Source organism: Bacteroidota bacterium, from assembly GCA_019637975.1.
Taxonomy (GTDB): Bacteria; Bacteroidota; Ignavibacteria; order UBA10030; family UBA6906; genus CAADGV01.
Window position 1 is genome coordinate 1 of record JAHBUR010000011.1, and the last position, 115,343, is coordinate 115,343.

107 protein-coding genes, 2 tRNA genes and 2 pseudogenes (1 of these 111 running past the window's edge) are annotated in these 115,343 nt (G+C 52.8%); 34 read left to right on the forward strand and 77 right to left on the reverse strand.

Features of this window, described 5'->3' with window-relative positions:
• Positions 1–281: 281 nt before the first annotated feature.
• Together mutS and KF749_07675 are read right to left on the reverse strand one after the other, a co-directional pair.
• A complete protein-coding gene (mutS, locus tag KF749_07670; protein ID MBX2991032.1) occupies positions 282–2,891 on the reverse strand; it encodes a DNA mismatch repair protein MutS in 2,610 nt (869 codons plus the stop codon).
• Positions 2,892–2,912: 21 nt separating this feature from the next.
• Entirely contained in the window at positions 2,913–4,133 is a 1,221-nt protein-coding gene (locus KF749_07675; GenBank protein ID MBX2991033.1) for a DUF1016 family protein, read from the reverse strand.
• A 91-nt stretch (positions 4,134–4,224) separates the two neighbouring features.
• On the opposite strand from KF749_07675, the gene rsgA reads away from it, so the two are divergent.
• The 3 genes from rsgA (at position 4,225) to moeB (ending at position 8,029) form a co-directional block, all read left to right on the forward strand.
• Positions 4,225–5,301, forward strand: a complete 1,077-nt coding sequence (gene rsgA, locus KF749_07680; protein ID MBX2991034.1) for a ribosome small subunit-dependent GTPase A — start codon at positions 4,225–4,227, stop codon at positions 5,299–5,301.
• 227 nt (positions 5,302–5,528) lie between these two features.
• On the forward strand, positions 5,529–6,866 hold the full coding sequence (locus KF749_07685; protein MBX2991035.1) for an alkaline phosphatase family protein: 1,338 nt from the start codon (positions 5,529–5,531) through the stop codon (positions 6,864–6,866).
• An 8-nt stretch (positions 6,867–6,874) separates the two neighbouring features.
• Positions 6,875–8,029 (forward strand): molybdopterin-synthase adenylyltransferase MoeB, encoded by a 1,155-nt coding sequence (moeB, locus tag KF749_07690; protein MBX2991036.1) that lies wholly within the window; start codon positions 6,875–6,877, stop codon positions 8,027–8,029.
• Positions 8,030–8,035: 6 nt separating this feature from the next.
• On the opposite strand, the gene KF749_07695 is transcribed toward moeB, so the two are convergent.
• The 23 genes from KF749_07695 to KF749_07805 all read right to left on the reverse strand — a co-directional run bounded on the left by KF749_07695 (position 8,036) and on the right by KF749_07805 (position 25,308).
• Complete coding sequence (locus KF749_07695; GenBank protein MBX2991037.1) at positions 8,036–8,494, reverse strand: hydrogenase maturation protease; 459 nt, start codon at positions 8,492–8,494, stop codon at positions 8,036–8,038.
• An 89-nt stretch (positions 8,495–8,583) separates the two neighbouring features.
• Entirely contained in the window at positions 8,584–8,967 is a 384-nt protein-coding gene (locus KF749_07700; GenBank protein ID MBX2991038.1) for a hypothetical protein, read from the reverse strand.
• A gap of 13 nt (positions 8,968–8,980) precedes the next feature.
• Positions 8,981–9,487 carry a hypothetical protein gene (locus KF749_07705; GenBank protein ID MBX2991039.1) on the reverse strand — a complete coding sequence of 169 codons (507 nt, stop codon included), beginning with the start codon at positions 9,485–9,487 and terminating at the stop codon, positions 8,981–8,983.
• A gap of 99 nt (positions 9,488–9,586) precedes the next feature.
• Complete coding sequence (locus KF749_07710) at positions 9,587–11,023, reverse strand: Ni/Fe hydrogenase subunit alpha (GenBank protein MBX2991040.1); 1,437 nt, start codon at positions 11,021–11,023, stop codon at positions 9,587–9,589.
• A 126-nt stretch (positions 11,024–11,149) separates the two neighbouring features.
• Positions 11,150–11,686, reverse strand: coding sequence for an oxidoreductase (locus tag KF749_07715; GenBank protein ID MBX2991041.1), 537 nt, complete (start codon positions 11,684–11,686; stop codon positions 11,150–11,152).
• Positions 11,687–11,834: 148 nt separating this feature from the next.
• The gene (gene hoxU, locus KF749_07720; GenBank protein MBX2991042.1) at positions 11,835–12,566 is read right to left on the reverse strand and encodes a bidirectional hydrogenase complex protein HoxU; all 732 of its coding nucleotides are present in this window, start codon (positions 12,564–12,566) and stop codon (positions 11,835–11,837) included.
• A gap of 118 nt (positions 12,567–12,684) precedes the next feature.
• Complete coding sequence (locus KF749_07725; GenBank protein MBX2991043.1) at positions 12,685–14,337, reverse strand: SLBB domain-containing protein; 1,653 nt, start codon at positions 14,335–14,337, stop codon at positions 12,685–12,687.
• A complete protein-coding gene (hoxE, locus tag KF749_07730; GenBank protein MBX2991044.1) occupies positions 14,334–14,855 on the reverse strand; it encodes a bidirectional hydrogenase complex protein HoxE in 522 nt (173 codons plus the stop codon). The genes KF749_07725 and hoxE overlap by 4 nt, the downstream gene beginning before the upstream one ends.
• Positions 14,856–14,866: 11 nt before the next feature.
• Positions 14,867–15,556 carry a hydrogenase nickel incorporation protein HypB gene (gene hypB, locus KF749_07735; protein MBX2991045.1) on the reverse strand — a complete coding sequence of 230 codons (690 nt, stop codon included), beginning with the start codon at positions 15,554–15,556 and terminating at the stop codon, positions 14,867–14,869.
• Positions 15,553–15,714, reverse strand: coding sequence for a hydrogenase maturation nickel metallochaperone HypA (locus tag KF749_07740; GenBank protein ID MBX2991046.1), 162 nt, complete (start codon positions 15,712–15,714; stop codon positions 15,553–15,555). The genes hypB and KF749_07740 overlap by 4 nt, the downstream gene beginning before the upstream one ends.
• A complete protein-coding gene (locus KF749_07745) occupies positions 15,678–15,911 on the reverse strand; it encodes a hydrogenase maturation nickel metallochaperone HypA (GenBank protein ID MBX2991047.1) in 234 nt (77 codons plus the stop codon). The genes KF749_07740 and KF749_07745 overlap by 37 nt, the downstream gene beginning before the upstream one ends.
• A 262-nt stretch (positions 15,912–16,173) precedes the next feature.
• Positions 16,174–17,445 carry a c-type cytochrome gene (locus KF749_07750; protein MBX2991048.1) on the reverse strand — a complete coding sequence of 424 codons (1,272 nt, stop codon included), beginning with the start codon at positions 17,443–17,445 and terminating at the stop codon, positions 16,174–16,176.
• A gap of 218 nt (positions 17,446–17,663) precedes the next feature.
• Positions 17,664–18,164 (reverse strand): DUF2938 domain-containing protein, encoded by a 501-nt coding sequence (locus tag KF749_07755; GenBank protein ID MBX2991049.1) that lies wholly within the window; start codon positions 18,162–18,164, stop codon positions 17,664–17,666.
• 43 nt (positions 18,165–18,207) lie between these two features.
• Positions 18,208–18,909, reverse strand: coding sequence for a DUF4386 domain-containing protein (locus KF749_07760; protein ID MBX2991050.1), 702 nt, complete (start codon positions 18,907–18,909; stop codon positions 18,208–18,210).
• A gap of 216 nt (positions 18,910–19,125) precedes the next feature.
• Positions 19,126–20,235: an AIPR family protein gene (locus tag KF749_07765; GenBank protein ID MBX2991051.1), complete on the reverse strand. Its 1,110-nt coding sequence runs from the start codon at positions 20,233–20,235 to the stop codon at positions 19,126–19,128.
• On the reverse strand, positions 20,180–20,818 hold the full coding sequence (locus tag KF749_07770; GenBank protein MBX2991052.1) for a hypothetical protein: 639 nt from the start codon (positions 20,816–20,818) through the stop codon (positions 20,180–20,182). The genes KF749_07765 and KF749_07770 overlap by 56 nt, the downstream gene beginning before the upstream one ends.
• 241 nt (positions 20,819–21,059) lie before the next feature.
• Complete coding sequence (locus KF749_07775) at positions 21,060–21,869, reverse strand: hypothetical protein (protein MBX2991053.1); 810 nt, start codon at positions 21,867–21,869, stop codon at positions 21,060–21,062.
• A 1-nt stretch (position 21,870) separates the two neighbouring features.
• Positions 21,871–22,020, reverse strand: a complete 150-nt coding sequence (locus KF749_07780; GenBank protein MBX2991054.1) for a rhodanese-like domain-containing protein — start codon at positions 22,018–22,020, stop codon at positions 21,871–21,873.
• Between the two features lie 24 nt (positions 22,021–22,044).
• Positions 22,045–22,257 (reverse strand): hypothetical protein, encoded by a 213-nt coding sequence (locus KF749_07785; protein MBX2991055.1) that lies wholly within the window; start codon positions 22,255–22,257, stop codon positions 22,045–22,047.
• A 16-nt stretch (positions 22,258–22,273) separates the two neighbouring features.
• Positions 22,274–22,513, reverse strand: a complete 240-nt coding sequence (locus KF749_07790) for a zinc ribbon domain-containing protein (protein MBX2991056.1) — start codon at positions 22,511–22,513, stop codon at positions 22,274–22,276.
• 183 nt (positions 22,514–22,696) lie between these two features.
• On the reverse strand, positions 22,697–23,305 hold the full coding sequence (locus tag KF749_07795) for a DUF3365 domain-containing protein (GenBank protein MBX2991057.1): 609 nt from the start codon (positions 23,303–23,305) through the stop codon (positions 22,697–22,699).
• Positions 23,306–23,341: 36 nt separating this feature from the next.
• Entirely contained in the window at positions 23,342–24,811 is a 1,470-nt protein-coding gene (locus KF749_07800; protein ID MBX2991058.1) for an aminotransferase class V-fold PLP-dependent enzyme, read from the reverse strand.
• A gap of 5 nt (positions 24,812–24,816) precedes the next feature.
• Positions 24,817–25,308: a hydrogenase maturation protease gene (locus KF749_07805; protein MBX2991059.1), complete on the reverse strand. Its 492-nt coding sequence runs from the start codon at positions 25,306–25,308 to the stop codon at positions 24,817–24,819.
• 253 nt (positions 25,309–25,561) lie between these two features.
• Here KF749_07805 and KF749_07810 point away from each other — a divergent pair, with 253 nt between their 5' ends.
• The 3 genes from KF749_07810 to KF749_07820 are packed head-to-tail and all read left to right on the forward strand — an operon-like array spanning position 25,562 to position 28,499.
• Positions 25,562–26,044 carry a MarR family transcriptional regulator gene (locus KF749_07810; GenBank protein MBX2991060.1) on the forward strand — a complete coding sequence of 161 codons (483 nt, stop codon included), beginning with the start codon at positions 25,562–25,564 and terminating at the stop codon, positions 26,042–26,044.
• A gap of 39 nt (positions 26,045–26,083) precedes the next feature.
• Entirely contained in the window at positions 26,084–27,448 is a 1,365-nt protein-coding gene (locus KF749_07815; protein MBX2991061.1) for a hypothetical protein, read from the forward strand.
• A gap of 43 nt (positions 27,449–27,491) precedes the next feature.
• Complete coding sequence (locus KF749_07820) at positions 27,492–28,499, forward strand: hypothetical protein (protein MBX2991062.1); 1,008 nt, start codon at positions 27,492–27,494, stop codon at positions 28,497–28,499.
• A gap of 153 nt (positions 28,500–28,652) precedes the next feature.
• Here KF749_07820 and KF749_07825 read toward each other — a convergent pair whose 3' ends face one another.
• From KF749_07825 to KF749_07870, 10 genes are all read right to left on the reverse strand, one after another.
• Positions 28,653–30,155 carry an outer membrane protein transport protein gene (locus KF749_07825; protein MBX2991063.1) on the reverse strand — a complete coding sequence of 501 codons (1,503 nt, stop codon included), beginning with the start codon at positions 30,153–30,155 and terminating at the stop codon, positions 28,653–28,655.
• Between the two features lie 104 nt (positions 30,156–30,259).
• Positions 30,260–30,856 (reverse strand): molybdenum cofactor guanylyltransferase, encoded by a 597-nt coding sequence (locus tag KF749_07830; GenBank protein ID MBX2991064.1) that lies wholly within the window; start codon positions 30,854–30,856, stop codon positions 30,260–30,262.
• Positions 30,853–31,185: a carboxymuconolactone decarboxylase family protein gene (locus KF749_07835; GenBank protein ID MBX2991065.1), complete on the reverse strand. Its 333-nt coding sequence runs from the start codon at positions 31,183–31,185 to the stop codon at positions 30,853–30,855. Before KF749_07835 ends, KF749_07830 begins: the two co-directional genes overlap by 4 nt.
• 110 nt (positions 31,186–31,295) lie before the next feature.
• Positions 31,296–31,952 carry a rhodanese-like domain-containing protein gene (locus KF749_07840; protein MBX2991066.1) on the reverse strand — a complete coding sequence of 219 codons (657 nt, stop codon included), beginning with the start codon at positions 31,950–31,952 and terminating at the stop codon, positions 31,296–31,298.
• Positions 31,949–32,545, reverse strand: a complete 597-nt coding sequence (locus KF749_07845) for a YeeE/YedE family protein (GenBank protein MBX2991067.1) — start codon at positions 32,543–32,545, stop codon at positions 31,949–31,951. The genes KF749_07840 and KF749_07845 overlap by 4 nt, the downstream gene beginning before the upstream one ends.
• Positions 32,542–33,123, reverse strand: a complete 582-nt coding sequence (locus KF749_07850; protein MBX2991068.1) for a YeeE/YedE family protein — start codon at positions 33,121–33,123, stop codon at positions 32,542–32,544. Before KF749_07850 ends, KF749_07845 begins: the two co-directional genes overlap by 4 nt.
• Positions 33,124–33,153: 30 nt before the next feature.
• Entirely contained in the window at positions 33,154–34,098 is a 945-nt protein-coding gene (nrfD, locus tag KF749_07855) for a polysulfide reductase NrfD (GenBank protein MBX2991069.1), read from the reverse strand.
• Positions 34,099–34,235: 137 nt separating this feature from the next.
• Positions 34,236–34,775 carry a 4Fe-4S dicluster domain-containing protein gene (locus KF749_07860; GenBank protein ID MBX2991070.1) on the reverse strand — a complete coding sequence of 180 codons (540 nt, stop codon included), beginning with the start codon at positions 34,773–34,775 and terminating at the stop codon, positions 34,236–34,238.
• A 2-nt stretch (positions 34,776–34,777) separates the two neighbouring features.
• On the reverse strand, positions 34,778–36,973 hold the full coding sequence (locus KF749_07865; GenBank protein ID MBX2991071.1) for a molybdopterin-dependent oxidoreductase: 2,196 nt from the start codon (positions 36,971–36,973) through the stop codon (positions 34,778–34,780).
• Positions 36,974–37,001: 28 nt separating this feature from the next.
• A complete protein-coding gene (locus KF749_07870) occupies positions 37,002–37,469 on the reverse strand; it encodes a MerR family transcriptional regulator (GenBank protein MBX2991072.1) in 468 nt (155 codons plus the stop codon).
• Positions 37,470–37,759: 290 nt separating this feature from the next.
• On the opposite strand from KF749_07870, the gene wecB reads away from it, so the two are divergent.
• A complete protein-coding gene (gene wecB, locus KF749_07875) occupies positions 37,760–38,935 on the forward strand; it encodes a UDP-N-acetylglucosamine 2-epimerase (non-hydrolyzing) (protein MBX2991073.1) in 1,176 nt (391 codons plus the stop codon).
• A gap of 4 nt (positions 38,936–38,939) precedes the next feature.
• Here the strand turns inward: wecB and KF749_07880 are convergent, their stop codons facing one another.
• The 5 genes from KF749_07880 to KF749_07900 all read right to left on the reverse strand — a co-directional run bounded on the left by KF749_07880 (position 38,940) and on the right by KF749_07900 (position 46,102).
• Positions 38,940–39,401, reverse strand: a complete 462-nt coding sequence (locus tag KF749_07880; protein MBX2991074.1) for an OsmC family protein — start codon at positions 39,399–39,401, stop codon at positions 38,940–38,942.
• Between the two features lie 272 nt (positions 39,402–39,673).
• On the reverse strand, positions 39,674–40,714 hold the full coding sequence (gene cydB, locus KF749_07885) for a cytochrome d ubiquinol oxidase subunit II (GenBank protein ID MBX2991075.1): 1,041 nt from the start codon (positions 40,712–40,714) through the stop codon (positions 39,674–39,676).
• A 55-nt stretch (positions 40,715–40,769) separates the two neighbouring features.
• Positions 40,770–42,110: a cytochrome ubiquinol oxidase subunit I gene (locus KF749_07890; protein MBX2991076.1), complete on the reverse strand. Its 1,341-nt coding sequence runs from the start codon at positions 42,108–42,110 to the stop codon at positions 40,770–40,772.
• A gap of 126 nt (positions 42,111–42,236) precedes the next feature.
• Entirely contained in the window at positions 42,237–42,698 is a 462-nt protein-coding gene (locus tag KF749_07895; protein ID MBX2991077.1) for a hypothetical protein, read from the reverse strand.
• A gap of 149 nt (positions 42,699–42,847) precedes the next feature.
• Positions 42,848–46,102, reverse strand: a complete 3,255-nt coding sequence (locus KF749_07900; GenBank protein MBX2991078.1) for a PD40 domain-containing protein — start codon at positions 46,100–46,102, stop codon at positions 42,848–42,850.
• Between the two features lie 170 nt (positions 46,103–46,272).
• On the opposite strand from KF749_07900, the gene KF749_07905 reads away from it, so the two are divergent.
• From KF749_07905 to KF749_07930, 6 genes and pseudogenes are all read left to right on the forward strand, one after another.
• A complete protein-coding gene (locus KF749_07905) occupies positions 46,273–46,773 on the forward strand; it encodes a hypothetical protein (GenBank protein ID MBX2991079.1) in 501 nt (166 codons plus the stop codon).
• A gap of 96 nt (positions 46,774–46,869) precedes the next feature.
• A complete protein-coding gene (locus KF749_07910; protein ID MBX2991080.1) occupies positions 46,870–48,570 on the forward strand; it encodes a M14 family metallopeptidase in 1,701 nt (566 codons plus the stop codon).
• Between the two features lie 18 nt (positions 48,571–48,588).
• Positions 48,589–49,785 carry an ATP-grasp domain-containing protein gene (locus KF749_07915; protein ID MBX2991081.1) on the forward strand — a complete coding sequence of 399 codons (1,197 nt, stop codon included), beginning with the start codon at positions 48,589–48,591 and terminating at the stop codon, positions 49,783–49,785.
• A 41-nt stretch (positions 49,786–49,826) separates the two neighbouring features.
• Entirely contained in the window at positions 49,827–50,024 is a 198-nt protein-coding gene (locus tag KF749_07920; protein MBX2991082.1) for a hypothetical protein, read from the forward strand.
• 33 nt (positions 50,025–50,057) lie between these two features.
• Positions 50,058–50,996, forward strand: a pseudogene (locus KF749_07925) (sugar MFS transporter).
• A 246-nt stretch (positions 50,997–51,242) separates the two neighbouring features.
• Positions 51,243–51,521 (forward strand): annotated as a pseudogene (locus KF749_07930) (glucose/galactose MFS transporter).
• A 73-nt stretch (positions 51,522–51,594) separates the two neighbouring features.
• On the opposite strand, the gene KF749_07935 reads toward KF749_07930, so the two are convergent.
• From KF749_07935 to KF749_07965, 7 genes are all read right to left on the reverse strand, one after another.
• Positions 51,595–51,667: transfer RNA gene (locus KF749_07935), tRNA-Glu, on the reverse strand.
• Between the two features lie 12 nt (positions 51,668–51,679).
• A tRNA-Arg gene (locus KF749_07940) sits at positions 51,680–51,753 on the reverse strand.
• 124 nt (positions 51,754–51,877) lie between these two features.
• Entirely contained in the window at positions 51,878–52,798 is a 921-nt protein-coding gene (locus KF749_07945; GenBank protein ID MBX2991083.1) for a dienelactone hydrolase family protein, read from the reverse strand.
• Between the two features lie 28 nt (positions 52,799–52,826).
• Positions 52,827–53,594 (reverse strand): SDR family oxidoreductase, encoded by a 768-nt coding sequence (locus KF749_07950; protein ID MBX2991084.1) that lies wholly within the window; start codon positions 53,592–53,594, stop codon positions 52,827–52,829.
• A gap of 19 nt (positions 53,595–53,613) precedes the next feature.
• Complete coding sequence (locus tag KF749_07955; GenBank protein ID MBX2991085.1) at positions 53,614–54,522, reverse strand: cation transporter; 909 nt, start codon at positions 54,520–54,522, stop codon at positions 53,614–53,616.
• A gap of 9 nt (positions 54,523–54,531) precedes the next feature.
• A complete protein-coding gene (locus tag KF749_07960) occupies positions 54,532–55,299 on the reverse strand; it encodes an ABC transporter permease (GenBank protein ID MBX2991086.1) in 768 nt (255 codons plus the stop codon).
• Positions 55,290–56,252, reverse strand: a complete 963-nt coding sequence (locus KF749_07965) for an ABC transporter ATP-binding protein (GenBank protein MBX2991087.1) — start codon at positions 56,250–56,252, stop codon at positions 55,290–55,292. The genes KF749_07960 and KF749_07965 overlap by 10 nt, the downstream gene beginning before the upstream one ends.
• Positions 56,253–56,408: 156 nt before the next feature.
• Between KF749_07965 and KF749_07970 the strand changes: the two genes are divergently transcribed.
• The 3 genes from KF749_07970 to KF749_07980 all read left to right on the forward strand — a co-directional run bounded on the left by KF749_07970 (position 56,409) and on the right by KF749_07980 (position 61,632).
• Complete coding sequence (locus KF749_07970; GenBank protein MBX2991088.1) at positions 56,409–58,292, forward strand: hypothetical protein; 1,884 nt, start codon at positions 56,409–56,411, stop codon at positions 58,290–58,292.
• A gap of 52 nt (positions 58,293–58,344) precedes the next feature.
• Positions 58,345–59,400 carry a N(4)-(beta-N-acetylglucosaminyl)-L-asparaginase gene (locus KF749_07975; GenBank protein ID MBX2991089.1) on the forward strand — a complete coding sequence of 352 codons (1,056 nt, stop codon included), beginning with the start codon at positions 58,345–58,347 and terminating at the stop codon, positions 59,398–59,400.
• A gap of 270 nt (positions 59,401–59,670) precedes the next feature.
• The gene (locus tag KF749_07980) at positions 59,671–61,632 is read left to right on the forward strand and encodes a PQQ-dependent sugar dehydrogenase (protein ID MBX2991090.1); all 1,962 of its coding nucleotides are present in this window, start codon (positions 59,671–59,673) and stop codon (positions 61,630–61,632) included.
• Between the two features lie 58 nt (positions 61,633–61,690).
• Here KF749_07980 and KF749_07985 read toward each other — a convergent pair whose 3' ends face one another.
• On the reverse strand, positions 61,691–62,923 hold the full coding sequence (locus KF749_07985; protein ID MBX2991091.1) for a serine/threonine-protein phosphatase: 1,233 nt from the start codon (positions 62,921–62,923) through the stop codon (positions 61,691–61,693).
• Positions 62,924–62,967: 44 nt separating this feature from the next.
• Positions 62,968–63,642 carry a DUF1684 domain-containing protein gene (locus KF749_07990; GenBank protein ID MBX2991092.1) on the reverse strand — a complete coding sequence of 225 codons (675 nt, stop codon included), beginning with the start codon at positions 63,640–63,642 and terminating at the stop codon, positions 62,968–62,970.
• 182 nt (positions 63,643–63,824) lie between these two features.
• Here KF749_07990 and KF749_07995 point away from each other — a divergent pair, with 182 nt between their 5' ends.
• On the forward strand, positions 63,825–64,646 hold the full coding sequence (locus KF749_07995) for a hypothetical protein (protein MBX2991093.1): 822 nt from the start codon (positions 63,825–63,827) through the stop codon (positions 64,644–64,646).
• A gap of 55 nt (positions 64,647–64,701) precedes the next feature.
• A complete protein-coding gene (locus tag KF749_08000) occupies positions 64,702–65,289 on the forward strand; it encodes a hypothetical protein (GenBank protein ID MBX2991094.1) in 588 nt (195 codons plus the stop codon).
• Between the two features lie 4 nt (positions 65,290–65,293).
• Here KF749_08000 and KF749_08005 read toward each other — a convergent pair whose 3' ends face one another.
• From KF749_08005 to KF749_08100, 20 genes are all read right to left on the reverse strand, one after another.
• Positions 65,294–66,091, reverse strand: coding sequence for a hypothetical protein (locus KF749_08005; GenBank protein MBX2991095.1), 798 nt, complete (start codon positions 66,089–66,091; stop codon positions 65,294–65,296).
• 236 nt (positions 66,092–66,327) lie between these two features.
• Positions 66,328–66,753 carry a hypothetical protein gene (locus tag KF749_08010; GenBank protein ID MBX2991096.1) on the reverse strand — a complete coding sequence of 142 codons (426 nt, stop codon included), beginning with the start codon at positions 66,751–66,753 and terminating at the stop codon, positions 66,328–66,330.
• A 123-nt stretch (positions 66,754–66,876) separates the two neighbouring features.
• Entirely contained in the window at positions 66,877–67,737 is an 861-nt protein-coding gene (locus KF749_08015) for a hypothetical protein (GenBank protein ID MBX2991097.1), read from the reverse strand.
• Positions 67,738–67,840: 103 nt separating this feature from the next.
• Positions 67,841–68,344: a DinB family protein gene (locus KF749_08020; GenBank protein ID MBX2991098.1), complete on the reverse strand. Its 504-nt coding sequence runs from the start codon at positions 68,342–68,344 to the stop codon at positions 67,841–67,843.
• Positions 68,345–68,549: 205 nt separating this feature from the next.
• The gene (locus KF749_08025) at positions 68,550–68,792 is read right to left on the reverse strand and encodes a DUF2442 domain-containing protein (protein ID MBX2991099.1); all 243 of its coding nucleotides are present in this window, start codon (positions 68,790–68,792) and stop codon (positions 68,550–68,552) included.
• On the reverse strand, positions 68,767–69,009 hold the full coding sequence (locus tag KF749_08030; GenBank protein MBX2991100.1) for a DUF4160 domain-containing protein: 243 nt from the start codon (positions 69,007–69,009) through the stop codon (positions 68,767–68,769). The genes KF749_08025 and KF749_08030 overlap by 26 nt, the downstream gene beginning before the upstream one ends.
• 93 nt (positions 69,010–69,102) lie before the next feature.
• Positions 69,103–69,720 carry a hypothetical protein gene (locus tag KF749_08035; GenBank protein MBX2991101.1) on the reverse strand — a complete coding sequence of 206 codons (618 nt, stop codon included), beginning with the start codon at positions 69,718–69,720 and terminating at the stop codon, positions 69,103–69,105.
• Between the two features lie 28 nt (positions 69,721–69,748).
• The gene (locus tag KF749_08040; GenBank protein MBX2991102.1) at positions 69,749–70,273 is read right to left on the reverse strand and encodes a hypothetical protein; all 525 of its coding nucleotides are present in this window, start codon (positions 70,271–70,273) and stop codon (positions 69,749–69,751) included.
• A 179-nt stretch (positions 70,274–70,452) separates the two neighbouring features.
• Complete coding sequence (locus KF749_08045) at positions 70,453–70,974, reverse strand: GNAT family N-acetyltransferase (GenBank protein ID MBX2991103.1); 522 nt, start codon at positions 70,972–70,974, stop codon at positions 70,453–70,455.
• A 178-nt stretch (positions 70,975–71,152) separates the two neighbouring features.
• Entirely contained in the window at positions 71,153–71,866 is a 714-nt protein-coding gene (locus KF749_08050; GenBank protein MBX2991104.1) for a hypothetical protein, read from the reverse strand.
• 209 nt (positions 71,867–72,075) lie between these two features.
• Positions 72,076–73,248 (reverse strand): hypothetical protein, encoded by a 1,173-nt coding sequence (locus KF749_08055; protein MBX2991105.1) that lies wholly within the window; start codon positions 73,246–73,248, stop codon positions 72,076–72,078.
• Positions 73,245–74,198 carry a DUF2157 domain-containing protein gene (locus KF749_08060; GenBank protein MBX2991106.1) on the reverse strand — a complete coding sequence of 318 codons (954 nt, stop codon included), beginning with the start codon at positions 74,196–74,198 and terminating at the stop codon, positions 73,245–73,247. Before KF749_08060 ends, KF749_08055 begins: the two co-directional genes overlap by 4 nt.
• A gap of 102 nt (positions 74,199–74,300) precedes the next feature.
• Positions 74,301–74,615: an HPF/RaiA family ribosome-associated protein gene (locus KF749_08065; protein ID MBX2991107.1), complete on the reverse strand. Its 315-nt coding sequence runs from the start codon at positions 74,613–74,615 to the stop codon at positions 74,301–74,303.
• Between the two features lie 37 nt (positions 74,616–74,652).
• Positions 74,653–75,096, reverse strand: coding sequence for a cytochrome c nitrite reductase small subunit (gene nrfH / locus KF749_08070; GenBank protein ID MBX2991108.1), 444 nt, complete (start codon positions 75,094–75,096; stop codon positions 74,653–74,655).
• 6 nt (positions 75,097–75,102) lie between these two features.
• Positions 75,103–76,443, reverse strand: coding sequence for an ammonia-forming cytochrome c nitrite reductase subunit c552 (locus tag KF749_08075; protein MBX2991109.1), 1,341 nt, complete (start codon positions 76,441–76,443; stop codon positions 75,103–75,105).
• 132 nt (positions 76,444–76,575) lie between these two features.
• Positions 76,576–77,103, reverse strand: coding sequence for a hypothetical protein (locus KF749_08080; GenBank protein MBX2991110.1), 528 nt, complete (start codon positions 77,101–77,103; stop codon positions 76,576–76,578).
• A 19-nt stretch (positions 77,104–77,122) separates the two neighbouring features.
• Positions 77,123–77,620 (reverse strand): DinB family protein, encoded by a 498-nt coding sequence (locus KF749_08085; GenBank protein ID MBX2991111.1) that lies wholly within the window; start codon positions 77,618–77,620, stop codon positions 77,123–77,125.
• A 39-nt stretch (positions 77,621–77,659) separates the two neighbouring features.
• Positions 77,660–78,373 carry a LysE family transporter gene (locus tag KF749_08090; GenBank protein ID MBX2991112.1) on the reverse strand — a complete coding sequence of 238 codons (714 nt, stop codon included), beginning with the start codon at positions 78,371–78,373 and terminating at the stop codon, positions 77,660–77,662.
• Entirely contained in the window at positions 78,373–80,247 is a 1,875-nt protein-coding gene (locus KF749_08095; protein ID MBX2991113.1) for a hypothetical protein, read from the reverse strand. Before KF749_08095 ends, KF749_08090 begins: the two co-directional genes overlap by 1 nt.
• 15 nt (positions 80,248–80,262) lie before the next feature.
• The gene (locus tag KF749_08100; protein ID MBX2991114.1) at positions 80,263–82,203 is read right to left on the reverse strand and encodes a tetratricopeptide repeat protein; all 1,941 of its coding nucleotides are present in this window, start codon (positions 82,201–82,203) and stop codon (positions 80,263–80,265) included.
• 221 nt (positions 82,204–82,424) lie between these two features.
• Between KF749_08100 and KF749_08105 the strand changes: the two genes are divergently transcribed.
• The 7 genes from KF749_08105 to KF749_08135 all read left to right on the forward strand — a co-directional run bounded on the left by KF749_08105 (position 82,425) and on the right by KF749_08135 (position 90,584).
• A complete protein-coding gene (locus KF749_08105; GenBank protein ID MBX2991115.1) occupies positions 82,425–82,931 on the forward strand; it encodes a DUF2085 domain-containing protein in 507 nt (168 codons plus the stop codon).
• Positions 82,932–82,944: 13 nt separating this feature from the next.
• On the forward strand, positions 82,945–83,457 hold the full coding sequence (locus KF749_08110) for a hypothetical protein (GenBank protein ID MBX2991116.1): 513 nt from the start codon (positions 82,945–82,947) through the stop codon (positions 83,455–83,457).
• Positions 83,458–83,554: 97 nt separating this feature from the next.
• On the forward strand, positions 83,555–83,764 hold the full coding sequence (locus KF749_08115; protein ID MBX2991117.1) for a DUF2007 domain-containing protein: 210 nt from the start codon (positions 83,555–83,557) through the stop codon (positions 83,762–83,764).
• Positions 83,765–83,872: 108 nt separating this feature from the next.
• Positions 83,873–84,604 (forward strand): esterase family protein, encoded by a 732-nt coding sequence (locus KF749_08120; protein ID MBX2991118.1) that lies wholly within the window; start codon positions 83,873–83,875, stop codon positions 84,602–84,604.
• Positions 84,605–84,782: 178 nt separating this feature from the next.
• Positions 84,783–88,667: a PAS domain S-box protein gene (locus KF749_08125; GenBank protein MBX2991119.1), complete on the forward strand. Its 3,885-nt coding sequence runs from the start codon at positions 84,783–84,785 to the stop codon at positions 88,665–88,667.
• Between the two features lie 29 nt (positions 88,668–88,696).
• Positions 88,697–89,377, forward strand: coding sequence for a uracil-DNA glycosylase (locus KF749_08130; protein ID MBX2991120.1), 681 nt, complete (start codon positions 88,697–88,699; stop codon positions 89,375–89,377).
• Positions 89,378–89,447: 70 nt separating this feature from the next.
• The gene (locus tag KF749_08135) at positions 89,448–90,584 is read left to right on the forward strand and encodes a patatin-like phospholipase family protein (protein MBX2991121.1); all 1,137 of its coding nucleotides are present in this window, start codon (positions 89,448–89,450) and stop codon (positions 90,582–90,584) included.
• Positions 90,585–90,648: 64 nt separating this feature from the next.
• On the opposite strand, the gene KF749_08140 is transcribed toward KF749_08135, so the two are convergent.
• The 8 genes from KF749_08140 to secD all read right to left on the reverse strand — a co-directional run bounded on the left by KF749_08140 (position 90,649) and on the right by secD (position 102,309).
• Positions 90,649–93,741 carry a T9SS type A sorting domain-containing protein gene (locus KF749_08140; protein ID MBX2991122.1) on the reverse strand — a complete coding sequence of 1,031 codons (3,093 nt, stop codon included), beginning with the start codon at positions 93,739–93,741 and terminating at the stop codon, positions 90,649–90,651.
• 295 nt (positions 93,742–94,036) lie between these two features.
• Positions 94,037–95,359: a glucosyl transferase gene (locus KF749_08145; protein ID MBX2991123.1), complete on the reverse strand. Its 1,323-nt coding sequence runs from the start codon at positions 95,357–95,359 to the stop codon at positions 94,037–94,039.
• Positions 95,360–95,640: 281 nt separating this feature from the next.
• Entirely contained in the window at positions 95,641–96,768 is a 1,128-nt protein-coding gene (locus tag KF749_08150) for a HAMP domain-containing histidine kinase (GenBank protein ID MBX2991124.1), read from the reverse strand.
• Between the two features lie 77 nt (positions 96,769–96,845).
• On the reverse strand, positions 96,846–98,117 hold the full coding sequence (locus tag KF749_08155; GenBank protein MBX2991125.1) for an adenylosuccinate synthase: 1,272 nt from the start codon (positions 98,115–98,117) through the stop codon (positions 96,846–96,848).
• A 42-nt stretch (positions 98,118–98,159) separates the two neighbouring features.
• Positions 98,160–98,999, reverse strand: a complete 840-nt coding sequence (locus KF749_08160; protein ID MBX2991126.1) for a glycosyl transferase — start codon at positions 98,997–98,999, stop codon at positions 98,160–98,162.
• A gap of 141 nt (positions 99,000–99,140) precedes the next feature.
• A complete protein-coding gene (locus KF749_08165; GenBank protein MBX2991127.1) occupies positions 99,141–99,482 on the reverse strand; it encodes an STAS domain-containing protein in 342 nt (113 codons plus the stop codon).
• Positions 99,483–99,507: 25 nt separating this feature from the next.
• Positions 99,508–100,434: a protein translocase subunit SecF gene (gene secF / locus KF749_08170; GenBank protein ID MBX2991128.1), complete on the reverse strand. Its 927-nt coding sequence runs from the start codon at positions 100,432–100,434 to the stop codon at positions 99,508–99,510.
• 24 nt (positions 100,435–100,458) lie between these two features.
• On the reverse strand, positions 100,459–102,309 hold the full coding sequence (secD, locus tag KF749_08175) for a protein translocase subunit SecD (protein ID MBX2991129.1): 1,851 nt from the start codon (positions 102,307–102,309) through the stop codon (positions 100,459–100,461).
• 224 nt (positions 102,310–102,533) lie between these two features.
• Between secD and KF749_08180 the strand changes: the two genes are divergently transcribed.
• The 9 genes from KF749_08180 to KF749_08220 all read left to right on the forward strand — a co-directional run.
• Positions 102,534–104,639, forward strand: a complete 2,106-nt coding sequence (locus KF749_08180; GenBank protein MBX2991130.1) for a peptidylprolyl isomerase — start codon at positions 102,534–102,536, stop codon at positions 104,637–104,639.
• 18 nt (positions 104,640–104,657) lie between these two features.
• A complete protein-coding gene (locus KF749_08185; protein ID MBX2991131.1) occupies positions 104,658–105,407 on the forward strand; it encodes an outer membrane beta-barrel protein in 750 nt (249 codons plus the stop codon).
• Positions 105,408–105,413: 6 nt separating this feature from the next.
• Positions 105,414–106,175, forward strand: coding sequence for a methyltransferase domain-containing protein (locus KF749_08190; GenBank protein MBX2991132.1), 762 nt, complete (start codon positions 105,414–105,416; stop codon positions 106,173–106,175).
• 14 nt (positions 106,176–106,189) lie between these two features.
• Positions 106,190–106,735, forward strand: coding sequence for a shikimate kinase (locus KF749_08195; protein ID MBX2991133.1), 546 nt, complete (start codon positions 106,190–106,192; stop codon positions 106,733–106,735).
• A gap of 89 nt (positions 106,736–106,824) precedes the next feature.
• Positions 106,825–107,835 (forward strand): D-glycero-beta-D-manno-heptose-7-phosphate kinase, encoded by a 1,011-nt coding sequence (gene rfaE1, locus KF749_08200; protein MBX2991134.1) that lies wholly within the window; start codon positions 106,825–106,827, stop codon positions 107,833–107,835.
• Positions 107,832–108,320 (forward strand): D-glycero-beta-D-manno-heptose 1-phosphate adenylyltransferase, encoded by a 489-nt coding sequence (gene rfaE2, locus KF749_08205; protein MBX2991135.1) that lies wholly within the window; start codon positions 107,832–107,834, stop codon positions 108,318–108,320. Before rfaE1 ends, rfaE2 begins: the two co-directional genes overlap by 4 nt.
• A 50-nt stretch (positions 108,321–108,370) precedes the next feature.
• Positions 108,371–112,915 (forward strand): hypothetical protein, encoded by a 4,545-nt coding sequence (locus KF749_08210; protein ID MBX2991136.1) that lies wholly within the window; start codon positions 108,371–108,373, stop codon positions 112,913–112,915.
• The gene (gene rnr, locus KF749_08215) at positions 112,855–115,119 is read left to right on the forward strand and encodes a ribonuclease R (protein MBX2991137.1); all 2,265 of its coding nucleotides are present in this window, start codon (positions 112,855–112,857) and stop codon (positions 115,117–115,119) included. Before KF749_08210 ends, rnr begins: the two co-directional genes overlap by 61 nt.
• Positions 115,120–115,247: 128 nt before the next feature.
• On the forward strand, positions 115,248–115,343 hold the 5' end (the start) of the coding sequence (locus KF749_08220) for a PD40 domain-containing protein (protein MBX2991138.1). The gene runs 3,012 nt beyond the window's last position; only the first 96 of its 3,108 coding nucleotides appear in the window; it begins with the start codon at positions 115,248–115,250; its stop codon lies off the right edge, out of view.

Below are 115,343 nucleotides of genomic sequence, written 5' to 3' on the forward strand. Positions count from 1 at the left end.
CTCTGCGAACAAAGCATCAAGTAGACCCGGAAGTTGCATGATGATCGACCCTCTCTTTGCTCTTGCGTTTTGCGCATGGTATAGGCAAAAGGGGCTGCTGAACTGAGTTTGGCCACAGATCTTTCCATTGGTCATTAAATACGTGCAACCTTCAGACATTCTTTTTCTCCTTTACAAACATGGCGAATGCTGCCAACTACTGCTGCGCCTCAAGCATCATCTTCCCCTCGCATGGCGGTGGAACCGTCACGCTGGCCCAACAAAATCCCGATGAATCGGGATCAAGTGTCGGTTTTCCTCTTGAGCTCGGCAAGTTTCTGAAGGGCTTCAAGAGGAGTCAGCCGCTCCACATCAATCTTCTTCAACTCCTCGCGCAGCGCATCGTCTTTCATTTCAAACAACGTCATCTGCACTTCAGGAGCAACGCGGCCGCTTTTCTTTTTCCGGTCTCCGGTCTCCGGTCTTCCGTCCGAATGCACCGTCAACTCCGATCCTTCCAGGTTCTTCAAAATCTTCTTCGCCCTCTCTGTCACCTCCTCCGGCAATCCCGCCATCTGCGCAACCTGGATGCCGTACGAGTGATCGGCAAAGCCGGGCGTGACTTTATGTAGGAAAACAACCTTGTCGCCGTACTCGCGGACTTCCACTTTGTAATTCTTGATGCGGGGAAAAAGATCGGCCAGTTCGTTCAGTTCATGATAATGCGTTGCAAACAGCGTCCGTGCGCCGACGCGTTCGTGCAGATATTCCGTGAGCGACCACGCAATGCTGATGCCGTCGAACGTGCTGGTGCCGCGGCCGACTTCATCGAGCAGGATCAAACTCTGCTTCGTTGCCGTGTTGACAATATGCGCCGCCTCGTGCATCTCCACGAGAAACGTGCTTTCTCCCGAAGCAATGTTGTCGCTCGCCCCGACGCGGGTGTAAATCTTGTCCACCAATCCAACGACGGCTTTCTTCGCCGGAACAAAACTCCCGATCTGCGCAAGCAACACAATCAACCCCGTCATGCGCAGGTAGCTCGACTTGCCGCTCATGTTCGGGCCGGTAATAATGAGAATCTGATTCGATTCAGTGTCGAGCAGAACGTCGTTCGGCGTGTACTTGTCGCCGGGCGGCAGCAGCCGCTCGATAACGGGATGGCGCCCGTCGGTAATGTGCAGCGCAGAGGTGTCGTTCACTTCGGGACAGCAGTAGTCGTACTCCACCGCCGCCGATGCAAGCGAGACGAAGCAATCGAGCGCGGCAATCATCTGCGCGTTGGTTTGAATCGTCGTTGCATGTCCGGCAATCGTCAGGCGGAGTTCGTTGAAGAGTTTTGTTTCGAGGGCGAGGATCTTCTCCTCGGCATGAAGAATCTTGTCCTCGTACTCCTTCAACTCCGGCGTGATGAACCGCTCACCCGTCGCAATCGTTTGTTTGCGGATGTAGTTGGATGGGACTTTGTCTTTGTGTGTCTTGGTGATTTCAATGTAGTAGCCGAACACGTTGTTAAAGCCGACTTTCAGCGACGGGATGCCGGTACGCTCACGCTCGGTTTTCTGCAGCTCGGCAATCCATGTTTTGCCGCTGAAGGCGAGATTGCGCAACTCGTCCAACTCGGCGTTGAATCCCTTTTTGATCACGCCGCCGTCCGTGAGCGCCATCGGCGGGTCGGGTTCGAGTCCGGTTTCGATCAGCGAGATGATTTCGGGAAGAGGCTGAAGGCGCGAGTGAACCGTTTTGAGTGTGTCGGACTCAAGGTTTGAGGTTTGGGTTTTGAGGTTCGAGATTTCGATCAGGATGAACTTCAGGGCGATCACATCACGCGGGGTTGCCCGTCCCGTGCAGATCTTCGTGTTGAGACGTTCCAAATCACCAATCCGTGACAACGTCTCTGACGTCTGACCTCTGACCTCAGACTTCTGCACCAACTCCTCCACCGCCCCCAACCTTTGCCGTATCGCCTCCAACTTGTTCAACGGCTGATTGATCCACCGCTTCAGCATTCTTCCCCCCATCGGCGTTTGGGTTTTGTCGAGAACCGAGAAGAGCGTCCCTTCAGTCGAGCCTGCAATAGAAGAAGTGATTTCGAGATTCCGCTTCGTCGAAGGGTCGAGAATGATGTACTCGCCCACATCATGGCGGCGGATGGATTTGATGTGGTGGAGATTGGTTTTCTGCGTCTCCTGCAGGTAATTCATCACCGCGCCGCCGGCAACGACCCCCTGCTTCATCTCTTCAACACCGAAGCCTTTCAGCGACTGTGTGTTGAACTGCGAGACAAGTTGTTCGTAGCCGTAATCGAAATTGAAAATCCAATCTTCGATTTTGGTGAAGATGCCTTTGTAGTTCTCTTTGAGAAGTTCCTGCAGCGAAGCAAGATCACGTTTTTGTACAAGAATCTCAGAAGGCGAGATGGCGGCAATCTGTTCGGCAAGCTGCTTCAGCGGAAACTCGCTGACGTTGAACTCCGCCGTTGTTACATCCACAAACGCAAAGCCGACGATATCCGTGCCGGTTGCGACGGCGGACGGAAGCGAGATGGCGGCGAGATAGTTGTTTTGTTTGAGATCGAGGACTTTGTCGGAGTAGGCGACGCCGGGTGTTACGACTTCGACAACATCGCGTTTAACTATTCCCTTTGCAAACTTCGGATCTTCGAGCTGCTCGCACACGGCAACGCGGTAGCCGGCGCGCAGAAGCTTCGGCATGTAGGATTCGAGTGCATGATGCGGAAATCCCGCCAGCGGAATTTCTCCCGCCGCTCCGTTCCCCCGCTTCGTCAGCGTAATGCCCAACACCTTCGACGTGATCTTCGCATCCTCTTCAAACGTCTCAAAGAAATCCCCCATGCGAAAGAGAAGTATCGTGTCGGGATACTTTGCCTTCACCTGCGCGTATTGTTTCATGAGGGGAGTGGACATGCGAGCCTACCGTTTGCGCTTGCGATGTTTGAGCGGAAAACGTCTGGCGATGACTCTCTGTGCGCGTGCCAGTTCGGCGGCAAGCACGGCCTCACGGGGCAGTCGCAATTTATACTCACGGGCAAGGATGCGATCGGTAACGGTATCGAACGCGTACTGTGCCAGAGCATGATCGTGATGTGAGGTGAGGATCAAGCCGACGGGTGGATTTTCATGCTCATGCATCCAGTGTGTGCGGGCATAGTTGAGGTACATTTTCATTTGACCCGTATCGCTATGCGTCAGCTCGCCGAGTTTCAAGTCCACGATGACAAGACAGCGCAAAAGACGATGGAACAACAGCAAATCGATCCGGTACCACTTGTGCCCGATCCGCAAGCGTCGTTGCCGCCCGATGAAGGAGAAGTCGTTTCCCAATTCCAACAAGAATGATTCAAGTCGATTGGTCAGCGCGTCCTCCAAATCGTTTTCGGAGTACTCGTCCTTGAGTCCGAGGAATTCGAGCACGAGCGGATCTTTGAACTCTTCGTCAGGCGTGACACTCTCTGATGCGTTGCGTTTCGCACCTTTCAGCAGCATGGCGGTTTTGTTGCGCGACATCAGCGTGCGCTCATAAAAGAGTGTCGCAATCTGACGCTCCAGTTGTCGCACCGACCAGCCGCCGCGGAGAGCTTCGATTTCATAAAACTGTCGTGCATCCTGCTTCTCAACCGATAGGAGGGCAACGTAATGAGACCACGGGAGCGGGAAGTTCTCAGCAAGAAGTTCGAGCGTTACAGATTTGCCGGACACTCTCTGGCGAATGTGAGGCACGGATTCGGCAGACGCTGTCTGCCGAATTGCAGGCAAGAGTGACGTGCCCGCGGAAGGTGCAAGATTTCTGAATTCGGCAGACACTGTCTGCCGAATTGGATACGTAAGATAGAACGCCCTGAAGTTCCGAATGTTGCGCAACGAGAAACCCCGTTTGAACCGGCGCGTGAGATCGCTCGCCAAGCGCTCCAACAACTGCTCACCATACAGCGCCCGTTCCTTTCCTTTCTGTTCAAACTCAACAATATGCCTGCCCATCTCCCAGTACGTAGCCGTCATCACGGCATTGACGGAACGGGCCGCGGTGTGTCGCGCCTGCTCGAAGAGCGCAACAAGCCGCGAGAGGATTGTTGCATAATCAGGCACACGCGTTCGTGAAGGCGGGCGGCGTTGTGAGCGGGGAGTTTTCTTCATGTGAGAATTAACGCAATCTCATTCCGAAAATCAACGCACAATATTGGTTTGCTGTTGCCGCTCATCCTTTCATTTCCTATCATATCGTACCATGAACTCACCCGGCTACACAGACACTATTGCCGCACACGCCCGGCAGTTTCTCGAACAAGGCTTCTCGATAGCTCGTGTCATCGAAGAGAACCGCGAAAGCTACATTGTGAAAACGTCAACGCACGAGATGCCCGCGGAAATCTCAGGCAAGCTGCGCTTCACGGCGGAGAGTCGCGAGAACTTCCCTGCCGTGGGCGATTGGGTCGCGGTGAATACGTTCGACGACGAGACGCAGGCGATCATACACGCCGTTCTGCCGCGCGAGACTCTTATCGCTCGAAAGTCTGCAAGCCAGCGGACGGAAATACAGCTCATCGCAGCAAACGTGGATATCATCTTCATTGTGCAGGGACTCGACCACAACTTCAATTCCCGGCGGCTTGAACGCTACCTTGTTGTCGCGCATGAAAGCGGCGCAACGCCAGTCATACTTCTCAGCAAAGCCGATCTACTTTCTCCGCAAGAATTGCAGTCGTGCAAGAAGGAAGCATCCGACGTCTCGGCAGGCGCCGAGGTGATTGCCTACAGCGCGGAAACAGGCGAAGGACTGGATGCAATCAAGCGGCACATTACCGAGGGGGTAACGACGATATGTCTCGTCGGGTCGTCGGGCGTAGGCAAGTCGACACTCATCAACACGCTGTCGGGCGAAAACCTGCTGGAAACAGGCAGTGTCCGCGAAGACGACTCACGCGGCAGGCACACCACGGCGCGGAGGCAGATGGTATTCCTCCCCGGCGGAGGCATTCTCATTGACACGCCCGGCATGCGCGAACTCGGCCTCTGGCACGCAGAGTCGAGTCTTGACCAGACGTTTCCCGAAATTGCCGATCTTGCCGAAGGCTGCAAATTCTCCGACTGCACACATAGGCATGAGCCGGAGTGTGCCGTGCGCGCCGCTGCCGAACAAGGCGCGCTCGATCCCGACCGGTTTGCGGGTTATCTGAAACTCCGCAAAGAAGCGGATCGGATGAATGAACGGACCACCGTCGCTGGCATGCTCGAACGCAAACGCAAAGACAAGATCCTGAGCAAGGCGGTGAAGCAGGTGATGAAGATGAAACAGAAGAAGTAACCTCCCCCTGTTCCGATCATCCACGAAGAACACGAAGGACAGGAAGATTTTTGAACCTTGATGGACACGCCGGAGGCGTGTCCCTACAAGGGACAGTTGTAGGGACATGGCTCCGCCATGTCCGACTGTCGGGCATACACATTACTAGCCTCACCCGCCTTCTTGTCTGTCAGAGCGTTCTTCCGTATGTTGTAGTGATTACTCACCTCAACTCATCAGGAACATCAATGCGAATTCTATACCTCATCATCGCAGTCAGTTGTCTCAATCAACCGGCATACACGCAGCAGCCTTCCGTCCGCTCCGGCCCTATGGTGGGCTACGGCGAGATGACGGAGACAATGCTCTGGGTTCAAACCTCTTCTGCCGCAACAGTCCAGTATCGTTATTGGATTGAGGGGGAGAAAAGGACCGCTTCGCTGAGCAGGAAGATTCACGCCAACGAAGATTCCGATTTCATTGCAAAAGTCATTCTCACAACCCTCAAGCCCGGTACTCGCTTCGAATTTGAAATACTGCTGAACGGAAAGATAGCTCCGCGTCCCTACCCGCTTACGTTCGTCACGCAAACCAACTGGCAGTGGCGCAGCGACCCGCCCGACTTCACGGTGGCGTTCGGGTCATGCGCCTTCATCAACGACCCGCCCTCGGACAGGCCGGGACAACCCTACGGCGGCGACTATCACATCTTCAACTCGATCGCTGAAAAGAAACCCGCCCTGATGCTCTGGCTCGGCGACAATTGGTACTACCGCGAGGATGACTACTTCGCACCGACACGCATGCGCTATCGTGTGTCGCGTGACCGTGCCGTTCCCGAATTGCAGCCGTTGCTCGGTTCAACGCATCACTACGCCATTTGGGACGATCATGATTTCGGGCCGGATAACTCCGACAGAACGTATGCAATGCGAACGGAAGCCCTCACGATCTTCAAAGAATACTGGGCGAACCCGACGTACGGCACGCTCGAAACGCCGGGTGTTTTTTTCCGGTTCGGATGGGGAGATGTCGAGTTCTTCATGTTAGATGATCGCTTCTACCGTTCTCCGAACCGGATGCCCGCCGATCAGACAAAAACCATGTTCGGCAGAGAACAATTGCAATGGCTGAAGGAGAGTCTTGTCAGCAGCAATGCGACGTTCCGGATAATCGTCAACGGCAATCAAATTCTTGCAGGGAAGGATATCGAAACCCTGCGCAACTACCCCGCCGAGTTTGATGAGTTGACAGGTTGGATTAAAACGCAGAGAATCCCGGGCGTGCTGTTTCTTTCGGGTGACAGACATATCGCGGAGTTGAGTGTGCTGGAAGATTCCGCATTCTATCCATTCTATGATTTCACATCATCACCGCTGACTGCAGGGATCTCCACGAGAAGAACCATCGGCCAGAATTCCCTGCTTGTGCCGGGCACATTTGTGAACGACACGCGCAACTTCGGCATGCTGCGCTTCGACGGTCCGCGGGAGAGTCGCCGCCTTACAATGGAATTGTACGACACGAACGGCACACTACGCTGGTCACGTTCAGTGAAGGCAAGCGAACTTGTGCTGCCGCAATAAACCATCTAATGTGCATGAGGGCATTGATGCCGCTAAGTGCCGATGAACTAAAGCGTTACGCCCGCCATCTTGTTCTTCCCGAAATCGGAACGGGAGGACAAGAAATGCTGAAGGCGGCACGCGTTCTCATCGTCGGTGCCGGCGGACTCGGTTCGCCTGCTGCACTGTATCTTGCCGCTACCGGAGTTGACAGAATCGGCATTGTGGATTTTGATGTTGTTGATGAGACCAATCTCCAACGGCAGATTTTGCATTCGACACAAGATGTCGGCCGCCCGAAAGTTGAATCGGCGAAAGAGAGAATTCTTTCCATCAATCCACACATCACGGTCGAAACGCACGCGACGGAACTCTCGTCGGAGAATGCGATGGAAATTCTTGACGGGTATGATGTAGTGATTGATGGAACGGACAACTTCCCCGTCCGCTACCTTGTGAATGACGCTTGCGTGTTGCAGAAGAAGCCGCATGTGTACGGAAGTATTTTCCGGTTCGAGGGACAGGCATCCGTGTTCGACGCGCGGCGCGGCCCTTGCTATCGCTGTCTCTATCCCGCACCGCCGCCACCCGGGCTTGTGCAAAACTGTGCCGATGCGGGAGTTGTTGGAGTTCTTCCCGGAATCATCGGCAGCATTCAGGCGAACGAAGCATTGAAGCTGATTCTCGGTATCGGCAAGCCTCTTATCGGAAGATTGTTGATGCTCGATGCGTTGGCGATGGAGTTCACGACGATGAAGATTGCGAAAGACTCTGCATGCCCTGTCTGCGGCAGCACTCCCACGATAACGCATCTTATAGATTATGACGCGTTTTGCGGTGTCACAACTTCCCATCCTTCCCGCAACGAACCGGCGACCATCACCGCACAGGAATTGAAAGCGAGGATTGATGCGGACGACTCCCCGTTTCTTCTTGATGTTCGGGAACTGTACGAGAGAGAGCTTGCGTCAATCGGCGGTGTACTGATCCCGCTCGGCTCGCTTGCAAGCAGACTGAATGAGTTGGATAAAGAGAGGGAGATTGTTGTGTATTGCCACCACGGCATTCGCAGCGCGCATGCAGTGGGCTTATTGCGCCGGGCAGGGTTCACGAATGTGAAGAATCTCTCCGGCGGGATTGATGAGTGGATACGATTGATTGATGGTGGTCTGAAGAGATACTGACATCCCTCACGAATACCGCATTCCCTCCGGCAACTCGCTTTGTGTTGCCGGAAACACTCGCACAAATCTCTCCACCATTTCGCTTGCCAAAGGCGAGAGCTCGAACCCGAAGTCGAAATCACAGGCCGGCAGTTCCACCAACTCCGCCTGCTGGGGGCACTCGCCGTATAACTCAATCGCAAGCTCCACAAGTCGTTGCGGGGAAAGGGAATGCGAATCCGGCAGCATCTGTTCGATGCGCGGCTGAATCAGGCTCCAGCGCAAATGACTTGTCTCAACGCTCGCATCCACAAACAACACGCGATCATAATGCGCAATCACCTCCGCCATCTCGGGCGTCAGTTGCTGGCTGCTGAGGCAATCAACGTCGGGATGCGCGGCGGCAAGACGTTCCGCCGCGAGCGGACCCGCGCCATCATCGCGACGCAATTTGTTGCCGTAGCCTATGACGAGTGTTCTGTTCATTTTCGAGTTCAACTCTGTAGGGACACGCCTCCGGCGTGTCCTGATTGGTCATCCGCAAACAAATATTTGGACACGACGGAGTCGTGTCCCTACCTCATTTTATGAAACACGTACGGCGCAATTGTTACCCACACCAATATCAGCGGCCAGATGCGCCCTTCGAGAATGTTGTAGTCGTGCAGCAACAGGTCCCACGGCTTGCCGCCAACGTAGTGAAAAAAGAGAAACTCAAACGTCACCGTCATTCCTAACCAGATGAATCCGACCGTCCATGCCTGCGCCGCGCTTTCGAGCGGCCAGATTCTGCTCAATCCCCAGATGATGAGGGCAAAGAGCACAATGCCTGTGACCGTTGAAAGCTGATGCGCGTGCAGTTCTTCCATCTTGTCAAGAAAGAATGATTGGCGAACGACCCCGTTCATCACTGCCGTTACGAGCAGAAGAAACCACGCTAAAATATATCGTATCAGCATGTACGTTCTTTCATCACTGATGAGTCGTGTCGGCGAGAAACCGATACTCGGTCGTATGGCCGATTGCTGCGCCGACGCCGAGGCCGAGTACCCCGCCTGCACTTCCGTAGCCAATTATTGCGAGGCCGACTCCACCGTGGCTACCCCCAAGGTCGCCCTTCAAGATTAACGCTGAAAGTGTAGCAATACCTGCCCCGACGGCTGCACCTAACAAGAGTCCATCGACTGCGCCTGCGAGAACATCCTTTCGTTCCACACGGAGAATATCGGCGGTTGCGACCGTGCGATGAGTTGCTCGCGAAAGATCATACCAACTTACCGAGTCAGCCTGTGCACTGATATTTCGCACGCGCAAGACGGAACTGTTCTTCATCACGGCTTTTAGTTCTTCACCTTCTACGGCCTTCGTAAAGGTCGAATAGCTATGATTTGCGCTTGCATTCGTTCCCACATACCATGTTTGCGTACAGCCGGTCAGGCTGCACAGTACTAATCCCAGAATGAAGATTTTTGTTCTCATAGTAAAACCTCCAGCTTGCCAGGAAAGAATGACTGGCGGATGATCCCGCTCATCATTGCTGCAACGAGATGCAGAAACTCGCAAGCTCGTACTTTGGAATCATTGCCTCTTCCTTTCAGCAACAACGTTATTGTTCGAATCAACAAGTTGCACAAGCAGCGGCATCTGCCCGATTGCGTGCGTTGAGCACGAGAGACACGGATCGTAGCAACGGATGCCCGCTTCTATTCTGTTAAGCAATCCTTCGGTGATCGTTGCGCCGTCGAGGTACTGGACGGCGAGCTGATGAATCGTGCGGTTCATTGCGAGATTGTTCTGTGCGGTTGCAATCAGCATGTTCACCTTCTGAATCACGCCGTCGTCATCAACGTGATAGTTATGGAAGAGAACGCCCCGGGGCGCTTCGCAGACGCCGACACCCTCACGCCGGTTGATCATTGCCTTTGCACGAATATCTTCGCCCAAAATCACCGGATCGTTCAACAACATCTCAATTTTTTCCACCGCAAAGAGAATCTCAATCAGCCGGGCGTAGTGATAGTAAAACGAGTTATTCATCACGTCGAGGTTGCCTGTCAAGCTATTGAAGACTTTCCGCTCGGCTTCCGCCAACGGCGTCTCGATGTAGTCGCAGACGTTCAGTCGTGCAAGCGGCCCGACGCGGTACATGCCCTTCTTGTATCCCAACGGTTTGTAATAGGGGAATTTGAGGTACGACCATGTCTCCGAATGCTCGACGAAGTATTGCTGGTAATCCCGCGGCTCAAGCTGGTCTGCGATGGTGTTGCCGTTCCCGTCACGCACGCGCAGCTTGCCGCCATAGTATTCGAGCTTGCCATCTTCGCCGACGAGTCCGACGTACAGCGAGCGGAAGTTGCCGTAGTTCGGAATGTCTTGCGCGAATTTCGTGTGAATCTTCTTGAGTGTGTCGAGAGCAAGAAATGCCGTTTCCTTTGCTTCGGGAATCCATGTCAGAAGATGATCCCGTTCCTTCATGCTGAGCGGTTCACGAACGCCGCCCGCAACTGCCCACGGCGTATGAATGCGCCGCCCTCCCAGCGTCTCGATGATTTCCTGTCCGAACTTGCGCAGACGAATCCCGCGTCGGATGAAATCCTTGTGTTCTTCCATCAAGCCGAAGACATTCCTCTTCGCAGGATCCGAATCAAATCCCAACAAGAAATCAGGCGATGAAAGATGGAAGAAGCTGAGCGCATGCGACTGTGTCCACTGCCCGAGCGTGAGAAGGCGTCGAAGTTTTTCCGCCGTTTCGGGAATGCCGATGGCGAGAATATCATCGCCGGCTTTTGCAGAGGTGACGAGGTGGCTGGCCGGACAAATACCGCAGATGCGCGACGTAATGCCGGGCATCTCCCACATCAATCGTCCTTCACAGAATTTTTCGAAACCTCTGAACTCGTTCACATGAAAGCGGGCGTCGCTCACGCTTCCTTTGTCGTCCAGGTGTATCGTGATTTTTGCGTGACCCTCGATGCGGGTGACGGGTTCAATCGTAATTGTCTTTGTTGAGCGCATTTGTTTTCCTTCTGATTTCAGTCAGCCACAAAGACACAGAGGCACAGAGGTTTTTATGCAAACAGAATATGTTAAGATGTTCATTCCAGATTCCTCATTGTCTCCATGACTCCGCGGCTTTCCCGCTTAGCCATATCTCAAATACACATTCGGCAACTCCGGCGTTCGCCCCGCCAGCAACTCGCTGACGGCAAACCAAATCTGATCCGGTGTCGGCGGACAGCCGTGCAGAAAGCCATCCACTTTGATGACTTCATGTAACGGCTTTGCCTGCGGCAACAGCTTGGCAATCGTGGTAAACTCCGACGGAATTGTCGGGTCGCCATCGGCAAGCTCGACGTACGCCCGGTGCATGATTTCGTCGGGACTGAACTGATTGCGCATTGCGGTGACGTTCCCCGTCGTTGCGCAGTCGCCGAACGAAAGCACAAACTTCGAGTTGCGGCGGATGATGCGCGCCATCTCTTCATTCTCGACGTTCGAGACGGCGCCTTCCACCAGCGTCACGTCAACATCCTTCGGGAAATGCTTGACATCCGCAATCGGCGAATAGACAAGCTCGATCTTGTCGGCCAATTCGATGAGCCGCTCGTCCATGTCGAGGAACGACATGTGACATCCCGAGCATCCTCCGAGCCAGACTGTTGCAACTCTTGGTTTCATTTCAACTCCAATTACTCATTGACAGTAAGCATCCTAAGAGAGTGCCTTGCCACCAAGAACCAAAGAATCGAAGATTGCACAAAGTGCCTGATTATGTCCGCTTTCTTTGTGAACCCTTTGGTGCTTCGGTTCTTTGTGGCAAAGCATGCTATTCCTCCGTTTCCTCCGCCACCCACTCACGTTTCGTCCGTGCGGTGACGATGTACTTCAAGAAATCGCGCTGCTTCTCCATCTCCGCTACTGTTTGTCCCTTCTCGAACAACGCGCCGGTCGGGCAAACACGAACGCACTTTCCGCACGACGTGCAGCTCGGCGATGTTCCCCACGGCTGGTTCATATCGGCAACGATCGTGCAATCGATGCCGCGGCCCGCAATGTCCCAGGTGTGGGCACCCTCGACTTCGTGGCACACACGCACGCAGCGAGTACACAGCACGCAACGGTTTCTATCCAGCACAAAGCTTTTGTGCGTTGCGTCGAGTTCTTTTTTCGGGTAGAGATAGGGGAAACGGACGTACTGCAAGCCGACTTCATACGCGAGGTCCTGCAGTTCGCAGTGATTATTCACCACACACACCGCGCATTGATGATTCCCTTCCGACGCCAGCAACTCGACGATCGTGCGGCGGTGGCGTTTCAGGCGTTCCGTGTCGGTGCGGACAACCATTCCTTCCTGCGGCTTTGTTGTGCACGCCGGAAAGAGCTTCGATTGTCCTTCAATCTCCACCAAACACAATCTGCACGCCCCAACATCCGACAGCCCGTCGAGGTGGCACAACGTGGGAATGTGAATTTCATGCTGGCGGGCAATCTTCAGCAGGGATTCGTCGTCCTTGCCGCTGACTTGTTCGCCGTTGATTGTAAGAGTTAGGATTGCCATGATTTTTCTCTTTTATTCTATTGTCATTCTGAGCCCTGCTTCTCAAGAGCGAAGCCCGCCTGCCATGACGCGACCAATATGGCGGGCAGGAATCCAGAAAACGCCCGGACTGGATTCTTCACTTCGCTACGCTACGTTCAGAATGACTGTTTGAAGCCACGTACGTTTCCGCCGGCTTCAACAACTCCTCGTACTCGTGTCTGAAAAATCTGAGCGTCGACAACACCGGATTCGGTGCCGATTGTCCGAGTCCGCACAGACTCGTTTCCCTCACCATCTCACATAATTCTTCAAGCAACGCCACGTCATCCGCTGTTGCATTTCCTTTCGAGATTTTCTCGAGAAGGAGATAGATGTGTTTCGTGCCGACGCGGCAGGGAACGCATTTGCCGCACGATTCGTCGGCGCAGAATTCCATGAAATACTTCGCAACATCCACCATCTTCGATTCCGAATCCATCACAATCATCCCGCCGCTGCCCATGATAGAGCCGACAGTGGCGAGCGACTCGTAATCAACCGGCAAGTCGAGATGCTCGTTCGGAATGCAGCCGCCCGACGGACCGCCTGTTTGCGCCGCTTTGAACTCCGTCCCATCAGGCGTTCCTCCACCGATATCGAAGATGACTTTGCGCAGCGGAATTCCCATCGGCACTTCGATGAGTCCGGTGTTCTTGATTTTGCCTGCGAGCGCGAAAACTTTCGTGCCGGTGCTTTTGGGCGTTCCGATGGCAGCAAACCACGCGCTGCCGCGATTGATAATCGGCGCAACGTTGGCGTACGTTTCCACGTTGTTCAGCAATGTTGGCGCGCCGAACAGTCCTTTCTCCGACGGATACGGCGGCCGCGGCTTCGGCCTGCCGCGTCGTCCTTCAATCGAGCGGATCAGTGCCGTCTCTTCTCCACACACAAACGCGCCGGCCCCGATACGCAAATCAATTCTGAAATTGAATTGCGACTCGAAAATTCTGTTGCCCAGCAATCCAAGCCGTTCCGCCTGCTTGATGGCGAGCCTCAGCCGCTCGATGGCAAGCGGATATTCCGCACGAATGTAGATGTATCCCTGGTTCGCGCCGACGGCGTAGGCGGCGATTGCCATGCCCTCGAGAATGCGATGCGGGTCGCCTTCGAGCACGCTGCGGTCCATGAACGCGCCGGGGTCGCCTTCGTCGGCGTTGCAGATGACGTACTTCTGATCGCTCGCTGCTTTGCGCACGATTCCCCATTTCAATCCCGTCGGGTAGCCTGCGCCTCCCCTGCCGCGCAGGCCACTCTTCCGGATTTCGTCAATCACTTCATCCGGTTTCATTTCACCGACCGCTTTCGCCAACGCTTCGTACCCGCCGACGGCGATGTACTCTTCAATGCGTTCGGCGTTGATGCGTCCGCAATTCTCCAATACGATTTTAAGTTGAGAAGAGAAGAACGGGTTTGCCGGATCGAGGGCGTACTCGTCAACTTTCTTCCCGTCAATCAGATGTTGGTGGACAATCTTCTCCGCTGCCGCTTCATCAACATTCTGATACAGAGTGTCGTCGGAAGCAATCTTCACCAGCGGACCCTCGCCACACAATCCCATGCAACCCGAGCCGATGACTTCGATTTCCTTTTCCAATCCCTTCTCTTTCAGCGACGCCTTGAACGCATCACGCGTTGCCTCGCTGCCGCACGAAACACATCCCGCGGCAGAGCAATACAGGACGCGGTTCTTCAGCGACTTCTGCCGCTCCAATTCTTTTTCCGCAACTTCGTTAAGATCTTCCAACGTCATGCCGGTACCTCCTCGGTTTTCTCTTCCCATTGTTTGACGCGCTGAACAGCTGTATCGGCCGAGAGTTTGCCGACAACGGCATTATCGAGCACGGCAACGGGCGCAAGTCCGCACGAGCCGACACAGCGTGCGGCAATGAGCGACACGTTTTTGTCGGGCGTTGTCTCGCCGAACTTCACGCAGCAATGTTTCTCCACCGCTTCTTGAATTGCGTCGGCGCCTTTCACATAGCACGCCGTTCCGGTGCAGAGCACGAACGTGTGTTTGCCGTTCGGCTTCATGCGGAAGAAATGGTAGAACGTCGCCACGCCGTACACGCGGCTGAGCGGCAGCTTCAGCTTATGGGCGATATAAATGAGCAGATCCGTTTCGAGATACCCGAAAATGCCCTGCGCCGCGTGCAGCACTTCAATCAGCGCGTAGCCGCTGGACTGATGCTTCGTGATTGCCCGGTCGAGCAACTTGAAGCGATTATCGCCGCTGGGGTGAGCAGCGGATTTCTTTTCAGGAAGAGGCATAAATACCTATTCTATTTTCTTCGTGAAACTTCGTGTGACCTTGTGCCTTTGTGTTGAAAAGCCTTGGTCGTGAGCCAGGCACACCACTCATCAATCCCTTGCCCTGTTGTGCAGGAAGTTTCAAAGATGATGAGTGAGGGATTGATGCTGAGCGCGTTCCGCTTCAACTCATCAACGTTACACGGTAGATAAGGCAGCAAGTCTGTTTTGTTGATAATCAACACCGACGCATTCCGGAACATCCCCGGATATTTCAGCGGCTTGTCGTCCCCCTCGGTAGTACTGGCAACAACCACTTTCATCTCTTCTCCCAAGTCATAATTCGCCGGGCAGACGAGATTACCGACATTCTCGATAATCAGAAGTTGAATGTCGGTAAGATCGAGATTCTGCAGCGCATCCTGCACAAGCTTCGCTTCAAGATGGCAGCCGCCGTTCGTCACGATCTGAACGACAGGGACGCCGTACTTCGCAACTCGCTGTGCATCGAAATCCGTCTGCACATCTCCTTCAACAACGGCGATGTTCAGTTTCCCTTTCAGCAGTTCCAGCGTCTTCTCCACAAGACTCGTCTTGCCTGCGCCGGGAGAACTGACCATGTTGATGGTGAAGATGTTGCGCGAGGCGAACAGCGTCCGGTTTTGACGTGCAAGCTCGTCGTTCTTCTCCAACACTTTTCGTTCAATCGTAATGACACTCATGGTGCCTCCTCGGGTTCTTGTACTTCAATTTCTGCCACCTGCAACTCTGTCCCTGAAAGCGTTTGCGTTGCCATGCCGCTGCATCGGGGACAAATGGCAATCGGACTGTCGGGTTCCGATGTTACGCCGCATTCGTTGCAATGAATAACAAACGGCACAGACACAATCCGCAGTCGCTATTCGGTAAAGGCGTATCAGCCGTGATTGCGGCAAAGCTGAACTCCAGCGAATCGGGCACAACACCCGCAAGCGCTCCGATCTTTACCGACACATCGTACACACGCGGGAGTTCCTTCTCCTCGAAGTATTGACGGATGATGTCAACGATGCTTTCGGCTATCGAGAGTTCGTGCATGATGAAACTTTCAACAGAAAGTAAATCTGTGCTTGCCCTTAGAATTGCAACATCTATGCCCCGCAAAATGGCCGGAATACGATGATTTTGACAGATTTATTCCCAGAATTGGGACACCGAAAACGGGCTTCTGTCAGATTTGGGAGAGGGAAGTGAGAGAACAAATAGCTGGCATGAAAACAAAAACCCCGCTGGATGCGGGGTTACATTAGAGAGGCGGGATCAATCGATGACGTGGAACGCTTTCGTTCCGCACTGCCCGTTACTTCGACGCCACTGCGGGATGTTCCCACGACCGGATATACGTTACTACCATCTTCAATTCATCCTTCGAAAGAGTTTTGGCAAATCCCGGCATGCGCAGGCCTTCAGTGCCTTCGGTGATGAATTCAGTCAGCTCGTCGTCGGTCAGGCTCGGAGTAACTTCCGCCATCACGACGTTGGTCGGCGCTGCGCCCTTCCCTTCCGCACCGTGACAAGCGCTGCACGTTGAGTTGAAAATTCCTTTCCCTTTTACAAGCTGGTCGGAGGAAAGCGCGTCGCCGGCGTATTCCGTCGGCGGTGTTGTGCGGCGAACCGATGGAATTGAACGGAGGTATGTGTACACGGCCTTCAGTTCGAGCGTATCCCACAAGCCGTAGTACGCGTAGGGCATATGCTTCGACCGTACTTTCCCGTCGGGGCCGACGCCGGTACGGAGCATTCTCATGAACTCCTCTTCCGTCCATTTGCCGATGCCGGTTTCAACGTCGGGCGTGATGTTTGGTGCGAAGGAAAGCACAGGTGAGCCATCATCCGCGCCGAACTGAAACGAGCTTCCGGCAAGCAGGCTGTCATAATAGAATGACCCGTCTTGTAAATTGCGCGGCGTGTGGCAATCCGAGCAGAGTGAGGCGTGCTTGGCAACATACTCACCGTACTTTGCCGTCATGGCACGCTCCGGGGCAACAATCGGTTCCGTCTGTTCCTTCATCGGACCGATGACGCCGAGTGTCATGAGTGTTTTGGCGAACAACGAGGGTTCGCGGGCTGGGACTTTGTTTTTTACCGGCGGCAACGTACGCAGGTACGCAACAAGCGCAAGCACGTCGTCATCTGCAAGTCCGCTCAGCGGATCCACCGGCATGATGGGAAACAGAACCCGTCCGTCTTTGCTGATGCCCTCGCGTATCGCCCGGACAATCTCGCCATCCGTCCAGCCGCCGATGCCTGTTTCGACATCGGGTGTGATGTTGGCGGCGTAGTACACGCCTAAGCTCGGACTGAGCACCGTGAGGTCGAACTTCATTCCGCCGCTCGGTGGAGCTTTGTCACCGTCGTGGCCGTGACATTGCCAGCAGCCGATGCCGGTTGTGAACAGGAACTCGCCGCGGGCAAGGGTCGCCGAATCAGCCTTCGCAGTCATTGCCGGAATCCGCCGGTCCACGTTCTTGTCCCACCGGAGGGAAGCGTAACCGGCAACGCCGAGAAAAATCAACACGAGGGCACCCACAACGATACCGCCAGTCTTCAACACACTACGGAGTATGCTCATACCATGTACCTTTACTTATGACATTATGATTGCAGCGAACGGCAGGATGTTTCTTCCCGTATTATACGAAGGCAGAAGCAGATTGGAGCCCACATTTTTGTGTAGGAATAGGTTGAATAAGGCGCAACAGATGATTCAGCATCGGGTTACCAAATGAGTGCGCGACGTGGTGCGGCGTGTTATGCGAAGCGCCCAAAGCTACCCGTTCCATGCCGTTGTTAGGCACGAACCTGCAGAAAGTAGCTCACACCAAGTGCACATACCCACAACCCGACTCCGAATATGGTATGCGTCATCAGGCTCTTCAACCTGGCTTGCGATGGATTGGGGGTTTTGGATGAAGCAATGCCCAACCCGAAAGCAGGCTGCAAGACGAAGAGCGGGAACACCACAGTGCCAATGCCGTAGAGCAGCGCAGGCAGCAACGTTGGTCGCACAATCCAGTCGCCTGATGCAAAGACGAACACCAGCGCAAGCATAATACCAATGGTGTAGTGCGCACTCCAGCCGACCGCACACTCAAAGGGCTTTTGCGGTGCATCAGTAATTCTCACATGCCGGAAGACACCCTGTGGCATGTGACAAAGCCAGCGGCCCAGCAAACAATAGTCGAGTGATCGGATGCTGAACATACTTCTCAGGAAAAGATTCCAGAGGTCCACGAGGAGGGTTGCGCCGAACCCGATGGCGATTGTACCAAGGAAAAAGTGTGCTTCCATCTTCAGCTCCGGTTTGAAACGAGCCGTCTCATCCGCTTCACTATCAAAGCTCGCTCTGGCTGTATGCGTCGAGTGCAGGAGACGGCCTGAAGCCCTTGATGATGGTGTAGAATATGATCGAAAGTTCCCACGCAATTTCAAGAGCTGTGAGAGCAAACAGTCCGGCGCTCATCGGCTTCAGGACATCGAACAGCACCAGCACTCCACCAAGAAACGCGAGCGGTCCGCCGATGAGCCCAAGCAGCGCCATGCGCCGTGGGAGGAGCCCCGACCGGTACATCAGATACCCAAACAGCAATCCGGTCCCGAAGCCTGCACAGAACTGCGGCCCAAGCAGGAACGTCCAATCGTGGAACGCCAGCAGAGACCTGCCGGCCATGATGAGAGCTTCAGTGTCACCGCCCGGCACGAAGTTGGCCCGTAACGTCACGATCGACATCAAGCTGGTAACGCCCGCGAGAATGATCACCGACTCCACGATGCGCACCGCGACGTAGCCGAGCGCAACGGATTCCTTGACTCGCTTGACTATTGGGAAGATGACGATCGCAGTCGCGATGTTGCAGATGGCAAGAAGGATCTCGAAGAGGGCGCCCATGGAGATGCGCGTGTCGAACCCTCCGCCGAGGATATAGCCGGCGTCATTGAACAAAGGGTCGTAAAAAAGGAGTGCCGGGATCGAGAATATGAAGGTGCCGGCGAAGAACAGCCCAAAGATCAGCGACGTTTTTCTATGGGAAGGCATACGGTTTCCTTTTGGTTGTGATAGTTCAAATGTACGTTACTTGTTTCACATTGATAAACCCTACTGGCTTTGGGCGTTTTGCATAACGTACAGGTATTTGCGCAGGCGGGGATTATCGCACCGCCCACTGATACGAGGGTAGCTAATTTCCTCTTGCATTTCACTTCATCCGAAGAACCGCAGCCCCGCTTGTCGCAAATACCATGTTGCCCGCAGTTATATTTCTTGCGGGGCCGCTGTCATTATTGTTTGAAGGTCTTTGCATCTCGTATAGTTCCTAAATAGTTGGTGAATTAGAGCGTTCGGATAATTTGTTTCCGTTACTTCAATTGTCTTTGCAGTCCGTTCTTGAATGAGTGTTGGCAATGTGTCATTGAAAAATGCGGCAAAGTCTGCTGATGGATTCATAAGAATTTCTACTGGAGTTTGATTAATGACGGAGTTGAGAATAAAGTAATTTCCGTATGTGCAAATACTTCTTTCCCTTCCTGTTTTCGTTTGCCTTAATTCATTCAAGTATTTTGAAACTGCTCTATAAATTTTTATACATCTCCAAAGTTTATCAACCTTCAGGTTTTCATTAAAGATATCTTTGTATGGTGGCTTAGAAATATCATCCCAAAGCCGTCCTATTTCTCTCTTCGCAGTTACAGCGTGTGTTGTTTCTGTTGTCGCACAAGCAAGAGCAACCGTTGCTTCTTCCAATGTGCAATTGGTTTCATCGTAAGGAATGACTTCGTCTGTCCTTTTGTAGTGATAATTGATATTTGTCAAAAGTAGTTCTGTTCTTAATCGCTGTTGCTCTGGGTCAAGCGTTACGAAGTCTCTTTTCTCAATTTTGTTCTGAGTATTTGATGCTATTGTTATGCTATTGCCAAAATTCTCAGGAGCATTTGAAAGTGGAATAAGTCGCACAAATACTTTACTTTTTTGTAACTTATCAGGGAACCTGTCAAGTGCAATGCCTAAACTACCAACAGTTTGAGCTCCGTTGATAATTGTCAATCCTTTACAATCAAAAAGCCCTGTGGTTTTGCCAACTGTTTTCGCTGGCAGTGGATTAACTGTGTTGCAAAGAATTGTCACACCATTATTGAAGTAAATAAATTTTTCTGGTTCGATTTCAATTGTTTTTAGAATACCAGTGTTAATGTCGGATAAGCCAATAAAATTTCTGATGTTCTCGGTGAAAAGTTTTTTCCTGTGATTCTTCCAAAGCGTTGCTAAGTCATAAGCGGATATTTGTCCGTAGTAAGCAACAAATGGTTCATCAATAGCTCCCCAATTTGAAAGTGTTACTTCGCTCTCTATTGGCCTCCCTGGCAAGAACTGTATTCAAAGAATCGTGTGCTGCTTTTAAATTAAAGTCGGTAAAAAATGCCCACTCGGTTGATTCATTGAGAAAATTTATTAGGTCGCTAATTATTCTCTGATTATGAACTGCAAAACCTTTTCCTGTATATGCTAAAACAATATTGAGTTTAATTTGACTTTCATTGAAGGCATCTTTAATTATCGGAAGTTTATTCTGAATCTTGATATTGAAACGGTCGTATCTTTCTTCAATTAAGTCAGTGATTCCTTTGGCAAACTTATTCATATCGCCTGTGTCGGGCTCTCCATTTCCTTCATCAATCATTTTTGATTGAACAAGATAAATTGTGTTTTGTTGCTCATCAAAATAAACTGCATCAATTCCATTATCATCATAGCTGTCTGTGATTGACTTTGCTGCCTCGTCAACAGGAACCGAAGCAAGAATATGTAACGAGTAAGCTGCTAATGCTCGTGAATGAAATTGTCGTGTTAAATCCTCTGGTCTTGAATTTACAATATCCGTCAAGTCAATTTTGCCAGTAAACAAATTGTCTAACGCTTGTTTGATGTGATTTACTTGAGGTCTTGCCATTTGTATTTTTTCTGTTTGTTTTTTGTAATTAGTTTAGAGTTACCACGGGCGCCAAATAATTGCGGGCAACTACGTCAAAAACGCACTGCATTTATTTTCATTCTTACGGAATAACCGCGTTGCGTATATTTCGCTTGTAGATTCTTTCTTGGTTCGCCGCCCCACGCGAAAAGTTCACTCTCCCCCGGCGGCGTTGGGGCAAGTTAGCGAGAAACGCAGGGAAAGTCAAACAGAGGGGGGGTCAGTTTGAACCGATGAGCATGAGCGGGAAAGGGACGAGGAAATCATCCTCGTAGTTCAGTCCGCCTTTTGTGAGCGAGGGGTGGAAGCGGAGTCCCACCCGGAGGGTTCCGTTCACGCCCGAGCCTGCGGTGGTGGTTATCGTGAACGTACTGCCGAACTCCGCCGCACGGTTGTCGCGGTTCAGGTTTGCGACCACAACACGACCGGCAGGGAAATTTTCGATGCTGTACGTGAAGCGATACGCGTCGCGGGACCTGTCGAGTTCCGCATCCATCAACGAGTCGCGTATTCCGCCCCGCCACACGGAGACGCTGCCCGTGTACACACGTCCGGCGTCAATCCTGAGCGGCTGTGACGTTGCAGGAACCGGCCCCATCCCGTCGGGATCGTACGCCCGCGCGGTGACACGCAGCGAGGTATCGGCAACATCCGTCAGCACGATCTCCAGATACTGCGGATGCGCGAGGCGAAGCAGTAATGTTACTGCAGGCGTGGCGATGTTGGCACGCACGTCAATGCCGGCGGAGGATGCATTGAAGGGATGCTTTGATGCGTGAAGCTGGTAGCTTCCTGTCTGCTCAATGCGGAACATGAACCGCCCCTGCGCATCGGTTGTTTGCGCAACAGTGGCGGGGACTGTGGAAGTCTGCGCGCCGTCGATGGGCAATTCCGTTGCGGCGGTTTTCACGAATCCCTTCACCAATCCGTCTGTCTCAATCGTATCGTTGACGGAAGTCGTTTTGTCTTTGCACCCGGCGGCACTGAGGAGGATGAGAAGAGGAAGTATGCCGATGCCGGTGGAATTCATGTTACTTCAGGCCGGAGAGATTCCATTCCCCGATTCCGCCGCTCATGTTGGCGGCGGTGTAGCCTAACTTGCTGAGCGTCGCCACCGCCGATCCGCTGCAACTTCCGGTAGCGCAGTAACGGATAATCTCGCGGCTCTTGTACTTCTCCAACTCCTTCTCCCGCCGCCGCCCAACTCATGCGGGGGAATATGCGGAGCCTTTGATGGCACTCCGGCTCCGCTCATCCGCCGTGCGGACATCGAGCAGAACAATGGCGTTGCTTTTCATCTTCTCTGCAACTTCGGCGGGAGTGTATTTCTTCAGCGAACGCAGGAGCAGCATCCGCTTGATATACAGAACCAGCAGAAGCGCAGCAAGACCGTAGAAAATAATCTGTGATGTTTCCATTCTCAGCCTTGTCGTGTCAGTTTATGCCGCAACTTCCGCCGCCGCAACAGCCGCCCGGAGTTTCGCACGACGGCGCATCGGAATAGTTAAATCCGCCTGTACTGCTGCCTGTGGAAACGTTCGGCGCGGAAAGAAGCCGGATGTGGCCGGTGGAGCCGCACGCGGGACACACGACATCTTCTTCTATCTCACGAACTTTGTGGAACACATCGTACGTGGTACTGCATTCTTTACAGCGATAGTCATAAATCGGCATAAACAACATCTCCTTGGAATTGGGCGTAGTAAACCTTACCGAATTTGATGCAGGATTTCAAGATAGGGGTCAGCGTCCGAAATCCGGCATAGAAGTCCGACACCATCTCAATATCCTGGACACGGCGGAGCCGTGTCCCTACAACAAGAAATGCTGTTTGACATCTCTCTATCGGACTTCAGATCAGCGTTTCTGCCCGTCCAGCGGGATTTTCACGCTCACGGCGCCGCGGAGTTCGCCCGCCTTGTAGTCAACGGCCTTGTCGTTCGGGTAACGCTGTTGGATCGAGCTGTAAATCAGGTCTCTCATCTTCTCGCGGCCCCCGTGACACGAGAGGCACATGTCGCCGATCATAATCGGCCTCATGTAGCGGAACGTTCTGACATCATTCTCTGTCACAACCTGATAGAACTCCGACGTGTCGGAAAGCTTCCCGGCTTTTTTCAATTCGGCAAACTTTTTCAGTTCTGCACTTTCAAACGCGTCGGGAATGTTCTTCGGGTTCCTCCATTTAACGCTCACACGCCGGATGGAAACCCCGAGCTGCTCCTGCAATCTCTCTCCGACAACCTGGGCACTATCGGCGCACACATCGATGGCGCGTACAGCACCGCCTGCCGCGAGTTGTTGTGAGAGGAGAATGCGCATGGTTGTCAGCAGCTTTTTTGCCGCTTCGCGACTATGCTGAAGGGCGGCCGCGGAATCCATCTGAACAGGTTGGGAGAACGATGGTGCGGCAAGAAGAACGACGGGGCACATACAACTTGTCAGCAACGGCCGGATGCTGCTCATGTTGTCCTCCGTATGATTGGTTGTGGAATGGATGCGCTATCGCGCAGAAGTATCGAGAAACGATTTCACAAATTGCAGTACGCGATACACATCGGCGAAGTTTGTGGCGAGTCCGAACGAGATGCGGACAGCTCCTGCTGTTTTCCCTTTTACCGCAACGATACATTGCTCGAAGGAACTCCGTTCTTCGTTGCTGAAACACTCGCGCATATCATTTTGCGTCAAGCCGAAGGCTATCTCTCCCGCGCCCGGATTGCAGAAGCAACCTGTGCGAAGCGAGATATTCAGACGGGCGGCCTGATCTTCCACCGTATGAAAATTGAACAGGTTGCCGTCGGGGTCGTGGAAATTCAGGGCAACGGTGCCGCCCCGCGCAGTCGTGTCACGCGGGCCGTACACTTCAACCAGCGGCATTCCGTTGGAATGACGGAGCGAGAGAATGCCGTTCAGGAACCACCCCGTGAGCAATACAACTCTGTCGTGAATCGTATCAATCCCTGCCCCGGCAAGAAACCGGAGCCCGATTTCCACGGCGGGCAAGTTCAGATAGTTGATTGTCCCGTCCTCGAACGCCCTGTCACCTTCGGCAAAATAATACTTATCGGCCTGCACAGAAACAACTTCGATTGTGCCGCCGGAGAACCAGGGGCGATGGAGTTTTTTCAATGCGGACTTCCGCGCAATAAGACACCCTACTCCCGTCGGGTAGCCGAACATTTTGTAGAATGAGAGCGGAACAAAATCGGGATGATACTTGCTCAAGTCCAGTCTGTTGGTCGGGACAAACGCCGCTGCATCCACCACCACATCCCACCCTTTTGACTGCGCCCGTTGAATCCAGTCCAAAGAATGCTGAACGCCTGAAAAGTTGGATTGCGCCGGATACACAAACAGATTGTTTCCCGCCGGGTTCGGTTTCTCCAACTGTTGCATGAGTTGTTCGCTGTCAATACGCAGATCGGGCGCGATGACGGGAATGTAGGTAATGGCAGCCCCCTTCGCCCGGGCAAACTCACGCACGCCGTTGACCGCGTTGTGATTGTCGAACGTGAGCATGTATCGCGATTGCTGACAGAACGGGTACGCTTCGCCGACAAGCTTCAGCGCGCCGCTCGCATTCGGCGTGAAGATGGCGACGTACTCGTCGGGCGATGCGTTGAAGTATTCGAGAACATACCTTCTCGCATGTTCATCCATTTCGGTTGAAGCGAGAGAGGAAGGACTGTGGGAGTGCGGATTACCGTACACATGATCTTTCAGCATCGCCAGATGTTGTGCGAGCTGGCAGTCGGCGTACAAGCCGCCGCCCGTATAATCCACATAGACCTGACCCAGTTTGTCGAGTCGCGTAAACTCCTTCTCGCGGAATTCATCAAGAATGCCCGTCTTGATGTACGCGGGATTCTCCTCCAGAAATTCATCGAAGGATTGATGCACGCGCCCGCAATCAGCTGGGGAACTCCCTCTCTCATTCGTCAATGCGTGAATGTCGTTGGAGTTCATCATCCTGCTCAGGTGTGCAGCGTTTCATGCAGTGACGGCCAGGCACGCAACACAACGCCCGCGCTGTGCAGGTAGGCGGGCATGGCAAGACACACTTCCTTGCTGAGAGAGAAACCCGGAGTGTAGTGATTCGGCTGCATACCGATGAAGTGCAGATACTCCGGCAGCGTTCCCTTTTGATGCACGTCCTCAAACAGGTCAAGGAGATCATGCTGATGCGCGAGGAGCCGGAACCCGCCGAACAGGGTAATGTCGTGTCCCGCCAACTCGATGATCGTTCCCGGAATCCGCCCGATATCGGCAGCGTCAAGAATCAGCAGATGGCTGCTCTCTTCCAGAATCGATCGGAAGTCGAAGTCAATGCCCGCCTCGATAAACTCGATATCGTCTCTCGACGGATGGCGCTGCTTCAGCAAACGAAGCGCGTGTTTCCCCAAGCCGCGATCGCCTGTTATGATTTCTCCGATTCCGACTACTACTTTTCGATGCGCGTGTATCATGTGAGGTCTCCGAATTCCGATGAGCAACTGTCAAAGGAATCATTTCAACTCATGTGCCAGCATCCATGCGTATTCTTGCCGATTCTACCGGCAGAACGATAGGGTTTTCCCATTTGCAGGAGACTTCTTCCGAGAGTTCCCAGAATTGGGAAAGTTCCCTGCAAAAGTCTCAGGATCGTTGAAGATGACTTGAGAGAATATCAGATTTTTTTCTATATTTGCCAGGCACAATACTTGCTATTAACAATTATTGATGGAGGAAAAAGTGACGCGCCGTGCTAATACTAACTATGCCCGCGAGATTGCTGATTTAACCTTCAGCCTTCTTGCCAACTGCCAGGAAAAGGAACAACGACTCGCGGATCAATTCCGGACCACGGTTCCTGAATTCAGATGCCTGCGGGTTTTCAGAGGAGAAGCCAAGATGCCCGTAAGTGCATTGGTGGAACGGCTCAATCTCTCTGCAAGCCGTGTGACTCGTATTCTTGCCAGCCTTGAGCACAACGGCTACCTCAAGCGCATGATTGATCCTCTCGACCGCAGAAACATCATCGTCGAGCTAACCGCTAAAGGCCTGAGTTTCAGCAGACAATTGGAAGACCGGTATGTGAAGATCCACGAGGAACTCCTCGCCGAAATTCCGGTGGAGTTGCATGATTCTCTCGTCGTAGGTCTGAGAAACCTCCTGACATCGGTTATGTCCTGGCTTGGCACTTCCTCCAATGAACACTCTTAGTAAAGATGTCCACTATTCGGTAAAGAAAGAGAGGATTACATGAACAAGATTTGGCAATGCGGGTGTTTTCTGCTGCTCATCATGCTTGTGAGCTCGGGATGCAGCAAGAAATCAACGGAGGGTCCGCTTGCACCCCCGACAACGGACACCGACATGGCTATTGCATCATGCATCGGTTGTCATACGGATTACACAACGTTGAAACGTATTGCCTCACCCGACACATCAGGCGGCGGCGGCGGTTGCGGAGGCGAGTTTCCGCATATTGAAGTGTACGACAGAGTGTACCTGGGCGGCGCCGGATTCCAAAAATTCCGGGCATCAACTCACGGACAAATTGCGTGTACACACTGCCACGGCGGTGTTGACAGCACCTCCAACAAGCAGGTTGCCCATTCCGGTGATTTCGTAAAATACCCTTCAGCACGTCCGGCAACCAAGTGCGCACAGTGCCATTACAATACCGTTCAGAACCATGCCTCAAGTCTTCACGCTAACGGATGGGGGCAGAAAAGCATGGTCACTCTGCGATACGGCGCAAACTCATTCGACGATTTGCCTGCAACGTTGAAAACCGGTTACAACAATCACTGCGCAAGTTGCCACGCGGAAAAATGCGGCGATTGCCACATCAACCGGCCGACAGCAGGCGGCGGTGGTTTACTCCGCGGACATTCGTTTGAGCGGCGACCGGATATGCGGGAAAACTGCGTCGCATGCCATTCGAGTCGTGTCGGGCATGGATATTTTGGAATTGGCAGCGGCACTCAACCGGATGTCCATTCGACGAAATGGGGCGACGGACACTGTGTGAATTGTCATTCAAACGCCGAGATACATGGGGACGGGAACATCTACAATCAGCGTTATAAAGTTGCATTTCTGCCCTGGTGTACCGGATGTCATTCAAACATCGCAAACTCCAATCCCTACCATACGGCACACATGAATAGTTTCAACTGCCAAACGTGCCACTCACAGGACTACAACAACTGCGGCAGTTGCCACGTCGGGGGTGCAGGGGCACGTGTACCTGCGTATCTCGGATTCAAGATCGGTATGAATCCCATCACGGGCACGCGCCCGTTCAAATACGCTACCCTGCGCCGCGCACTTATGGCTCCGGATAGCTGGCAGAATTACGGGGTTGCCAATCTGGCCAATTTTGATGTTCGACCTACTTACAAATATGCAACGCCTCACAACACTCTTCGGTGGACATCAAGGACGCGTGTCGAAGCCGGACGTGCGTGCTACGATAATTGCCATATCATCAACGAAAACGGAACGTACAGAAACAAGCATCTCTATCTCTTCAACTCAGATCTGCTAAGCTGGGAAATTCCGGCAAACGCAGGGGTGGTTGTAGATGGCAAGCTACCTGCAAGTTGGGGTACGCCGTGATTCTTCTTTATTCATCACTTACCAACAATGAAAGGACACATACATGAAATATTCACGCTATTTCCTCGTTTTTCTGCTGCCATTAATCTTTCTCACGAGTTGCAAGAAAGATGAAGGACCAACAACAACACCGCCGACGCAGATCAATGAGGCCGAGGTACTTGTTCAATACCTCGAAGGAAACGGCGACTATATAAACGTCTCTGCCCCATCCGTCGTTGCCGCCTCTGCTGTGTATCAGGACCTCAACGCCACACCGCCGACGCAGTATATCATTGACCTTCGTTCAAGCGCCGACTTCCAAGGCGGACATATTCAAGGTGCTCACAACGTAGCGCTTGCCGGTTTGATGACACATGTGAAGTCGGTCGCCAATGTTTCCAGCTACAACCGGCTTGTCATCGTGTGCTACACGGGTCAGACCTCCGCATACGCAACGTCAATACTCAGACTCGCCGGATACAGCAACGCCATATCTCTGAAGTTTGGAATGTGTTCGTGGGACAGCGTTTTTGCCACAACGCGCTGGCTTGCCAGCATAGGCAACTCCAGGGCAGGTCAATTTGTTACCACATCGACTGCAAAGAATGCAGCGGGCAACCTGCCTACCATCAGCACAGGAAAAACCAACGGTGCCGATATACTCGCCGCCCGCATTGACACATTGCTCACAAGAGGATATACGGAGGCGACTGTTACCAACGCAACGTTGTTCGGAAACCTCACGGGATACTACATCGTGAACTACTGGCCATTGACTGAGTATACTGACCCGGGTCATATTCCTGGTGCAATTCAGTACACCCCGAAATCGGATCTGCGACTGGCCACAAACCTTAAGACTCTCCCGACCGACAAGCCGATAGCAGTGTATTGCTACACCGGACAAACGAGTTCCTTCATCGCGGCTTATCTAAGGCTCCTCGGGTACGACGCCAAGTCACTGATGTACGGGGCCAATGCCATGATCTACGATATGATGGTAGCAAAGAACATGACTACATTCAAAGCAGCAGAAATCATGGGCTATCCATACGTGACGGGACCATAAACGATCCCGGACCGCTGCACATTATCAAAAAGGGCTGCCTATGCAGCCCTTTTGTTTAACAGGATGATCAGTGGCGGAAGACCCAAGGAATTCCCTCCACCATCTTCCCTCGAAGTACCGTTGTTCGAACACTTACCGCAAGCCTTCGCCGGACTACGGCATCGTCCACGAGAAGGAAAGGTGGAAGATATTTTCTTTCAGCTGACTCATGCTGCCGCTGTACTCGCCGGCAAGCAGACTGGGCGTGAGCGCAGTCTGAGCATAGTTGAACGCGTGTTCGTACGCTGCATTCACGGCAAACGACGGCGAAAGCTTATACGTTAGACCAGCCATGACATGGTTCTCGACAATAGCGGGAAACACCGGAAACACGGTTACACCCGGTACCGGATTTGAACCGAAGGCCCCTCCCACCCGAAGAGTCAAAACGTCTGTTGCATCCACTTCAAATCCGAGCCGTGCCGAGTATGAATCTTCCCACAGCATCGGGAAGCTGATTTCGAAATTGCCGTCATTGCCCAACATGCGGTTGATGTTTGCGTTGTTTCCGTTCTTCAATATCAAGGTCATTTCATCAAACGCATTCTTCCAATTAATCCACTCAAAATCAAACGCGAGACGGATATTCCCGGCCAGCCTGAACATTCCCCCTATGCCAACGGATTGCGGAAACTTCAGCTTTGTCTCAAGATCATACTCCGCCACAACGCCTTTGGACATGTCGATGCCGAGCTGTGTGAACATTCCCATAACAGCTTGCTGTGCCTGCTCCGGTGTCATGCCGGGGTTTTGTTGCATCACGCCCATCACTGCCCTTCCGAATGCATCGTTGAGCTGATAGGTCATATCCATCGTCGCCTTTCCGTTCTTGTACGTCAGAGGTGACGGCGAGGTGTAGCTTGCTCCCAGCGTGATGTTTTCATTTGCGTTCCATGCAATGCCGACTTTGCCGGAAAAGCCGAACGCACGTAACTTGTCCATTGCAGCAGCGGCCGTTACCTCCGTGTATCCGAATCCACCCATCTGCGGCGGAGCGGCAAACATCTGCCCGAATGTCATTCCCGTTTGCGGGTTTGCAACTCCTTGCATAACAGAGGGAGACAAACTGTAGGGCATCTTGAAATCAAGCATGCTGTACACGATATGGGCGCTTGCTCCAACGGAAAAGTCCGGTGTCACCTTGTACGCCGCGCTGAGCCCACCTTGCATCACCGCGAGTTTTGAATGATATTCCTGTTGAACGAAGTTGCCGTTCTGATCTCTGAAGAGATTGTGGTTGAGAGTGAAATCGGCACCCATCCCGCCCTGTGTAAAAGCCCCTGCCCCCCAAGTGAAATCAGTCTCATTTTTGTTGATGTATGAGATGTTGACTATCGGAAAGTAGTTCGTTTTTCCCTTGGCGGCATTGATACTGTTCGAGAAGTCGAGGCCGGGCACCATGAGCGAGAAGTTGCCGTCCAGCAACGAGTTGCCGAGGAAGGAAATACCGGCGGGGTTCGTATAGAGCAGCGCTCCATTATCGAACATACCAATGCTTGCACCGCCGCGTCCAACGGTGCGCGCATCGAATCCGATCATCCGTGTTCCGTTTGTCGCAAGCGCGACCGTTGTAGCCAGAAGAAGCAAAACGAGAGTACTGTATTGTCGAGCGTACATATGTTTCCCTATGAGTGTTGTCTGAAAGTGCGCAGTGACTTGTACTAAACACTTCCTGCGCGTGAAGCTTCAAATCGGCGGTACTGCTCCCCCATTCTCGCGATTCACACTTCTCCGGAGTCCCGGGCACGCTCAACATCTTCGACGCTATTCAGGTTGTCGAGCAGGTACGACCTGTAGAACGGAAGATCGGAGGTTATCGGAACGAACGCAGTCTTCAGTTCTCCCAACACATCCTGAAGTTTGTAGCTCCCGCGTTCCAGTGCCCGCTCGATGGCAGGTAATCCGTTGCGTGAGTACAGCCCGCACAAAGGATGCACCCTTCCACCTGATGACGGAACAACAGCATCGGCATCGGGATCCGAGGAGATGAGATAGCGTATCAAGTCCGGCGAGACGAACGGCATATCACAGGCTAACACAAACAGGCAATCGGCCTTTGTGTGCGTCAACGCGGCATGGATTCCGCCAAGGGGGCCGCAATCCTTTCTGATATCTGGAAGAACAGGTATGCCGGGGAAATCAAGCTCCGCAACGCGGTCGGATGAAATGACGACAGAAGGGAACACGCTTTTCAGGACCGCCACAGAGCGTTCAATCAACGTAACACTTCCGAACTTCAACAAAGCTTTGTCGCTGCCCATTCTTGTGCTTTTCCCTCCAGCAAGAACGCAGCCGACAAGAGCCGTCTCTCGAATCATCTCTTCTTCTTCTTGCCTTTCACCACATCGTCAGTCCAGCTCATCGCCGCCATGGACGACGGGAAGCCGATGGTTTGCATGGCAAGCAATGCAACGTGATACAATTCCTCTTTCTTGACTCCCGCCGCCAGCGCTTTTCGTGCATGAGAATGTGCGCCGCCTTCAAGCCGAGCTCCGATGGAGATGGCGAATTTGACCAACGCACGTTCCTTGTCCGTCAGCGGCCCTGCGCTGTGGACTTTTTTGCCGAGACGTTCGTACGCTTCGGCAACTTCGGGGTACTTCGCCGTGAAATCAAGAAAGCGTTTGGGGATTGCTTGTTTTGACATATATGCTCCTCGATGATTGTTGGTAGTGGCTGTTACAATTCTTCCTTCCCGGAAGAGTCTGCCTCCAACATACCATTTCTGCCAGAAACTTTCCCGCCTGCCTGCGCATCTTAACACCCCTCCTTCTTCTTTTTCTTCGCTGTGCCTGCGGGCGCAGCCGAACCAGCCGGCATCTCCAACTTCGGCATCGCAAGCTGGGGCGTTGCTTGTGCTCTGCCCGTTCCTGTCTGCGGTGAGCCGCCAAAAAACATGCTTACGGCTTTCCGCTTTTCAAAAGCAGCTTTCTCTTCCGCCGATGCATTTTCTGCAAGAGAAGGAAAGAGAATCCGGTCTTTCCATTCGGCCAACCCATCGCGTAACATGTACACCGCTTTGTATTGCTTTGCTTTCAGCAGGAACCACGCTTGCGCGGAATGAATGCCCCCTTCAGAGTAGAGTATGATTTTTTCATTCCGCGTCAATCCGGCATCTATCAACGACCCGACTGGAATGTTTTCTGCAGTCGGAATGTGATACTCGTTGAATTCCTTTTCGTTACGCAAGTCCATGAGACGGTAATCGGCTTTGCCCTGAATAATCCAATCGGCAAGCTCATCAACGGTCACATGGTCAACTTCCTTCTCGACAAGGAGGGCAAGTTCCTTCACGTTCATTGTTGCTGTGTTGCTTGTGTAAGGACTTCCCGCGAAGATAGCAAGAAATCCCAGAACACCTGCAACAATAGCAAGCTTTTGATTGAATGAGAGATGTGAGAAGATGGCTTTCATTGCGCGGCTCCTTTTCTGAATTTCTTCTCCACCCATTCCGCTCCGGCAAATCCGCCCAACGCCATCACCACCACAAGAAACACCAACAACCCGTATGACATGCCGAACAACTCCGGCAATGTCACGATGTCCATTGCTGTGGATTTGTAAAAGCCCTCGAGCAACGGAAACATCTCGCCAAAAACAAAGATGCCTGCGATGATACCGAGCAGATAGATCATCGCGTCGTACTTGCCCGTCGCGACTCCAACACACGATGTTCCGGGGCAATATCCGCCAACGACGAATCCGACGCCGAGGATGAGTCCGCCGACTACTTGCGGCACGAGATACGTCGGGCTGACGTATACAAGCGAGAGATCGACGATGCCGAACACCGAGAGCCAGAACAATCCGACCATTGCCGTGACGATAGCGGTGAACATGACTTTGAAGACTGTCATGTCGTAGAGATAGAATTGCGCAGCGAGCTTGCGTCCGCTGCCGAAGCCTGCGCGTTCGAGAAAGAATCCGAAGCCGATGCCGATGGCGAATGCAACGATGAGGCTGATTTCATCGCCGAAGTATCCGAATTTGAAATACGGTGCGTTCATGTCCATTGCCTCCTGAAGAAATATGCAACCGCGTAGCCGCCTGCAAACACCGCAAGCATGAATGCCCAACTTCCGACGCCCAACAATGCGCCGCCCGTGAGCGCTTGACCGCTGGTGCAACCGCGGGCGAGTTTTGCTCCGAAGCCCATCAGAATACCGCCAAGCAAGGCAAACACCATGCGGCCGCGGGTGGAAATGCGCGGACCTTTCTCAACCGTGCCTTTGATTCGATGTGCAAGTGAACCGGATATGAATCCGCCAACGATCACACCGATGACTTCAAACACCAGCCAGTCCTTCAATGGATGGTGTGTTGCATCACCAAGGTATTCCGAAAAGAACGTGTTGGATTGTGCGTGCTCAGGGGCAACGGCATTGACGCCAACCGAAACCAACGATGTAAAGGCTCCCGAAGCGCCAAGCCCGCGTCCCATGATGACGAACGCTGCGAGAAGCACGAGGCCCAAGCCAACTCCCGCGAGGTACGGATTCCAGTACGGTTGAGCCTTGCGGTCAGCTTTTGCCACCGACTGCGCAGCAACATCTTCCGGTGAAACTGTTTTTGCTAATGTTGTCATACTGCTTGTTCTCCAATTGAGTGTGTTCTGCTACAACCCGGCAATCGTCCAATGACTGTATTGCCCGGCATAAACGATGACAAACCTGAGAATCAATCCCCCCGCGATGACCATTATTGGTGCAACGGGAGTGTGTTGTACTTTATGATTTACCGCCAACAACTGAATGATGAGAGGAATGATAATTCCGATTCCTATCACAAATACCCAAAACACTGCGGCATACGATCCGCTGAGAATCAATTGCGCTGCATTCTGATGCGCTTGTGTAGAGCTGAGCAACCCGATGATGAACTGGGCAAATATGAATAACTCAAGAATCAGAAAACCGTTGTCCGCTTTGGCAAGAAGTTCACGTTCGTACTTGTCGTCGGTGATGAGGTGAACGAATGCAGCCGCAGCGGAAAGTCCCGACGTCAGAAAGAGAACCCAGAGAATCGAGCTGTTCCAGAGAGGCCGAGCCCCGAGGGCGCTCAGCAACACGCCGGTGTACATGCCGAGAATTGCGCCGACAATCATGCTGAGCACGCCGATGTTCTTCACAAGAGCCGGACGTTCGTTGATAAATGCCGAGATCTTGTCGAAGAGTTTAATGCGGTTTTGAAATGCCGGCGGAACCCGCGTCAGCGTACTAGCGAGCAGTGTCGGGTAAACGAGAATGAGAATCCACGAACCCCACGACATCGGCGAGGCAATCTTAAACGTTGTGAAGAGTCGCCAGACGTACAGTTTATGTTCGAGGTCGAGGAAAAGCGCAAACATGCCGGCGCTGAGCAGCACCAGACTGATATGCGGCAACCAGAAGCAGGAAAAGTAGCTGTGCTTGTATCTTCCTTTGAAAATAAAATAGCCGGATATGATCATGATTCCGGCCACGAGGCCGCCGAGAAACAAATACACCGGAATCTCCCAGCCCCAAATGTGCAACGAAGGGTCAATCTGCGGATTCGTTCGTGTTGTTGTGAGTTCGTGCATACAGTTTTGCTCCTTTTTGTGTCATTCTGAACGGAGTTCCGACCGCTTTTGTCGGGGCGAAGTGAAGAATCCAGAACCGGCTATGATCTGGATTCTTCGGTCGCCGCCTCCGGCGGACTCCCTCAGAATGACAAACTCTATGTCAAATAGAAAATCCTCGGTTGCGTCCCCGCTTCAGGCATCAGCGAATGATTCCTGCGCGATGCGAGAAGCCGGCTCACCTGACTGTTCGGATCGTCAAGGTCGCCGAAATACATGCAGTGTGTCGGGCAGACGGAAACACACGCAGGGTCAAGCCCCTTTTCAACGCGATGAATGCAGAAGGTGCATTTGTCCGCGTAGCCGTCGGGGTGAATAAACCGCGCATCGTAAGGGCACGACGCAACACACGCCTTGCAGCCGATGCACTCGTTCTTCGTTACCAACACCACCTTGCCCAACTCATGAACATGACTTGCGCCGGTCGGGCAGCAAGAAACGCACGGCGGATTGTCGCAATGGTTGCAGCGCTCCGACCGAATTTCAGTTGTCAATGTCGGGAACGTTCCTTTTGTATCCTGCACAATCCAATCTTTGTTGTAGCCTTCGGGAACGTTGTTCTCCGTCTTGCAGGCAACAACGCAATCCATGCATCCGACGCATTTCTTCGTATCAATCACCATTCCGAATCGTGCCATGACTATGCCACCTCGCTTTCAATGGTGACAAAGTTCATGTTCGATGCCGTGCCCCCCATAAGCGGATCGGTGACGTATCGTGTCAGAAGTTGCGCGTCGCTTGCCCCCTTGCCGTACGCAAACTTCAAGCCTTTGGCATTGTGTCCGAAGCCGTGCACCATGTACGCGCAGTCAGGACGAATCCGTTCTGTTGCCTTCACTTTGATTTTGTTGCTGACGACGCCGTCTTGATTCTTCAGACGAACATAGTCGCCGCTCTTCACGCCGAACCGCTCAGCGACGGCGGCGTTGATCCAGATTTCATTCTCGCTCATCATATCCATCAGCACGCGATTCGATTGCGTACGGCTGAAGGAATGAACCGGAGCCCGGCCATATAACAAGCGGAGATATCCGGGCGGGCCGCTTGCAGGACGCGTGTACTTCGGCACCGGATCGAATCCGGCTTGTTGAAGTTGGAGTGAATAGAATTCAATCTTGCCGGAAGGCGTCGGGAACTCGGCCGGTACTCCTTCATCAAAGTAGATCGGCTGGTTTGATCCGCGGATAATCCCCTTCTGCTTCAATTCACTATAGCTCAGGCCGGCAGCTTTCAGGCGATATTCAAAGTACTCTTCGATATCGTTCCACGGATAGTAATGCCCAAGCCCGAGCTTCTCGGCAAGTTTCTTTGCCATCCACCAGTTCGGTTTTTGGTCGTGAGGGGATTCGACAACCGGCTGACGCAACGCAACGAACGGCTCGCGGAACCACTCCACATTCAAGTCATCAAAGCGTTCGAGGTACACCGATTCCGGCAACACGACATCAGCCCAGCCGGCAATCTCACTCGGAATCACGTCAATCACAACGAGCAGATCGAGATTCTGGATCGCTTTGATTGTTTCTTCTTCATTCGGCAGAGCGTGCAGGAGATTCGTTGCGTACACAAACCATCCCTTCACAGGATACGGCTTGCCGGTAATCGTCGCTTCGCGAATGCCGGTGGTAATCGTCTCGTGAGCGAACGGATACTTGTGGTCGGGATTGTCCACCTTCCCTTTTTCGGATTTGGGATATGGGGGATACGGATACGCAGGTACATCCATACTCACAGGAGTGTAGAACCCGCCTTTCCGTCCCCAACTGCCCAGCAGCGCGTTGAGCAATGCAATCGCCCGGCTCCGCTGCGCATCGTCGCCGTACCAGGTAACGTGCCTGCCCGGATGCACAAGAGTCGCAGGTTTGAAGCGCGCCATCTCACGCGCAGTTTCACGAATCACCTCGGGCTCGATGCCCGATTCGGGATACGCCCATTCGGGTGTGTACTGTTGGAGTGATGCAGCAAACTGATCGAATCCAAAACCATACTTCTGAACATATTCAACGTCGTACAATCTTTCGTTGACGATGACATTCATCCACGCCAGCAGAAGCGCGAGGTCAGTTCCGGGTTTGATGGGAAGATAATGTTTTGCCTTGCTTGCCGCGACGGAAAAACGCGGATCAACCACGATAATGCTCGCGCCGTTTTCGATTGCCTCGGCAAACTCCTGCACCTGTGTGTTGTGCATGTTTTCACCCAAATGACTGCCGATGAGAACAAGACATCTTGCATTCTTGATGTCCGTTCGTTCCGGCGAGCTGACATCTTCACCGAACGTCAAGCGGAACCCGACGTCACGCGGGCCGCGGCATTGGGCAAACGACGGCGCCGAGATGTTCGGCGTACCGAAGGCTTTGAGTGTATGCTTGAAGAAATTCCCGCCGATGCCGTGACTGAACAAAGCAACAGATTCGGGGCCGTGTTGGGCTTTGATCTTCTGCATCTTCTCTGCAATGTACATGAAAGCTTCATCCCACGTCACTTCAACCCACTCTTCTTTGCCGCGATTGCTTTTGCGGATGAGGGGCACCTTCAAGCGATCGGGATCGTAATGCGCTCCAACGCCTCCGGTGCCGCGGGGACATAGCCTGCCGTTACTCAGCGGATCGTTCGGGTTTCCTTCCACCTTCCACAACTGCCCGTCCTTCACATGGGCAATCGCGCCGCATTTCCAGAAGCAGATATCGCAATAAGTAGGAATCGTTTCAACGTCAGCGGCCGGCTTCTTCCTGTTCAGAAGCTGCGTACCTTTTAACACCGCTGTGCCTGCGGCTGCAACACCGATGGTTGCCCCGCTTATCTTCAAAAATCTTCGTCGTGATAGAGAGTTCATGGTAGTTGATGAGAGGCCGGTTTTACGTTCATTCTGCGGGTGCAACCTCGATGCCGAGTGTGTGCGTTACAATTGCCTGTTTAATCGCAGAGCAGCTTGCCACTTCGGTGTACACGGAACATTCCCTGCAATCGGCACTCCTGCATTCCCAGGATTTGCCTGAAACCATCCAACATGGCTTGTCGTGCTGATGAAATGCAGCGCATTGTTCCCGTTCATCGGGGGGACAATTGAGAATCTTCCAGCACGGAATAAGCGAAAGCAGCCGGCGAATGCCCGCTATGCTCACTTTGTCATGGTTGATCATTGTCCGGATGCAACGGATGCGTTCAACGTCATTTTGCGAGAACCGGCGATGCTTCGAACGTTTCCGGTAAGGAATAATCAATCCCTCCCGTTCATACATGCGAATGGTTGGAATGGAGATGCCGAGGATATCCGCCGCTTCACCGATTGTGTACAGCGTTGATGTAACGAACGGCCCGGCCGTGGCCATATTGATTGCGAGGCGGTCACTCATTGAAATTCTCCCTTCAGAATATCTGTCAATCATAAATGCAGATTTTGTGCCACGTAAAATCGGCAAAAAGAACAAGATTTCAGCCTTATCGAGCCACGTTGCTTCCCAGAAATGAAAAACCGTGGCTGCGTTTCTCAATCCTGAACATGACCGTGCTTGCCATATTTCATTCCCAGATATGAATGCCAAGCCGCGGACTTCTGAATATTGGAAGAACTATGCCTTTTCAGTACATTGACGCACATGAATCTGTCTTTGCAGAGAATATGACCAGAAAAACCATCGCCGTCATTTTCGGCACCCGCCCCGATACAATCAAGCTTGCCCCTGTGATTCAAGCGTTGCAACGGGAATCCTCCCGATTCCGTGTTGTAAAGATAGCCACGGCGCAGCATCGCAGCATGCTCGACCAGGTGCTTGATGTATTCAAGATCAGCCCTGATTATGATCTCAACATCATGCAAGAGAAACAGGCGCTTTCGGCGTTAACGGCGAAAACCCTTCAAGCCCTCGGCAATGTACTGGATGAAGTGCAACCGGATATGGTGCTTGTGCAGGGCGACACATCTACGACCTTTGCTGGAAGCCTCGCCGCGTTCTACCGGCAGATTTCGATCGGACACGTCGAGGCCGGGCTCCGCACGAATGACAAACTGCATCCGTTTCCCGAGGAGATGAACCGCAGACTTACCTCTTCGCTTGCCGACCTGCACTTCGCTCCAACAGAAACAGCGAAGAAAGCGCTGATCCGCGAAGGCATCAATCGTTCACACATTTTTGTTACCGGCAACACTGTGTTAGATGCGCTGCAACTGTCGGTCCGCGAGAGTTTCCGGTTCACTGTGCCGGCCTTGAATGAAATTGTGAAGCAACGGAAGAAGATTGTACTGGTGACCATGCACAGACGCGAAAACTGGGGAACTCCGATGCTGGGGGCATGCCGGGCAATCAGAAGGCTGGCGGAAATGAACGACGGCATCAGTATCGTTTTCCCGGTTCACCTCAATCCCGCAGTTCAGGAAGTCGTTGGGGCAACACTTACGGGTCTGCGAAACGTCCACCTCGTCAAACCGCTCGGCTACCTTGATTTTGTGAATCTGATGGCACAGTCGTATTTCATCATCACAGATTCAGGCGGCATTCAAGAGGAAGCCCCCGCACTCGGAAAACCAGTCCTTGTTTTGAGAACGGTAACTGAACGCCCGGAAGCAGTACAATTTGGAACGTCGAAGTTGGTTGGATTGGATGCAGAAAAGATCATCAGGGCAGGCGCCCGGCTGCTCAACAACAAAGGCGCTTACCAACACATGGCAACCGCGGTCAATCCGTACGGCGATGGGAAGGCCGCACAGAGAACGGTTGCCATTCTGAAGAACTATTTCGGATTTACGAAATCGGTTGTTAGAGAATTCCGTCCGCCAACCGCACACTCGCAAGGTTAGCAAATCAGTTCGCTGCAACTTCGACTTGCAATGCAGTCGTCTTCGACGATTCGATCCTGTACGAATGTGTCAGCTTCACGGCCTGACTGAGCATGGCCGAAACAGAGCAGTACTTCGTTGTTGAAAGCTCGATGGCTCGCTCAACGTCCGCAGGATTGATTTCTTCTCCGTAGAACACATACTCAAGGTGAATATCGGTAAACACCTGGGGGTGTTCCTCCCGTGCGTTGCCTGTAACGTGAACTTCAAACCCTTCCAACGGCACTCGCTTCTTCTTCAGAATGGGAATCACATCCATAGCCGTGCAGCCGCCAAGCGCAAACATCAGCAGTTCCTTCGGCGATGATGCTCCTTCGCTTCCGCCAAATGTCGGTCCGCCGTCCATCATCACCCAGTGTGCCGAATCCCCTTTTGCTGCAAGCGTTATGCCCTGAAGTTGTTTGACTATTGCTTTCTTCTTTGCCATTCAACTGCGTCCTTTCGTCGGTGCCTTTGTTTCATGAACTTGATCGGTGTTCGAATCTACCATCCAAAAATGCAGATTTCGTGCCACGAGAGATTCTCGAAAACGAGCCACATTGAGGCGTTTTCACGCTCTATTCCGACATTTGAGAGGTTGATTGTGATTGTTGAGAAAAACAAAACCCCGCCGGAGAGCGGGGTTCGGCTCTCGCATATGTGATGCGAAAGCTCTTCAATCGGGTCAGAGGATGATTGCGCTACATAATGTGCATCATGTTAATATCCGTCGGCGTGAATTTTCACTTTCCCTCTGAACGAGTAGAACAGATACGTGAAGTAGCCGAGAGCAATCACGATTCCAATCGACCACCAGATGAGGCCAACACCGAGTCCGTACTCGCCGGCTGCCGTATTGTACACGGTAAGACTGAGTTTCGGATCCGTCGATGCAGGAAGAACATTGGGAAACAATCCGAACGCCGTACTGGCAAGCATTCCGCCGATGAACGCCGCTGATGAAAGAAATGCTTTCGTATCCTGCTTCGTTCTGTTAAAATAAACCATGCCAACCATCCCAAGCAGGGCAATCACGGGAAAGAGGTAGCCCCAATGATGTTCCGAGTAGTTCGTCCAAATTTCGGGATGAATGGAAGAAGATGCAATGAGTGATGCGACGGAAAGAGCCAGCACGCCCCAAACGGCAAATGACGCAACGCGGCGTGAGCGTTCCTGTACAACGCCGGTCGTTTTCATTGCCAGATAATTCGCACCATGAACCTTGAGCGTCACCAGTCCGACCAAGCCCATCATCACGGTGAACCAATCGAGAATGCCTGCTTCAGGCTGGACGGTGAATGTCGTCCACAATGGTGAGAAGAAATAGCCTTCTTCGTTCAGCGGTACGCCGCGCACAACGTTGCCGAGCGCCGCGCCGAAGAAGATCGCCAGCAGAATGCTCCCGATGGCAAACACCGTGTCCCAGAATGTCTTCCACATCGGATGATGGACGTGGTGACGCAACTCGATGCCGAGCCCGCGCAGCATCAGGAGCCACAACACGATCATGAGGGGAAGATAGAAACCGCTGAAGCTTGAGGCATACAGCAGCGGAAAAGCGAAATATAGCGTTCCTCCGGCGGCAAGCAGCCAGACTTCGTTTCCATCCCACACCGGCCCGATAGCGCCGAGAACGGTCCGGCGCTCTTCATCGTTGCGGGCAACGTAGAGATGAAGAATGCCCGCCCCCAGATCGAAGCCGTCGAGAATCGTGTACATTGCGAGCATGAATGCAACGGCACAGAACCAGATGATTTCCATTCTAACAACCTTTCAGTGAGTTTCACCGCAGAAGCGCGAAGAAGGCCGGGTAAAATCAGTGGCTGTGATTCTTCAACGCCGCGTCCGGACCCGCGTTTATTGTTTTCACGACAAGAAGAAGAAACAACATTCCGATAACGAAGTACATTCCGGCAAAGCCGAGTAGCGTGAACAATGTGTTGCCGGCGGAAACTGTCGTCGAAGTTCCATCGACTGTCCTCATCAAGCCGTACACGAGCCACGGTTGTCTGCCGAGTTCTGCTGTCCACCAACCCGCTGTGTTGGCAATGTAGGGAAACGGGAATGCGAGCATCAATACCCACAGAAGTGGCCGCGCGGAAAAGAGCCTCCCCCTGCGCATCAGATACACCGACGCAAGCATGATGGCAATGAACAGGGTGCCGAGCCCGACCATGACATGATAGCTGTAGTACAGGAGCGGAATATTCGTGGGCCACTCATCTTCGGGGAACGCATCGAGTCCTTTCACTTCCGCTCCCCAATGCAAGTACGTCAGGAAGCTGAGCATCTTCGGCACATGCAGCGGGTTGTCGAGTTTCCGTCTTTCCATATCAGGCTGGCCGATAAGAACAAGCGGCGCCCCCTCCTGCGTTTCGAACAACCCTTCCATTGCCGCAAATGTCACCGGCTGATGGTTCAGTACATTCTTTACCTGTCCGTCGCCAGTCGGAAATGCAACAAGAATTGTCGAGATGATGCCGGCAATCACGCCTGTGCGGACGAAGATCTTTCCATATTCCTCGTTGCGATGTGCAAGCAAATAGAATGCGCCAACGGCAGCAACCGCAAATGATGCTGTGACAACCGAGCCAATCATCGTATGAGTGTATTGCCAGAGAATCCACGGATTGAACAGCAAGCCCCAGAAGCTTGTAAGTGCAACGCTGCCGTCAGCAGCAATCTCGTACGCGACGGGATGCTGCATCCACGCGTTAGTTGCAATAATGAAATACCCGGAAAGCCATGAACCTGCAAATACCATGAATGCCGAAAGGAAATGAAGCCGCGGGCCGAGCTTCTTTTCCCCGAAAAGAAATAATCCAAGAAAACTGGACTCAAGAAAGAAGGCAAACACCCCTTCCATGGCGAGCGTTTGGCCGATGACGCCGCCGGCAAATGTTGAGAAACGTGCCCAGTTTGTCCCGAACTGGAATTCCATTGGAATGCCAGTAACAACGCCAATAGCGAAGTTAATGGCGAAAATCTTTGCCCAGAAGCGGGCGCTGTTGTTGTAGAATTCGCTTCCTGTCTTGAGGGCAATCCCCTTCATTATCACAATGAGGAGGCCAAGGCCCATCGTAAGCTGCGGAAAGAGGTAGTGGAATGTGATGGTAAAAGCGAATTGAAGTCGATGAAGAAGGAGAGCATCTTCCATTACTCTGTAAACCTTTCAACCTATAAAGAAGTTTGTGGCCTGCCGAGAAGAAAAACAAAAACCCTGCCGTTACGAGCAGGGTTGGATTGCGGAATGCGTGCGCGTAACGGCGTCATGCCGTCGGCATTAACTCTTTACTAACACAACAACAATGGCGCTGCTGCCGACGGTAGTCGAAAGCGTCAGCAGATTGCCGTTAATGGACCATGTGCCGCCAAGAAAGAGTGTCGGAGGATTTACCGGCGTGCCGTTTTCCGTCGTTGCCGTCATGGTGATATTGTTCCCGGAAACCGCGAGTGTGCCTCCCTGCGTGTACACCACGGTGCTCGCTGCGTCCAACTCTTCGTATGTATAGGTTCCGTTTGCCGTCATAGTCACGCGTGCGCTCGCCGTTGTCGGCTCCCACTGAAGAACTGTCGCAAGATCTGTCGGTGCGCCGTTCACCGTCGCCGACTGTGCCGTCCAAACACCGACAAGTTGGGACGGAACGCCTGCGCCTCCGGTATTTGCCGGCGCGCTGTCCTTTTTGCATCCGCCGATGACAAGCAAAATGACAACACTCAAAGCAAGAACGCTGATCTTGTGCATACGTCATTCCTCCATGTGGTCTTTTTGTGATTGGAAGAATATACGAAGTGGTGTTATGGAATGCAAAAAATCCGCTTGCAAAGAAAGAAACTGAAAACCCCGCCACTCAGGTGACGGGGTTTGTCCCACCAATCCACAATCCGTAATCCCTATTTGCTCTTATTCGGATAGGGGGGAGGAGGGGGCAGTTTCACGGGCTTCCTTTGCAACTCTTCCTTGATGAGTTCAATGGCTTTGTTGAGCTGATCATCAATGCCGGAAAACTCGCGGGCCGGGTCGTTATCCACAACGATGTCGGGCTCGACTCCGGTTCCCTCCATCACCCACTCTTTCCCGTCAACGTCGTAGCGCGAGAATTCCGGCCTGTTCAGGTATCCTCCGTCAAGCAGCGGAAGAGAACCGCGAATGCCGACAACCCCGCCCCACGAACGCTTGCCGACGATCTTGCCCAAGCCGTATTTCCTGAACCGGTAGCCGACGATATCGCCGTCGCTGGCCGAGAATTCGTCAATCATCAACACCTTCGGACCCAGAATGGTTGTGGCCGGGTCGGGTATCGGCACCGAATTGCGTGCGATGCTGATCAAGGCAAGCTCGCGCCGCAACCGCTCGATAATCATCGGCGACACGTTACCGCCACCGTTGCCCCGTACATCAACCACCATTGCATCCTTGCGGACTTGCGGGTAGAAATATTTGACAAACTCGTTGAGCCCGTCAACTCCCATGTTCGGGATGTGGACATACCCCGCCTTGCCGTCCGTTGCCTTCGCAACCTTCTCGATATTCCCCTCCACCCAATTCAGATAGTACAGCGGACGTTCATCGGCCGTCGGTATGACAACGGTTGTACGCGCGCCGGCCTCACGCGGAGCTGCATTGAGCGTGAGCGTCACTTGTTTTCCTGCCTTGCCGACAAGCGCTTCGTACATGTCCTTCATTCCGTTGGTCGGCTTACCGTCGATGGCAATGATGTAATCACCTTCTCTCGCATCGACACCGATGTCGGTGAGAGGCGAGCGAAGCGATTTGTCCCAGTTTTGTCCTTTCAGAATTTTTGCAATGCGATAGTGTTTGGATGCTGCATCCCTTTCAATCTTGGCGCCGAGCAATCCAAGCTCGATGCGTTGCGGCTTCGGGAAGTCGCCGCCGCCGACATACGCATGGCCGACATTCAACTCTCCGATCATTTCGCCGATGATATACGTGAGATCAGTGCGATGATTGACGTACGGGAGCAGTTGCTTGTACGTATCTCGCATCTTCCCCCAATTTACGCCGTGAAGATTGGGATCGAACACGAAGTCACGCATCTGCCGCCAGCTTTCGTTGAAGATCTGATTCCATTCGGCGCGGCGATCAAGATGCACCTTCATGTCGCTGAGATTGAGTTTCTCTTTTGCATCGATCTTGCTCGAGGGCAGATCAATGATCGAGTACGAACCGCCCCCTCCTACCAGCATCTTCTTACCGTCGGCGGAAATTTCAAATCCGTTGAACTCGCCAAGCTCGGTCTCCTTCTGCTTGTCGAGATCGTACATCACCAATGCCGCTTTGTCTTGCTTCGTGCTGTTGCGGATATAGTAGAGCTTGTCGCCAACCGACTGAAGATTGCGGTAGGCTCCTGCAGAAACAGGCAACGCAGCAATGCGTGATTGCATTCCGTCAAGATCAACTTTGACCGTTACTTTCGGCGCATCCTTCTTCTCGTCCTTTTTGGCGTCAGGTTTCGCGGCTGGGACTTCCTCCTTTATTTTCACCTCGTCGCTCTTCGGAGCAAACGGCGACTTCGTTTCCTTCGCAAGAGTCAGAAAGTAGATCGTTGCCATATCGTTGTAAACGTGGTTCCACTCCGTGTTGCCGTAGCGCGGGTTGAATGTTCTGTCCGACACGAAAAAGAGATACTTGCCGTCAGAACTGAAGGCAGGCTGATACGAATCAAACCAGCCGTCCGTTAGAGCGTGGCTCTTGCCGGTCTCGACGGAATAGAGATACACGGTCGTCATCTGTTTCTCTTCCGGCTGTGCATACGCAATCCACCTGCTGTCGGGTGACCAACTGTAATCCGAATACTCCCAGATTCTCGCTTGAGCAACCGTTGTGACATTCTTCGAGGCGATATCGACGTACTGCAGACGGAGTTTCTTGTCGGCCCATAAAAGCTTCTTGCTGTCGGGCGACCAGTAGATTTGGTACTTGTACGTGTCTGCATTTCTTGTGAGTTGAGTTGGCTGGGCGTTGCCATCCTGCGGGGCTATGTAGATTTCGTCTTCGCCCGATGCGTCGGAGGCGTAGGCAATCCATTTACCGTCCGGCGACCACTTGGAGTTTCTTTCATGTACTCCGGACGTGCCGCTGATATTGCGAGTATTGCCATTCTTTGCAGGCACCGTAAACACATCACCCCGCGCCCCAAACAATGCACGGCTGCCGTCGGGAGAGATTTCGTAATTCGTAATCTCCTTGCTCACATCACGCCATCCGCCGCGACCGATACTAAAATCCTCCTGAAGAGAAATAGACACTTTCTCCGCCCGATCAGTCGCCAAATCCATTTTGTAGATGTAGCCGCCGTTCTCAAATACGATTGCGTTGTTGCCTAACGATGGCCACTTCACATCAAACTCGGTGAAGTTTGTGAGCTTCTTCGTTTCCTTGGTATTAAGATCGTGCACAAACAGATTCATTCTGCTGTCGCGGTCGGAGATGAAGTAGATCTTGTTCCCGCTCCACATAGGAATAATATCCTGTGCAGGATTGTTCGTGATGTTCGTGATGCGTTTCGTGTCGAAGTCGTAAACCCAGATATCGTCCGCTTGCCCGCCGCGATAGCGTTTCCAGGTTCTGAACTCGCGAAACACTCGGTTGTACGCCATCTTCTTCTTGTCGGGTGAGAATGAACAGAAGCCACCGCGGGGAACCGGAAGTTGTTCGGGAATGCCGCCATCAACGGAAGCGTAAAACAACTGTCCGATGAAATCATTCCGCTCGATCCGGCGCGAACGGTAAACAATAGTCTTGTCATCTTTCCACGTCATGACAATATTGTTCGGCCCCATACGGTCGGAAACATCGTCGCGGCCGAGTGTTGCGGTGTACGTGAGCCGTTGTGGAATGCCGCCATCCGCCGGCATTGTATACACTTCGGTGTTGCCGTCATACTGTCCGGTGAACGCAAGCCATTTGCCGTCAGGCGAGAAACGGGCGAACATTTCATAGCCGACATCGTTCGTCAGTTTGCGTGCGACGCCCCCTGTTGCCGCAACCGTGTACAAATCTCCGGCATAGGTGAATACAATCTGATTTCCGTGAATAGCAGGAAACCGAAGAAGCCGGGTTTCCTGGGAAACTGCAAGACCGCACAACATCATCAACACAAGAAAAATGTGAATGAAGCGATACATGACATCCCTTTCTGATTGGTGCGTGATTGATGAAATAACTTACAGAGAAATGAGGAAAGTTCATAGACCGGGTTGTATCTACAACGCAATACCCGATAAAATGTTGCACAGACATTGAAAGTATTCCAATCGATTGGTAATTTGAAGACAACATTATTCGCCGGCATGCCATGAAACCCGTCATTCGACTCGCGGCTGTTTTGTCTATCGTTCTTGGCCCCTCCACACTCGGCATTGCAACAAGTCCGATTGTCCCGTGGCAACACTATGTTGTCCACGGCACTGTGCAACGCGCACCGGGGCTATCAAAAGAGAATTTCACTTGTACTCTTGCGGGCAAGCTCGGCACAGGAGCCTACCAGCGTTTGCGCGGCGGAATACGCCCGGTGTCGATACCGGTAGCCATCACGGATTCGAGCGGAAGATTCTCCATCAGTGTTTCGGACGGAACGAAATATGATTCACTCGTTGTAATGGTCGTCCTGCCTGACCGCGACCCTGAATTCGGTGAGCCATTCTCCGTTGCGACGGCATCGGTGATACCGCAGTACATCGCAACTGACTACACCGACCCCTCCGGCTGCTCAGCGTGCAGAGCAACAGGCAAGACGACAGTGATTGATGGATACGTGTACAACCTTCCGGAGCAGACCGTCGTTCTGCCTTTTTAGTTCGTCTTTTTCCGTCTATTCACGTCGCTTGTATGTTTCAGAGCGGATAGGTATGTTAGGTCGGCAAAGGAATGCTCCAACAATCAGTTCCAGAAGATGAACTTCCCGCCCGAGTATCTCACGCATTTTGAGCACAGCAACTTCCTCGAATCGCCCGGCTACGATGATACGATGAAGTATTTTTCCCGGTTCGAACACACCGGGAAGGCGGAAGTATTTACGTTCGGCATGTCACCTCAGGGACGTGAACTGAAGTTCATTGTTATCGGAAAGGATGGAGACTTCACTCCACATGCGGCGCGGGCAAACGGCAAAGCCGTTGTGATGATTCAAAACGGCATTCACGCCGGAGAAATCGAAGGGAAGGACGCCTGCATGTTGATGATGCGCGAGATGCTGATCACCGGAGAACTCGCGCAACTGCTCGACCATCTCGTTCTCGTCATCATTCCCATTTTGAATGTTGACGGGCACGAGCGGACGAGTCAATTCAACCGCCCGAATCAAAACGGCCCGTCAACGATGGGATGGAGGACCACGAGTTGGAACCTGAATCTGAACCGCGACTACATGAAAGCCGATGCGCCGGAGATGAGAGCGTTGCTTCGCCTGTACCAGGACTGGCAACCGGATTTCACCATTGACAACCACACAACGGACGGCGCTGACTTCCAATACCACATCATGTTCGGGATGGAGAAGCACAAGAACGTTGATGCGGGACTTGCAGCGTGGGGACAAGAGCACCTGATGCCTTTCGTCACGGAACAAACGGAAGCGGCGGGCTTCCTCACCGGACCCTATTTTGAATTGCAGGGAGATGACATTCGCGAAGGTTTCAACGATTGGCCTGCGTTGCCGCGGTATTCGACGGGCTACGCAGCGGTGCACAACAGACTCTGCCTGCTTGTCGAAACCCATTCTCTCAAACCATTCAAGAATAGAGTTTACTCAACCAAGGCAATGAACGTTGCCACGCTTGAATTCATTCACACACACTACAACGTACTGCGTGACCTCAACTACTTTGCCGACTCTCACACAGTCCACGAGTTCCGACACGACCGGAAGCCTTTTCCGCTCGTCATCGAGGGATCTGACGAGTTTGAGATGTTCAGACTGAAGGGCTTTGAAACGACGGATGATGAAAGTGAGATTACCGGCTCTGCCGTCCCGCGATATAGCGCCGTCCCGACAGAATTCGACATTCCTTTCTACAACAAGTGCGAAGTGAAGGTGGAGGTGGATGTTCCCTTCGCGTATGCGATTCCGCGGGAGTTTTCTCATCTTGCAGATATTCTCCGGCTTCATGGCGTTGAAGTCCATGCAATGCGCGATGGAGAGACGCTGGAAGTCGAGCTGTACAAATTCATTGAGGTGGAATTCGCATCAAAGCCATACGAGGGAAGACAGCGGGTTGAATGCGGCGTTGACACATTCATTGAAACCGTGTTCCTCCCTCCCGGCACCTTCATCGTGTACACGCAACAGCGGACGCTTCGCTTGATCATGCATTTGCTCGAACCGCAAGGCCCCGATTCGTTTGTGAGCTGGGGATTCTTCAATGCTTTCTTCGAGCGGAAGGAATATGCTGAACCCTACATCATGGAGCCGATTGCGAAGAAGATGCTTGATGGAGACCCCGAATTGCGGAGAGAGTTTGAGGAGAAATTGGAGAAAGATGCAGAATTTGCCGCGGACCCCGCTGCACGACTGAATTTCTTCTATGAACGGTCGCCGTATTTTGACACATGCGAAAGAGTGTATCCCTTCATGCGAATTCCACACAAATCATAAACAACACGGAAACCGGTCATGCTCACACTCCTTTGCATCACCAGCTTTCATAAAGGCTTCGACTTCCTGCGCGAAGCAAAACGGCAGGGCGCCCGCATTATTCTCCTGACATCAAAAAGTCTGGAGCATGCCGAGTGGCCGAGGGAGAGTATCGACGACATCTATTATATCCCCGATGTCGACAAAGAATGGAACATGAACGACGTCATCAACGGCGTCAGCTTCATGGCCCGGACAGTGCATTTCGACAAAATCGTTGCGCTGGATGATTTTGACGTGGAGAAGGCGGCGGCATTGCGCGAACATCTCCGCATTCCCGGCATGGGGGATACGACTGCCCGGCACTTCCGCGACAAGCTGGCAATGCGGACAAAGGCTTCCCATGCCGGCATCCCTGTTCCGCCATTCGCTCACATGCTCAATTACGAGAGGATCCGGGCGTTTCTTGCAAGCGTTCAGCCCCCTTACGTTCTGAAACCGCGTTTGCAGGCCGGCGCGATCGGCATCAAGAAAATCCATCACGAACAGGAATTGTGGGATGCCCTGAACGCACTGGGCGACAAGCAATCTCTTTATCTGCTGGAGAAGTTCGTTCCGGGCGACATCTACCATGTTGATTCCATTATCTACAAGAAAAACATCCTCTTCTCCACCGTATGCAAATATGGCCGGCCCCCGATGGAAGTGGCACACGAAGGCCGCGTGTTCAGCACCCGGACGGTGTTACGCGAATCGCCCGACGATGAAACATTGAAGGCGCTTAACAAACTGACTCTGCAAAAATTCGGATTGGTGGAAGGTGTGTCCCACACGGAGTTTATCAAGAGTGATTCCGAAGGAAAATTCTATTTCCTGGAAACCTCCGCCCGGGTCGGTGGCGCGCATATCGCCGATTTGATAGAGGCGGCAACCGGCCTGAACCTGTGGGCGGAGTGGGCAAAGATCGAGTGCTCAACAGAGAAGGACTATGCCGTGCATCGGCAGAGACTTGACTATGCCGGATTGATTATTTCCCTTGCAAAACAGGAATGGCCCGATCTTTCGGCCTACAACGATCAGGAAGTTGTTTGGCGGTTGAATAAGAAGAACCACGCCGGAGTGATCGTCCGCTCACCCGACCCCCAACGCATTGAAGAACTGCTGGGCGTTTACACGCAGCGCTTCTACTTGGATTTCTTTGCCAGCGCGCCCGTGCGGGAAAAGGCAACAGAGTAACGGATGCCGGCCGGCATGGCACAACACCCGGTTAGACGCGGATGGATGCTAACACAATTTTGTCCGGCAAGGAACTCAGGGGAAAACCAAGGTGGATTACACTCTCAATCAACACGATCTTTCCTTCATCGGAAGGGAGAACAAGCGGATCGTCGAGCCGGGGGTTGTTCAAGGTTATGATTGACAAGAAATCGGCGGAGTTTCTGCTGGTTGACGGCGGTTTGCTCGGCACACAATAACCAACACTATTCTTTCATCGAACAGGAGTGTTCATGGCAACAAGTCCGGCGGCACCATTCGAAGCCAACAACGTATCGGGGCGGGATACGAATTATACGTTTGCGCTTTCCGTCCTTACCTCCCTCTTCTTTATGTGGGGATTCATCACCTGCCTCAATGATATTCTGATTCCCCACCTGAAGGCGGCATTCGGGTTGAACTACGTGCAAACGATGCTGATTCAGTTCACGTTCTTCACTGCGTACTTCATCGTATCGATTCCGTCGGGAGCTATTGTGGAGAAGGTCGGCTACAAACGCGGTATCGTGATCGGTTTAATGGTTGCGGGGATCGGATGCCTGTTGTTTTATCCCGCAGCGGCAACACGGGTGTACGGACTCTTCCTCGGCGCGCTCTTCGTCCTTGCCTCAGGCATTACGCTGTTGCAGGTAGCCGCGAATCCGTACGTCGCAATTCTCGGCTCACCGAAAACCGCTTCGGCACGGCTGAACATGACGCAGGCATTCAACTCGCTCGGCACAACGATCGCTCCCATTATCGGGTCGGCGCTGATTCTCTCCACCGCCGCGAAGAGTGCCGACCAAATCGCGCAGCTCACGCAGGATGAACAGATTGCCTACATGGCCGCCGAGGCATCGTCGGTGCAGGTTCCCTACATCGGACTCGCGGCGATTCTCTTCATCATCGCCGCCGTCTTTGCCATCATCAAGCTTCCTGAAATCGAAGCGTCCAACGCCGAAAGCTCGTCCGGCGGAACACATGACGGGTTGCATCACAGCGCGTGGGGCTACAGGCATCTCGTGCTCGGCGCCATCGGCATTTTCGTGTACGTCGGCGGCGAAGTCTCCATCGGCAGTTTTCTGGTCAACTATTTGAGTCAGGATTTCATCGCGGGCTTGCAGGAAGCGGAAGCGGGAAAGTACGTCTCGCTTTACTGGGGCGGCGCGATGATCGGGCGTTTCTTCGGGGCGATTACCCTTTCAGGTAAGATGACAACGCGTTCGTACATCTTGCTTGCGCTGATTCTCCCTCTCGCGCTTGTGCTGGGATACTACAATACAGAAAGTGTGAGTGATTCGTTGATCTACGTTGCATTCGCCGTTGTGAACCTCGCCGTCTTCCTCACAACGAAAGGAAATCCCGGCAGAACGCTGGCGATGCTCGCCTTCGGCGCGGCGGGTCTCGTCGTTGCCACCATGCTGTTGACCGGCGCGCCTGCAATGTGGACCGTGCTTGCCGTCGGCATGTTCAACTCCATCATGTTCCCGACAATCTTCACGCTCGCCATTGACGGATTAGGCAAGCATACGGGACAAGGTTCAGGCATTCTCTGCGCGGCAATTGTCGGCGGCGCGCTTGTGCCTCTCACGCAAGGCTTTTTTGCCGATCGCATTGGCATTCATCATGCATTCTTCCTCCCCGTTCTCTGCTATCTTTACATCGCATATTACGGGTTGAAGGGACACATACCAGCGTTCAGAAAGGCCCAAGATTAGCGAGTTGATGGGAACGGCAGGGAAAGATTGGCGACGATGTTGTCTGGTGGACGGCTTCAATTAGTTTTGAATGTGCCCCCAACCGGATTCGAACCGGTGTTACAGGCTTGAAAAGCCCGTGTCCTAGGCCTCTAGACGATGGGGGCGAAGCTCTTGTGTGACCCCGCCGCGACTCGAACGCGGAACCTACAGCTTAGAAGGCTGTTGCTCTATCCAATTGAGCTACGGGGCCGGTTTCAGAACACAACGACGGTCAAATTGCCACACAATATAAGTCTTTTGTGATATTCATGCAATGTGCAGAAGAAGCAAGAAATCCATGCCTCCGGGAAATCCGCCAGACAAGTTCCCGAAACCTACTCGTCAACAAGAATGCCACGAGATTCAAGTTCCTTCCGCAGCAAACCCACAATTCTCGCTGTCAGTTCCGGGTTGCGAGGGTGGACATGCCTCGATTCTATCCAGATGATGTTCTTTGGTTCGTATGCGGCTGCGTACAATAGCTCGACATTCTCCCTCGGTATCTGTTCGTCATCCGTTCCGTTGATCATGAGAAGAGTAACGGGAGAGATCCGTTCAACGTACCGCATCGGTTCAATTGGACGCAACAGCAAACCTCCGAGCGACCCGACGAACTCACTCATCAATGCCCCTTCGTAACGCCTCACGTTGTGCCTGATAAGCGTGCGCAAATCTCCGCCACCGTACACCATTGCCACAGCTGCGGCACGTCTGTCATGGGCGAGAATGCAAGGCACAAACGGCGCACCGAAGCTGTACCCGACAATCACAAGCTTCGACGTATCAACATCACTTCGCGTGAAGAGATAGTCCGTTAGAAGCATCACCGAAGGAATCATATCGAGTAACGCCCTGCGAATCGCCGGGACGTCGGTAACGAACTCGGTTACGGTGTATTTCTCCCGCGGCTCATAACGGTAGTCCGGTGCAGCAATGATTACGTCGTTAATATCAAGGGCGTAATCTACAGCGTGTTTTCCGGTGGCTTTTCCTCCCAGCAGGATGATGGCCGGATATCGCTTCCCCTTTTCGCGCGGGACCAACAATCCGCATTCCACGATGAGGCCGTCAGCATTCGCTATCTTCAGCCAAGATTTGTCGGAAACAGAATCCCCTTCTGCGGGAATACTTGTGGCATGAGCAAATGTTCCCCGCTGCTCGACGAAGTAGTCCGCATAATCTTTCAGATACAAATATGCAATCCCCGACGACAGTACGAGGATTCCAACCACCAGAAGCTTGAGAACCTTCTTCACGATAGATTCGCCTCACCGATGATTTGTGTCAACCTGCTGCGATGGGTGATCCTCCAGCTAATTCAATCACACTTCCAGTCACAAATCGTGCTCCCTCGGAACAAAGATAGTGTACCGCTTCGGCAACATCTTGCGGTTGAGCATGCACACGTCGCTTCCATGCCGCTGCCTGTTTTGTCGAATCGACTGCTTGCCGCAGTGTCGCGTGGGGAATATGTCCCGGCGCAATGATGTTGCAGGTAATGCCGTTTTCGATTTCCGACTTTGCAAGTGATTTGATGAGAGCATTGCGGGCGGATTTGCCAAGATTGTAGTCATAGGGTGGCCTTTCCGTATGATCGACTCCTGCAAGTGTAACGGCCACAATACGTCCGGAGTGTTCACGCCGCATGTGCGGGAGTGTGTGTTTAATACAGTAGAACAGCCCGTCTATTTCAGCTTTGACGACAGACCTCCAATGGTCACGCTCGATATCGGTGATATCCGTGGGGACGTAATCGCCACCGTGGTTGCAGACAAGAAAATCAATCTTGCCATACAGCGTAATGATTCCTTCAATCATTGCCTGCACCTCATCCTCTTCACGCATATCCGCCTTGAAGGCATAGCCCTTTCCGCCGAGCGCCCGCAGCTCCTGCAACACTTTCTCCGCGGCATGGGCGTTGTTGGGATGTCCGGTTCCGTAATTGAGAACAACTTTGGCACCTTCGCGCGCAAACGTGAACGCTATGCTGCGTCCCATACCTTCACCCGTACTGCCTGTCACCAAAGCGACTTTGTCTTTGAAAATCTGCATTGAGGTTCCTTGTTAGTGTTCATTCCTGGAGAAGATCGGATGGTTCAATATGGATCAGCGCCTCGGCGACGTTCGGGTTTGCGGCTTGAATTGCCTGCTTGACGCTTCGCGCAATGTCGTGCCCGTGGCGGACTGAGAGATCGCCGTCGACCGTTACATGAAGATCGACATAGTACGAGAATCCCATTTTGCGCACAAAGCACTTCTCAAGTGAAAAGACTCCTTCAACGTGTCGTGCAGCATCCCGGACACGAAGTTCGATATCGGCGGGTGGCGCCGCATCCATTACTTCATTAAGGGCGGGACGGAGAATCCGGTATGCATTCACGAAAATGATGGATGACGCAAACAACGCAGCCCAGTCGTCTGCGCTTTCATATCCCTCTCCCCCTATCAAGGCAACGGATATTCCGATGAAAGCCGCGGCCGAAGTAATTGCATCACTGCGATGATGCCACGCGTCGCTTTTCACTGCCGTACTATTGACGCTTTTTCCGACAGTTAAAACGAACCGAAACAGAATCTCCTTCGTGATCACAACGAGCACAAGAACGGCAAGCGTGAACGAAGCGGGTGCGTGATGCGGAGTAAGAATCTCCCGTATGCTCTGGATGACAATGCCGACAGCAGCGGCAATGAGCGTCAATGAAACAACAACTGCAGCAAGCGGTTCTGCCTTGCCGTGGCCGTACGGATGATCGGCATCGGGCGGAAGGGCGGAGATTTTCAATCCACCCCATACAATCAATGAACTTGCAATGTCGGTAGCCGACTCGATCGCATCCGCGACAAGAGCGTAAGAGTTGCCGGCAATTCCCGCAATCCCCTTTACGGCCGCAAGGATTGTGTTGGTGATAATGCCGACGAAAGTTGTCCGGAGTCCCCTGTAAGCAGGATGGGCGGCCGTATTCTCAAGGGAGTAATTCATCACGGTGTGTCACCTGATAACCGCATGTTGAAGAGTTCTGACAGCAAACCAGAATGAAACCAGAAGAAACACACCGAACGCGACAGCTTCAAGAAGAATGGTTTCAATATTTCCGATGCCGATAGTTGCAAACCGCAAAACATCGGTATGCCACGTCAACGGATTCATCAGGGAAATTGTCCGGAGCCACGCGGGCATCGAATCAACAGGATAGAACATGCTGCTGGCAAACATCAGTACGAAGTACGCGACATTCAACACGGTGTTGAAGATATCATTCCGGTGGATGCGCAACGCGAGAATCGTGAGAAAGAAGAACCATCCCGCCGTCCCGACAACAATTCCTGCAACAGTAAAGCCGGCATACCGCCATTGAATATCGATATCCAGCAACAGCGTTCCGACGCTGAGTGTGAGAGCCGACTGCACAACGGCAAGCAGACAGTTGAAGACGATCTTTCCGACGAGGAACTCGCCACGCGTCATGGGATAGGTAAGGAACTCATAAAAAATGCCGTTCTCGCGGTCAACAAAGAACCCGTACGATGTATTGATGGCGATGCCAAAACACGCCATAGAGAGAACGCCCGCGAGAAAGAAGCTCTGATAACTCATCTCACGTCCGAACAGGGCAACTCCTCCGCTCATCGCCCGGTCCAATCCGACGCCGAACATCAGCAAATAAATGAGGGGCATGAAAAGATCGAAGAACATCCACACCGGACTCGTTGTCCGGATGCGAAACTCACGGTACAGCACGGCGAGGATCATTTCCATGATGTATCCTCCCGCGAAACGCCAAGCAGCTCGACGAATGCATCTTCCAGCGTTCCACCGTTAATCTCAAGATGCGTGATGGGCGAGATCCGTGAAAGCTGCGCAATCGTGTCAAGCACGGTTCCATCAACGCGGTTGATGCATAACTCGACGAGATTTCCCGTCTGCTCGAACCGGACAGGCGAAAGCGATTTGAGTTGAGCGAGCAGCTCATCGTTCATTGATTCGAACGTAATACTTAATTCAAACACGCTTGTCGCAAGCGCTTTGATGGTTGCGACGCTGCCGCTGGCAATGATTCTTCCTTCATGAATAAGGGCGATAGTGTTGCACAGTTCTTCGGCCTCCTGAAGGATGTGTGTTGTCAACACAATCGTTCGTCCTTCATCCGCTTGCTTGCGTATGGATTCCAGTACCGCCCGTTTGTTGATGGGGTCCATTCCGGTTGTCGCCTCGTCAAGAAACACGATCGGCTTGTCCACCATAAACACTTTTGCAACCTGCAAGCGACGCTTCAATCCACCGCTGAGGTCCATTGCCTTCTTGTTCCTGTGTTCCGTCAGCCCGAATTGGTCGAGCACGCGTTGCGCCCGCGCTTCACGTTCATGCGCGGGTACGGAATGAAACCGCGCATAGGTTGTCAGATTATCTCTCACGGAAAGAAATTGTTCAAGCGCGTTTTCTTGCAACACGGCACAGATACGATTCCTGACCTCAGCTCCGTGTGACCGCACATCGAATCCCATGACACTTGCTGAGCCGCCAGTCGGTTCGATCAGCGTGGTAAGAACTCGGAGCAGGGTTGTTTTTCCGGCTCCGTTTCTCCCAAGTAAACCGAATATCTCGCCTCGTTGCACGGAGAGGTTCAATCCGTTCAGAGCATTGACTGGTTGTTTCGACTTTTCTTTGTAGATTTTGGAGAGTTCGGTTGTACGGATTGTTTCGTCTGCCATTCTTTCTGTCAATGAGTTACGGGGGATCCTCAACGCTATGGTTTAACAATAAATGAAAATAGCCTCAAAAATCCCACATTCCGCAACAAGTAAGACGATTTGGCGTATCATCAACGAGAAAACAACTATCCCAATGGACATCAGGGGCGCCAGGCAATGATCAGGTCATCCTATATCGGAATCATACTCATAGCGGCGACAGCGTTAGCGGGTGAGCAGACGGTCGTTTCGTTGCGCGACATGAGTACGTCGGAGTTGAAATCGGCGGGCATAATTGTTCCGCAGACGATGACCTTTCGCATCAGCGCGCGAGGCGCAGGCGGCAGCCAGTGCGATAACGTCGGCTCAAGCAAGGATACACGGCACGACATGTTTGCGTACGGCTGGATTATCGACGCCGATACGCGCAAAGTTGTATGGGAGATGACGAACGACAATACGTCACGTTCACGCGACGACAGGACATTCGACGGTGACGTAACGCTGCAACGCGGAAGCTATGAGGTTTACTTCTCGGCTGCCACGTTCACGTATATTTCCACCTTTAAAAATATTTCCATCAACGTCGACCACAGAGAGCCCGGGCTGTTCAACATGGGAGAACGGCAATCCGCCAATAAGCTGAAAGGCTGGTTTCAGGATTGGTTTGACGGATGGTTCGGTGATGATATCCGTGTGGATTGGAACAAGCGGTCGGCTAACTGGGGGATGGAGATGTTCGCCGATGAATCGAAAGCGTCTTCCGTGAAGCAATTCTCTCCACCGAAGGGGTTCCCCAACATCCTTCTCAAGGAAACGGGATTAGGCGAAGGCGACTTCATCAAACAGAGTTTCTCCATTGTTGAGCCGATGAGGATGCGTATTTATGCCTTAGGAGAAGGATACCGGAACTCGGCCGATCTTGTGGATTATGGCTGGATTGTGAACCAGAATACCCGGAGCCGCGTATGGGAAATGAAATGGCGCAACTCCACCTCCGCCGGTGGCGCCTCAAAGAATGCGTTGTTCGACGGTGAAGTGTCATTGCCCAAGGGCGAGTACACACTCTACTACGTAACGGATAACAGCCACTCGGCATTGGACTGGAACTGTGCCCCGCCTCTCGATCCGCTCAACTACGGCATTACAGTAGCCGCCTACGACGAGAAGGACAAGGCGAACTTCAAAACGACTTCCTCGAAGGAAGAACGCCACGTCATTCTCAGCCTTATAAAAGTACGGGATAACGAGAGCCGTAGCGAAGGATTTGTGTTGAAGGACGATGCACAGGTTCGCGTGTATGCGATTGGCGAGCAAAGCAACTCGCGCAGAGTTATGGCTGACTACGCCGTTATTCTCGATGCGCGAAATCGCTCACGCGTCTGGACGATGAGCTCGGAGAACACGCATCATGCAGGCGGCGCCTCAAAGAATCGCTTCGTGGATGAAATCATCACTCTTCCCAAAGGCAGCTACATCGTCCAGTATATCACCGACGACTCGCATGCCTATAACGAATGGAACGCCGACCCCCCGTTCGACAAGGAACGCTACGGTGTTACACTCTATGGTGCAGGAGAGAAATTCGATCCGGCGATTGTCGGAAAATACGTTGATCAACGGGACAAGAATGTGATTGCGCAGATTATCCGCGCAGGCAACAGTGTCGGGAAGAAAGAGAAATTCAAGCTCGACAAAACGACGCGGGTTCGCGTATATGCCATCGGCGAGGGAGTGAACCGCGGCATGGCCGACTATGGATGGATTACCGACAACAGAACAGGCTCGGTTGTCTGGGAAATGACCTACTCCATGACATTTCATGCGGGCGGTGCACGCAAGAACCGGATGGTGAACACCACTATTATGCTCGACAAGGGAGAATACACACTGCATTACATGACGGACGATTCCCACGCCTATCAAAGTTGGAATCAGGACCCGCCGGAAGATCCCGAGTATTGGGGAATCACGTTGTATCCGGATGACGGCACGAGCCCACCTCCGCCGATTCCGCCCGTCCCGCCTAAGACACCTGGCTCGACCGGACTTTTCGATTGATTATCATTTGGCTAATCTCTAACTTTCTCACATCATCCACCGTGAGGAAGCAATGTCCACAACACGACGAGAATTTCTCAAACGCGCTTCGGCAGCAGGTGTCGGGGCGCTTGCTGTTTCCGCCATTCCCGAATCCATCATTTCTCAAACACAGTCTGCTGTAAAACCGGTTGCCATTTCCAGCGGCAACGGAATCCCCGCTGTTACAAAGGCGATAGAGATGATTCGTTCCGGCTCCGACGCGCTGGACGCAGTGATCGCGGGCGTCAACATCGTGGAAAACGATCCGAACGACACCAGCGTCGGGTACGGAGGCTTGCCGAACGAAGAAGGCGTTGTCGAGCTCGATGCCGCCGTGATGCACGGCCCGACGCATCGCGCCGGTGCGGTTGCCTCCATCCGCAACATCAAGAATCCATCGAAAGTCGCAAGGCTTGTCATGGAGCGGACTGATCATGTGCTGATCGTGGGCGAGGGCGCGCTCCGCTTTGCACGGGCACATGGATTTGTCGAGGAGAATTTATTGACCGACCGGGCGCGTCAGGAGTGGCTGAAATGGAAAGAAAATCTCTCAACAAAAGATGACTGGCTTCCGCCACATACTCCCGATGATAAGGATATCGGTTCGTTGTTCGAGCCGTTCTTCCGCAATACCGGTACGATTCATTGCGGCGCCATCGACCTCAAGGGCAACATTTCCTGCGTTACGACAACAAGCGGACTCGCGTACAAGATTCCCGGCCGCGTCGGCGATTCGCCGATTATCGGAGCGGGATTGTATTGTGACAACGACGTCGGATCGGCGGGCTCAACGGGGCGAGGAGAAGCGAATCTGATTAATTGCAGCAGTGTGATGGTTGTCGAGTTCATGCGGCAGGGCAAGTCACCCGAGCAGGCGTGCCTTGATGTATGCAAACGTATCACTGAACATAACAAGATGCGCCGCCTGAAGCGCGACGACGGCAAACCGGATTTCAATGTCAACTTCTATGCGATCAACAAAAAGGGAGAGTTCGGAGGAGCCGCAATTTGGCAGGGGCCGGAGTTCGCCTTCCACGACGGAACTTCAGCCAAGTTGCTCGATTGCGCGTATTTGTACAAGAAGTGAGGGCGCTCTCCTCTAAGCATCTGTCGGAGAATGGGTTACGGGCAAGAGAAGCGGTGGAGCGTGAAGGAAGCCGGTTCCCGATTAGCAGGAATTCTGTGATGTACCCTATTGACTTTGCGAGTGCCCGTTTGTATCGTGAATCGTGGAGGATGTACTGTGGTGGAGATTTCGAGTTCCGGCATGGTTGATTCAATGCGCGGAATATTCTGTACGTAAGACAATCGGAGGTTTCAAGAGTATCGAATAATTGCTAACACCTACAGGATGACTATGAAGAAGTTGGTATGCTCCATTCTGGGCGGCATCCTTGTACCTCTTCACATATCTTTTGCTCAAGAATTCGCGCTGGATACACTCTCGCAGAGTCCGGCTATTGCTGCTCCCGTCAGCATGGCGTTTGCGCCGGGCGAATCCGTACGCTTTTTCTTCACCGAAAAGAATTCCGGAAGAATCAGGGTTTTCGAAAACGGCGTTGTGCGCCCCGCTCCGTTCGCAAAGCTCGCTGTGACCAATGTTGGCGAGCAGGGCATGTTCGGTATTGCAATTCATCCCCGGTATCCCGATTCACCGTTTGTGTATGTTCAATACACGCGGGAGGGCGACAGGGCGAATGTGGTCGTGCGTCTCCGAGATTCCAGCGGCTACGGTCTAGATCCACGACTGATTGTGCTTGCACAGCGCGTGAAGATTGCGACGGACAACAATGGCGGCAGTCTGCATTTCGGCCCCGACGGAAAACTCTACTGCTCGTTCGGCGACTTCGGTACAATTTTGAACGCGCAGGACACAAGCACGGTCAATATTCTCGGAAAAATTCTACGCCTCAATCCGGACGGAACTCTCCCCGCGGACAATCCTTTCGGGAAGAGACCGTTCTGGTCACTGGGTCATCGCAACACCGTTGACTTTACATTCGATCCGCTCACAGGGAAAATGTACGGTACGGATGCGGGGCCGACCTGCAACAATGAAGTGAACTACATACCTGCTGGTGCGAATCTTGGCTGGCCAAAAGAAGGGAATTGCATGTACTCGGACAATTCCAACTATCTCCGCCCTCTGCATTATGTTTCTGACAATCCGGCCTTCACGGGCATTGCCGTGTATCGGGCGACGGCGTTCCCAAGATTAGACGGTCATCTCCTGTTCGCAGGAAATAATCCGGGTACAATCTGGTCTGCACAACTTGCCACGTCGGGTGACTCACTCATTTCCAGTTCGATTGCAGAGTTCTTTTCAAGCAGTTCGGGGTTCAGAGATATTGAGATTGGAACGGACGGGAACATCTACGCAACAAGCGGGCCCGCATCACCGGGACTTTTGTTGCGCCTACGTCCCGCTCCTCCCTCTTTCATAAGTTCTCCCGTGGTCGAGGCGGTGCAGGATGTTCCGTACACGTACGCGCCGCAATTCGGCGGAACGCCACCCCGGCTCTCAATCGTCACCGGACCTGACGGGATGATTGTTGATTCCACACAGTGGATTGTTCATTGGAATCCCACCAATCAACAGGCGTTGCAGCAAACACACACCGTTGTTCTGCGGGCTGAAAACGGAGCGGGTAGTATCGAACAGCATTTCAAGATTAGCGTCGAAAACGTGAATGATCCGCCGTCAAGTTTCGGACTGGGATCGCCATCAGCCGACACAACGTTTGTTTATGGCGTAGGGGAAAATTCCACCGCGTTGTTCTCGTGGTTGCCTTCTTTGGATCCCGACCTTGATACGATTCACTATACCGTACAGTTGGATACCGTCGCGACGTTCGACAGTCCCGCATTGCGCAATGTCGTTGCAGGCACGGACGTTTCGCTGGGTTTCCAGCTTCCGCGTGTGTCGAGAAGCTACTACTGGCGAGTTCGGGCAACAGACGGTAAGGAGGCGGTGTTCAGCAACGATGTGCGACGATTCACCGTATCGATCCCCGTTGTACTTCAGGAACCCGGTAAGTCGGAAGATGAGCAAGTTGAAGCGGCGGTTCTTGAACAGAACTTCCCTAATCCGTTCAATCCCACAACCAATATCGTGTACACGATCCCGAAAGGCGGGTATGTTCGTCTTGCCGTGTTCAATCTGCTCGGACAGGAAGTAGCGCGCCTTTTTGAGGGCGTGCAAAGCGCCGGAACATATGAGGTGACGTTCAACAAGGAAGAACTTCCTACGGGCATCTACTTCTATCGCATTCAGGCGCCGGGGTTCGCGGAAACGCGCAAGATGATCATTGCGAAATAACCTGACCGTAGAGGATCGTGAAGAGCCGCGTGGATGTTCACGCGGCTTTTTTTTGCCCCTACTTGACACGCTTCACAACAACCACAGTCTTGTCGTCTGAATATTCCACCAGCTTGTTATGAAGCTGGACGTCTTCTAAAATCAACTGGCAGATTTCCTTCGGCGATCTGAACCGGTTCTCCTTGAGAACATGAATCAGCCGTTGCTCTCCGTACATTTCACTCTTCTCATTCGCTGCGTCCGTGATGCCGTCTGTGTAGAGAAGAATAATGTCGCCCTTCTTCATGAACGTGAAATCCGTCTTATACTTCTCGTTCGGGAACGGACCTAAAATCTGACCCGTTGCCGGCAGAAGTTCAATTTCGTCGGTCTTGTCGCGCAGAAGGATAGGATTGCTGTGGCCTGCATTGACGTAGAAGATGAGCCCCTTGTCATTTGCCATCAATTCAAGATAGACCATAGACAGAAAATGCTCGGTCGTAAACGTTCTGTTGACAAGCTGGTTAATTCTGCTGATGAACGTGTCCATCTTGGTTTGATATTCAACCGCCATGCGGAGCGCGCCTGAGACGTACAGTGCCTGGGCCGCAGCCGAAAGTCCCTTGCTTGCCGCATCGCCTATAACAACTCCGATTCTGTCTTTATCACCGGATGCCTGCAGGTAATCAAAAAAATCTCCTCCGACAATCCGTTCGGGAAGCGAAACGCCGTACATTTCATAACTGTGAAAGCGCATTTCATGTCCGGGCAGGATGCTGCGCTGGATCTCCCTCGCCTTGTCCAGGTCTTTTTCGAGTGCGGCGGCTTTGACTTCAATCCTCTTGTTCTTGAGTGCGGCGGTGAGAACCTTGCCGATAATGTTCAGCGCGTACGCCTCGTCCTGTTTCATGTACTCGGCATTGAAACCGATGACATACGGGTAGAGGCTGTGTCCCTTCCACGGAACTTTTTCACCGATACCCGTCGCGGAATACAGCTTGATGCCCCTCTGGCGAAGATACTTGTCCGTTTCGTTCGCAACGACTGTTTGCTTGCGCGCCAACTGAAGAAACATGGGGTAGTTGGCAATGCGAAGCCCGAAATTCTTCTTAATAGGCTCCACATCGCCGTACTGATGGATCAGGCGGTAGGTTCCGGCTGACGCGTCAAGTTTCCAGATTCGTCCGCCGCGGATCGGGATTTCATCATTCTGGATGATGCTTGCAAGAACATGATTCAGCAGTTGATCATCCGTTCTGAATTTCTTTTCTGTAAGACTTTCTATTGTTCGATGGAGTCTGTGTTGGTTCATTGTTGTATTGGAGTGATCAGATAACGGCCGGGAATCTGAGCCGGTCAGTGGTGGTAGTTCACTTCGCCGACACGCAGCGCGATGTTAATCCGGTCTTCCTTTCTTGGTATTGCACAGGAAAACATGTCGCTGTAGGCGCAGTACGGATTGTAGGCCTTGTTCAAATCGATTGAGTACACAAAATCCGGGTCGGGGTGTTCCTCTCCCACTTCCACATATCTTCCGACACCGTAGGTTTCTTTTCCTGTTGTGTTGTCCGTAAACCAGACACTCAGGTTGTTTCTGAACAATTCGTAGCGCCTTTTGTCATACGGCGTGAATTTATACGCATTGATGCGAATCGTGGTTGCACTACCTGTTTCATCAGGGACATCAAACTCGAAATATCCGTAGCGGAGATTTTTCCTCTCTTCCCCTTTCGTGCCCATCACGACAACAGTTTCGGGATTCTCGTACCTGTGCAATACGGACCGGCCTCTGAAACGGGGGTTAATTGGGAACCATTGTATCCCTGTATACTCGATGGTTGTATCTCTTTGAAACGGCGAGTCGGGGCTATCGCGGAAGAAGCCGTCAACTTCCCGCCGGTGATTCATGTTGTCCTGAACGATGGCAAGACTGTCTTCCGGCGTCAGTAACTGCCGGGCCTCTTTCTGGCCGCAGCCGGTCAGCATAATGGTCAACATCACGAATGCAAACATGACCTTTCCGATAGCCATCACATCCATCTTTCATCTTTTTCTTGATTCTTAACCAACTGTCATCCAATGTGACATCAAAGATACACACCCCCCCCTTCACAATCAACGTACACGATTCGGACGCTCACCGGTTGTGTTATCCATAAACAAAGCGTACATTCTCACAAACTTCAACCCCAATCACAACGAAAGGAGTGAGTATGAGGACACGGACGGCAATCAGTTTCGCCCTGCTTGTGGCCGGTATTGTTGTATTCGGGGCCGCAATGGTTCTTACCACAATACAATCTTTGGAACGTGTCGGAATATCACCGACCATCAGCAAGGATTGTATCTACTACAGCATTTCCGGCGGCTACCTGAATTATCCGAGCCCGTCCAGATTGAAGCAAATTGCAACCGGAGACAGGGCGGCCGCGGTTCGCGAGATTGCCGCGTTCGCGAAAGAGTTTACGAAGTCGGACGATTTCCGGAAGCGATATATCGAATACCGCGAGAATCAGAAACCGGAGCCCCCCGAAAAGCCAAAGCCGATGGCCCAGCAGCGCGCCGAATTGAAAGCGCAGATGCAACAGAGCATCAAAGAAACCGAAAGCAATATGAAGTCATTGTCTGCCGACCAACGCCCGATCCTTCAACAGACGGTGGATATGCTGAAACAACAGGTGAAGGAGTATGACAACCCCGACAACCCGATGTTCAGCAAGGATATGGAAAATATGCAGAAGCAGATGTATGACATGACTGTTGAGGAATACAAGAAGAAACTGGCGGAATGGGAACAGAAGTATCCAGCCGACCCGAAGCCGATGATCCGCGCCTGGCTGACAAAGTTCCTCGAGGAAACGAAGGAGGTGGACTTCTCCGCACAGCTCAAAGATGGTCAGTACGGGAAGAAGGTGTTTGTCAATCCAGCCTACGAAGGCAAGTCATCAAACTGGAAAATGGCCTACCGCGCCGGCAAGGCGGTGGTTGAAGCGGGCCGTTCTGAAGCGCGTCGATGGTTGGAGGAGCTGAAGTAGTCCGAGTTGCGTCGCAAGATGTATTTTTCCTAACTATCAAAAGGAGAACAACACGATGAAGCAATATCTCATGGCGCTGTTTGTGGTTGCTGCCGTGCAATCAAGCCCGGCACAGAAGATCGGCGTTCTGCCATTTGAAGACGCCTCGGGCGTTGGTGCCGCGTTCGGCGAGCAGGTGGCGAAGTTCATTCGTTCAGAGTTCTTGAAAGACAAGAAGTTCCTTCCGAAATTCATTCCGAACGAGACCGCATCAAAAACTGTTGATGTCGAGCAAGCAATTGAACTGGGCAGGAACAGCAATGTTGACTACGTCGTGATCGGCACGATTCTCGAAGCAGAGGCATCAAGCAGTTCGTCTGGACTTGGCGGCGTACGCCTGTTCGGCCAGTCTGTCGGCTCGAAACTCAAGACGGTTACGGCCGAAGTCACGTTGCAGGGCGATCTTCTCTCAGTGAAGGAGGGAAGGTTGATCGAAAGCTTCAGGGTACAGGGGAGCAACACGGATGCCTCCGTCGGCGCGAACGTCTCGACGAAATGGGGAAGCGTGAATTCCGATAACAAGAGCGACGACTCGCCGAATGCGAAGGCGCTTCGTGAGGCCGTGGAAGACCTCGTCGAGCAGATCATAGAAAAGATCGAATAGGCGTCTACTCGCTACTGCCGTACATCTCGTCTACGCCGTATTTGCTTGCCGCCCAGAGCGAGAGGTTGATGCAGATTGCCGCTATGGCGCGCTTCTCTTCCGATTTTTTTACGACGAGATCATACGTGTCGGCGACAAATTTCATGTTCCTTAATACTTTGGCTACCTGCTCACGCTTCACGGCTCCGTGCCAGTACGCCACTTGATCCTTGATCATTTCGCCGTGCCTGCGGAGCAGTTCGCCCATCGGGAAGACTTGCTGGCTGAGCGGTGTACGCGGCGCGCAGATTTGCGAGAGATCGTCGAAGTACTCGTCCCAATGCGTGGCAAACGTGTGGTTTTCGGGCCGGCGCAAATGGCGCGCCCGCTCAAGGGAGAATCGCGCTTTCGTCTTGGCGCGGAATTTCGGGACAACAGGGTGAAGATCGTACAGCGTCTCCGTTACAGTTGGATCTCCTTCATCGACTTCTTTGTACACCCAACGCTTTTTCAGTTGCCGCCACGTCGCAACACACACAACAGGGGCTTTGCTGCTGTCGAGGTAGATGAAGCGCCCTTTCTCGGCGCCCACGACAGTAATCCAATGACCCCAACTGTCAACACACAGCAGCGCCGGTCGGCCTTTCTTAAGGGCAAACAACAACTCACGTTTTGCATGAAGCGGATTCTTCTCCCGCACAACACTCATTTTGCAGTCATACACGCGCGCGGCGCGCGCAAGTTGAATCTCGTCCGTTCCGGACCACCACGTTGTGCCGGCAATATCCGAGACACGCTTTTCGTTCACAAACTTTCCAAGCATGATGAGCGCGTGCTTCAAGGCAAACGGCCCGCACTGCCACTTGTTCGGTTGCGGATACAAACCCATAATTGTCAAATATCCCGTAGTTCAGAGAATCTCACCCACATCGTCATCAACGACTTCGAAGAATATGGTGGGAACAAAAAGTAGAGAAGAAGAGGAGAAAAACCAAGAACCTCGAAACAAAAAAAATGCCCTATCCCGTGCGGAATAGGGCATTTTTCCAAAAAAAACCATCACTTGGGCGGATCGTGAGGCAGTTCCTTTCCCTGCTTAACAATGTCTACTGCTTGTTTGAATCTTCTGTGAAATGTCGTCTCGGTAAGCCCCGTTGCAATGTTCGTTTGCATTTTGCGTTTCGTAACACAGGTGACCTTGACGCTGTTGTTGCCCTGAGGCTCGACCCACACCGCGATCACCGAGCCGGCGGAGATCAAATTCTGGCCGATGGTGGTGACCATGTAATTCTCATCCTTGTGTTGCTCGATTGTTTCGGCATCCTCCCACCGCAACACCCGCAGCGCAACTTTCCATCCCTGCTCGAAATCAACAGGATACGTGACAACCGTGCCGTCGTCCTTTGCCTTGATGGCGTCCGAAATGGACGCGCAGGAGACGAGGATCAACGACGGTAAAAGGATGCTGTACAGAAATGTTTTCATAGTGATATTCCTTTATGTTGTTGGTGATCTGGGGGCTCTCAATTTCTTTTGGCCGCGTTGGCGCGGGCAAGCAAGACTTACTTACTCCATCCAACCGGTACCGGCACTTCCCGGGCTTTTTGTCTAACACCCCCTGGAGTAGAACCATGCCGTTACCTTGTGCCCTGTTCCCCAAGCCGGAATCCATCCCGTCGCGACCACGCCCGGCATGCCGCCCTCGCACGGACTTTCTGCCAATATCTCCACGCGGAACCAGAGTGTTGTCTCGTCGCGTCGCGCTTCCAGCACATTGGCCGGCGTCTCGCGGCCGCGCGTGATAGGCACGGGTCTCGCCGCAACTCCGATGCTTGGCGCGTCCCGGAGTTGGCCATCCCACGCCTCAGTGAGATAGTTGAGCCGGTTGGGGATCAACTGCTCCAAGTGCATGAAGCGTCCGACTGATTGCGCCCGGAGCCATGCCCGTCCGCCGTCGGGGCGGCCGACGAGGTACCACTCATAGTACGATCCATAAACGGTAATGCCCGATTCCTCGTACTCGTATTCCTTTGTCTCGTAGTGCGGCAGCGAATCGGGCGGCGCCGTCACAAGAGCGAGCAAGGAATCGGGAGTGCCTTTGGCAGGCACAGCGGGCGGAATCGTGACACCGTTCGAGTCGCGCTCAGGAAGTGCGGCGATTGCCTCTTCGTGTGCCCGCTGCGTGGTGACGGTTGAAGTCCGGATCAGGAAGAAGATTGACGCAACCCCGGTTGCCATAGCGAAAACTGTCGCAACGGTTAACGGTTTGGTTTGCAGCCTGCGGCCCAGGAGAATCCCGCCGGCCAATCCGATAAGCGCGCCGGCAATGCCATACACCGCCACTGTTGCGCCACCGGCGAGGCCGTCGCCCGACGAGACGACTAACTTGGCGGCAATCAGGCCCCCGGCGATAAACCCGATGGTCATCATGCCGGCTGAAAGAAGGAGAATGAGCAATGTACGTTTCATGAATACCTCGCCGCGAGTTGATTAATCGGTGATTGAAACCTTGTGAGGCTTCCGTGTGAAGGTCCATCTTCCATCTGTTGAAGATCCGTCTCCGGCGGCACGTCTATTCGATCCCAAGTTCTGTCCTGCGAACCCAACGAGGAGCCGACCCGATTGCTCTACTCAAAAGTAAATTCAATTGAGCTGCATGATGTTGAACGTGACGCATATTGTACAACAGCACTTCAGACACAGATAAGTCAAGCCAATCAAAGCCGCACCGCCTTTTCGCTTGATCTTCGGTCATTGAGAGAATGACGGAACGGCATTTCGCCCGACCATGTGTTAGATATTCTTTGAGTTGTTGTTTTGTGTAGATGCGATCGGGGAGCAACCCTCGTTCATCCAACTCATCCAGCGTAAAGGGTGGCGGCGGAAGAAATCCTTTATCAGTTTCTGCCAAATAGAGATCCAAATAGAACACCGAATGAAAAGCGATATACCAGAACTCATGAAATCCGATTTTCTTGCCCCAGAGGGATTCGGGGCAGGCATCAATTGCATTCTCCAACATATCAATCGCAGCACCAAACTGGCGCCAAATGATCTCTTTTATTTCTGCATTCACCAGAATTTCTCCGTATCACTTTTTGCCGCTCGTCGCGTTGACCACGACATACTGAATGCGTCAATGAACTGTTGTTGACCAATACCACATATTGTGAAGTACTGCTCACTTCACCGCTGGAGGATTCTATCTTCTTTCGGACCCGCCGTGGGAGACCTCTTCCTCTTGAGGAGGTGAGCCTATTGCGGAGGGAGGTTTTCGTAAACTAATTTGCGGCGAGCAGACTCTTTACAGAAATATCCTCGTCCACATCTTCCCAATGAATGCCGATTCCCCTTCCAATGATACGCCAGTTCTTTCGCTGTCGTTCGTTTGCATCACGTAACCGGGGAAACCATTCCAACGGAGCAGAGACTTCCCTGCCATCCGCCAGAACGACTTTCAGCGAGTCAGATGTAAAAGACAAATCTATGACTCGTGGTTCAACCTTTACTTCTAAAGTACTCATTCCATCTCTCCTCAAATAGAGTCCTGTTTTCCTGAACCAATGTTCTCAGTTCTGAAATCTCGCCACTACGAAATCCCTCCGATTCTGCCAACTGAATCGGATTCAACCAGAATTTTGCGTACCGTTCTGCCTGCTCAACATGTATGTGTGAAGGCTCGTCCCCTTCACGGCTGAAGAAGAAGAACCTGTACCCTTTTATCCGTAGTATTGTTGGCACGTTCCAATATACAATTTTGTATGGAACTTGGGAAGTGGAGATGCAGAACAGGTTAACGACCGACCATTCCGCCCGCGGATCTTCAACATAGGGTCAGGTTGCCGCCATTGCCGTTTCCTGCGGGAATCCCTTGAATCTCCCAACGACTGTGACAATGGCATATATGGAAAACGCAATTGAGAGTGTCAGGAATGTCCATGTAGTGAAATCACCTGCGGTGAGCGCAATGTGAAACAGGTCTCCTTGAAAGCCGGTAACATATCCGATGGTTTCACATACCAAGTCAAAAGCAGGACGCAAGCATAGCACCATGAAGAGAAATCCGATGAGAAAAGCATTGCTGGAGAGTTTCCGCTGAAGAATGTACACACCAACTGCTATGCTCACAAGATCGAGAACATACGGTGAGGCCGTCATAATCAACCGGGTCCATTCGCTGGTGAAGCCCTCCGATTTGATCCACGCAACAGCAATCTCTCCAACCCAAAACCTCGGGATGAGTTTGACTTCGACAATCCGACCGCCAACAATGTATGCGCCCAACAGATGGCTCAATTCATGTATAGGCGCATAGACGAAATACCACAGTATCGGAATGGTGGACATACACGCCACCATCGTTTGTTGTTTCCAGGTTCCCCTGAGATAAAGCACAAGAAGAGGAGCAACCACGGTGACGAGTATTTCGAAGGTGATCAGGAGATGGTTCATGAGCGGGACTTGTTCCCTGTCTACGGCATTAGCCTGCGCCTTTAAGGTGATTGTTCATAAGATAAGCAATGATTTTGCAGCGCTCAAAGGGAAGCCTCTCCCCGAAGATAATTTGATTCGATGCTCGTACTGTGGAATCAACCTCGCTTAGTTGGAGAACAACCGAACCAAGGGGTTCCTCATTCCGTCTTGGGAAAACGCCAACGACTTTGTCTATTTCGACAGAAGCAACCTTAAATCGCATCCCCAACAGAGAGACGCCAATGGTCAGCAGAGGATAGCGTAGGGCAATAGATTGACGCGCTATTGAGAAATACGTCGCGATCAAAAGCGTGGCAATCAAAAGCACTGCAAATGGCGTGACCTTCCCGACAAATTGGGAGGTGTCTTGATTCTCGTTGAGCACCAGGGCAATTCCGGCTACAAGCAAGAAGGAGCGCAACAAGATCAAAACGGACCAACTGAGCGAGTAATCTGCTTCAATAACAAATCCATCAGGGAGCGCTTTGAATCTGATTGCGTCTTCATCGAGTTCTTTGCGTGAAATATCCATCTGTAAAGCACAACCTAACGATAGGCAACTACGTGGAGAGAGAGACTGCCGATTGTTTGTACTGCACGCAACTGTGTTTGACACCTCCATCGAGAGCTGCTGCCCCGGTCGTCGCGTTGACCACGACTTATTGATTACGTCAATGAACAGATCTGCGGCCAATTCCGTGCAGCGAAGGGTTAGGCCGCATCGGATTCTCCAACGGGCAGCCACATATGCACCTTGGACCTGAAGCCCTCCGGTGTAGCGATGGCCATTGGCTCGACGCCGAACTGCCGGAAGCCATAACGCTCATAAAGACCGACCGCCGGCGCATTGCCTTCCGTGACGGTGAGTGTGACCACGCGAACCCCGGGACGAGACCCGGCTGCGGTTAGAGCGGCTTGAACAAGCATGGCTCCGGCACCTTGGCCGCGACTGGACTCGTGAACGAACATGCCGATGAGCTTGGCCTTGTGCCGTGTCTTGGGCTTGAGCTCGAACTCGACCGTTACGGTACCAACGAGTAAATTCTCGTGGAAGGCACCGAAGGCTTGGCTTTGGCCGCTTGGATCAGTAATACGATTGAGCCACCAAGAGTCCGGTTCCGCGGCGCGCTCTTCTGCGGTGGAAGTGAAAGCATCCGGGGCAGTGGCGTACGCGTGAAGCATCAACTCGCGGTAGCGCGGCAAATCCGATGCGATGAGCCGTGCAACGCGCATGGGGTGCGGCCTGACTGTTGATTATCCTGCAACCCGTTCCCGCAGCATTTCACGCTCTTACAGCGTGTTGTCTTGCAGGGATATTCCGTGCAGTGCGGAATATCTGTTACCTGATTTCATTCAGAAATCGTTGGCGAAGATCCGCCTCAAGCGGGACTTTTTCCTTTTTTAAAAAGGGTTAGGTACCTCGCATCATGGTGTTTTTTTCGTAGACAAGCCTATCCCCTTCATACACCTTCACGGCGCTAATGGGTACGCGAACCCGATGGATCAGACCGTCAACGTACGGTTGATAGTCGGTCCCGCTTGGAAAAACCTCGGAGAGCCGTTCACTGCCCATGTGAACGTAGAAGAGCCTGATAACTTTAGGGTCATCCTCAGAGGCTCCCTGATGTATTATGGTGAGGTTGGCCCCACCCCGTTTGCCAGTGTCCCAGCCTCGATCGTCTGCATCTTGAATCCAAGCGGGAGGAGGCTGACCGACATGTTGATAGATGGCTTCCACAGCTTTACGGACGACGTCGATTGCCTCATCGGCGATCTTGGCTTCAGGAAACAAATTCTGTTCGGATAGGAATCGGTGCACGTATCCCTTACGCTGCTTTTGTAAAGCGATAACTAGTTGCCAGATGCCGGTGCCCCATTCAAGAGGTTGGAATCCTTGTCTATTGATTGCTGTCTCCAAATTCTTTCGGAACCTGTAAGAGATCTTGGGTTCATTGAGAGCGTTCTGACAAGCAATCTCAAGAACAGTCCAGGCAGTTGCTACCGTCCACCGCACATATGCTCCCCGATCCCATTTATTGTTGGCTTGATGGGATAGAGCACAAGCATGCAGGGCATCCGTCCACAGATGGTAGTGTGGATTCTCAACAATCTTTGGTTGATTCATTCTCTCGCTCTTTGAGCGCCTAACTATGATTAAGCACCACACCGCAGCATATCCACGTGTATGCGGCAATACTCCACGCAAAGTAAAAATCCCACGATGCAGAAGCAAGGAGCCGTGTCCCTACGAAACAGGTAGTAGGGGCACGCCCCGGCGTGTCCTGCTTGAGTAGACCACCCCAACTCTTTCATGCAGCCTCGTCCCATCATCATCTACCAGTTGCCCGTCGCGCCTCCGCCGCCGAATTCTCCTCCTCCGCTTTCTTTCTTGACTGCCTGCGGCGCCGGACCGAGTGTTTGCGAGATGAGGAGTCCTTCGACGTTCACATCTTTCAGTTTCTCTTTGAGAATGTTCCGGTGCGTGAAGCCGTTCCGGTCCGTCTTCAGATATCGAATGGAGAGTGCCGCAATCACAAACAGCGCGGCTCCCGCAATCGTCAGCGCCGTTTCGGGAGGGACGACGGCATAGTAATACCGGAATGTCAACACGGAGGCAACGGCAGCAAGCAAACCCGTTCGCAGCAACAGATGGTCACGAATCATCAGTCCCCGCACAACGTACACAACCGGCGTCAGAATGGTGAGTGCGTAGAAAAGGAATGCGAGCGGGATGTCTTTGCCCTCGGGGATCGGTGCGCCCATCAGTATCTCATTTCCTTCCCGCACGACGAAGTAGTTGCCGCCGCAATAGAATGCGACGAGCGCGAGAAGCTCGACCACGAAGAGACATTCTTTCCACGGCTCCAAAGATTTTCGCTTTCCGTATTTTTGCACGAGAACATACGTCAGCGCCGCGGCAGCCATTGCAACGAAGGGAAGGACGGCTTTGGCAACCGGGCCCCCTTCCGCAAGCGGGACGAGAAGAACGGCGAGCGCGCAGAGATACGCCGCTGCTGTTACCAAACGATCTGCATAACGCATTGCGCCAAACATCAGGAAGGGGAGGGCAATGATCCAGGGAACCACGCCGGGCCGAGGCGCGTAGGTTGCGTCCGTGTACAGCAACACAACGCCGCCGATGGTAAGGCCCAGCGCGGCGTACAGCAATGCCTCTTCGATGCCGGCTTCGTAGAACTTCCGTTGCTTGACAACAGTCTCCATCGCCACGAACGAAAGAACTCCCGTCACGACAAAGAAGAATGCAAACGCCGAGTCCTTCGTTGGCGAGACGGCAAGGAAGATGATTCCGTACACTCCGAGAAGGGCAATACACGTGAACACAAACAGAACAATCCTGATGAAGAGTGTAGGCGTGTAAAGCGGAGTCGTGTACGCCGTCTTAATCGCATCATATTGTGCGGTGGAGATGATGCCGCTTGAAAGCCATTGCTTTACCTCACGGACAACCCGCAGCTTGCGGACCCACTCCATGTTGTGAATGATCATCGCCGTGCCAGGAATTTCTTGTAATGGAAAATGAAATAGATAACGGCCCCGCACGACACAACGAAATAGAAGAAGAGACTGAATGCTTGATGAAGGAAATCCGACAACATGTACGTGAGGCCGATGTATCCGTACACGCAGGAAAGAAGGAGGAAAAGAAACGATTGCTCTTTGCGTGCGTAGAGAATCCCCGCTGTGCAGAACAGCGCGAGAAGCAAAAAGTACACGATGCTTGGATGGAGCGTGAAGACAGCAGCGAGGCAGGCGATGAAAAGAATGTTGGAACCGAGCGCCAAGGAAGTGAATGTGAAATGTCTCTTGATGCCTGCGCGGTCGAGCAGCAGCGCCGCCGCACAAACCACAATGCCGAATAACAATCCGGTGTAGATAAGTCCTTCGGAGCGGAAAATTCCCTCTTTCATCAATTCCACCGGCGAGACGGTCAGGCCGAGCCATGATGCGAGTCCGGCAATGCCTAACGAGAGAACTCCCCGATGATCAAACGAATATGCGAGAACGAGAAACGCTACCGCGGGAAGTAACGCGCTCAACTGCCACCTTGTTCCGAAGATTTCATACTGGAATTGGATGTAGCCGACGATGATGGCGAAGAGCAGACATCCCAACAAGAGAACATACTCATACAAAGAACCGGGGCTTTCCACTTCGCCGTTGGAGTAGGGAGGCTTTCGCTTTGCGGCGTACCCGAAACAGACGATCATCAAAAGAGTCAGCGCGCCGATGATTGCCTGATGGCCGATCGTGTCAATGTTCTGGTAGATGATGACTCCAAGCCCGGCGGTGAAGAGCAGCACCCCGAGGTAGAGCATGCTTCTCAGCTCGTAGTAGAGGGAGAAGAGGGATTTGTCATGGATGCGCGAGAGGAACGCTTTCTGCGCGTCTGTGATGAGTCCCCCGGAATGCAGGGAGTTGAGCGTTTCCGAATTCATCTACTCTGAAGAGGTAAAGAGAGTTTATATGAAGAACGACTTGTCCGGCAGCAGCCGGATTGTTGCTGCCAGACGACATCACTCCGGCAACGCTGAACTGATCTACCGCTTGGCGAGTTTCCCGAGTTTGCTGTCGATGGCGCGCTCGAGCTTGGCTGCGGCTCCGTCAATCGCCAGCTCCAACGTCGGTGCTTGATGTTTGACTGCGATCGGCTGGAGTCCGGCGAGCCGGGCTTCCATCAAGCATCGTTTGTCGTCGCCGACGGTTTTGTGGCTGTTCTCGTCACCGAGGTGAACTTCAACGCGGGTCACCCTCGTGCTGAAACGATCAAGCGTACTCTTGATGGTATCTTCGACAAGCTTGGTCAGTGTGATGCTGCCGTCAACGTGTCTGTCTGTATTGACCTGAATGTGCATTCTTTGATTTCTCCCTTGATCAATCTGATTGGAAAATTCAAAACGCGTGTCCCACACCTTTGTGGCAATCGAAACAACGCATACCTGTGTCGCTGACACCGTGCGAGATGTTCGAGACGGTGCTGACATGGCATCGGATGCAGTTCGCTTCGACAGTCCGCTGTCCGATGGGGGCAAGCCGGAAAATCTGGGGATTTTCGAACGTGAAGACATACGAATGCCGGAAGCCGTTCTCCGCCTTTACGTAGTATTTTGTGATGGGGCCGTCGGGGACGTGACAGCCGTTGCAGCTTACCGAACGATGGCTCGAAACTTCCCACGCAATGAAATTATCGCGCATCACATGGCAGTTGATGCACGCCTTCGGATCATCCATCAGATAGGAATACCCCTTCGCGTAGTAAAAGGTGTACGCGCTCAATCCAATCACAATCCCCGGAAGAGCAATAAGCAAGAGTCCCAGAAGCCGCTTGATATTCATGACGCGTTATTCGGCTGCGTATGAAACTCGCTGCCCGCGCGTGCCGCGCGTGGCAAGTACTTTGTAGGCCTCAAGCTCGGATTGCCGCGCATAGTCGATGGCGTCCCCGAGAATTCGTGCAACCTCCTGCGAACTGTGAAATCCCATGCTGTTTTCCGCGCTGATGAAGTCCCAGCGCATTTGGGATTTCCTGTGCAACTGGCGCGCAGCCTTTAATTCTTCGTCTGTTGCTCCTGCCTGCATCGCGGCCTTGATGCCGTCAATAGCCGCAATGATGGCGATCTCAGAGCGCTGCATCAAACCGTATGTCCTGTCTTGGATTTGCAGAACACGTTCCCGCATTTCTGTTTCGCTTTGGCGGTGACACGTCAGGCAGGCGTTTGTGAGATTTCCGAGCGGACTTCGAATCCAATGATCCGTCACCTTGATGGCCCCCTCCCTCCGATACGGCATGTGGCAATCTGCGCAGCTGACGTTGGAGCGGGCGTGAATTCCAGTCGACCAGATTTCGAATTCTGGATGTTGCATCTTGATCATCGGGGCCTTCGATTCGGCGTGTGTCCAGTCGGAGAAGCCTTCCTTCTCATAGTACGCCTCGATGCTGTCGAGCACTACGCCCTTGTCCCACGGAAACGTAAGGTACTTGCCCGGTCCTTTGAAATAGTATTCAACGTGGCACTGCCCGCACACATAGCTTCGCATCTCCTGGCGGGAGGCCTTGGAGATGTCAATCCCGCGGCGCTGCATTGCTTCCTTGAATGCAATGCGAGTCACCTTCAACTCCATCGTTTTGGAATCATGACAGTCGGCACAAACCACCGAGTGCTTGAAGCCGTGTTTCTCCACCAACTCCTTTACGGGAGTCTTGTAGAACAATTCTGCACCGTACTGCTCGACGAACGCCGGCACTTGCGAGCTTTTGCACGTCATGCAGGTTCCGGGCTTCTCATCTCCGAGACGCGGCGATGCAAGCATATCCTTCAGGGCGTTCATGTGTCCGCGTTCTTCCCTGTACTCGACCGAGAAGGGGTATCCCGCAAACAGGCGGCGATAATCGGGATGCTTTTCGAGTTTAGAGAATGCTTCCGAACCGCCGTAGCGTCCCCACTTGCTGTACTCATCCATCTCGCTTGTTCGCACGGTTCGCATGTATGCCTCGTACTCCCGGGGGAAGTTCACCTTCCATGCATCGGGATCGGGTTCGCCAGGCGGAATCTCCACAATCCGCATGTAGGTGAGCCTGCCTTCCTGTTGCCGCTCAAAGATGTTGATCAAGAGTGCTGCAACGAGAATCGTGACAAGTATGCTTCCGCCGAATGTGAGCCAGCGTTTTGTACGAGTGTTCATGGGAGCCTCTTGAAAAAGAAGGGATTAGTAGAATCGATGGAAATGTAGCCACTGAAATTATAGCCAATCGGCTTGGAATTATCAAGCGAATGCCGTGATTGCACTACAATTTTACAGCGGATAATCAACAAGCTATGTGTGCCGGTAGGATCGAATTGCCGCAACACTCATCGCAGCAATAGCGCCTGCACATACCACCAATCCAACGCCCCGAACCACCATCCCCATCGGTTCAGCCCAATCAAGATTGTCGGAAAGGAGCCAATGCCAGTCGTGAATCAATCCCTCTTTGATGAGTTTCAGATTTCTGTGCGGCGCATCGGCAATGTACACACTCACATTAACGAGATTCTCGCCGAACCAGAACAACGGGTAGCCAGCCTGCTGCGGCTTCTCGCGCCAAGTCACGAATGTAAGCGCAAGAGGTATAAGACATTGCGTGATCGAGCCACCCAGAATGTAAAGCGTTTGCCCGAACAGGCGAAAGAACAGATGCCCCGCTTCATGAATGAAGAGATTGATCGTGTCGACGATCCATAACACAAACGGGGCTTGAAATCCCAGAGGGTCAGCAGGATGGTACTCGAATGTGAGGAACCACACCAAGTACGAGGCATAAGCAATGACCAACAGTTTGACTGCAAAGAGAAACTGTTTCATGAGCTGCGATGATCGTTGCTCATCCCGGTTTCACTTCCCGATAGAATCGAATCAGATCGGTGGAGGGCGGTTTTACGCCGTGCTGCCGCATCATGGTAATGATCTGTCCCCGATGGTACGTTGAGTGATTGACGACGTGCTGGAACGTCTGCCAGAAAACATGCGTGTAGCTGTCACCTTTCGCAGTCTTCATGGTAAATGTCCCCTGCAACGATTTGTCCGATTGCGCTCCGAGCCATTTTGCCGTATCGAAGCCGGTTTTCCCCCAGATTGTTTTAACTTCGGCCAATGAAGGGGGAGGGTTCTCGGAGAGGAACGGCTGCGCAGCGCCCTGAAATCGTTCAAGCCAGACTTTCTCTGCTCCCACCATGTGTACGAGCGTGTTATGAATGCTGCCGTGACTTGCCTTCATATCCTGCATGTATTGCCCGGTCGGCATTGTTGCAAGCACATCGAATATCTGGTTGCTTGCCCACGCATTGTAGGCGTGTAATGTTTTTATTTCCAGCAATGTCATGACGTTCTCCTTTCTTGTTGATGAAGAAGAGATTTTGTTTCAATTGCCCAGAACAGCGGGCCATTCCGTATTTACGGCAACATTATACGCAAGCGCAAGAGCGAACAACACCAACGCCCCTCCCGCGATCTTGTAGATTGTAGTGATAAATGCAGAAGAAAGTTTGGCGTGATGCTTCATGATGAACCGAAGGATGACGGAAAACCATATCGTTGTTCCCACGCCAAATCCGACCGCGTACATGAAGTTGGCGGAAAGAGAACGCTCAAGGAAGCCCTCCGCATGCAAGTAACTGATTGCAGCAATCATTGACGGCAGGAATGTAGGAGTCGCAAGATTGGTGAACGCTATCAGCGTTCCGAGAAAGAACGGCGAGCCGCGCCCGATTTTGCGCACACGTTCCTCTGTAGCACGCTCACGTTCAACGATGTTCCGTTCCCCCTTCATATCGTGCTTGTCAAGCAGGTAGCGGATACCCAGCACAATCAAAACTAAAAAGCAAAGGGTTTGAAAAACGAGGGAAAGCCATTTGTTCTCTACAAAGAGATCGCTCAACCAGACGACCAATGCAGAGGAAGCGGAGGCAGCAACGAGATTGTAGAAGATATCCATCACCGCCGCGCCGAATGCCACCATGAACGCAGCGGAATATTGCTTGCTGACCGCCTTCTTCATGAAAGCTAGCGAAAGAGGGCCGGGCGGGATTGAGAGTGCAAAGCCGAGCAATATGCCGAGCAGAAGGGCGGTCGCCATCAGTCGAGCAATCCTCGTTCTTTTGCCCGGAGACGCATTGCTTCGATGCGCGCACGCAGGTCGTTCATGAGATTCCGGAATCCGGAGTCGGAGCGGAGCGCTTCGTACATAGGCTCAATCTTCGCCCACCGATAGTCACGCCAGCCTCGTTCCACAGCCGTGCGCAGCCATGCCACAGCATCCTTCGGTTGTGACCTGATGGAATGGATGGTAGCAACCGCGACAGGATTGTATGCATCTTCCGGAGAGAGCGAACTTTGCGTTGTGAAGTATGCGAGATTCATATCGAGAATAGCATGCGCTTCCTGAGTCCTTCCCAGCTTCAGCAATGTGAATGCGAGTTGGTTTCCCGGTCCGTCGTGATATGATGACCCCGCTACCGACTTCCGGTAGTAATCGTATGCAAGCGTGTAATTGCCATTCACCATCTCGATATCACCGGCAGCATGTTGAACGGAAACGTCCTCGGGCGATGCCTCAAACGCCTTTGCGGCATGCCATCGGGCCTGCTTCGCATCTCCCTGGTTCAGGTAATGATAGATCAACGACCAATGCGCCACTATCAAATGTTCATCCAATGCCAATGCACGGCGGTACCACTGAAGCGCCAGGGAGTCTTCGCCGAGAAAATCATACATACTCCCGACATTAACATACCGTGAAGCAACGTCAGGCGTCAGGGTCACGCCTTTGCGCATCCAGGCAACCGCGTGGTCGATGCGGCCGAATCCGAATTCAATGAAGCCGATGCTCGCAAACGCCGGAGCGTAGTTCGGACTCAATGCAATGGCGCGATTGTACTGCGGCAGAGCCAACGACAACTTGCCGATTGCCTCATATCCCTTTCCGAGCGTATGAAAGCCGTCGGGGATTTCCGGATCCAGCGCAATCGCTTTTTGCGCGTATATGACCCCCGTATCGACAGAAGCACTGGAAAAACCGAACGCAAGATAGCGGGAGATATGCGCCATGCCAAGAAGCGCATATGCGGCAGCGTAACCCGAATCAAGCGCGATCACATTGTGCAGAAGCTCCACGGCACGCCTGTTTCCTTCAAGTGTGCGCTTGTTCTGAAAATCTCTTGCCTTCAGAAAGAGTCCGTATGCCTCGAGATTCTTCGTCGGCTCGGCCTGCAGAAGCTTCTGCTCTTCCGGCGAGAGACGCGCTTTGAGTTCACGGGCAATGCTGTGAGCGACTTCGCTCTGAATGGCAAAGATATCCTTGATCTCGCGATCATACATCTCCGCCCAGATGTGTTTGTCTTCGCGGGCCTGAATGAGCTGGCCTGTAATGCGGACACGATTACCTGAACGCCGTACGCTCCCTTCGAGGATGGCTGTTGCCCCGAGCTCCGCGGCAATCTCGCGAATGGACTTCCGCGTATCCTTGTACTTCATAACGGATGTTCGCGAGATGACATTCAAGTCACCGATTTTTGAGAGTTGTGTGAGAATATCCTCCGTGATGCCGTCGCTGAAATACTCGTCTTCTTTGTTATCACTCAAATTCGTGAATGGAAGAACGGCTATGGTTTTGCCGGCCGGCTCGGATGATTCCTGTTTCCCCGGCGAAGTTCCGACACGAAACGAGATTGCTGCGGCAACACACAGAATTATGAGGTGCAGAAGTACTTCTTTCCGGCGGAAAGACTGGCGTCCCTCCTTGCCATGGTACCAGGCGAACAGAAATGCACTCGCTACGCCAAACACCAACAGCGTGACGACTACAGGAAACAAGGTTTTCGGAAGGCTGTACGCATCGGTAAGCAATCGCAGAATACCGATAGTCGTCAGGGCGGAACTCATGTAAATCGCCAGCGTCTTGCGTACGTTGCGCGCTTTGAGTTCGGCAAGAAATGTCCTGAATTGTGGCATGCTGGTATCTGTGAATCAGCGTGTCTGGTAGTTGGCACTCATTGACGCGTACTCCGTGCTTGATGATGCATGCTGATCGGGGCTGCGAAACAGTCCCTCCAACTTTGCCTTGTCGCGCATGGTATTCAAACGTTTCCCGAGTGCGTCCATGATCGCGCGGAACCCCGGCTCCTGCCGTACATTCTCCATCATCGGTTCGACCGTGAGCCAGCGGTGCTCGGAGTACCCCAACTCGACGGCAATGCGAAGCCAGGTCAAAGCTTCCTCGGGGTTGTTCTTGACTGCGAGTATCGTTGCAACGACAAGAGGGTTGTGCGAGTCTTCCGGATTGTCGCCGCTTCTCCTTTTATAGATCGCGAGGTTCGAGTCGAGAATGGCATGCGCCGCACGTGTCTCGCCTGACTTCAGCATAGTAAAGGCAAGTTGGTTTCCGGGCCCGTCTACAAGCGAGGAGTGTTTCACAGCCCGTTCATAATGCGCCCTCGCCCGCGCATAGTTGCCTGCGATGGACTCGACGTCACCCGAAGCATGAAGTATCCAAAGATCATCGGGAGATTTCTCAAGTCCTATTTTTGCGAGTCTTCTTGCTTCGGCGATATTGCGTTGGAAGAGATGGAGATAAATTTTGTGGTAGTATGTGGTAACGAGAATATCCGGTTCCACAGTGAGCGACTTGTTGAACCAGAGCACAGCGATGGAATCCTCGCCGAGGAGATTGCACATCAACCCGACATTCACATACCGCGATGCCTCATCCGGCGCGAGCTCGACGCTTTTCCGCATCCAAGCCAGAGCCTCATCGAGCTTGCCGAGATAGAAGGCCACCCAGCCGACACCGGCGATCGCGGCGGCGTAGTTCGGGCTTAGTTGGATAGCCTTGTTATAACTCTCCAACGCCCTGCTGTATGTACCGAGCGCTTCGTATCCGCTTCCCAAAGTTCGGTAGCCTTCTGCGCACGAAGGGTCAATGTCAACAGCCTGCTGGCCGAGTGCGACGGCTGAGTCCGCCCATTCACCCGGGAAACCGTAGGCGATGTACCGTTGGCGGTAGGCCAATCCGAGCTCCGCGTAGGCGAGCGCGTAGCGAGGATCAAGAGCAATTGCCTTCTGCAACACAGCGACCGCCTGCTCATTTGCCTCGGATGTTCCTTTCCCCTTCAGATCGCGGCCCCGGAGATAGAGTGCATATGCTTCGAGGTTTGTGGTGGGAGGTACGTTCACGCGATGGGTTTCTTCTTCCGTCATGCGCGCTCGCAATGCTTCCGCGATGCGTCCCGCGACTTCACTCTGAATTGCGAAAATATTCTTGAATTCACGGTCGTAGGTCTCTGCCCACAGGTACTCGTCGGAAGTTGTACTGATCAGACGCCCGCTGATCCGTATACGGTCGCCGTCGCGCCGCATCCCGCCCGTCACGATCGCAGCCACGCCAAGCTCGTTGCCGATTTCCCGCGCAGTCTTCTTGGTGTCCTTGTACTTGAGTGCCGTCCCGTGGGCAATCACTCTCAGGTCGTTGATCTTCGCAAGCTGGGTGAGAATATCTTCCGTTACCCCGTCGCTGAAGTACTCATCCTCCTTCAACCCGCTCATGTTCGTGAACGGAAGAACGGCGATGGATTTCCCTAGACGTTGGGGCGAAGAAGCCGGGGGTGCATACACCATCCGTGCCGAGAGATATACTGCCACAATTCCTACCAAGGCATGAAGGAGTACCTCCTTCCTCCCGAACGGCTGTCTTCCCTCCTGGCCGTGATACCATGCAAACAAGAATGCACTTACGAGCCCGCATGTTAAAAGGGTCACGACGAGCGGGAAAATCCATGGAGGGAGTTTGTACACGTCCGTAAAGAGCCTCACAATACCGATGGTCGTGAGTCCGGAACTCATGTAAATCGCGAGAGTCTTGCGCACGCCGCGCGATCTGAGTTCTGCGAAGAAGTTCTTAAGTACAGGCATGAACTGTTGTCGAGGGATGTTCGATCAGGATGATCCTGAACCCATAATACGGATTACGTTCGGAATGTGCAATCAGACGAAAAATACGTCAAAGGAACGTCCAGCCGCCGATTCTCAAGCCATTCAGAATCCTCCCCGGAACGAGTCACACTTGATTCTCCTCCGATTTTCGCCTAAGTTTCTTCGGTCGCAGCACTTCAGAATCGTTCCTTCAATCCCTCATGAATCTTCCGCGAACAACATACCTCGTGATTCTTGTCAGCGCGTTTGCATGGTGCACGGCAATTGTAACGGCGCCGTATCTGGCTGCAGCAGCATCGCCGTTGAGCGTTTCCGTCTATCAGATTTTTCGACCCATCTGTCATCAGTTGCCGGAAAGGTCGTTCTTCTTTTTCGGCGAGAAGTTGGCGGTGTGTTCACGCTGTTCATCCGTCTATTTTGCATTCTTAGCGGGAACGTTTGTGTTCCCGTTTCTCCATCGTCGCATCTCTCCCCTGTTCCACAACTCCGTTCGCACCCGGTTTGTTCTCTTCGCTGTGTTGCTGCCGATGCTGTTGGATGTTGTGGGGGAGTTTGCAGGGATTCACGATTCGACATTCCTGACGCGAACGATCACTGGAGCGTTACTCGGACTGGTTCTTCCGTTTGTTATTCTTCCCGCTGCAATCGAAGGCGTGCAGCAGCTTGTCGTTCAAAGATCCGCAGTAAGTACTATCATTGACAATTAGAAAGGATATCCCCATGCAAGAAAAACCCAGTATGCTGATGCCCGCGTTGTACGGAGGCATTATCATGGCAGTGATCGGCGCTGTCCCCGGACTGAACCTTATCAACTGTCTTTGCTGCGCCGGAGTAATGTTCGGCGGATTTATGGCCGTTTTTTTCTACAAGAAGGAATTGCTGCCCGGGATGCCTCCGCTCACGAGCAGCGACGGAATGCAACTCGGCGCGCTTGCCGGCGTGTTCGGCGGTGTTGTCGGCGGACTGCTTTCCATCATCATTCTTAATCTCGCCGGTAACGTAGGCGGCGATATGATGCTGCAGTTTATGGAGAGCTTCAAGGACAATATTCCGCCTGAAGCGTGGGATCAAATGGAGCAAGGGATTCGTGAAGGCGAGGTCTCCGTCTTCAATCTCGTTATCGGCCTCATTATCGATGTGATCTTCGGGCTTGTTGGCGGCCTCATCGGCTACTCGGTTCTGAAACCGAAAAAGCAAATGATGAACATGCAGCCTCCGACACAGATGCCGTGATGACGGTGAACAACGTATTGGGGGCTGAAGCATCTGTTGTGTTCTCCCCCCCGTCCAAAAACGAAGGAGAGAATGACAGGGAATCATGACACAGGGCATGAAAATCGTAATCGCTGAATTTGAAAACGAACTCGAAGCCGAAATCGCTATCGGGCATCTTGAAGCTGCCGGCATCGAAGCGCGTCTCATCAAGGATGATGCAGGAGGAATGCTGCCTTCGCTGCAGCAGACATCGGGCGTTCGAGTCCTGGTAGATGAAGGAAAGCGGCAGGAGGCGGAAGCGGTACTCCACGAGAAGCTGGCATAGTCCCTTTTTCTGACCGAATTGATTTTGTCGGGCTACTTCTGTAGCTTGATCGTGCTGTTGTTGCATTCCCCCTTCGTGTCTGTTCCCAAATCCTAAGGAGTACTCTGCGTGAATCGAGAAATCCACCATTGGCATAGTCCGGGTTTGAACAAAGAAATGGAGATTGCCGTTTACGGCCATTACGGTTTTGCGTTGTTGATGTTTCCGACCGCGGCAGCAGACTATCTGGAATATGAACGATTCCAGTTGATCGACTCGATTGCGCCGTTCATTGATGCAGGTATCCTCAAGGCGTTCTCTATCAACAGCATCAACAATGAATCATGGTTGAACAGTCACATCCCGCCGCCGTACAGGGCAATCCGGCATCAACAGTTCAACCACTATGTTGTAGAAGAAGTTGTTCCGTTTATTCGAAGCAAAACGAGTCACGACACGCCAATCATCACCACAGGGGCCAGCTTCGGCGCCTTGCATGCGGCAAACTCGTTATTTCGCCGACCCGACCTGTTCGACGGCACGATAGCCATGAGCGGCACGTACGACCTGAAATCGTACACGAACGGCTACTATGATGATAATTGCTATTTCAATTCGCCGGCGGACTATCTGCCCAATCTGAACGATGAAGATGTCTTGAACAACCTCCGGTCGAAGCATCACATCTACATTCTTTCGGGACAGGGCGATTATGAAGCGCCGGAGCGATCACTGCAACTCGGCAGAATTCTCGAGGCAAAGGGAATTCCCCATGTAGTCGATTTGTGGGGACACGACATACCTCATGAGTGGCCAACGTGGAGAAAAATGCTGCCGCATGTATTGGGAACGTGCTTCTGATACTCTTGCAACGCCGGCCGTGAATCGCGTCGCGCGCCGCCAGGTTCTTGTTGCTTCTCGTCACCTATCAACGTACCTTTTGTTTGTACTGTTTGCTGTACGGCGGTCCCCTCTTTGCTCCCGCGCGTAAGAACTGCCCCTTCTAAACACGTTCTGTACAAAGAAGTTACCTTCAACTATGTCAATAGCATCACAGATACATGATCGCGCATTTCATCTCCTGTTTCGGAATATGCCGATTCCTTCGTGGGTGTTTGATAGGAAATCGCTTCGTATTCTTGATGTGAACGGTGCCGCTCTGATGTTGTACGGGTATTCGCGGGATGAATTTCTCGCGATGAAAGCAGACGATGTGTGTCCCGATCTCGCGGGACGAGTGCAACATCGTTCGAAGAACGGAGATCTGATCGACGTGGAAGTGACGTCACATGCAACAGAACTTGCAGGATGTAGTGTTGAAGTAGTACTCGCAAAGGATATTACCGCTCAGAAGCGGACCGAAGAGACCTTGCGGCAAAGTTCCGAGTTGCAGGAACTGTTGATGCGCATGGCAACGAACTTCGTCAACATCCCCATCGAAAGAACCGACGAAGCCATTAATGAGGCGCTGGCAACAATCGGGAAGTTCGTTCAAGCCGATCGGGCGTACCTGTTCCGCTACGACTTCGAGACGGAAACGATGAGCAATACGCACGAGTGGTGTGCCGAGGGAATATCCAGGGAAATTCACAACTCGCAGAATATCCCCCACAACCTTGTGATGCCGGATGCTGTGCAGGCACACTGGAGGGGGGAAGTGTATGTCCTTCCCGCAGTTTCAGACCTCCCTGCAGGACACAGTTTCCGCGCGATACTCGAGCCGCAGCACATCCAATCTCTCATCCTCTTTCCAATGTTATACGACAAGGAACTTCTCGGCTTTGTAGGGTTTGATGCCGTCAGGGAACCGCGGCAGTACGCCGAAAAGGAAACGGCTCTGCTGAAAGTGTTGGCGGAGATTCTCGCAAACGCCGAGGTGCGACGGAGAAGCGACAAATCGTTGCGCAGAAGCGAGGATACCTTTCGCGCACTGGTTGAAACTACAAGCGACTTCATATGGGAGGTGGATGCCCGTTGTGTGTACACGTACGCCAGTCCGCAGATCGAAAAAATACTGGGTTACACACCGTCGGAAGTGATCGGAAAAACACCGTTTGATTTCATGGCACCGGACGAGGCGCGTATCCTTCGGCCGCAAGTCGAACGGGTCATGTCTGAAAAGGTGCCGTTTACAAATCTCAGGAACTTGAACGTTCACCGCGAAGGCCATATTCTGGTGTTTGAAACCAGCGGCGTACCAGTGTTCGACCGGACTGGAACCCTCCGGGGGTACCGCGGCATTGATCGTGACATCACAACGAGGGCAAGCGTGGAAGAGGCCCTGAGAGAAAACGAAGAACGGTTGAGGCTTGCACTCATGGCGTCGAGTCAGGGTCTCTATGATCTTGACCTGAGGACCGGCGAGGCGATTGTGAGTCCGGAATACGCCCGCATGTTGGGCTATGAGCCCGACGAGTTCCATGAAACGAATGCGCGGTGGCGTGAACGACTTCATCCGGATGACCACGGGGAAGTAACGCGAATATATGAAGACTATGTGGCAGGCAGGCGAAATGAGTACCGTGTGGAGTTCCGGCAGAAGACAAAGTCCGGCAATTGGAAATGGATTCTCTCGCTCGGCAGGATTGTGGAATGGGACAAGGAGGGTCGCCCCGTACGCATGCTCGGCACACACACGGAAGTAACTGAACGCAAGCGCGCCGAAGAAGAACTTGCAGCAAAGGAACAACGGTATCGAACGCTGTTCAATCTTTCTCCCGCCGGTATCATGCTGCTCGATGCCTCTGGGACTATTCTCGAGGTGAACGATACCTTCAACAAAACGCATCTCTACTCGCGTGCCGAGATGGTTGGCAGGAAGATTCATATGTTGGTGCCGGTGGAAGAATATGCGAGGGTTGATGCCCATCTGAAAAGAATACTCTCCGGGGAAACGCTCGACCACGAAGTCGTAAACCTCAGAAAGGATGGTTCGCCCTGTATTGTCGAGTTGCGCGAAACAGCAATCTCGCTGCCCAACGGGCAACGGGGCATTCTCTCCGTCGTGAACGACATCTCCGAGCGCAAACGAACCGAAGATGCGTTGCGGGAAAGCGAACAGAAGTTCCGGTCGGTTGTTCAGAATGCCCAGGCAATCATCTTCGTTCTTGACAAGAACGGCGTGTTCCAACTTTCCGAAGGACACGCGCTTGCGAATCTCGGATTGCAGCCCGGACAAGTAGTAGGTCTCTCCGCCTTGGAATTGTACAAGAACTACCCCGAGGTGGTAGAGGGCATTCAACGTTCCCTCAGCGGCGAAGCCACAAGGGCAACGGCCAATGTCGAGGGGCATATTTTTGACACGCTGTACTCTCCATACTTTGATCGTAACGGCAAACTGCTGGGTGTTGTAGGCGTGTCCACGGATATCACCGAGCGGATTCGGTCGGAGCAGATGTTGCGCGAGAGCGAAGAACGCTATCGTCGTTTCTTCGAGGAGGATTTGACGGGCATCTTCATCACAAATCCCGACGGAACATTCGCCGACTGCAATCCCGCATTCCTCCGGATTTTCGGATTTGCTTCCCGGGAAGAGGCAATGCGTACAAACGCCACACGATTATACGAAAGCGTCGAGCAACGAAATACCATGCTTGATTTGCTACGCAAGAAGAGGCAGTTGCAGAACTTCGAGTTGACACTCCGCCGGATGGATGGAAGAAAGGTCCATATACTCGAGAATATCGTCGGAACGTTCGACGAACAGGGCAACCTGACCCAGTTGATGGGCTACGTGTCGGACAAGACCGTGCAGAAGCAGTTGGAAGAACATCTTCTTCAATCTCAAAAAATGGAAAGCCTCGGTACTCTCGCCAGCGGCATTGCTCACGATTTCAACAACATCCTCGGTATTATTCTCGGGCACGCTACATTGTTGGGCGAGTCGGGTGCCATCCCTCAAAAGGCGCGGCACCATACGGAGATCATCCAGGGTGCCACTGAGCGCGGGGTCGGAGTTGTGAAGCAATTGCTGACCTTCGCGCGCAAAACGGATGTATTACTCGAATCCGTCCGGCTCAACGAAATCATCATCGAGATGACGACCCTTTTGCGTGAGACATTTCCCAGAACAATAGTAATTGAGACGTCGCTCGAGGATGATATCCCATCGATCGTTGCGGACACGAACCAAATGCATCAGGTGTTGCTGAATCTGTTTGTAAACGCCCGCGATGCAATGCCGACAGGCGGACGTTTAACTGTTTCAACGCATGTTGCGCCTCCTGACGAAATCCGCGAACGGTGGCCGGATGCAACAGAGGCAGAGTATGTTGTACTCTCGGTAGTTGATACGGGTGTTGGAATGGATGAGGCCACACGCGCCCGTATCTTCGAACCGTTCTTCACCACAAAAGAGCATGGCAAAGGAACAGGCCTGGGTCTTGCAACAGTGTACGGCATTGTCCAGACTCACAAAGGATTCATCGACGTCCAAAGCACGCCCGGCCAGGGAACGACATTCATGATATGCTTCCCGGTTCAACCCCGCCGGTTCGACGAAAGCCATGGCTCGCTTCTTTCCGCCGCCAAGATGGCACGCGGCACCGAGACAATCCTCTTCGTGGAAGATGAACCGATGCTGCAAGAAATGGTAACCGAGTTGCTCACGTCAAAGGGCTACACTGTCCTGAGTGCTTCCGACGGGATGCGGGCCTCGGAGATTTATTCGGAACGCAAGGCAGACATTGCTTTGATCATTTCCGATCTTGGCTTGCCGCGCATGGGCGGCGACGAACTCTTCAAAACAATCAGGGCGCTCGATCCGTCGGCGAAGTTCATTCTCGCCAGCGGATTCATTGATCCGATTATCAAAGCCATGCTGACCGATCAGGGACTTCAGCACATCATCAATAAACCGTATCATCCAACCCATATGCTCACGAAGATTCGAGAGGTGTTGGATGGCAACCCTTCCACAACGTAAATTCGCTTGTGTCGTCTGAACTCCAACGCCTGCAAAAACAAGTAATTTCATGCCGGGCCTGTCCCCGACTTGTCCGGTGGCGCGAGAGAGTCGGCAAAGAAAAAGTCAGGCGCTTTTCAGAGGAAGAGTACTGGGCAAAACCCATCCCAAGTTTCGGCGACCCGAAGGGGCGCCTGTTGCTCGTCGGCCTCGCCCCGGCAGCGCACGGCGGCAACCGGACCGGGCGCATGTTCACCGGCGACAACAGCGGCAACTGGTTGTACAGAGCCCTCTACAAAGCAGGATTCGCAAATCAACCGACATCTCTCCATCGTGATGACGGATTGAAACTTGGCGACTGCTACATCACAGCAGCACTGCGTTGCGCACCGCCTCTGAACAAGCCGACTCCGAAGGAAATCAGCAATTGCCGCCCGTTTCTTCTCAAAGAAATTGCGTTGCTGAAAAACGTCCGGGTTGTTGTCGGGCTTGGCAAGATCGGTTTTGAAGCCGCATTGAATGCCTTTCGTGATGCCGGCAAGATTGAGTTCAAGAAGAAGCCGAAGTTTGCGCATTGCGCTGTGCACGAGTTTGAGGGATTGACCTTCATCGCCTCATTTCATCCGAGCCAGCAGAATACATTCACGGGAAGATTAACGGAGAAGATGTTGGATGATGTGTTTGTTTCGGCAAGAAGGATTTTAAGGTTGATTAAGGCGGAAGGATTGTAACTCCCGCCTATCTTTTCTATCTTTATTGCATTGAATTTGTTGGCATTGTTGATTTCTTGCAGGTACCATCATGAGTAAACTTGCTTTGGTCTTATCCGGCGGCGGAGCGCGGGGCGCGTTCCAGGCCGGGGCGCTTGTGGAATTGCTGGAGTATTTTGAGCGAACGGGGAGACGCATCAACATTCTTTCGGGCACCTCGGTCGGCGCGCTGAACGGCATGAGTATCGCGCAGGCTCCCGACCTGAAAGCGGCACGGGTAGAAATCGAGACCCAATGGAAGAAGCTGACGAACGACGACATCTACAAGGTTCGCGGCTGGGAGATTTTCAAGCTGATTGCGAAGTTTGCAACGCATCGCATCGAGAAATGGCCAACACTTGCCGGCGTCGATTCCATTTTCGACAACACGCCGCTGTACAACAAGTACGTCGAACATTATCTCGACCTTGACGCCATCCGTTCACGGCGAACGGTTGACGATTTCTTCGTCTCGCTGACGTCGCTGCACACCGGCGCCGCATATCTGCAATGCCTCACCACCGAACCCGACTTGCAGAAAGCAAAAGAGTACATCATGGCCTCGACGATTACCACCGTTGCCTATCCGCCGGTGAAGACGGTTGTTGTCGATCCGGAAATCCCCGAACATTTGCAGGACACGCCCCAACTCTACGCCGATGGCGGCATCTCCAACAAAACTCCTTTGAAGACGATTCTGCAAACCGGCGACATCAATGAGTTGTTTGTCGTCAACACGTATCCTTCATATCCGAACAAGACGGAGGAAAGCATCAACCGGAATTTCCCGAATGTGTTTTCGATGCTGATCCGCACGGCGGTGGAGTTGCTGCCGAACCTCTATTTCCGGCGGGACATGGAATCGGTGCAGGATGTGAACAACGACATCGAACGCTGGAACACGCTGAAAGCAAAACTCCTCGGCACAGTCCGCAACGATGCCGACCGGGTACGGCTTGAAGAATTGCTGGCGGAAGAAGAGCAGAAGTTCTCGTTCAAGCAGGGCAACAAGCAGATTATCAATCCCGTGATCATTGCGCCGGACGAGGAACTGCCTGTGCAGGATACCGAGTTCGTTCAGCCGAAGTTAGGCGAAACGTTCGAAATGGGAAGGGAGAAGGCGAAGCAGGTTCTTGCAGGATTGGAGGAGCGGGGAGTTTATAGAGTTCGCGGGGTTGAGAGTTTGTAGAGGTAGCTGCACAAAAGCCCGACTTTCGCCGGGCTTTTTGATTTTATGCTGATGGCTGTGTATGCTACTTCGTCAGCACCAACTTACTCACCTTGTTCAACCGCACACCTCCGCTCATATCCGTTGCCGTGAACCTCGCAAAGTACACGCCGCTCGCCACAGCGGATGCATCCCACATTGCAGAGTGATACCCTTCGGACTTCGGGCCGCTTACGAGTTCCGTGACCTTCCGGCCCAAGAGATCGTAAACCACTAACGACACTTGCGCCGCCTCAGGGAGATCGTACTTGATTGTGGTAGAGGGATTGAACGGGTTGGGATAGTTCGGATGAACGGCAAACACCTCAGGCAAACCGTTTGGTGCGGTTGCATGAGCCAATTGCTTTGCCAATGATGCTGCCTCATCCACCACATACCAGCGTTCAAGATCGATGCGGCCTAACTGTGATACCCCGACAGGCTGAAGCACAAGTTTGAGTTGTCGGTTGCCGTGATTGAGCGCGGTCTGGAACGTCACAAGTGTGTCGTCGCCGACGTGGAAGGTCCGGAGATTCTGTACAACATTCCCCGTTGCGGCATCGCGCAAGGTCATGCGGATGTTGATGCCGTTCGGGAGTTGACCTTTTGCCGTAAACAATGTCGTCAGCTTCATCATCCCGGTTCCCGCGAATGGCTCCGTGGAAAGCACATTCTCGAACTGCGAGAGAGTGATACGCGCTGTGTCGTTCATCTCCGCAAACCCGAGCCGCATTTCGTTCGCTTGAGCATCCAGCACGGCAATGTGCAGCGAGCCGTTGCGAAACATCAATCTGCCGCCGCGCCCTTCCGAGGTCAACGGCATGCTGTCCCCTTCCTCGTTTTCGTCCGTCATGGTGATACCTTGGCGCTGAATGGCGTACGGGGCTGTTGTGCCGCGCGAGACGAGATACTCAAACGAGTTCGCCAAATAGCCTGCGCTGAGTGTCGGGTCAACGCCTGCGCCCCTCGAAGCAACCGAACCCCAAGCGCTGGGACGGCCGCGCACGGTGTACATCAACGGCGTTTCTGTTGTCTGCCACGCTATTGTGGCCTTCAGTGTCCCGATGCTTCCGGTAACGCTTGGTTTTACATAGCTTGCCGTTGTGTAGTACGGCACCCACGTTGCCGGATAGCTCCACGTTTGCGTGTTGCGCTGCGAGTACTGTATTACGCCGGTGACAAACTCCCAGTAGTAGGCCTGCCACGTTACGCCGATAGTATCGCCATCAAGCCCCGCATTCACCAAGGCAATACACGGCGCGTTGAGATATACCGATTCATCACCTTCAAGAACTGTTTGCGGTATTCCTGCTTGAGGCCAGCCGGGGTATGCGATAACCGGCCTATACATCACATTGTTGTATTCGATATACGCAAGATGCCACGTGTCAGGTGTATTGGCATAAGGCGAAAGTGAGAACGCGGTAATACCGCTCCCGAGATTTGTTATGCCTGAGGTCGAGTTGTCAGGCATCCACATGATGCACCGGAGTTCATCCAAATCACAATCATACCACGTGACAAGTGTGTAAAACGCTGTCGTGTACTTTTCACTCCCTTCCCGTGCAATACCGAGAACAGGTCGCGCAGACTCACCCTGCCCCAGCCACAGTGAGCCGAGTTGCTCGGGGCCATAGGTAATGTTTCCGTTGAGATCAAGTTCACAGACATAGATTCCGTGTTCGCTTTCATCCGTTGCATAAATTTCATACGCGATACGAATTCTGTGCTCTTGTGCATCGGGCATTTCGCCGTCTCCAAACACACCGCCGCCTCCAGTGGCCACCTCGGGAACATAGATAATAGAGGGGTCACGATACCGGCCCTGTTCAGGATAGCCTTCAAATATTGGGCTTACCAATTTCTCCGGAGCCCACGATGTGCCACTGAAGTCCAGCGAGCGTGTGTACCAGATGAGACCCGCCGATTGATATACCTTGTGCCAGTAGCCGAGATTGTCGCGCGTGATTTTTCGCTGGTTATTGAATGCCACGGCTTCAGGCGAGGAGGAGGCGAGGTGGAGCTTGTAGTTCGCTGTTGCCATAGCGCCGGAACTCGTAAAAACGACACCGGTTTGGGCAGCATCGGCGTTTTGATATTGCACGCTCGAACCCTCCCAGTTCCGAAAATATGCTGAGTAGTTGTTCCCGTTGATGGTAAACGTGTTCGGGTTCGGGGCTCCCACGGAGTAGTAGGGCTTCAGTGGATCTTGCGGATCCGGGACTTGGTTCAAGAACACGCCGCGGTATTCGGAAGTTGTCGAAATCGTCCACGGTGAGCTGTTCGTTTTGAACGGTGCCGACATACCCTGACTTCTATTCTCGCCACCGTACCCAACTACATCTTCCAACCACGGGTCTTTGAACTGGATGGTCCCCGCCGCAGATGGGACATCCCAAAGTTCGGCTTTGATCGTTGCCTCACAGAATCCTCGATGGTGAAACGTGAAGCTATTTTCCTGTGGGTGGGGATAGATCGGATAAGCAGCATAATTCGCATATCGAATCTGGTCAAGAACATTTGCCGTTACTCCTCTATGGAATTTTTCGCCCAAGCCCGCAATGTTCGGTTTGATCTTGAGTTCTTCGCCGTGACTCATGGGGATAGAACTACCCGGTGATGCCCAATCACCCGATGTTAAAGACCCCCACTTGTAGCCAGACCATCGCCCAATGGTGTCTGCAGAAAAGCCCGCAAGAGGTGTCCCGTCCTCCTTGCGGGCGTACAGCGACGCAAATTTGGGATATCCGTACTTGGCTGTTGTAACGGTTGATGAGGTGATGGTGTCGCCATCAACAATAATCCTGACATACACATACGTTAAGTCATTGATGTCATTGTCTATCCACATTTTCCGTCCCTCCATGCCTGACCCGCTATGTATAAGAATCCAATTTCCAACACCATCGACTTGTTCATACCATCGGTAGTCGTAACTATTGTAATTAGTTTGCAGAATGCCATCAAGATAGAATTGAGCCGAATGCCATGCGGCCCACTCATTCTCGCTCCGCCAGTAGATGTCATCGTGAATGACGCATGCCTCGTAGCCGACCCCCGTGATGTTACAGGGTACTTCTTGGGCAACCGCGCCGACGCAAGCGAAGATCAATAAGACTGATACGATAATAGTTTTCATGAGAGAAATCTCCTTTTTCGTCGTCAATTGAACTGCATTGCAGAGAACCGGTGCTTCGAGGAGCCGTCATCCTTGACACCTTGCACCGGAATGTTTGCGCATCAAAAGGCATTTGTTCTTCGCATGTCCCTTTTGATTCTTAGTTTGCTGTTCATTAGATTAACAGAGGCAGATAAAAAGGCGTACGCTGACGCCTTTGGCGTCACGCAGAGCACAGCCAATTTATATGCCCTTTCTGCTGCGGGCGGCGCTGCAACGTCGCCCGTAGTTATATGAATTTCATCATCATGCGATATCACCGCCTTCCCATTATGATGAGCGCTCGATCAGAAAAGAATCCGCTCACCGTATACCCAACCGCAACCACCATGTCCTGGGACACTGCCACCGATTCAAAATAGTAACTTGATGGAATCTCTGTGGCCATTCTCCAGCTCACACCGTTGAAGTGAGCCAGTCTACCATGCCAGCCTACAGCAACAATATTGTTATCCGTGCTTCCGCGAATCCTCCTGACAGAGACCGATGGGGGTACTCCTTCCATCTGGTGCCAGGATGGATGTCTATACCGCCAGATGCCCACGCCCGAAACGTAGGTTCTGAACCTGTTCACTGTCCAGACACTCCCGATAGAGAGTGTCGAATACCAAGAGAGTGTATCACGCGCACCCGCAGGCGAAAGAGAGAGAAGTCGAACGTCATTGGATGTTCCGCCGACTGCAAATACCACCGCATTCCCATTCAATGGGTTGGTGAACCCCCATACGTCAACCAAGTTTCCCGTCGTCCCGCTCTCCAAGCGCCGCCACGTGCCGGAAGGACTTCGGATTGCGATTCCACCTCCATTACCAACCGCATAGAGCTCTCCAGTTGATGAATTGCCCCATAGCTTGTTGATTGACACCGGCGTGCATGTCGGCGCGCTCTGGCTCCCTCCATTCCAGCGAACAACTTGCGACCCATCCATTCCGATCCAAATATCTGTCGGGCTGAACGCAAAGATCGATTTTGTCGGATACGAACCCGTCCCCGATTGGCCGCAAAAGGTGTAGAATTGTATTCTCATCAACTGCCACTCCCTTCCATTCCACTTCACCAAGTTGTACGCATTGGGGTCCCAATTTCCCAAGCTATCCCGCTTGTAAATTTCGCCAACCGCATACACCAACGTATCGTTGATAATGGCCACATCGTACAGCACCGAGGAACTGCCATCTCCCAATAGCACCGGCGGATCAAAAAGCCAGGCATGAGATGTGGTGTCCATCGTCGTCACCTGCGCGCTTGCGCTGGTTTCTATCACGGTGGAGTTGTCGTTGAGGCGTTGCAGTTGGTAGGTGTATGCACGGTTGGGGAGTAAACCCTCGTCAATAACCAGAGAGTCAGAGGTCAGAAGTCGGAGGTCAGAAACACGTTGGCCATCGCGCAGCAGGCGCACGGTGGCGGGGAGTTGCGTTGTTGTTGGCTTCAGCCAGGCTTCGGTGCAGCTTGCGTCAACAGCAGTGAGCGAGAGCGTCGGCTCGGGCACAACGGGCGGCTCCTTCTTGCACCCCTCGGCAGCAAGTAAGCCTAACACTATGGGAAAGAAACAGAGAATGAATGCACGTAGATTCTTCATCTTCACCTCTAAGAAAAGTGGGAGTGTGGGAGTGTGGGAGTGTGGGAGTGTGGGAGTGTGTCCCTGCTCAAGCCCTGCGCCTTACCGGACCCACATCACTCCACGTCAAAGAACGAAGTGTTAAGAATAATTGAAGGCAACTCTGGAGTTGTCTTTGACTGTGGGCAATATACATCTGTCTCAAAGAAGAGTCAAGAACAATCGTAAGAATGGGCGAAAGAGAATTGCTATTTTGTGTTTGGCACTACGTCGTATCGCGTGTTGCGGTGTTCAACAACTCCTCACGCTCTCAGCTTAATCCTGAACGTCGTCCCTGCACCCGGCGCGCTTTGCTTCACGAACAACTTCCCTTTGTGGTAATCTTCAATGATCCGCTTGGAGAGGGAAAGTCCTAATCCCCACCCGCGCTTTTTCGTGCTGTAGCCGGGGCGGAACACATCCTTGTGATGCTTCGGGTCGATGCCTTTGCCGGTATCGCTCACGTCGATGGTTGTCGCCCGCCCCGATTGCTCGATGCGGAAGGAAATTCTCCCCGCCGGCCCCTCCATCGCGTCGAGAGCGTTCTTCATCAGGTTTTCGATCACCCACTCGAACAATTCCCGGTTGATCTTCGCGTGAAATTCTCCCGGCGTGATAATCGCAAGCTCGATACTCTTGCCCGTCTTCGGGATGCGGCGGGAGATGTAGGTGATAACGCCCTGAATCACTTCGGTGAGATTCTCCTGCTTCAAGTCGGGACTTGAGCCGATTTTGGAAAACCGTGCGGCAACTTTATTGAGCCGCTCGACATCGTTGGACATCTCGCTCACCGTTTCACGCAATTCGGGATTTCCGCCTGCATGTTCCTTCGCAAGTTCAATCCACCCCATCATGCTGGAAAGCGGCGTGCCGAGTTGATGCGCCGTTTCTTTCGCCATCCCCACCCAAATATTGCTTTGCTCGCTTCGTTTGATGTAGCTGAAGCCGACGTATGCGAGGAGAATGAACACTGCCGCCAATCCGATCTGCACATACGGCAGCCAGCGCAACTGACGTATCAAATCCGACTCGCCGTAATGCACAATGCTCAGCACAGTGGAATCTCCCAACATCGCTTTGATGGGAATGTTCTGTTCGTCGAGCTTGGTGATGATGGATTTAAGGAATTCTTCCTGCTTGTCAGGTGTAAGAGTTGTGTCAAGCGCAACGTTGCGTACACTGGCACGAAGAGGTTGGATGGGATTATTCTCCGCGTCAGTCAGCACCATCGGAAAGTCAATCGTGCGGATGATTTCATCGAACACAAAACTGATGTCGCCGGAATTGGACTTGTCGCTGGCGACATATTCGATCGACTTGACATAGAGATCAACAATCTCCCGCTCCTTCGCGAGCAGCTTGTCCAGCATGCCGCGCGTGTAAAACAACATGCCCACCACAATAGCAATGGCAGTGAGCAGAAGGAAGATTTTGAAGTTGAGCGTACCTTTCACGACATGCCGGCCGGTTATTGGGCGTAGAATGTTTGATCGCGCCGCGGGCCGACCGAGACAATGTGAATGCGAGTGCCCGTAAGTTCGGCCATGGCAACGAGATACCGGCGAGTTGCGGGCGGCAGGTCGACAAACTTTCTGACTTCTGAAATCGGAGTCTTCCAACCCTCAAACTTCTCATACACCGGCGTCACACTTTCGAGCGTTTTGACATCGGTGGGGAATGATTTCAGCTTCTTGCCGCCGACTTCGTAACCGACGCAGATCTTGATCTCATCGAACTCATCAAGCACATCAAGCTTCGTAATGACGATTTGTTGAATGCCGTTCACGGCTGCCGAATAGCGCAGCGCAACAGCATCGAACCATCCGCAGCGGCGCGGGCGGCCTGTTGTTGCGCCGAATTCGTGTCCGATGCGGCGGAGTTTTTCGCCGGTGTCATCGAGAAGTTCTGTCGGGAACGGCCCGTTGCCGACACGCGTCGAGTACGCCTTCACAATGCCCGTGATCGTATCAACGTACGTCGGTGGAATGCCGAGTCCCGTACACGCCCCTCCTGACGTCGGGTTGGAGGATGTCACGAACGGATACGTGCCGTGATCAACATCGAGCAGCGCGCCTTGTGCGCCTTCGGCGATGATTTTCTTCCCTTCTTTCAAAGCAGAATTGAGAAAGAGGGATGTGTCGGTAATGTACTCGTCGATGGACTTGTCGAATTCCTGATATTCGGCGATGATGGCATCGACATCCATTTTCGTTTCGCCGTAGACTTTGGTGAGAATTTGGTTCTTCTCTTCGATATTGGCCTTGAGCTTCTTGGCGAGAATGTCGCGGTCGAGCAGATCGACGATCTTGATTCCGACCCGCATGAACTTGTCGATGTAGGCCGGGCCAATGCCGCGTCCGGTTGTACCGATGTTGTTTGCCGATTTTTCCCTGATCGTATCGAGCATCTTGTGATACGGCATGATGAGATGCGCGTTGTGGCTGATCAGCAGCCGGCCTTTGATATCGATGCCGGCCTTCTGCAATTGATCGATCTCGCTCATCAACGCTACGGGGTCAATCACAACTCCGTTGCCGATGACGCATGCAATGTGTTGGTGAAATATTCCCGACGGTATGAGATGAAGAACGTACGTTTTCTCGCCGATGCACACCGTGTGTCCGGCATTCGCGCCGCCTTGATAGCGGGCGACAATGTCGGCATGCCCGGAAAGCATGTCAACGACTTTTCCTTTTCCTTCATCGCCCCACTGGGCGCCGACGATTATGTGAACGGGCATATTATGTTCTGTGTTAGATAATCCTGGACAACGTGTGACTTCTCAAGCATCCGGCAAATACCTGCGTGCGAGAATGTTGTAGGTGGTATCGACGTTCCGGATGTAGCGCGGGGTGAGCTTTCCGGAATGAAAATTCCAGAAGTCCCTTCGCCATCGCGACCACCAAATGTTGCTCCACAGATGCATGCTGTACATTCCGCTGAAGTCTGCATCGCATTTTTTGAAAAGCGCATTAATGCCCGCGGGAGTATAATCGTGGTGGAAGAATGATCGTTGGGGTTCGATGTGAACAAGGTCGGGATACTTCAGGCTGAGTTGATACGGCAGCAGTGAACTGTGTTTATTCCAGCTTCCGTCGAATGCCGTCTCCATCTCGCGAAGCCACGATCTGCCGAATTCCGCCTGCGGTTCCGACATGATAATGGCGCTGCAGATTGAAGGCCTCGATTCGTTCGTTGTTTCATCACGAAAGTCGGGTTCGCGACCCAGCACAAACGGCTTTTGCATCAGCCGCTCCGGAAGCGGGTTGACGAACAGTGTGTCGACGTCGGCATAGATGCCGCCATACTCAACCAGTTTCTCAAGTCTGATGAAATCCGATACGATGGCGTAACTGAATTTCCTGCTCCAGGAGCCCGGAATCTTCTTCTTCACAGACTCTTCGCGGGCTCTGTAGGCTGCTCCATCGAGCTGAACAGGGGTAATTCTCTCCTTGATACTATCCCACAGTCTGCCGTAGGGTCTTTTTAGAAAATGGAAAAAAATCTTGTCCGGCTTGTTCACCTGCAAACACGACTCGATGCAAAGATAGAACGCCAGATGAAACGGCTCGGACTGCTTGACAAAAACAAAGTGAAACTGGTTCGGAATTCGAGAATTCAATGTGTGTCTCTCACTGTACATGCACCGGCGGAGTTTGCGCTACACTCTCCCCCTTCGAGATCGTTGAGGGGGTCTCCGGGCACCGCAAAAAAAAACCGACCTCTCTGTGAGAAAGGTCGGACATTAAGCTTTCAGAATCAATCATTTTTTGAAACTTGCCGCGGCATCGGCAGCCGAGGGGTACGTTGCGAGAACGCCGGTAAGCTTGGTAATCTTGATAAGGTCGAGAATCTTGTCCGAGGCGCCTGCAATAGCGAGTCTGCCCCCGGCTCCCTTCATCGTCGAGGCGCCTTTGATCAGCATGCCGAGCCCCGAACTGTTGATGACGTTGACACCGCTGAGGTCGATCACAACGTGCTTCTTCTTGGCATCAATCAACTCAACCAGCTTGTCGTTCAGTGTGGAGGCATCCGGTCCGCCCATCAAGTTCCCTTCAATGGCAATGACCGTTGTGCCGCCTTGTTGTGATGTTTTGAATTTCATGGACGTTCTCTTTCCGGGAGTGTTTCTACCCGATAAGTCGTGTTTGCTTCTTTGTCCGTTTCGACCACTCCAATACTGTTGCGCTCGCTATGTAAATGGAGGAATACGTTCCTGTAATAATGCCGATTGTAAGGGCAAATGCAAAACCGCGATTCACTTCTCCGCCGAAAATCAGCAGCACAACCAGCACGACGAAAATAGTTCCCGAGGTAATGATTGTGCGGCTGAGGGTTTCGTTCAGGCTTTTGTTGATCAGTTCGTACGCTCCCATCGACTTGAAGATTTTCGAGTTCTCTCTGATACGGTCGAAGATGACCACGGAATCGTTGACCGAAAGGCCGACGAGTGTCAGGAATGCGGCGATCATATTCTGGTCGATTTCCAGATAGAATCCCGGCGTGATGCCGTCGAAGATGGAGATGACGCCGAGCGTAACAAGCACATCGTGGAACAACGCCACAACGGCGCCGACACCGAAAATCCATTTGAAGCGAAATGCCACGTAAATGGTAATGGCTATCAACGATGCGATAACGGCGTACAATGCGTCACGGCGGAGTTCAGCACCAATCTTCGGACCGATCTTGTCTTCCTTGGTCACTTCCTGGGCATTATCGGGAAACGATGTGAGCAGCCCCTCTCTGATCTTGTCGCCGATTGTTGTGCCGAATCCCTGTTCCGTCGTTCGGACAAGAATGTCGCGATCGCTGCCGAAAGTCTTGATCTCCGGCTTTTCAAGTCCGGCTTGCAGCATTGCTGTTCGAACATCACCAACATCAACAGGTTTGTCGAACCGGACGACCAGTTCCGTTCCTCCGAGGAAGTCAATGCCGTAATCCAGCCCTTTCATGAACAAGGAAACCATTCCGGTCAGAATCACAATTCCTGAAACAACAAACCAGAAATTCCGCTTTGCCATGAAGTCAATAGTTGTCTTTCCAAAAATCCGCATGTTACGAAGTCTCCTGAAGAATGCTTAGCCGAAGCTGACTGCCGTGCTCGACTTTTCCGTAAGAATGTTAAAGATGACGCGAGTAACGAAAATAGCGCTGAACATACTCGCGAGAATACCGATCATCAGCGTAAGCGCAAAACCCTGCACCGGCCCCGTTCCGAACTGAAAGAGAATAACGCCCGTAATGAATGTTGTCAGGTTCGAATCAAAGATGGCCGTGAATGCTTTTTGGTAGCCTGCATCAATCGCTGCGCGCAATGTTTTGCCTGTTGCCTGCTCTTCGCGAATACGTTCGTAGATGAGCACGTTGGCGTCAACGGCTACGGCGAGCGTCAGAATGATGCCCGCAATGCCGGGCAACGTGAGTGTACCTTGAAATGCGGCCAACACACCAAGAAGCAGAATCAGGCAAAACAGAACGGCCAAGTCTGCGACGGCCCCGCCGGTCCGGTAGTACAGAACCATGAAGATAATGGTGAGCAATGTGGCAAGGCCGGATGACAAAAGGCCGCGACGGATCGAGTCTTCACCGAGTGACGGCCCGACAGAACGCTGCTCGACGATTTCGACGGGCGCCGGAAGAGCGCCGGCTTTCAAGACAATTTCAAGGAGCCGGGCTTCTTCGAGGTTTTCCATCCCTTCAATCTGCGAGTTGCCGCCGATGATTTTGTTGCGGACGTTCGGTGCGGAAAACACCCCGTTATCCAGCACGATGGCAATCCGTTTGTTGATGTTTGCTCCGGTAATGCGCGCCCAATCGCGTGAGCCTTCACTATTCATCTCCATCGTCACGATGGGGGCGTTGTTGTTCGGGTCGAGATTGGCGCGGGCATTTGTGATAACGCCGCCTGTCAGTTCCGGCGTTGCCTTCACGGCGTAGAGGGTGAAGTACCGCTTGCCTTCGCTCACAAAGCGAGGCTTCGCGCTGAAAAGGAACTGCATGTCGGCGGGAATCAAGCGTTTCACGTCTTCACGTTCGAGCATGCGACGCACCTTATCTTTGTTCTCCTCCTGCACAATTGCCTCACCGGGAGCCCTGTTATCCACGAGCGCAACAGAAAACCACGGATGCTGTCGCCTGAACTGCTCGGGGGTCAACTCGCCTTCCGGCGTAAGTTTCTCTGTATCGGCTTTCAGCAACTCGTTTTCCTGCGTCGTATCGACGGGGGCCAGCAAGGTATCGGCAGCCAGCACTTTATCAATTGCCTGCATAACGGATACTACCTGCTCCGCTTCCTTCAACAGCTTGAACTCCAGCAGGGCGGTGCCTTGAAGCAATTGGCGGACTTCGCTTTCCTTGGTTACACCGGGAAGTTCGACGATAATCCGCGATGCGCCTAATTTTTGGATTGAGGGCTCGGAAACGCCGTACTGATCGACGCGGTTGCGTACAATCTCCATTGCGCGGTCAATCGCTTTCTTCGTTTCATCCTCAAGAAAATCAGCAATATCGTCATTACTGTCGCGCAAACTTCTGTAGTACCGGCTCATGCGAATTTGCCGCTCTTCCATTTTCCTGCGGAGAATGGAAACGGGAGATTCGTCGGAGCGCCGGACTTCATCGGCTACATCCTTGATGATTTGAGTGAAGACGTCATCTTTGTTCTTCGCCAGATCTTCAATCAGCTTGAGAACGTTGACCTCGAGCACGACACGCATGCCGCCCTGGAGGTCGAGACCAAGCTTGATGCGTTTAGATCGTGCCTCGCGAATCGCCTCCTCGTTCTTCTCGGCAAATTCAAGACTGTCCGCACCACTCAAACTGCTGAGTTTCTTGTGGAACGAATAATCCGTATAGGTTGGCCACAGATGGTAGATACCAAGGGCCGCAACGGCAAGTATGACAATAATTCTGAACCGATACTTTCGCACTACAAACCTCCGGGATTCAAAAACAGGAACTGAAGTGTGGAAGGAAACGCATATCTCCAAAATAAAGCCTTCAAATGTAAACCAATCGGCGGAGAAAGTCAATAATTAGCGTTGCATTTACAGGCCCTTTCGGTTATATTTGTTGCACTTTTGTTTGTATCCGTCCACATTTAGATCAAGGGTTTCTTACTGTTATGCCTATCATGACCCGCATGCGGGAAAGCATGCCAGTTATTCTGTTCGGCCTCCTTATTGCGTTTGTGATTACTATTGTGTTTGAATGGGGGATGGACTATCTCGGACTCAGTTCGGGAGGACGCCCGGCAGTTGTCGGCTCAATCGACGGGAAAGACATACCGCTGGATGAATTCTCCGAACTTGTACGAAATGTCACCGAGAATCAGCGGCAGCAAACCAACATCGACCCCGACGAAAACCAGATGAAGCAAGCCCGCGACCAGGTATGGCAGCAGCTGGTCAACCAGCATCTCATCGAAAGTCAAATTAAAAAGCTCGGCATTACGGTAAGTGATCAGGAGATTGTTGACTGGGTGCGGGGTGACAATCCTCCCGAGGACCTCAGGCGGAACTTTGTTGATTCACTCGGTCAGTTCCGGCGCGATGTGTACGATCAGTTTCTCCGCGATCCCAACCAGTTTATTCAAGATCCGCAAGGGGTCAACAAAGCGTATGGAACCAAGTGGCTTGCCGACTTCGAGAAGAATCTCCGCGTACGTCGCCAGCAGGAAAAACTCCAGAGTCTTATCACCGCCGCCGTGCGTGTAAGCGAGAGTGAAGTACGAAGACGATTCGACGAACAGAGTATCCGGTACGACGCATCGTTTGCATTCTTCGATCCGAATGTGTTTGCGACGGATGATGAAATTACCGTCACTGAATCGGATTTGAAAGCGTATTACGACGAGACGATTGAGACATACAAGTTCGCAGCAAAGCGCAAGCTCAAGTACGTGACATTCCTTGACCATCCGACCGCCGCCGATACTGCCGGACGGGTGGCCGACCTTGAGGATGCCCGGCAAAAAGCCGCCAGCGGCGTAGATTTCCTCCAGCTTGTCAATACGTATTCCGACCGACCAGACAGCGGAACCTGGTTCAAGCACGGGGAGTTGAGCCCGAATCTTGAGAATGCAATCTTCTCGGCAAAGGTTGGCGAACTCGTCGGGCCGATACTCGAGTTCGACACTTACCATCTCATCAAGATACTGGAAGAACGAAAGGGATCGGCGGAGTTTGTCCGTGCAAGCCATATTCTTTTTCAACTCACGGATGCCGATTCAAACGCGCTGAAAGCGACGGCGATGGAAGTTGCCCGCGCAGCGCGAGCCGGAGCCGACTTCGCGGCCTTGGCGGCGAAACATTCCGGCGACCCGAGCAATGCCCAGAAAGGCGGCGACCTCGGCTGGTTCGGCAAGGGACGTATGGTGAAAGAGTTTGAAGATGCCTCATTCAAGGCCCGCATCGGTGAAATCGTCGGCCCGGTTCGAACGGCGTTCGGATTGCACATTATCAAGCTGACGGGACGTGATTCGCGTGAAGTGAAAACAGCGAGCATCGTTTCAAAAATCACCGCAAGCATGCAAACCAAGAATGATGTAACGGATCGCGCACGTGATTTTGCTGCCATTGCCCGTGAATCGGAGTTTGTGAAGGAGGCAACGGCCCTCGGCCTCGAACCGAAGGAAGCTGAAATTCAGGAGAAGAGCGGAATCATTCCCGGTCTTGGCGTGAATGAAGCCGTCACCAAGTGGGCATTTGCCAACAAGGTCGGCTCCGTCAGCGATCCCTTTACGGTACCGAACGTTTGGGGCGTGTTTGTTATTGCAGAGGCAACGGATGCCGGCGTCCAGCCCTTTGCTGATGTCAAAGAGTCGCTGAAGCCGCAGGTTCTGAGGAAGAAGAAAATAGAGAGGGTGAAGGAGGTCGCGTCAGACCTTAAGGCAAAACTCTCGCCGTCGGACAGCGTGACGAGACTTTCGTCGCTTGATTCACGCGTCCAAGTTCAACAAACATCTCCGTTTTTGCCAATTAGCGGGGTTCCCGGAGTAGGCCGCGATATTGTTTTCAATGGCGTGATTGAAGCGCTGTCAGTTGGACAGATATCGTCTCCGTTCGCTGGGGCGAGGGGTGTGTATATTGTCCAGCTTATTTCAAAGACTCCGTTTGATGAAACTGCATACGAAGCCCAGCGGGAAACAATTCGCAACCAATTACTTCAGGACAAGCGAAGCCGCTATGTTGCCGAATGGCTTGCAAAATTGAAGGAAACTGCTAACATAGAGGATAACAGGGATCAGTTTTACAGATGATTTCCAGAGAGGTGGGTTATGAACGTTGTTCGCCCGCCTGCTCACCGTGTCGCACATGCGACGCCGCGGGCAGGCCTCTTCGTTGCAGCGGTTCTGGCGTGTGCGTTCCTCTCGCAAGCCCGGGCGGCAGACTTCAAACTCTTTTCAATTGCGCTTAAGGGGAGTCTTACAACAGGCTCCCAGATCTTTCTCGATCCAAATTCCTCAGACGAGCTTCGCCGCGCGCAGTTTTTCTCCATCGACAAGACGTGGGGCTACGGTGTAGAAGTACGCTACCGCTTCCCCGAATCCGACATTGCTGTAGCCCTGTCTGCTGATTATCTCCGTACAACACAAACCTCGTTCATCAGGCTTTCCAACCGGCAAATTCCCGTTGATGATGGCTACCGGGTGATCCCTGTTGAAATGACGGGCTATTTCATTATTCCGTTTTCTGGTGAAGTCATCGGCGTGTACATTGGAGGCGGAGGCGGGGCGTATTTTGGCCGGAGGATCTACAGAATCGGAAACACGGAAGCCCCGTCAATTGATCAGGGGGTCGGGTACGGCATTCACGTCCTCAGCGGCGTGACATACCGTCTGCATCCATTTGTGCAACTGTGCGCCGAGATGAAGTTCAGGGATCTGCAGTTCAATTCTGTCAATCAATTCTCATCACCTCAGGCCGAGTACGGCTCGACGCTTGTTCAAGTCAGCACGCAACCGTTCGAATCGCGGGTTCACACAGACGGAATGATCTTTCAGGTTGGCATTGTGCTTGAGTTGTAGGTATTTGTGAATCCGTCATCTCCGCATCATCCCTCGTTGCACGAGGAAGTTCACCCCGCATCTTCGTTACCCTTGCAGGAAGACCTTCGACACAAACTGTCCGCCAAGTATGATGTGGTTGAGAAGGAGTATGGTATTGCGGGAAAATCTGTCACACTCTTGAAAGTCCGCGACACCAATGTTCTTGTCGATGCAATTGATCCTGAGACGTTCTCCGAAGATGAGCGACTTCCTTACTGGGCGGATGTTTGGACTTCTTCGCTTGAACTGGCCCGGTGGTGCCTTGAGGACGGGGTACTTCGAGGGAAGCGCGTTCTTGAGTTGGGTTGCGGACTGGGACTTGCCGGAATCGCCGCTGCACAAGCTGGTGCAATCGTTACATTTTCCGATTATGAAACTGACGCGTTGGATTTCGTACGGTACAATGTGCAACGCAACCTTCCTGCTCACGTAGTAGAATCAAGCATCGACGTGATCCAATTCGACTGGCGCCGCCCTCCCCTTCTTGAACCGTTTGATGTTGTGATCGCAGCCGACGTTGTGTACGAGCAAAGAATGTTCGCCGCAATCAAACACGTGTTGTCACTGCTTCTTGCCCCAAATGGTATTGCCGTTATGACCGAACCCGGACGCTCTGTCGGGGAAATGTTCTTTGCTTCTTTGAAGGATAGTGAATTCCGTATCTCGACCGGGATGACGTCTGTCGAGAGTGAGGGAAAGACAATCGCCGTCGTCCGCGCGATGATTCAGAGAACGCACCGGGAGTAGCCATGTCCGAGCCTCTGCAGCGGAAAACACTCATCTACCTGACTGGTTTCATGGGAAGCGGCAAAAGTACGATCGGGCCGATTCTTGCCAATACGCTCGGCTTCGAGTTCATCGATATCGACAAAGCGATTGAGCAGCGGCTCGGCAAAAGTGTGAAAGAGATCTTCCAGAGCGAGGGAGCGGACTTCTTTCGCACAACGGAGCATGATGTTCTTGAAGAAATCAGCAAGCGCGACCACATCGTTGTTTCGTTGGGTGGAGGATCCTTGGTCGATCCTGCGAACTTTCATCGGGTCAAAACTTCAGGCCTTCTCATTTACCTGGAGTCCTCTCCTGAGCATCTTCTCAAACGGCTGCAACACAAATCCGACAGGCCGGTTCTTGCCGATCGCGAAGGGGGTCGTCTTGAGTACGAAGCGCTTCGCGAACGCGTGATGAGCTTGTATCGTGAGCGCGAGCCGATCTATGCACAGGCCGATCTAACAATTCATACCGACCAGAAGAAGGTCGGCTTTACGGTGGACGAGATAGTGAAAAGACTCACGCGCCACGGCAGGTAAGTTCGTGCGCGTCCCCACAAATCGTTGCATTTCAACGAGTTAATTGCTATATATAGCCATGAAATTTCACATACTATAGGGGGAGTAGCGTGGTATCGTTCTCTGAAGCGAGGCTTCATGAACTGCTGCACAATTTCAAGGGGAAACGCGTTGCTGTCGTCGGCGACTTGATGGTGGACAGGTATTACTGGGGCACAGTGGGCCGGATATCACCCGAGGCTCCTGTACCTGTTGTTGAAGTGATTGATGAACAGGTCCGGCTGGGCGGCGCCGCCAATGTGGCAAACAACATTCAGACGCTCGGCGGCGAGCCGATACTTGTCGGGTTGATCGGCAAGGACCATCCGGGTGATATGTTTATTCAGATTCTGAATGAGCGGAATCTCTCCTCAAAGGGCGTCGTGGTTGACGCCGGCCGGCCGACAACAATCAAGACGCGGGTCATCGCTCACGCGCAGCATGTTGTCCGCATCGATAACGAATCAAAAGCGGAATGCCCCGAACACATCCGTCATTTGATTGTCGATGCCGTGAAGTACAACATTCACGAACTTGATGCCATCATCATTGAAGACTACAACAAGGGCGTCGTCACGAAAGAAGTCATTCACGAACTTGTTGCCGTGGCGAAAAAATACAACAAGATTATCACGGTTGATCCGAAGTTGAACAACTTTTTTGAATACAAAGGTGTTACAGTATTCAAACCCAACAGGCGCGAAGTGGAAGAGGCAATAGGCGGCAGGCTGAAGACGCAAAATGATGTCGAGAACGCCGGCAAACACCTGCTGGATTCGCTTGAAGCGGAGAACATCCTCATCACCCGCGGCGAAGAGGGCATGTCGCTCTTTGAATCAAACGGCGGCATCGGGCATGTACCGACGGAAGCGACCAACGTGCAGGATGTGTCGGGAGCCGGAGACACGGTTGTTTCAACCTTGACGATGGCCCTTGCAAGCGGAGCCGGTATCCGTGAAGCATCGGTTCTGGCTAATTGCGCCGCAGGTGTTGTTGTTGCGTCGGTCGGCATTGTGCCGATATTGCCCAGTCAATTGCTCGAAGCGGCGATGCGTTTTTCACCAAACGGGCAAGGCCGATGAGCAAAGTTCTTGCGCTGAAGTCGCTCGTTGCCTTGCGCAAGAGGCTTCGCAGACACAAAAAGAAAGTCGTGTTCACCAACGGCACATTCGATATTCTGCACCGGGGGCACGTGGAATATCTCGCAAAGGCAAAAAGGTTGGGTGATGTGTTGATTGTCGGCCTCAATTCTGATGCATCGATCAGGCGAATCAAGGGACCGAAGCGTCCTATCAATTCCAATGCAGACAGGGCCGCCGTTTTGAGCGCTCTCGCTTCGGTTGATTACATTTGTTTCTTCGGTGAAGACACGCCGCAACGCATCATCTCGAAACTCGTACCCGATATTCTTGTCAAGGGTGCCGATTGGAGTATTGACGCTATTGTGGGGAGGGAGGTTGTTGAGCGACACGGCGGTACGGTGAAAACCATCCGGCTGACCCCGGGGCGCTCGACAACAAACGTCATTCAGAAAGTATTGGATGCTTACGGGGGAAAACAGCAGTGATGCGGCATGTTGCCGCGAATTCACCAACGACGTTCGTGTGGAAGTGAATAGTGAAGAAGTTCCTTAAATGGCTTGCGTACTGTGCGGCAGCGTTCATCATTCTGATCAGCATCCTGGCCGGGATAACACAAACCCAATTCTTCCGGAATACGCTCCGTTCATTTGCTCAAGCGCAGCTTGACTCTCTTCTGGATGCCGACATTCATCTCGGCAACATTCAGGGCAATCTCATCTCCGGATTCTCCATCGATTCGGTTTCGATCGCAGTTCAGGGAGAACGTGTCATTTCCATGGACCGGCTCGACATCCGGTACGATCTGCTTGAGATTCCTTCCCGCAAAATAAACGTCAGCACGCTCACCCTCATTCAGCCGCGCATTCAATTGCTCTGCGGCAGGGATAGCATATGGAATTTTTCGCGCATGATACGGCCCGCGCCGGACGATACCGCATCCGGCCCGTTCGATTGGCCTATTGCCGTGAACAGATTTGAAATCAAGAACGGCTCTCTCAGGCTTGCGGATTCGGCAAGTCTCGCGGAATTCGATCATGAAACCACAGGACCCTACTTTGTGGAATACCATGATTTCGCTCTCGACAATCTCAACTTGGTGCTGAACTCCGTCCTTGTCGCAACCGATTTCAAACGCGCCAATTTCAAGTCAATGTCCTTCGTCTCAAGGACCCCCGATGTTACAGTAAACCAGTTCTCGGGCGAGTTCCGCGTGACAGATCGGGAAGCGGTAGTGAAGAATCTGAAAATCCAGACTTCCCGCTCGCAACTCACGCTGGATGCGTCAATGAAGGATATTGACCTGCTGGCCGGCATTGAGTTGTCAGATCTCAAGGCAAAACCCGTTGAGCTTGCCTTGCGGACGAACAGGCTCGACCTCGCCGAACTTCGCCGCTTCATCCATCAACTCGATTTTCTCGACGGCCAGATAACAAGCGAAATCGTTGCGTCGGGACAGTTCGGCCGGTTGGAGGTGCAACAAATTCATCTGAACTCGCGGAACACGAACCTCCATCTTGCAGGCTTTGTCTCCAATCTGCACGACCCTGATCGTTTGCTGCTCAACGTGAAATGTCGCGAAAGCGTTATTGACTACAGCGATGTTCTTGCGTTGATGCCCTCGTTCGAACTTCCCGACTATACGTCCATCGGCCCGGCAACCGTCGAGTTTGATTTTAACGGTGAACCGCTTGATTTCAGTACCGATCTCACATTCCAATCACAAGCCGGCGCGATCTCGACAAAAGGAGCCAAGCTCAGGATTGGCGGTCCGGAAACCCTCGCGTACCAGGCGGAGATTGTGACACGCGGGCTTCAGCTTTCGCATCTCATACAGAACGAGAAAATCAACGGAGAGCTGAACAGCGTATTGCGACTTGAAGGGCACGGAACCTCTCTCGACGATCTGACGGGAACAGTTCAACTCGTGACGGATTCATCGATGTTCGCTGGGGAGGTTGTCGGGCCTTCGGAAATCTTCTTCACTTCTGCAAACAAAAAACTTGAGGGGAATATTCACCTTGCATTCGGCTCGATGCGCACGCAGTTGCAGGGAGAACTCGACAGATCAAATACAGACGTGCCGGAATTTCACGTCGAGGGGAAGGTATCGTCACTCAATCTTGCCGAGTTGCTGGATGACGATTCACAAGTCAGCGACTTGACAATGACGCTTGAAGCTCAGGGAACCGGGCTGCGGTGGGAGAGAATCAACGGCAACTCGAGAATTGCTCTTTCCTCTTCACGATACAGGGAATACCGGATCGATTCGAGCTTGGTGTCGCTTGCGGTTGATCAACGCGATCCGATGAACAGTTCCATCCGAATGACTTCCGATGTCGCGGATTTTTCGATCAACGGCAGGTTTGATCTCGACTATATGGTCGGATTGATCCGCTACGAAGTCGACAATCTGCGGCTCGCAATCGGCAGACGTTTCAGCGCGCTCGACTCGACGCTTGTTACGTCGTTCGACGAGGCGGCGTTGCTGGCGAAAGGCGAAAGGCTCCGTTCGGAACACAAAGAACTGGATGCCGCGTATACGCTGACGGTAAAGACTCTTGAGCCCGTCTCCATTCTCACCGGCAACAGAATGTTCGACGCAACCGGAACCATCAGCGGATCGTTGAAAGGGAATTTCGATGATCTTCAAGGTGAGGCCGATGTTATGGTGGCGGAGTTTTTCTACGGCGACGCCGACGCCGGCATGCTCGTGCAAAACGGGATCGCATCGCTGCGATTCAATGATCTCAAGCCCGTCAATCCTCTTTCCGAACTCACCTTGCGTGTCCGTGTTGATGCGGGAAAGATGCACATCAACCGCACAAAGCTCGATACGCTGAAGTTCGGCATCTTCTACGATAAAGAGTATGCCGGTTTTGTGGTGCAGGCTGACCACGACAAGGACACCCATCTGAGAACCAGCGGCCAAATCGGCGTGACGGACGAAGAGATACAGTTCATTCTGACCAACCTGTTCGCCGGATACAAGGATTTCATGTGGAAGGCTGATGACGGCGCATCTGTTGCGGTGAGCAGCGGCGGTATGCGCATTCAGCACGTCACGTTCCGGCGAGACTCGCAGAGGATTTCCCTCAACGGTGCCATTGAATCGGAGGGAAGGTTGAACGTTGTTCTTCGCGGAACAGATCTGAATCTTGAACAACTCAAGTACGTTCTGCCGGAAAAAGAGCAGGGGAACAACAAGCGGCACTTCGAAGGGCTTGCCGATTTCGATGTAAACGTGAAAGGTACGCTGTCGTTTCCTCTCTACGACGCGAAACTTGGCGCCCGCAACGTGTTCTACAGCGGGTTCCCGTTCGGTGAAATTCAGGGCATACTCGACTACGAGGATCAGAAGCTTGCCACGACGTTGCTGATAGATAACAGGCAAGATAAAACAAGCGGCCAACCCGATTTGTCGGTTACCGGGGTTCTGCCGATTGATCTCGCGTTGACGGATGTTGAAGAACGCTTGCCCGCCCGCCCGATGGAATTTACCGTGTACTCCGACGGCCTGCAGATGAGCTTGCTCGATCCTCTCCTCCCGACATTCAATGAACTGAAGGGGATCCTCAAAGCTAATTTCAAGGTCGGTGGCACGCCGCAGAGGCCGAACTTTACCGGATCGATGAACATCGAGGAGTGTTCATTCCTGTTTATGCCGAACAACATGTTTTACAGGTTGAGCGGAACATTCAAACCGGACGGTGAACGCATTAAAATTCTCTCCGCAAAAATCCGTAACGTGGAGAGCGACAACCGGCCCGGCCGCGAAGGAGTCATCACCGTTACCGGCGACTTTGCGTTGAGCGAGCTTGTGCCGTCCGATTTCAATTTCGATATCAGCGGGCAACTGCTTGTTGTCAACAGAAACACCCGGACATCCTCGCTGGCAGTGTACGGCGAGTTGCCGGTGGAAATCGCGCAGCGGGGACTTCATTTTTCAGGAGATGTACAAAATTCGTTACTCAGGGGACAGGTTCTCGTACGCAATTCGACGCTTGCATTTCCACCCACCGCCTCGACGGCGCGTGAAGATACCTTCTACATTCCTCTCAGGGTTGTGGATGATACAACGAAAGTTGTCGAGTCCGAAGTTGCCGTCAGCACCGCCAGGTACTTCACAACAGGACAGCGCAGCGCGGCGGGCGAGCAGAACGGAGAAACACGGTCACGTTCATTCATCGACGGCTTGCGTTATGATTTGAGTGTGGAGTTTGCCGGAAGCAACAATGAAGTGCGTATGATTTTCAATCCGACAACCAACGAAGAACTTGTCGCGAACATTACAGGCAACGCGGCAATTACCGAGGACGGAAAATCGTGGAACGGAGTCATGGATGTCCGCCGTGCATCATACAACTTCTACGGCAAACGGTTCGACGCCGAAGGAACGATGACATACACGGGCGACTTCCTGAACCCCGAGTTGAATATTACGGCAACCTACCAGGGCTCCCGCAAATACACCGAATCATCAACAGAAGAGAACGTTATCGTAACGTACAAGATTCTCGGTACACGCTTTGCTCCGCGGCCGGAGATTTCCATGACAATCGACGGAGTTGACTACTACGCCTACAAGGAGAGTCCCACCTCAAACGACGTACAATCCGATGCCCTCACCTTTGTTATCACCAACAATTTTCCGTTGACGCGAGGCGAGCGGAACAACATTGCCGAGCAGGTCGGGCCGACTGTCGGTGCCGGGCTCCTCGGCGGGGCGACCTCGTTGCTTACGAGCACACTTGCCGAGTTTCTTCGGAATAGAACAGGTTTCATCCATTCCTTCGAGTTCCGTTACGACAGAAGCGGCTCATTCGGCCAGAGCGCCGATGTCCGACTCGGCGGCACGGCATTCAAGGGTTACTGGCGGTACGGGGGAAAAATACTTGAAGATCCGTTCAGCAACGCCAACTTCAGCATTCTCTACTCGTTCGGCGATATTTTCGACAGACCGGCCCTGCGGAATTTCATGGTGGAACTGGAACGAAAGGTGGATACCATGACGTTGTTCGGATCAGTAGATGCAAGGAAGGAAATGACTTCCGCGCGGTTCTTCTACCGCATTTCATTCTAATAATCGGAACGTCGATTGAGACGTTCTCTACGGAGTACATTATCAAACACATCAAAAAGAAGCTGCTCGGTTTTCTTTCCGAGAACCCCACGCAGGCATACACCCTCAAAGAACTTGTCAAGCATCTCAAGATCAACGCAAAGGATGAATACAGCCATCTGCGCTCGCTCGTGGATGAGCTTGACCGCAAAGGCCTCATCCAATCCGATGAACGGGGACGGGTAGGGTACGTCAAACAGAAGAAAGCGAAATCCGGAAAACAGCAACGCCCGTCAAACAGGCTGGTCGGAACGCTGAGTGTCACGCGGCGCGGGTTCGGCTTTGTCAAAATTGAAGGCACGGATACCGAGGTCTTCATTTCCGAAAAATTCATGGGCACGGCATTACATGGCGATAGGGTGGTGATCGCCCTTCTTGCACAACCGATGAGAAGACGGGAGCGGAATGATCGGGAGAAAGCCGAAGGAGAGATTATTGAGATTGTCGAACGACGAACAAGTACAATTGTCGGTACGTTGGAGCGAAGCCGGAATTTTTTCTTCGTCAAGCCTGATGATGAGCGCATCTCGCGCGATGTGTATGTTTCGGCGGAAGATGCGAAACAGGCAAAGCACGGCGACAAGGTTGTGGTGAAGTTGTTTCCCTGGGATGATCCGGCCCAGAATCCCGAAGGAACCATCATTGAAACGCTCGGGCCTTCGGGCGATGCGCGGGTGGAAGTGTTGAGCGTGGCACGCAGTTTCGGCTTGCCGATGAGTTTTCCGCCTTCTGTTGAACAGGAGGCAAACGCTTTGAGTGAGGTTGTCTCCGCAAGCGACATTGCTCCGCGACTCGATCTCCGCTCGACCGTTTGCGTAACCATCGATCCGGAAGACGCCAAGGATTTCGACGATGCCGTTTCATTCGAGCCGCTGAAGAACGGGAACTACCGGCTCGGCGTTCACATTGCCGATGTGAGCCATTATGTGAAAGAAGGCTCTGCACTCGATGCCGAAGCGCTGCTGCGCGGAACAAGCGTGTATATGGTCAACGAAGTGGTTCCGATGCTGCCGGAACGCCTTTCCAACAACATCTGCAGCCTTCGCCCGAACGTCGACCGCCTTACCTACAGCGTGCTGATGGAGGTGACGAAGAGCGGGAAGATCGAGCAGTATCAGATTGCGAAGACGGTGATTCATAGCGCACGGCGTTTCACGTACGAGGAGGTTCAAGCCATTATCGAGCGCGGGAAGGGTGAGCGCTCCGACATGTTGCTGCCTCTGCACAAATTCACACAACTTCTTACCGCTCAACGCCGTAAGAAGGGAAGCATCGACTTCGATACGGGCGAAGCCAAGTTCCGGTTCGATGCACAGGGCTTTCCATCGGCCATTATCAAAAAAACACGACTTGACGCTCACCGCCTTGTTGAAGAATGCATGCTGCTCGCCAACAAGGTCGTCGCCGAACATATCGGCAAGGTCAGAAAGGATGAACATGAAAGGCCGTTCGTCTATCGGGTGCATGATGTCCCCGACCCGTCACGGCTTGAAGATCTCGGCAGTTTTGTGAAGCAATTCGGCTATTCGCTGGACACAAAACACGGGGTAACGGCATTGCAGTTGCAGAAGCTGCTCGATAAGGTGAAAGGTTCGGAAGTCGAAACCGTCATCAACGAAGTCGCTCTCCGCTCGATGGCAAAGGCCGTGTACTCCGACAAGAACATCGGGCATTTCGGGTTGGCGTTCAAACACTATACACACTTCACTTCTCCCATCAGGCGGTATCCCGATCTCGTGGTCCATCGCTTGTTGCATGAATACGAGCAGGGAATGGGAGCAGGACGGCGCGCGGCAATGGCAAAACAGCTTCCCGCGATTTGCAGGCAATCCTCCGACCGCGAAAGGGTCGCGGCCGAAGCCGAGCGCGAATCGGTCAAAGTCATGCAGGTGGAGTACATGAAACGGCACCTCGGTGACGAATTCGAGGGGGTGATTTCAGGCGTGACGACGTTTGGCATGTTTGTGGAGATTAATGACCTGTTGGTGCAGGGTTTGATTCGCGTTCGTGATTTGGAGGATGATTACTACCTGTTTGACGAAAAACGATACCAACTGAAGGGACGCTCACGCGGCAAAGTGTACAGACTTGGCGACACTGTGCGCGTTCGAGTAGTCTCCGTCAACCCGGAAACTCGCGAGATAGATTTCGTTGTTGTACGATAAACCGGCGGCAGGCATCACGTGTCATACGGCCGGGGGAGACGCCTCCCTCCGCCATTCTTTCGTTGCATTTTCCGCCTGACTTTGTTAGTATTTTATTGATGTTCTTTTCATCAGTTTGTGAGGACTATATGAAAGAGAGAGGGGTCTTGCTGAAGGGGCTTCTGCTGCTGGGATTGTTGGTGATAGCCGCAACAGGCCACGCGCAGGATGGTTTGTTCGGCAAG

Bases quoted from the DNA above. Each gene is read 5' to 3' on its own strand.
- KF749_08000 (MBX2991094.1), top strand. From the start codon at position 64,702: ATGAAGCAATATCTCATGGCGCTGTTTGTGGTTGCTGCCGTGCAATCA.
- KF749_07705 (MBX2991039.1), bottom strand. From the start codon at position 9,487: ATGAGAACAAAAATCTTCATTCTGGGATTAGTACTGTGCAGCCTGACC.
- rsgA (MBX2991034.1), top strand. From the start codon at position 4,225: ATGAACTCACCCGGCTACACAGACACTATTGCCGCACACGCCCGGCAG.
- KF749_07975 (MBX2991089.1), top strand. From the start codon at position 58,345: ATGTCCACAACACGACGAGAATTTCTCAAACGCGCTTCGGCAGCAGGT.
- KF749_08035 (MBX2991101.1), bottom strand. From the start codon at position 69,720: ATGAACCATCTCCTGATCACCTTCGAAATACTCGTCACCGTGGTTGCT.
- KF749_08005 (MBX2991095.1), bottom strand. From the start codon at position 66,091: ATGCTTGGAAAGTTTGTGAACGAAAAGCGTGTCTCGGATATTGCCGGC.
- KF749_07870 (MBX2991072.1), bottom strand. From the start codon at position 37,469: ATGGCCACGGCCGGGCCGTTCGTTACATCAACGCTGTACACAATCGGT.
- KF749_07845 (MBX2991067.1), bottom strand. From the start codon at position 32,545: ATGAACGCACCGTATTTCAAATTCGGATACTTCGGCGATGAAATCAGC.
- KF749_07815 (MBX2991061.1), top strand. From the start codon at position 26,084: ATGAACAAGATTTGGCAATGCGGGTGTTTTCTGCTGCTCATCATGCTT.
- KF749_07760 (MBX2991050.1), bottom strand. From the start codon at position 18,909: ATGCCTTCCCATAGAAAAACGTCGCTGATCTTTGGGCTGTTCTTCGCC.
- KF749_08060 (MBX2991106.1), bottom strand. From the start codon at position 74,198: ATGAATTCGGAAACGCTCAACTCCCTGCATTCCGGGGGACTCATCACA.
- KF749_08055 (MBX2991105.1), bottom strand. From the start codon at position 73,248: ATGATCATTCACAACATGGAGTGGGTCCGCAAGCTGCGGGTTGTCCGT.
- KF749_07860 (MBX2991070.1), bottom strand. From the start codon at position 34,775: ATGGCACGATTCGGAATGGTGATTGATACGAAGAAATGCGTCGGATGC.
- KF749_07825 (MBX2991063.1), bottom strand. From the start codon at position 30,155: ATGTACGCTCGACAATACAGTACTCTCGTTTTGCTTCTTCTGGCTACA.
- hoxU (MBX2991042.1), bottom strand. From the start codon at position 12,566: ATGGCAATCCTAACTCTTACAATCAACGGCGAACAAGTCAGCGGCAAG.
- KF749_08150 (MBX2991124.1), bottom strand. From the start codon at position 96,768: ATGTTGTTTTACACGCGCGGCATGCTGGACAAGCTGCTCGCGAAGGAG.
- KF749_08085 (MBX2991111.1), bottom strand. From the start codon at position 77,620: ATGACATTGCTGGAAATAAAAACATTACACGCCTACAATGCGTGGGCA.
- KF749_07985 (MBX2991091.1), bottom strand. From the start codon at position 62,923: ATGAACCAACACAGACTCCATCGAACAATAGAAAGTCTTACAGAAAAG.
- KF749_07805 (MBX2991059.1), bottom strand. From the start codon at position 25,308: ATGATACACGCGCATCGAAAAGTAGTAGTCGGAATCGGAGAAATCATA.
- KF749_07965 (MBX2991087.1), bottom strand. From the start codon at position 56,252: ATGGCAGACGAAACAATCCGTACAACCGAACTCTCCAAAATCTACAAA.
- KF749_07800 (MBX2991058.1), bottom strand. From the start codon at position 24,811: ATGATGAACTCCAACGACATTCACGCATTGACGAATGAGAGAGGGAGT.
- KF749_07895 (MBX2991077.1), bottom strand. From the start codon at position 42,698: ATGCACAAGATCAGCGTTCTTGCTTTGAGTGTTGTCATTTTGCTTGTC.
- KF749_07960 (MBX2991086.1), bottom strand. From the start codon at position 55,299: ATGGAAATGATCCTCGCCGTGCTGTACCGTGAGTTTCGCATCCGGACA.
- KF749_08065 (MBX2991107.1), bottom strand. From the start codon at position 74,615: ATGCACATTCAGGTCAATACAGACAGACACGTTGACGGCAGCATCACA.
- KF749_07995 (MBX2991093.1), top strand. From the start codon at position 63,825: ATGAGGACACGGACGGCAATCAGTTTCGCCCTGCTTGTGGCCGGTATT.
- KF749_08100 (MBX2991114.1), bottom strand. From the start codon at position 82,203: ATGCCTGTACTTAAGAACTTCTTCGCAGAACTCAGATCGCGCGGCGTG.
- KF749_07980 (MBX2991090.1), top strand. From the start codon at position 59,671: ATGAAGAAGTTGGTATGCTCCATTCTGGGCGGCATCCTTGTACCTCTT.
- rfaE2 (MBX2991135.1), top strand. From the start codon at position 107,832: ATGAGCAAAGTTCTTGCGCTGAAGTCGCTCGTTGCCTTGCGCAAGAGG.
- KF749_08025 (MBX2991099.1), bottom strand. From the start codon at position 68,792: ATGAGTACTTTAGAAGTAAAGGTTGAACCACGAGTCATAGATTTGTCT.
- KF749_07725 (MBX2991043.1), bottom strand. From the start codon at position 14,337: ATGACGTTGGAAGATCTTAACGAAGTTGCGGAAAAAGAATTGGAGCGG.
- KF749_08105 (MBX2991115.1), top strand. From the start codon at position 82,425: ATGAATCTTCCGCGAACAACATACCTCGTGATTCTTGTCAGCGCGTTT.
- KF749_07905 (MBX2991079.1), top strand. From the start codon at position 46,273: ATGAAACCCGTCATTCGACTCGCGGCTGTTTTGTCTATCGTTCTTGGC.
- KF749_07990 (MBX2991092.1), bottom strand. From the start codon at position 63,642: ATGGCTATCGGAAAGGTCATGTTTGCATTCGTGATGTTGACCATTATG.
- KF749_07955 (MBX2991085.1), bottom strand. From the start codon at position 54,522: ATGAATTACTCCCTTGAGAATACGGCCGCCCATCCTGCTTACAGGGGA.
- KF749_07950 (MBX2991084.1), bottom strand. From the start codon at position 53,594: ATGCAGATTTTCAAAGACAAAGTCGCTTTGGTGACAGGCAGTACGGGT.
- nrfH (MBX2991108.1), bottom strand. From the start codon at position 75,096: ATGAATATCAAGCGGCTTCTGGGACTCTTGCTTATTGCTCTTCCGGGG.
- secF (MBX2991128.1), bottom strand. From the start codon at position 100,434: ATGCGGATTTTTGGAAAGACAACTATTGACTTCATGGCAAAGCGGAAT.
- KF749_07890 (MBX2991076.1), bottom strand. From the start codon at position 42,110: ATGGAAGATGCTCTCCTTCTTCATCGACTTCAATTCGCTTTTACCATC.
- KF749_07685 (MBX2991035.1), top strand. From the start codon at position 5,529: ATGCGAATTCTATACCTCATCATCGCAGTCAGTTGTCTCAATCAACCG.
- KF749_07820 (MBX2991062.1), top strand. From the start codon at position 27,492: ATGAAATATTCACGCTATTTCCTCGTTTTTCTGCTGCCATTAATCTTT.
- KF749_07880 (MBX2991074.1), bottom strand. From the start codon at position 39,401: ATGGCAAAGAAGAAAGCAATAGTCAAACAACTTCAGGGCATAACGCTT.
- KF749_08010 (MBX2991096.1), bottom strand. From the start codon at position 66,753: ATGAAAACATTTCTGTACAGCATCCTTTTACCGTCGTTGATCCTCGTC.
- KF749_08185 (MBX2991131.1), top strand. From the start codon at position 104,658: ATGAACGTTGTTCGCCCGCCTGCTCACCGTGTCGCACATGCGACGCCG.
- KF749_08045 (MBX2991103.1), bottom strand. From the start codon at position 70,974: ATGCGCGTTGCACGGCTCATCGCATCGGATTTGCCGCGCTACCGCGAG.
- wecB (MBX2991073.1), top strand. From the start codon at position 37,760: ATGACCAGAAAAACCATCGCCGTCATTTTCGGCACCCGCCCCGATACA.
- KF749_08015 (MBX2991097.1), bottom strand. From the start codon at position 67,737: ATGAAACGTACATTGCTCATTCTCCTTCTTTCAGCCGGCATGATGACC.
- KF749_08040 (MBX2991102.1), bottom strand. From the start codon at position 70,273: ATGGATATTTCACGCAAAGAACTCGATGAAGACGCAATCAGATTCAAA.
- KF749_07840 (MBX2991066.1), bottom strand. From the start codon at position 31,952: ATGAAAGCCATCTTCTCACATCTCTCATTCAATCAAAAGCTTGCTATT.
- KF749_07850 (MBX2991068.1), bottom strand. From the start codon at position 33,123: ATGACAACATTAGCAAAAACAGTTTCACCGGAAGATGTTGCTGCGCAG.
- KF749_08145 (MBX2991123.1), bottom strand. From the start codon at position 95,359: ATGAAGAATCTACGTGCATTCATTCTCTGTTTCTTTCCCATAGTGTTA.
- cydB (MBX2991075.1), bottom strand. From the start codon at position 40,714: ATGGAAATCATCTGGTTCTGTGCCGTTGCATTCATGCTCGCAATGTAC.
- moeB (MBX2991036.1), top strand. From the start codon at position 6,875: ATGTGCATGAGGGCATTGATGCCGCTAAGTGCCGATGAACTAAAGCGT.
- KF749_07715 (MBX2991041.1), bottom strand. From the start codon at position 11,686: ATGAAACCAAGAGTTGCAACAGTCTGGCTCGGAGGATGCTCGGGATGT.
- KF749_07695 (MBX2991037.1), bottom strand. From the start codon at position 8,494: ATGAACAGAACACTCGTCATAGGCTACGGCAACAAATTGCGTCGCGAT.
- KF749_07770 (MBX2991052.1), bottom strand. From the start codon at position 20,818: ATGGCAAGACCTCAAGTAAATCACATCAAACAAGCGTTAGACAATTTG.
- KF749_08090 (MBX2991112.1), bottom strand. From the start codon at position 78,373: ATGGCGACCGCCCTTCTGCTCGGCATATTGCTCGGCTTTGCACTCTCA.
- KF749_07745 (MBX2991047.1), bottom strand. From the start codon at position 15,911: ATGCACGAACTCTCGATAGCCGAAAGCATCGTTGACATCATCCGTCAA.
- hypB (MBX2991045.1), bottom strand. From the start codon at position 15,556: ATGAGTGTCATTACGATTGAACGAAAAGTGTTGGAGAAGAACGACGAG.
- KF749_08125 (MBX2991119.1), top strand. From the start codon at position 84,783: ATGTCAATAGCATCACAGATACATGATCGCGCATTTCATCTCCTGTTT.
- KF749_07915 (MBX2991081.1), top strand. From the start codon at position 48,589: ATGCTCACACTCCTTTGCATCACCAGCTTTCATAAAGGCTTCGACTTC.
- KF749_08050 (MBX2991104.1), bottom strand. From the start codon at position 71,866: ATGAATCAACCAAAGATTGTTGAGAATCCACACTACCATCTGTGGACG.
- KF749_07810 (MBX2991060.1), top strand. From the start codon at position 25,562: ATGGAGGAAAAAGTGACGCGCCGTGCTAATACTAACTATGCCCGCGAG.
- KF749_07795 (MBX2991057.1), bottom strand. From the start codon at position 23,305: ATGAGCAGCATCCGGCCGTTGCTGACAAGTTGTATGTGCCCCGTCGTT.
- KF749_07710 (MBX2991040.1), bottom strand. From the start codon at position 11,023: ATGCGCTCAACAAAGACAATTACGATTGAACCCGTCACCCGCATCGAG.
- KF749_07675 (MBX2991033.1), bottom strand. From the start codon at position 4,133: ATGAAGAAAACTCCCCGCTCACAACGCCGCCCGCCTTCACGAACGCGT.
- KF749_07920 (MBX2991082.1), top strand. From the start codon at position 49,827: ATGGATGCTAACACAATTTTGTCCGGCAAGGAACTCAGGGGAAAACCA.
- KF749_07910 (MBX2991080.1), top strand. From the start codon at position 46,870: ATGAACTTCCCGCCCGAGTATCTCACGCATTTTGAGCACAGCAACTTC.
- mutS (MBX2991032.1), bottom strand. From the start codon at position 2,891: ATGAAACAATACGCGCAGGTGAAGGCAAAGTATCCCGACACGATACTT.
- KF749_08115 (MBX2991117.1), top strand. From the start codon at position 83,555: ATGAAAATCGTAATCGCTGAATTTGAAAACGAACTCGAAGCCGAAATC.
- KF749_08080 (MBX2991110.1), bottom strand. From the start codon at position 77,103: ATGAAACAGTTTCTCTTTGCAGTCAAACTGTTGGTCATTGCTTATGCC.
- KF749_07700 (MBX2991038.1), bottom strand. From the start codon at position 8,967: ATGCTGATACGATATATTTTAGCGTGGTTTCTTCTGCTCGTAACGGCA.
- KF749_07775 (MBX2991053.1), bottom strand. From the start codon at position 21,869: ATGAATTCCACCGGCATCGGCATACTTCCTCTTCTCATCCTCCTCAGT.
- KF749_07790 (MBX2991056.1), bottom strand. From the start codon at position 22,513: ATGCCGATTTATGACTATCGCTGTAAAGAATGCAGTACCACGTACGAT.
- KF749_08155 (MBX2991125.1), bottom strand. From the start codon at position 98,117: ATGCCCGTTCACATAATCGTCGGCGCCCAGTGGGGCGATGAAGGAAAA.
- KF749_08095 (MBX2991113.1), bottom strand. From the start codon at position 80,247: ATGCCACAATTCAGGACATTTCTTGCCGAACTCAAAGCGCGCAACGTA.
- KF749_07830 (MBX2991064.1), bottom strand. From the start codon at position 30,856: ATGATTCGAGAGACGGCTCTTGTCGGCTGCGTTCTTGCTGGAGGGAAA.
- KF749_08140 (MBX2991122.1), bottom strand. From the start codon at position 93,741: ATGAAAACTATTATCGTATCAGTCTTATTGATCTTCGCTTGCGTCGGC.
- hoxE (MBX2991044.1), bottom strand. From the start codon at position 14,855: ATGCCTCTTCCTGAAAAGAAATCCGCTGCTCACCCCAGCGGCGATAAT.
- KF749_08165 (MBX2991127.1), bottom strand. From the start codon at position 99,482: ATGAAATTCAAAACATCACAACAAGGCGGCACAACGGTCATTGCCATT.
- KF749_08110 (MBX2991116.1), top strand. From the start codon at position 82,945: ATGCAAGAAAAACCCAGTATGCTGATGCCCGCGTTGTACGGAGGCATT.
- KF749_07865 (MBX2991071.1), bottom strand. From the start codon at position 36,973: ATGAACTCTCTATCACGACGAAGATTTTTGAAGATAAGCGGGGCAACC.
- KF749_07900 (MBX2991078.1), bottom strand. From the start codon at position 46,102: ATGTATCGCTTCATTCACATTTTTCTTGTGTTGATGATGTTGTGCGGT.
- KF749_07970 (MBX2991088.1), top strand. From the start codon at position 56,409: ATGATCAGGTCATCCTATATCGGAATCATACTCATAGCGGCGACAGCG.
- KF749_07785 (MBX2991055.1), bottom strand. From the start codon at position 22,257: ATGGAAACATCACAGATTATTTTCTACGGTCTTGCTGCGCTTCTGCTG.
- nrfD (MBX2991069.1), bottom strand. From the start codon at position 34,098: ATGCACGAACTCACAACAACACGAACGAATCCGCAGATTGACCCTTCG.
- KF749_07750 (MBX2991048.1), bottom strand. From the start codon at position 17,445: ATGAGCATACTCCGTAGTGTGTTGAAGACTGGCGGTATCGTTGTGGGT.
- KF749_07755 (MBX2991049.1), bottom strand. From the start codon at position 18,164: ATGGAAGCACACTTTTTCCTTGGTACAATCGCCATCGGGTTCGGCGCA.
- KF749_08180 (MBX2991130.1), top strand. From the start codon at position 102,534: ATGCCAGTTATTCTGTTCGGCCTCCTTATTGCGTTTGTGATTACTATT.
- KF749_08135 (MBX2991121.1), top strand. From the start codon at position 89,448: ATGAGTAAACTTGCTTTGGTCTTATCCGGCGGCGGAGCGCGGGGCGCG.
- KF749_07835 (MBX2991065.1), bottom strand. From the start codon at position 31,185: ATGTCAAAACAAGCAATCCCCAAACGCTTTCTTGATTTCACGGCGAAG.
- KF749_08075 (MBX2991109.1), bottom strand. From the start codon at position 76,443: ATGAACACTCGTACAAAACGCTGGCTCACATTCGGCGGAAGCATACTT.